Annotated in this window: 83 protein-coding genes and 1 tRNA gene (2 of these 84 cut by a window edge); 51 read left to right on the top strand and 33 right to left on the bottom strand. The window is 38.6% G+C overall.

Annotation, left to right across the window (positions count from 1 at the left end):
• The 11 genes from EPI11_RS12000 to EPI11_RS11950 all read left to right on the top strand — a co-directional run.
• Positions 1 to 1,096, top strand: partial view of an amino acid permease gene (locus tag EPI11_RS12000; RefSeq protein WP_128390216.1) — the 3' portion only. 551 nt of this gene lie to the left of the window's left edge; only the last 1,096 of its 1,647 coding nucleotides appear in the window; the start codon falls outside the window, past its left edge; the stop codon is at positions 1,094 to 1,096.
• Positions 1,097 to 1,407: 311 nt separating this feature from the next.
• The gene (locus EPI11_RS11995; protein ID WP_128390215.1) at positions 1,408 to 2,565 is read left to right on the top strand and encodes a homogentisate 1,2-dioxygenase; all 1,158 of its coding nucleotides are present in this window, start codon (positions 1,408 to 1,410) and stop codon (positions 2,563 to 2,565) included.
• Positions 2,566 to 2,696: 131 nt separating this feature from the next.
• A complete protein-coding gene (hppD, locus tag EPI11_RS11990) occupies positions 2,697 to 3,857 on the top strand; it encodes a 4-hydroxyphenylpyruvate dioxygenase (RefSeq protein ID WP_128390214.1) in 1,161 nt (386 codons plus the stop codon).
• A 305-nt stretch (positions 3,858 to 4,162) separates the two neighbouring features.
• Positions 4,163 to 4,930 (top strand): DUF3108 domain-containing protein, encoded by a 768-nt coding sequence (locus EPI11_RS11985; RefSeq protein WP_128390213.1) that lies wholly within the window; start codon positions 4,163 to 4,165, stop codon positions 4,928 to 4,930.
• A gap of 4 nt (positions 4,931 to 4,934) precedes the next feature.
• Positions 4,935 to 5,867: a tryptophan 2,3-dioxygenase family protein gene (locus EPI11_RS11980; RefSeq protein ID WP_128390212.1), complete on the top strand. Its 933-nt coding sequence runs from the start codon at positions 4,935 to 4,937 to the stop codon at positions 5,865 to 5,867.
• A 23-nt stretch (positions 5,868 to 5,890) separates the two neighbouring features.
• Complete coding sequence (locus tag EPI11_RS11975; RefSeq protein WP_128390211.1) at positions 5,891 to 7,129, top strand: peptidoglycan DD-metalloendopeptidase family protein; 1,239 nt, start codon at positions 5,891 to 5,893, stop codon at positions 7,127 to 7,129.
• 13 nt (positions 7,130 to 7,142) lie between these two features.
• Positions 7,143 to 8,783: a glucose-6-phosphate isomerase gene (gene pgi, locus EPI11_RS11970; RefSeq protein ID WP_128390210.1), complete on the top strand. Its 1,641-nt coding sequence runs from the start codon at positions 7,143 to 7,145 to the stop codon at positions 8,781 to 8,783.
• A gap of 231 nt (positions 8,784 to 9,014) precedes the next feature.
• Entirely contained in the window at positions 9,015 to 9,452 is a 438-nt protein-coding gene (locus EPI11_RS11965; protein WP_128390209.1) for a hypothetical protein, read from the top strand.
• A gap of 80 nt (positions 9,453 to 9,532) precedes the next feature.
• Positions 9,533 to 10,012 (top strand): septal ring lytic transglycosylase RlpA family protein, encoded by a 480-nt coding sequence (locus EPI11_RS11960; RefSeq protein WP_128390208.1) that lies wholly within the window; start codon positions 9,533 to 9,535, stop codon positions 10,010 to 10,012.
• Positions 10,009 to 10,383 carry a septal ring lytic transglycosylase RlpA family protein gene (locus EPI11_RS11955; protein WP_128390207.1) on the top strand — a complete coding sequence of 125 codons (375 nt, stop codon included), beginning with the start codon at positions 10,009 to 10,011 and terminating at the stop codon, positions 10,381 to 10,383. The genes EPI11_RS11960 and EPI11_RS11955 overlap by 4 nt, the downstream gene beginning before the upstream one ends.
• A gap of 85 nt (positions 10,384 to 10,468) precedes the next feature.
• On the top strand, positions 10,469 to 11,245 hold the full coding sequence (locus EPI11_RS11950) for a Bax inhibitor-1/YccA family protein (protein WP_128390206.1): 777 nt from the start codon (positions 10,469 to 10,471) through the stop codon (positions 11,243 to 11,245).
• A 193-nt stretch (positions 11,246 to 11,438) separates the two neighbouring features.
• Here the strand turns inward: EPI11_RS11950 and dinB are convergent, their stop codons facing one another.
• Positions 11,439 to 12,530, bottom strand: a complete 1,092-nt coding sequence (gene dinB / locus EPI11_RS11945) for a DNA polymerase IV (RefSeq protein ID WP_128390205.1) — start codon at positions 12,528 to 12,530, stop codon at positions 11,439 to 11,441.
• Between the two features lie 449 nt (positions 12,531 to 12,979).
• Between dinB and EPI11_RS11940 the strand changes: the two genes are divergently transcribed.
• Positions 12,980 to 13,645, top strand: coding sequence for an NAD(P)H-binding protein (locus tag EPI11_RS11940; protein ID WP_128390204.1), 666 nt, complete (start codon positions 12,980 to 12,982; stop codon positions 13,643 to 13,645).
• Positions 13,646 to 13,996: 351 nt separating this feature from the next.
• Here EPI11_RS11940 and EPI11_RS11935 read toward each other — a convergent pair whose 3' ends face one another.
• Positions 13,997 to 16,042, bottom strand: a complete 2,046-nt coding sequence (locus EPI11_RS11935; RefSeq protein ID WP_128390203.1) for a recombinase — start codon at positions 16,040 to 16,042, stop codon at positions 13,997 to 13,999.
• Positions 16,043 to 16,392: 350 nt separating this feature from the next.
• Here EPI11_RS11935 and EPI11_RS11930 point away from each other — a divergent pair, with 350 nt between their 5' ends.
• The 12 genes from EPI11_RS11930 to EPI11_RS11875 all read left to right on the top strand — a co-directional run bounded on the left by EPI11_RS11930 (position 16,393) and on the right by EPI11_RS11875 (position 34,770).
• Complete coding sequence (locus EPI11_RS11930) at positions 16,393 to 16,866, top strand: CYTH domain-containing protein (RefSeq protein WP_128390202.1); 474 nt, start codon at positions 16,393 to 16,395, stop codon at positions 16,864 to 16,866.
• Positions 16,854 to 17,822, top strand: a complete 969-nt coding sequence (locus tag EPI11_RS11925) for a YpdA family putative bacillithiol disulfide reductase (RefSeq protein ID WP_128390201.1) — start codon at positions 16,854 to 16,856, stop codon at positions 17,820 to 17,822. Before EPI11_RS11930 ends, EPI11_RS11925 begins: the two co-directional genes overlap by 13 nt.
• A gap of 571 nt (positions 17,823 to 18,393) precedes the next feature.
• On the top strand, positions 18,394 to 18,918 hold the full coding sequence (locus tag EPI11_RS11920; protein WP_128390200.1) for a GbsR/MarR family transcriptional regulator: 525 nt from the start codon (positions 18,394 to 18,396) through the stop codon (positions 18,916 to 18,918).
• A 12-nt stretch (positions 18,919 to 18,930) separates the two neighbouring features.
• Positions 18,931 to 20,082 carry an efflux RND transporter periplasmic adaptor subunit gene (locus EPI11_RS11915; protein ID WP_128390199.1) on the top strand — a complete coding sequence of 384 codons (1,152 nt, stop codon included), beginning with the start codon at positions 18,931 to 18,933 and terminating at the stop codon, positions 20,080 to 20,082.
• Positions 20,083 to 20,088: 6 nt separating this feature from the next.
• Complete coding sequence (locus EPI11_RS11910; protein ID WP_128390198.1) at positions 20,089 to 23,247, top strand: efflux RND transporter permease subunit; 3,159 nt, start codon at positions 20,089 to 20,091, stop codon at positions 23,245 to 23,247.
• Positions 23,248 to 23,258: 11 nt separating this feature from the next.
• On the top strand, positions 23,259 to 24,674 hold the full coding sequence (locus EPI11_RS11905) for a TolC family protein (RefSeq protein ID WP_128390197.1): 1,416 nt from the start codon (positions 23,259 to 23,261) through the stop codon (positions 24,672 to 24,674).
• 129 nt (positions 24,675 to 24,803) lie between these two features.
• A complete protein-coding gene (locus tag EPI11_RS11900) occupies positions 24,804 to 25,250 on the top strand; it encodes a hypothetical protein (RefSeq protein WP_128390196.1) in 447 nt (148 codons plus the stop codon).
• Positions 25,251 to 25,691: 441 nt separating this feature from the next.
• Entirely contained in the window at positions 25,692 to 27,974 is a 2,283-nt protein-coding gene (locus tag EPI11_RS11895) for a T9SS type B sorting domain-containing protein (RefSeq protein WP_164879165.1), read from the top strand.
• Positions 27,975 to 28,131: 157 nt separating this feature from the next.
• Positions 28,132 to 30,486, top strand: a complete 2,355-nt coding sequence (locus tag EPI11_RS11890) for a T9SS type B sorting domain-containing protein (RefSeq protein WP_128390194.1) — start codon at positions 28,132 to 28,134, stop codon at positions 30,484 to 30,486.
• Between the two features lie 64 nt (positions 30,487 to 30,550).
• The gene (locus EPI11_RS11885; RefSeq protein WP_128390193.1) at positions 30,551 to 32,902 is read left to right on the top strand and encodes a T9SS type B sorting domain-containing protein; all 2,352 of its coding nucleotides are present in this window, start codon (positions 30,551 to 30,553) and stop codon (positions 32,900 to 32,902) included.
• A gap of 185 nt (positions 32,903 to 33,087) precedes the next feature.
• Positions 33,088 to 33,522, top strand: a complete 435-nt coding sequence (locus EPI11_RS11880; protein ID WP_128390192.1) for a hypothetical protein — start codon at positions 33,088 to 33,090, stop codon at positions 33,520 to 33,522.
• A gap of 195 nt (positions 33,523 to 33,717) precedes the next feature.
• A complete protein-coding gene (locus EPI11_RS11875; protein WP_128390191.1) occupies positions 33,718 to 34,770 on the top strand; it encodes a PA0069 family radical SAM protein in 1,053 nt (350 codons plus the stop codon).
• 422 nt (positions 34,771 to 35,192) lie between these two features.
• Here EPI11_RS11875 and pyk read toward each other — a convergent pair whose 3' ends face one another.
• From pyk to EPI11_RS11850, 5 genes are all read right to left on the bottom strand, one after another.
• Positions 35,193 to 36,623, bottom strand: a complete 1,431-nt coding sequence (pyk, locus tag EPI11_RS11870; RefSeq protein ID WP_128390190.1) for a pyruvate kinase — start codon at positions 36,621 to 36,623, stop codon at positions 35,193 to 35,195.
• 4 nt (positions 36,624 to 36,627) lie between these two features.
• A complete protein-coding gene (locus EPI11_RS11865) occupies positions 36,628 to 37,116 on the bottom strand; it encodes an IPExxxVDY family protein (protein ID WP_128390189.1) in 489 nt (162 codons plus the stop codon).
• A gap of 114 nt (positions 37,117 to 37,230) precedes the next feature.
• Positions 37,231 to 37,977 (bottom strand): ribonuclease III, encoded by a 747-nt coding sequence (rnc, locus tag EPI11_RS11860; protein ID WP_128390188.1) that lies wholly within the window; start codon positions 37,975 to 37,977, stop codon positions 37,231 to 37,233.
• Between the two features lie 10 nt (positions 37,978 to 37,987).
• Positions 37,988 to 39,241, bottom strand: a complete 1,254-nt coding sequence (fabF, locus tag EPI11_RS11855; protein WP_128390187.1) for a beta-ketoacyl-ACP synthase II — start codon at positions 39,239 to 39,241, stop codon at positions 37,988 to 37,990.
• Positions 39,242 to 39,449: 208 nt separating this feature from the next.
• On the bottom strand, positions 39,450 to 39,686 hold the full coding sequence (locus tag EPI11_RS11850; RefSeq protein WP_019037482.1) for an acyl carrier protein: 237 nt from the start codon (positions 39,684 to 39,686) through the stop codon (positions 39,450 to 39,452).
• Positions 39,687 to 39,863: 177 nt separating this feature from the next.
• Between EPI11_RS11850 and purN the strand changes: the two genes are divergently transcribed.
• From purN to EPI11_RS11830, 4 genes are all read left to right on the top strand, one after another.
• A complete protein-coding gene (gene purN, locus EPI11_RS11845) occupies positions 39,864 to 40,430 on the top strand; it encodes a phosphoribosylglycinamide formyltransferase (RefSeq protein WP_128390186.1) in 567 nt (188 codons plus the stop codon).
• 86 nt (positions 40,431 to 40,516) lie between these two features.
• The gene (rnhA, locus tag EPI11_RS11840; protein ID WP_128390185.1) at positions 40,517 to 40,996 is read left to right on the top strand and encodes a ribonuclease HI; all 480 of its coding nucleotides are present in this window, start codon (positions 40,517 to 40,519) and stop codon (positions 40,994 to 40,996) included.
• Positions 40,997 to 41,356: 360 nt separating this feature from the next.
• On the top strand, positions 41,357 to 42,286 hold the full coding sequence (locus tag EPI11_RS11835; RefSeq protein WP_128390184.1) for a PfkB family carbohydrate kinase: 930 nt from the start codon (positions 41,357 to 41,359) through the stop codon (positions 42,284 to 42,286).
• Positions 42,287 to 42,355: 69 nt separating this feature from the next.
• Positions 42,356 to 44,254, top strand: a complete 1,899-nt coding sequence (locus EPI11_RS11830; protein WP_128390183.1) for an amidophosphoribosyltransferase — start codon at positions 42,356 to 42,358, stop codon at positions 44,252 to 44,254.
• Positions 44,255 to 44,777: 523 nt separating this feature from the next.
• Here the strand turns inward: EPI11_RS11830 and EPI11_RS11825 are convergent.
• The 4 genes from EPI11_RS11825 to EPI11_RS11810 form a co-directional block, all read right to left on the bottom strand.
• Positions 44,778 to 47,549: a PD-(D/E)XK nuclease family protein gene (locus tag EPI11_RS11825; RefSeq protein WP_128390315.1), complete on the bottom strand. Its 2,772-nt coding sequence runs from the start codon at positions 47,547 to 47,549 to the stop codon at positions 44,778 to 44,780.
• A 64-nt stretch (positions 47,550 to 47,613) separates the two neighbouring features.
• The gene (locus tag EPI11_RS11820; RefSeq protein WP_128390182.1) at positions 47,614 to 49,002 is read right to left on the bottom strand and encodes an OmpA family protein; all 1,389 of its coding nucleotides are present in this window, start codon (positions 49,000 to 49,002) and stop codon (positions 47,614 to 47,616) included.
• A gap of 107 nt (positions 49,003 to 49,109) precedes the next feature.
• Entirely contained in the window at positions 49,110 to 50,303 is a 1,194-nt protein-coding gene (kbl, locus tag EPI11_RS11815) for a glycine C-acetyltransferase (protein WP_128390181.1), read from the bottom strand.
• A gap of 200 nt (positions 50,304 to 50,503) precedes the next feature.
• Positions 50,504 to 53,641 (bottom strand): UvrD-helicase domain-containing protein, encoded by a 3,138-nt coding sequence (locus tag EPI11_RS11810; protein WP_128390180.1) that lies wholly within the window; start codon positions 53,639 to 53,641, stop codon positions 50,504 to 50,506.
• A gap of 118 nt (positions 53,642 to 53,759) precedes the next feature.
• On the opposite strand from EPI11_RS11810, the gene EPI11_RS11805 reads away from it, so the two are divergent.
• Positions 53,760 to 54,368, top strand: coding sequence for a superoxide dismutase (locus EPI11_RS11805; protein WP_128390179.1), 609 nt, complete (start codon positions 53,760 to 53,762; stop codon positions 54,366 to 54,368).
• Positions 54,369 to 54,955: 587 nt separating this feature from the next.
• Here EPI11_RS11805 and EPI11_RS11800 read toward each other — a convergent pair.
• A complete protein-coding gene (locus EPI11_RS11800) occupies positions 54,956 to 55,738 on the bottom strand; it encodes an alpha/beta fold hydrolase (RefSeq protein WP_128390178.1) in 783 nt (260 codons plus the stop codon).
• Positions 55,739 to 56,116: 378 nt separating this feature from the next.
• Entirely contained in the window at positions 56,117 to 57,409 is a 1,293-nt protein-coding gene (locus EPI11_RS11795; RefSeq protein ID WP_128390177.1) for an aminopeptidase P family protein, read from the bottom strand.
• Positions 57,410 to 57,515: 106 nt separating this feature from the next.
• Between EPI11_RS11795 and EPI11_RS11790 the strand changes: the two genes are divergently transcribed.
• The 5 genes from EPI11_RS11790 (at position 57,516) to EPI11_RS11770 (ending at position 62,912) form a co-directional block, all read left to right on the top strand.
• The gene (locus EPI11_RS11790; RefSeq protein ID WP_128390176.1) at positions 57,516 to 58,040 is read left to right on the top strand and encodes a hypothetical protein; all 525 of its coding nucleotides are present in this window, start codon (positions 57,516 to 57,518) and stop codon (positions 58,038 to 58,040) included.
• Positions 58,041 to 58,209: 169 nt separating this feature from the next.
• Positions 58,210 to 59,061, top strand: a complete 852-nt coding sequence (locus EPI11_RS11785; RefSeq protein ID WP_128390175.1) for a ChaN family lipoprotein — start codon at positions 58,210 to 58,212, stop codon at positions 59,059 to 59,061.
• Positions 59,062 to 59,276: 215 nt separating this feature from the next.
• Positions 59,277 to 60,116: a succinate dehydrogenase cytochrome b subunit gene (locus EPI11_RS11780; RefSeq protein ID WP_128390174.1), complete on the top strand. Its 840-nt coding sequence runs from the start codon at positions 59,277 to 59,279 to the stop codon at positions 60,114 to 60,116.
• A 9-nt stretch (positions 60,117 to 60,125) separates the two neighbouring features.
• Positions 60,126 to 62,138 (top strand): fumarate reductase/succinate dehydrogenase flavoprotein subunit, encoded by a 2,013-nt coding sequence (locus tag EPI11_RS11775; RefSeq protein ID WP_164879167.1) that lies wholly within the window; start codon positions 60,126 to 60,128, stop codon positions 62,136 to 62,138.
• A gap of 12 nt (positions 62,139 to 62,150) precedes the next feature.
• On the top strand, positions 62,151 to 62,912 hold the full coding sequence (locus EPI11_RS11770) for a succinate dehydrogenase/fumarate reductase iron-sulfur subunit (protein WP_128390172.1): 762 nt from the start codon (positions 62,151 to 62,153) through the stop codon (positions 62,910 to 62,912).
• Between the two features lie 287 nt (positions 62,913 to 63,199).
• Here EPI11_RS11770 and EPI11_RS11765 read toward each other — a convergent pair whose 3' ends face one another.
• Positions 63,200 to 66,115: a helix-turn-helix and ligand-binding sensor domain-containing protein gene (locus EPI11_RS11765; RefSeq protein WP_128390171.1), complete on the bottom strand. Its 2,916-nt coding sequence runs from the start codon at positions 66,113 to 66,115 to the stop codon at positions 63,200 to 63,202.
• Positions 66,116 to 66,501: 386 nt separating this feature from the next.
• Between EPI11_RS11765 and EPI11_RS11760 the strand changes: the two genes are divergently transcribed.
• The 4 genes from EPI11_RS11760 (at position 66,502) to EPI11_RS11745 (ending at position 74,930) form a co-directional block, all read left to right on the top strand.
• The gene (locus tag EPI11_RS11760; RefSeq protein ID WP_128390170.1) at positions 66,502 to 69,450 is read left to right on the top strand and encodes a SusC/RagA family TonB-linked outer membrane protein; all 2,949 of its coding nucleotides are present in this window, start codon (positions 66,502 to 66,504) and stop codon (positions 69,448 to 69,450) included.
• Positions 69,451 to 69,460: 10 nt separating this feature from the next.
• Entirely contained in the window at positions 69,461 to 70,954 is a 1,494-nt protein-coding gene (locus tag EPI11_RS11755; RefSeq protein ID WP_241657619.1) for a RagB/SusD family nutrient uptake outer membrane protein, read from the top strand.
• Between the two features lie 242 nt (positions 70,955 to 71,196).
• Positions 71,197 to 72,615, top strand: a complete 1,419-nt coding sequence (locus tag EPI11_RS11750; protein ID WP_128390169.1) for a glycoside hydrolase family 30 protein — start codon at positions 71,197 to 71,199, stop codon at positions 72,613 to 72,615.
• The gene (locus tag EPI11_RS11745) at positions 72,615 to 74,930 is read left to right on the top strand and encodes a glycoside hydrolase family 3 N-terminal domain-containing protein (protein ID WP_128390168.1); all 2,316 of its coding nucleotides are present in this window, start codon (positions 72,615 to 72,617) and stop codon (positions 74,928 to 74,930) included. The genes EPI11_RS11750 and EPI11_RS11745 overlap by 1 nt, the downstream gene beginning before the upstream one ends.
• Before the next feature lie 73 nt (positions 74,931 to 75,003).
• Here the strand turns inward: EPI11_RS11745 and EPI11_RS11740 are convergent, their stop codons facing one another.
• A complete protein-coding gene (locus EPI11_RS11740) occupies positions 75,004 to 76,083 on the bottom strand; it encodes a cytochrome-c peroxidase (RefSeq protein ID WP_128390167.1) in 1,080 nt (359 codons plus the stop codon).
• 323 nt (positions 76,084 to 76,406) lie between these two features.
• Between EPI11_RS11740 and EPI11_RS11735 the strand changes: the two genes are divergently transcribed.
• Positions 76,407 to 77,174, top strand: coding sequence for an amidohydrolase (locus tag EPI11_RS11735; RefSeq protein ID WP_128390166.1), 768 nt, complete (start codon positions 76,407 to 76,409; stop codon positions 77,172 to 77,174).
• On the opposite strand, the gene EPI11_RS11730 is transcribed toward EPI11_RS11735, so the two are convergent.
• Both EPI11_RS11730 and EPI11_RS11725 read right to left on the bottom strand, forming a co-directional pair.
• Positions 77,158 to 78,771, bottom strand: coding sequence for an Ig-like domain-containing protein (locus tag EPI11_RS11730; RefSeq protein WP_128390165.1), 1,614 nt, complete (start codon positions 78,769 to 78,771; stop codon positions 77,158 to 77,160). The two genes, EPI11_RS11735 and EPI11_RS11730, sit on opposite strands and share 17 nt — an antisense overlap.
• 76 nt (positions 78,772 to 78,847) lie before the next feature.
• A complete protein-coding gene (locus EPI11_RS11725; protein ID WP_128390164.1) occupies positions 78,848 to 79,531 on the bottom strand; it encodes a ComF family protein in 684 nt (227 codons plus the stop codon).
• Positions 79,532 to 79,720: 189 nt separating this feature from the next.
• Between EPI11_RS11725 and EPI11_RS11720 the strand changes: the two genes are divergently transcribed.
• The 3 genes from EPI11_RS11720 (at position 79,721) to EPI11_RS11710 (ending at position 82,899) form a co-directional block, all read left to right on the top strand.
• A complete protein-coding gene (locus EPI11_RS11720; protein ID WP_128390163.1) occupies positions 79,721 to 81,262 on the top strand; it encodes a glycine--tRNA ligase in 1,542 nt (513 codons plus the stop codon).
• 47 nt (positions 81,263 to 81,309) lie between these two features.
• Positions 81,310 to 81,789, top strand: coding sequence for a hypothetical protein (locus EPI11_RS11715; RefSeq protein ID WP_128390162.1), 480 nt, complete (start codon positions 81,310 to 81,312; stop codon positions 81,787 to 81,789).
• A 363-nt stretch (positions 81,790 to 82,152) separates the two neighbouring features.
• The gene (locus EPI11_RS11710) at positions 82,153 to 82,899 is read left to right on the top strand and encodes a hypothetical protein (protein WP_128390161.1); all 747 of its coding nucleotides are present in this window, start codon (positions 82,153 to 82,155) and stop codon (positions 82,897 to 82,899) included.
• Between the two features lie 122 nt (positions 82,900 to 83,021).
• Here the strand turns inward: EPI11_RS11710 and thiL are convergent, their stop codons facing one another.
• The 3 genes from thiL to lepA form a co-directional block, all read right to left on the bottom strand.
• Positions 83,022 to 84,083 carry a thiamine-phosphate kinase gene (gene thiL / locus EPI11_RS11705; RefSeq protein ID WP_128390160.1) on the bottom strand — a complete coding sequence of 354 codons (1,062 nt, stop codon included), beginning with the start codon at positions 84,081 to 84,083 and terminating at the stop codon, positions 83,022 to 83,024.
• 444 nt (positions 84,084 to 84,527) lie between these two features.
• On the bottom strand, positions 84,528 to 84,989 hold the full coding sequence (locus tag EPI11_RS11700) for a hypothetical protein (protein ID WP_128390159.1): 462 nt from the start codon (positions 84,987 to 84,989) through the stop codon (positions 84,528 to 84,530).
• A 164-nt stretch (positions 84,990 to 85,153) separates the two neighbouring features.
• On the bottom strand, positions 85,154 to 86,950 hold the full coding sequence (lepA, locus tag EPI11_RS11695; protein WP_128390158.1) for a translation elongation factor 4: 1,797 nt from the start codon (positions 86,948 to 86,950) through the stop codon (positions 85,154 to 85,156).
• A gap of 1,391 nt (positions 86,951 to 88,341) precedes the next feature.
• Here lepA and dusB point away from each other — a divergent pair.
• Positions 88,342 to 89,334 carry a tRNA dihydrouridine synthase DusB gene (gene dusB / locus EPI11_RS11690; protein WP_128390313.1) on the top strand — a complete coding sequence of 331 codons (993 nt, stop codon included), beginning with the start codon at positions 88,342 to 88,344 and terminating at the stop codon, positions 89,332 to 89,334.
• Between the two features lie 121 nt (positions 89,335 to 89,455).
• Here the strand turns inward: dusB and EPI11_RS11685 are convergent, their stop codons facing one another.
• The 7 genes from EPI11_RS11685 to mce form a co-directional block, all read right to left on the bottom strand.
• Positions 89,456 to 90,070 (bottom strand): hypothetical protein, encoded by a 615-nt coding sequence (locus tag EPI11_RS11685; RefSeq protein WP_128390157.1) that lies wholly within the window; start codon positions 90,068 to 90,070, stop codon positions 89,456 to 89,458.
• A complete protein-coding gene (locus EPI11_RS11680) occupies positions 90,060 to 90,491 on the bottom strand; it encodes an RNA polymerase sigma factor (protein WP_394343640.1) in 432 nt (143 codons plus the stop codon). Before EPI11_RS11680 ends, EPI11_RS11685 begins: the two co-directional genes overlap by 11 nt.
• Before the next feature lie 116 nt (positions 90,492 to 90,607).
• On the bottom strand, positions 90,608 to 91,492 hold the full coding sequence (locus EPI11_RS11675; RefSeq protein WP_128390155.1) for a TraB/GumN family protein: 885 nt from the start codon (positions 91,490 to 91,492) through the stop codon (positions 90,608 to 90,610).
• A gap of 173 nt (positions 91,493 to 91,665) precedes the next feature.
• Entirely contained in the window at positions 91,666 to 93,090 is a 1,425-nt protein-coding gene (locus tag EPI11_RS11670) for an MATE family efflux transporter (RefSeq protein ID WP_128390154.1), read from the bottom strand.
• Between the two features lie 246 nt (positions 93,091 to 93,336).
• Positions 93,337 to 94,542, bottom strand: a complete 1,206-nt coding sequence (locus tag EPI11_RS11665) for an ABC transporter permease (RefSeq protein WP_128390153.1) — start codon at positions 94,540 to 94,542, stop codon at positions 93,337 to 93,339.
• A gap of 2 nt (positions 94,543 to 94,544) precedes the next feature.
• Complete coding sequence (gene rbfA / locus EPI11_RS11660; RefSeq protein ID WP_128390152.1) at positions 94,545 to 94,937, bottom strand: 30S ribosome-binding factor RbfA; 393 nt, start codon at positions 94,935 to 94,937, stop codon at positions 94,545 to 94,547.
• A gap of 121 nt (positions 94,938 to 95,058) precedes the next feature.
• The gene (mce, locus tag EPI11_RS11655) at positions 95,059 to 95,460 is read right to left on the bottom strand and encodes a methylmalonyl-CoA epimerase (protein WP_128390151.1); all 402 of its coding nucleotides are present in this window, start codon (positions 95,458 to 95,460) and stop codon (positions 95,059 to 95,061) included.
• Between the two features lie 312 nt (positions 95,461 to 95,772).
• Here mce and EPI11_RS11650 point away from each other — a divergent pair.
• The 7 genes from EPI11_RS11650 to EPI11_RS11620 all read left to right on the top strand — a co-directional run bounded on the left by EPI11_RS11650 (position 95,773) and on the right by EPI11_RS11620 (position 100,279).
• Positions 95,773 to 95,846 (top strand) — tRNA-Ile (locus EPI11_RS11650).
• A gap of 112 nt (positions 95,847 to 95,958) precedes the next feature.
• On the top strand, positions 95,959 to 96,363 hold the full coding sequence (locus EPI11_RS11645; RefSeq protein WP_128390150.1) for a hypothetical protein: 405 nt from the start codon (positions 95,959 to 95,961) through the stop codon (positions 96,361 to 96,363).
• A 213-nt stretch (positions 96,364 to 96,576) separates the two neighbouring features.
• Positions 96,577 to 96,765, top strand: a complete 189-nt coding sequence (locus EPI11_RS11640; protein WP_128390149.1) for a cold-shock protein — start codon at positions 96,577 to 96,579, stop codon at positions 96,763 to 96,765.
• Positions 96,766 to 97,173: 408 nt separating this feature from the next.
• Positions 97,174 to 98,076, top strand: a complete 903-nt coding sequence (locus tag EPI11_RS11635; RefSeq protein ID WP_128390148.1) for an EamA family transporter — start codon at positions 97,174 to 97,176, stop codon at positions 98,074 to 98,076.
• Complete coding sequence (locus tag EPI11_RS11630; RefSeq protein WP_128390147.1) at positions 98,076 to 98,753, top strand: GNAT family N-acetyltransferase; 678 nt, start codon at positions 98,076 to 98,078, stop codon at positions 98,751 to 98,753. Before EPI11_RS11635 ends, EPI11_RS11630 begins: the two co-directional genes overlap by 1 nt.
• 191 nt (positions 98,754 to 98,944) lie before the next feature.
• On the top strand, positions 98,945 to 99,139 hold the full coding sequence (locus EPI11_RS11625) for a cold-shock protein (RefSeq protein ID WP_128390146.1): 195 nt from the start codon (positions 98,945 to 98,947) through the stop codon (positions 99,137 to 99,139).
• Between the two features lie 375 nt (positions 99,140 to 99,514).
• Entirely contained in the window at positions 99,515 to 100,279 is a 765-nt protein-coding gene (locus EPI11_RS11620) for a hypothetical protein (RefSeq protein WP_128390145.1), read from the top strand.
• A 72-nt stretch (positions 100,280 to 100,351) separates the two neighbouring features.
• Here EPI11_RS11620 and EPI11_RS11615 read toward each other — a convergent pair whose 3' ends face one another.
• Both EPI11_RS11615 and EPI11_RS11610 read right to left on the bottom strand, forming a co-directional pair.
• Positions 100,352 to 100,933: a hypothetical protein gene (locus EPI11_RS11615; RefSeq protein WP_128390144.1), complete on the bottom strand. Its 582-nt coding sequence runs from the start codon at positions 100,931 to 100,933 to the stop codon at positions 100,352 to 100,354.
• A gap of 147 nt (positions 100,934 to 101,080) precedes the next feature.
• Positions 101,081 to 102,247: an MFS transporter gene (locus EPI11_RS11610; protein ID WP_128390143.1), complete on the bottom strand. Its 1,167-nt coding sequence runs from the start codon at positions 102,245 to 102,247 to the stop codon at positions 101,081 to 101,083.
• Positions 102,248 to 102,338: 91 nt separating this feature from the next.
• Here EPI11_RS11610 and EPI11_RS11605 point away from each other — a divergent pair, with 91 nt between their 5' ends.
• Positions 102,339 to 103,169, top strand: coding sequence for a helix-turn-helix domain-containing protein (locus tag EPI11_RS11605; RefSeq protein ID WP_128390142.1), 831 nt, complete (start codon positions 102,339 to 102,341; stop codon positions 103,167 to 103,169).
• Between the two features lie 42 nt (positions 103,170 to 103,211).
• Here the strand turns inward: EPI11_RS11605 and EPI11_RS11600 are convergent, their stop codons facing one another.
• The 4 genes from EPI11_RS11600 to EPI11_RS11585 all read right to left on the bottom strand — a co-directional run.
• Positions 103,212 to 103,826 carry a 2'-5' RNA ligase family protein gene (locus tag EPI11_RS11600; protein ID WP_128390141.1) on the bottom strand — a complete coding sequence of 205 codons (615 nt, stop codon included), beginning with the start codon at positions 103,824 to 103,826 and terminating at the stop codon, positions 103,212 to 103,214.
• Positions 103,827 to 103,986: 160 nt separating this feature from the next.
• Positions 103,987 to 104,544, bottom strand: a complete 558-nt coding sequence (locus EPI11_RS11595; RefSeq protein WP_164879164.1) for a 2'-5' RNA ligase family protein — start codon at positions 104,542 to 104,544, stop codon at positions 103,987 to 103,989.
• A gap of 477 nt (positions 104,545 to 105,021) precedes the next feature.
• A complete protein-coding gene (locus EPI11_RS11590) occupies positions 105,022 to 109,902 on the bottom strand; it encodes a PKD domain-containing protein (RefSeq protein WP_128390139.1) in 4,881 nt (1,626 codons plus the stop codon).
• A gap of 674 nt (positions 109,903 to 110,576) precedes the next feature.
• Positions 110,577 to 115,343 carry the 3' portion of a PKD domain-containing protein gene (locus EPI11_RS11585; protein WP_128390138.1) on the bottom strand. It continues 120 nt past the right edge of the window, so 4,767 of the gene's 4,887 nt are visible here — the last part of the coding sequence; the start codon falls outside the window, past its right edge; the stop codon is at positions 110,577 to 110,579.

Below are 115,343 nucleotides of genomic sequence, written 5' to 3'. Positions count from 1 at the left end.
CATCGTGTTGCTTAAAGTAGCTGTAGTTTTAGTGTTCATTGCACTTGGATGGCAGTACATAAGACCTGAAAATTATACTCCATATATCCCACCTAATACAGGAACATTTGGTGAGTTTGGCTTTAGCGGAATTATCCGTGCGGCAGCTATTGTGTTCTTTGCTTACATTGGTTTTGATGCCGTGTCTACAGCAGCTCAGGAAGCTAAAAACCCTAAAAGGGATATGCCTATCGGTATCTTACTTTCATTAGGTGTTTGTACATTGTTATATATATTATTTGCTCACGTAATGACGGGGGTTGTAAACTACCAGGCATTTGCCGGTGCCGATGGTATTGCTCCTGTAGCAATTGCTATCGATGCAATGGGTGTTCCTAATGCTGCCGGTATGATCATTCCTGCTTACCCGTGGTTGAATAACCTTATATTACTTGCTATCCTTGCAGGATATGCATCGGTAATTCTTGTAATGCTTATGGGGCAGAGCCGTGTGTTCTTCTCGATGAGTAAAGACGGACTTATGCCAAAAATGTTCTCTGATGTTCACCCTAAATTTAGAACACCGGCAAAAAACAATATGTTGTTCATGGTGCTTGTAAGTTTATTTGCTGCATTTGTGCCGGCAAGGGTTGTAGGTGAGATGACCAGTATTGGTACCTTATTTGCTTTTATCCTGGTGTGTATCGGTGTAATAATTATGCGTGTAAAAATGCCGGATGCTCCAAGAGCTTTCCGTACACCTTTAGTTCCATTAGTACCTATCTTAGGAGTTGCCGTATGTTTATTCATGATGGTATTCCTTCCGTTAGATACTTGGATCAGGCTTATTGTATGGATGATAATAGGTTTTGACCTTTACCTGTTCTACGGTATGAAAAACAGTTTCCTGAACAAAGGTACTTTTACAGGCAGCAGTTATAAAATTGTATCTATCTCAGGTATCGGTATGGTAGTGTCGTTAATCATTGTAGCGATCATTCACCATCATGGTGGAGAGGCAGATGATAACGTACTGTACTATTTCTCATTGATATTTGCAGCGATCCATGCTTTGGTTTATGGATTAAGCTATATGAAAACAAGGTCTTTAAAATAATACGGCCATAAATATATTTTAAGAATCCCAACGGTACTACCGTTGGGATTCTTTTTTTAGAGTCCCTATTAACAGGATATTATATTCAAAATAAGTAGGGTATAACTTTGGGAATCGTTATGGTATAACATCAAAATTCATTTTTTCGCAAAAACATACCCTAAAAATTAAATTTTTACGATATTTGTGTAATGAATGCACAATGGCAGGGTTTACTGGGCTATTTAAAATTCCTCATCAAGAGAAATCCTGAGTGAGGCTGCTTTGTATTTGGAACTGTTTAACATTCATTAAATTAATACATTTCAACGATGCCCATATATCATAAATTGGGGGACTTTCCTCAAAAGAGACATACACAGTTTGAAAAACCCGAAGGCGGCCTTTATTATGAGCAGCTTTTTGGTACAGAGGGGTTTCACGGCCACTCATCGCTGTCGTATCATGTGCACAGGCCAACACAGGTAAAAGAGATCTTAAAATCATATTCTGTAGAACCTAAGATTGCAATAGGCAAGAACATCAAGTCGTTACTGTTTAAAGGTTTTGAATTAAAGCCTGAAGATGATTACCTGGACAGCCGTAAGGCCATGCTGGTAAACCGCGACTGTATTATTGGTCTTGCTGCGCCAAGAAAATCGCTGCGCACCTATTTTTACAAAAATGCTGATGCCGATGAGATGATCTTTATACATAGAGGTACCGGGAAACTGCGCACTTTTATGGGTAATATACCATTTGAATATGGCGATTATCTTATTATACCCCGCGGTATGATCTATCAGATCGATTTTGATACTGAAGATAACCGTTTGTTCTATGTAGAGTCTATCGCGCCATTTTATACGCCAAAGCGTTATAAAAATTCAAGTGGTCAGCATTTAGAGCATTCGCCATTTTGCGAAAGAGACTTTAAATTACCTACAGAGCTTGAAACATATGACGAAAAAGGCGATTTCCTTATAAAAATTAAAAAGGAAGGCATGATGCACGAAGTGGTATATGCTACACATCCTTTTGATGTTGTAGGCTGGGATGGGTATAACTTCCCATACGGCTTTAGCATTCACAACTTTGAGCCTATAACAGGCAGGGTACACCAACCGCCACCGGTACACCAAACGTTTGAGACATCTACTTTTGTAGTTTGCTCATTCTGTCCAAGGCTGTACGATTACCATCCAAAAGCGATTCCTGCTCCATACAATCACAGTAATATTGACAGTGATGAGGTATTGTACTATGTAGATGGTGACTTTATGAGCCGTAACAACATAGAACAGGGCCATATAACGCTGCACCCTAAAGGGATACCTCACGGACCTGCACCAGGCGCTATGGAAAGAAGTATTGGTCATACCGAAACGCATGAACTTGCGGTAATGGTAGATACTTTCCGTCCGTTAATGGTTACTGAAGAGGCTATGGGCTTAGACGACGGGCAGTACTACAAATCGTGGGTAGAGTAACAGATCCGGCTTAGCTGTTCTGGCTTCTCTCATAAGAGCGATGGAGTATTATTATATTCCGAAAAAAAAAAATTAGAATAAAACAAAAACAACAATTACCACACCGAGGTGTGACAAAATAAAAGATTATCATGAGTAACGAAATAAAAAACGTTGAATACGGATTAGAAAAGATATTTGAAGGCGCACAGGATTTCCTTCCGTTAATGGGTACTGATTATGTAGAATTCATTGTGGGTAACGCTAAACAGGCGGCTCATTACTATAAAACAGCTTTTGGTTATGAGTCTTTGGCGTATGCCGGACTTGAAACAGGTGTTAGAGACAGAGCATCTTATGTGCTTAAGCAGGATAAGATCCGTATCGTTCTTACTACGCCATTAACTGCAGAATCTCCACTAAACGATCACCTTGTAAAACATGGGGATGGTGTTAAAGTGGTAGCGCTTTGGGTAGAAGATGCAAGAAAATCTTTTGAAGAGACTACAAAACGTGGTGCTAAAGTATTCATGGAGCCAACTGTTGAAACAGATGAGTTTGGTGAAGTGGTACGTGCAGGTATCTACACGTATGGGGAAACGGTACACATGTTTGTAGAACGTAAAAACTACACTGGTGTATTCTTGCCAGGCTTTAAAGAGTGGAAAAGTGACTACAACCCGGCACCTACAGGTCTTAAATACATTGACCACATGGTAGGAAACGTGGGATGGAACGAAATGAACACTTGGGTAAAGTGGTATGAAGATGTTATGGGCTTTGTAAACTTCCTTTCTTTTGACGACAAACAAATTACTACTGAGTACTCTGCATTAATGAGTAAAGTAATGAGTAACGGTAACGGAAGGATTAAATTCCCTATTAACGAACCGGCTGAAGGTAAAAAGAAATCACAAATTGAAGAGTATTTAGATTTTTATGGCGGACCAGGTGTACAGCACATCGCGATCGCTACAGATGATATCATTAAAACAGTAACTGATCTTAAATCAAGAGGAGTAGAGTTTCTTTCTGCGCCGCCACAGTCATATTATGATGCGGTACCAGCTCGTTTAGGTGCGCATAAAGATGCATTTAAAGAAGATATAAAAGAGATCCAGAAGCTTGCCATCATGGTTGATGCTGATGAAGAAGGGTATTTATTACAAATTTTCACGAAGCCTGTAGAAGACCGTCCAACGTTATTTTATGAAATAATCCAGAGAATGGGTGCAAGAGGATTTGGTGCAGGTAACTTTAAGGCTCTTTTCGAGTCTATAGAGAGAGAGCAGGAGTTGAGAGGAACGTTATAAAAACAATCCATTTTTGCAGATAATATAATTTTTGACCACTTTGAAGCTAGTTTTTTGAAGAATAAGTGTTAAACTGAAAATTTAACATACTAATTATCAGTCTTAATACTACCTTTGCACTCGCAAAAAAGGAGGGATTCATAAGCCTCCGGATTTGTCAAGTAAATTTTTCATAATTTATAGTTTTTTGGTTGGTTAATAGCATAAAACCCCTGTCATTATTTGACTGGGGTTTTTTGTTTTCTTATTTTTGGAACAGAAATTGCATTTATTGGAACTTAACAACCCATAAAAAGGAAACCAAGATGAAGAAATGGATAGGATTGATATTGCTTCTTACTGCTTTTAATGCTTTTTCGCAAAGCGCCTTTAATAATGGTGAGGTTTTTAAATTCAGGATACATTATGGTATCGTGAATGCCGGCTATGCTACGCTGGAGGTAAAAGATGCTACAAAAAACAACAAAAAGGTATACCATGTTGTAGGCAAGGGGCATACTACCGGTATGACAAAATTTTTCTTTAAGGTAGAAGATATCTATGAGAGTTATTTTGACAAGGTTACAGGTAAGCCCTACCAGTATGTTAGAAAAATAGACGAGGGCGGCTACAAAAAAGATCAGGAAGGTTTTTTTGATCAGAATGCCAACCAGGTTACAGTAAAAGATTACAAGAACAAAACGACCAAGACATTTTCGGTTACTGAAAATGTCCAGGATATTGTTTCTACCTTTTATTATTTAAGAAATCACCCTAAGGTTGATAAACTGAATGTAGGCGAATCAATCGCTGTAGACATGTTTTTTGACGATGAGGTGACAAAATTTAAGCTTAAATTCATTGGTAGGGAAGATATAAAAACTAAATTTGGGGTCGTTTCTACAATGATATTCAGACCTATGGTACAAGCGGGCCGTGTATTTAAGGAAGAAGAAAGTTTAACTGTTTGGATATCAGATGACGAAAACAAAGTTCCGCTAAGGATAAAAGCAAGTCTTGCTGTTGGTTCTCTTAAAGCAGACTTAGAAGAATATAAAGGACTCGCGAGTCCTTTAAAAGTAAAATCAAAATAATAAAATGGACATTACAACTCCGATACAGGAAAAACTGGATTTACTTGACGAAAAATTCAAAGCCATAAATCAAAAAACTGAAACGCATCTTGAAGGTTTGCTTTGGTCTAAACCAATTACGTATTGGGACTATATACAAACAGATGCGCTTTTAAACCTGCAAATACAAAGAACCACTCTTCCTGACGAAATGGTTTTTATCATGTACCATCAGGTAAATGAGCTTTTGTTTAAAATGATTTTATGGGAAGTAGAACAGCTTTGCCACACGGAGAAGCCTGCAACACCATTTTTTACAGAGAGATTAATGCGCATTAGCCGCTATTTTGATATGCTTACCACCTCGTTTGATATTATGGGCGATGGTATGGAAGTAGAGCAGTACATGAAGTTCCGTAATACATTGACACCTGCAAGCGGTTTTCAGAGCGCACAGTACCGTCTTATAGAATTTGCATCTACAGACCTGATCAACCTGATCGATTACCGTTTCCGCGCTACGATAGACCGTAACACGTCTTACGAGCATGCGTTAGAGCACCTGTATTGGCAGGCTGCGGGTAAAGATCATCAAACAGGCGAGAAATCATACCTTTTAAATGCTTTCGAAAAGAAATATAAAGGAGAGTTTCTTCGTTTTATGGAAGAGTACAATACGACCAACATCTGGCAGAAATTCAAACAGTTACCGGAAGAAAGCCAAAAAGATGTTATGCTGATAAAAGCAATGCGTCACTATGACTATACAGTAAATGTTACCTGGGTTATGGGTCATTTAAATGCTGCAAAAAAATATATTGAAAGCAAAGACGGGCCACAGGAAGCGACCGGAGGCAGTGACTGGAAAAAATACATGCACCCAAAATACCAAAGAAGGATATTTTTCCCTGCACTTTGGTCTGAAGAAGAATTAAGAACCTGGGGTGAAAATGTATAACCGAACAAAACAAGACGACACAATTGAGATACCTAACTGCCATACTATTACTTTTAACCTTAGTTGCCTGTAAAAAAGAAGAAGAAACCGCAAAACCCAAACAAGCTGCTGTAAAAAAGGAACCTGTAGTAAAAGAATTTGGCTTTACGCTAAATGATTTTAAAGTGGTTCATGACACCATTAAAAATGGTGATACTTTTGGAAAGCTATTGGGCGAAGAAGGTTATGACGCTGCGGCAATTCATAAGATTACAGAGAAAATAAAGGACTCATTTGCCCTTAGGGACATTCGTGTGGGGAAACCTTTTACCATGCTTAAGCAAAAGCAGGCGCCAAACGCGTTGCAGGTATTTGTATACCAGCCGGATGCTATGAGTTACTATGTGGTAGACCTTAGAGATACTATTGCAAAAGCTTACAAAACAACACGTCCGCTTACTATAAAAAGAAGGGTTATTGCTGCCGAGATCGAAGGATCATTATCTGAAACCTTAAATGCAGCCGGAGCAACCAGCCCGGCATTGGCGCATGAGCTATCTGAAATGTATGCCTGGTCTATTGACTTCTTTAAAATACAAAAGGGTGACAAATTTGCTGTTGCCATTAATGAGCGTTATATAGACGGCGACAAATATGCCGGAATTGAAAATATAGAGGCTTCTTATTTTGAATACAAAGGCAAACGTATTTATGCGTTCCCTTTTAAAAAAGATCCGAACTCCAAAAAAGTAGATTATTATGACGAAGAAGGAAAAGTGCTGAAAAGCATGTTCCTGAAAGCGCCATTAAAATTCAGCCGTATTAGTTCGCGTTTCTCGCCAAGGCGTTTCCACCCTGTTCAGGGGCGTTGGAAAGCCCACAATGGAACCGACTATGCCGCGCCACACGGAACGCCAATTATGACTACCGCAAGCGGTACAGTTGAGCGCACCGGGTATACTGCCGGGAACGGTAATTTTGTAAAAGTTAGGCACAATGGTAATTACTCTACCCAGTACCTGCACATGTCTAAAATATTAGTTAGGCAGGGGCAAAGGGTAACACAGGGTGATGTTATTGGTAAAGTGGGTAGTACCGGTCTTGCTACAGGTCCTCACGTGTGCTACCGTTTTTGGAAAAATGGTGTACAGGTAGATGCACTTAGGCAAAAACTACCAAGCTCTGAGCCTATGAGCGCTGCCGAAAAGCCGCGTTTTGTAGCCTACATGACTCCGCTTAAAAAGGAGTTAGACAGCATCTCGAACATCAAATTCACAAAATAAATTCACATTTGCAATGGCATTACAAAACATTAATCCGTCCGGTACAGCTGCCTGGCAGGAGTTGCAGCGTCATTTTAATGAGATGCAGAACGCATCCATGAAAGACCTGTTTGCTTCTGACAAAGACAGGACCGAAAAATTCAACATTCAGTGGAATGATTTCATTGTAGACTATTCCAAGAACATCATTAGCGAAAAAACACTTTCTCTTTTACAGGATCTTGCTAAACAGGCAGGTCTTGCGGGGGCTATAGAGAGTTATTTTGCAGGCGATATAATAAACCGTACCGAAGGCCGTGCGGTATTGCACACGGCACTTCGTGCACCATCTAACGCCAACGTTAAGGTAGACGACGTTAATGTTATGGCCGAGATCTATTCGGTTAAAAACAAGATGAAGCAGTTTTGCGATGCAGTTATCGGCGGAAGCCAGAAAGGATACACAGGCAAAGCATTTACCGATGTGGTAAACATAGGTATCGGAGGGTCAGACCTTGGTCCGGCAATGGTAGTAGAATCATTAAAATTCTACAAGAACCAGCTTAACGTTCGTTTTATATCTAATGTAGACGGCGACCATGTTATGGAGAGCCTGAAAGGCCTTGATCCTGAAACTACATTGTTTGTAATTGCTTCTAAAACCTTTACGACTCAGGAAACACTTACCAATGCCGAAACCGCAAGGGCGTGGTTCCTTAAAACGGCAAAACAGGAAGATGTGGCAAAGCACTTTGTTGCTGTATCGACCAACATACAAAAGGTAACCGAATTTGGTATTGACCAAAACAACATTTTCCCTATGTGGGACTGGGTTGGAGGTCGTTTCTCCCTATGGAGTGCCGTAGGTTTAACCATAGCATTAGCTGTAGGTTTTGATAATTTTGACAAGCTGCTTAAAGGCGCAAACGAAATGGATAACCATTTTGCTACTGCCCCTCACGATAAGAATATTCCGGTTGTACTGGCACTACTTAGCATTTGGTACAATAATTTTTTTGGTGCCGAGAGTGAAGCGCTCATCCCTTATACGCAATACCTTCAAAAGCTGGCACCTTACCTGCAGCAGGGTATTATGGAAAGTAACGGTAAGAGCGTAGGCCGTGACGGTAATGATGTGAACTATCAAACGGGGACTATTATTTGGGGTGAACCGGGAACGAACTCTCAGCACGCATTTTTCCAACTAATCCATCAGGGAACAAAACTGATCCCTACCGATTTTATTGGATACATTCAGCCACTTCACGGAAACAAAGACCACCACGATAAATTGATGTCGAATTTCTTTGCACAAACCGAAGCCCTTCTTAACGGTAAGACAGAAGCTCAGGTACAGGCAGAGTTTGATAGACAGGGTTTAGCAGGCGATAAAGCAGATTATTTGCGTCCGTTTAAAGTGTTTAAAGGCAATAAGCCAACGAATACTTTGTTGATCAAAAAGCTTACGCCTGAAACATTAGGGTCACTTGTAGCATTATACGAGCACAAGATCTTTGTACAGGGTGTGATCTGGAATATTTTTAGTTACGACCAATGGGGTGTAGAGCTAGGCAAGCAATTGGCCAATTCTATTCTTGACGAAATAAATACCGGTGATGTAAAGGCACATGACAGCTCTACTACTTTCTTGCTAAAGAAGTTTTTAGGAAGATAATAGCGCATTTACCTCCTCTAAATAGAACCCCAAAGAGCAATCTTTGGGGTTTTTATATTTCCATGTTTTTTTGATTTAAAGCCTATAAACCCACTGGGTGTCAGGGGGTAAAATGGGTTAATATGTTCTTAGACAGGTTCTAAACTAGCTAAAATTGTTAATTAACAATTTTATACAGGCTGTTTTATATAGGTAATTCTTTATATTTGTTGTTCCAAAAAAATAAAAATTATGTACAAAGGTGTTTTAGATTTACATTCTTATTTGGCATTTGCAGTACTTGCATTGCTGTTATTAGCTATATTAAATGCCTTTATAGGCTTATCTGCTAAAAGAGCTTTTCTGCCTAAAGACAGGCAGATATCAATGCTTGCGCTAATCTTTACACACGTACAATTTGTAATAGGACTGGTACTTCTTTTTGTTTCTCCTTACATGGAAACAGCAAAACAGCTGGGCATGGGCGCAGTAATGAAAAACGCTGAAATAAGGAAGATGGTAATAGAGCACCCGGTTATCAATTTGATAGCTATAGTTTTCATAACGATAGGATGGTCTACCCACAAAAGAACAGAAGACAGTACTACAAAATTCAAGAAAATAGGAATTTTTTATGTCATAGGTCTGGTACTGCTTTTAAGCAGGATTCCGTGGAGTCAATGGTTATAATCTAACCGCAAACAAAAAGCCTTTAGGGGCTTTTCGTGTCTATGGCATGTTATTTGTTAAACAATAGAAAATTATATATTATGAAGAATAGTATTATCGTTTTTAGTGTTTCATTATTATTGTTAATAATAACGGGCTTTTCGACGGGGACTACACTTGCTCCCGAAGTAAAAAAAACTGAAACCAAAATTGCTCTTGCTCCTGCTAAGGTTGCAGATACAACCGAAACAAAAGCAGACGAGCCAAAACTAACGCTTTACAAAAAAGATGTTCTTGCAACTTATTATCATGATAAATTTAACGGCAGGAAAACTACAAGCGGCGAACGTTTTCACAATCAAAAATACACTGCTGCCCACATGAAACTGCCTTTTGGCACCATGCTTAGGGTTACCAATGAAAACAACGGTAAGTGGGTAGATGTAAAAGTAAACGACCGCGGACCCTACAGTAAAAAACTGGAGATCGATCTTACCAAAAAAGCCTTTATGGAGATTGCTTCAAAAAAAGGATCGGGAACGTTTAAAGTGAAAATGGAGATAATAGAACCGGAAGCATGATAAAACGCATAGCGCTTCTTGTTGTAACACTCTTGTTGCTTGTAAGCTGTTCTTCTTCTAAAGGTGCTTTTACTACTTATAATAAAAAAGCCACCGCTACCTATTATCACGATAAGTTTAATGGTAAGAAAACCGCCAGTGGCGAAAAATTCAGCAACAGTAAACTGACTGCAGCACACAAAAAACTACCTTTTGGAACAAAAGTGAAAGTAACGAATACGGCCAATGATAAATCGGTTATCGTTACGATCAATGATCGCGGGCCGTTTACCAGAGGCAGGGATATCGATCTTTCTAAAAAAGCCTTCATGGAAATTACCGACAACCAGAATCATGGTGAGATTAATGTTATCCTGGAAGTGGCTAAATAAGCATTCGCAAACACCTTTGAATAATCAGTCATTACTACAATTTGATTATTTTTTATATATTTGAATTCGTTTAAAAAACAAACCGATGGAATTAAAATCGAACAACCCATTTTTAGGAAGTAAAGCATTTAAAAACGCTGAAGCTGTAGATGCAGATGGGCGTACAGTGCTTATTGATTACAATAACACAATGACCGTGAGCGGGGCAATAAACAAAAGTTTTATTTTATTGCTTTTATTGTTAACAGGTGCATTTGCTACCTGGTACATGATCATTAATGGGGCTAACGCATTTGTGCCTACAATTGCCGGCGCTATATTAGGTTTTGTCGCTGTTATTGCGGCAAGTTTTAAACCGCAGTACTCAGGCTATCTTGCACCGGCTTATGCTGTTTTTGAAGGTTTGTTCATTGGAGGTATCTCTGCCGTATTCGAATCAATGTATCCTGGTATTGTTGTTCAGGCAGTAGGAGGAACATTTGTAACGTTTGCAGTATGTTTTGCATTATACCGATTTAAAATTGTACAGGTAACCGAAAAATTCAAATCGGTAGTAATTGCAGCTACACTTGCTATTGCTACTTATTATATTATCTCAATACTTGCTTCATGGATCTTTAATTTCCAAATGGTAGGAAGATCTGCTACAGATGGTTCTTGGATGAGTATTGGTATCAGCGTATTTGTTATTGTTATTGCTGCATTAAACCTTTTCCTTGATTTCGATTTAATTGAAAAAGGAGCACAAAGAAAAATGCCTAAATACATGGAATGGTTCAGTGCAATGGGTCTTATGATCACACTTGTGTGGCTTTATGTAGAATTCTTAAGATTGCTATCTAAAATATCAAGCAGGAATTAATTTCTTAGCATGTACATATACAAAGGCTGTCCATTAGGGCGGCCTTTTTTGTTTTACTACAGTCTTTTAAAATCTGCGGAGATCAGTTTGATCCGCGTTCTATTTTAATTGATGTTGTAAACGCGCCTGATAGCTATCGGGAGTTGAAGGCCATAGCTTCACTCTTATGGTTCAACCTTTCTCTTAGGATTAATCAAAAATCGAATTTAAGCTGTACAGCGACCGTTTTTTTTGCGCCCGCTACTTCGTTGTTAAGATTGGCTAAAGATATCCCTAAGAGCCTCACAGAGTCCTTTAGCTTCTCCTGATAGAGCAGTTCTCTAACCGTTTCCATAATAAGGCTTTTATCCGAGATAAAATACATCAGTGTCTTGCTTCGGGTTTGTACGGTAAAGTCACTGTATTTAATTTTAAGCGTAACGGTTTTACCTGCAATTTTGCTTTTTTTGAGTCGGCGGTCCAGTTCGTTGGCAATGATCTCGAGTTTTTCTTCCATAAAGATCTCAGACGACAGGTTCTCGTTAAAGGTATGTTCTGTCCCTACCGATTTTACAGTTCTGTCGGGTTTCACTTCACTGTTGTGTATACCGCGGACTACATAGTAGTAATAGGCTCCCGATTTACCAAAATGCTCGGTAAGGTATTCTATCGATTTTAGCTTTAGGTCGGCTCCCGTAAAAATGCCGAGCTGGTACATTTTCTCTTCGGTTACTTTTCCTACGCCATAAAATTTTCCAATATCAAGAGCTTCCAGGAAAGGTTCTACTTCATCCGGGTTGACTGTTTTTTGTCCGTTTGGTTTGTTGTAGTCGCTGGCGACTTTGGCAACAAATTTATTGATGGATATTCCTGCTGATGCAGTTAATCCGGTAACTTCCAATATCCGCTGCCGAATTTCTTTAGCAATCATTGTAGCACTTGGATTTCCTTTTTTATTGTGGGTAACATCAAGATAGGCTTCATCCAGCGACAGTGGTTCTACCAGGTCTGTATATTCATGGAATACCTGGCGGATGCGTTTTGAAATTTCCGAGTAGCGGTCAAACCTTGGACGTACAAAGATGAGCTGCGGGCATTTTTTCTTGGCCAAAAACCCGCTCATGGCACTACGCACACCAAACTTTCGTGCCTCATAACTGGCAGCAGAAACCACACCACGGGTTTCTCCGCCGCCTACGGCAATAGGCTTGCCGCGCAGTTCGGGGTTGTCCAGCTGTTCTACAGACGCATAAAAAGCATCCATATCTACATGGATTATTTTTCGTAAAACCGGTATGGGGTCCATGCTGTAAAATTAAGCAAAAGCAGAGAAATAAAGTCCTCAGTCACAGTAGCAGTTTTCAGTTATTCGTGTTAAACTGTACCATTGTCACACTGTCCCAATAGCTATTGGAGGTAGAAGCATACTTAGAAATATATTTTTAGTTTGTTCTTTTGTCTTGAAATAAAAGAACCAAAAATTCAAGGCAGGAACTTCTTAGGCTTAAAATTATCATCTTCAGCTAAAAGATTTGAACTCGCTGCGCTCAAATAGCAAATCTTTTTTAACGCTTCATCTTATATTTTGCTTACGCCACGAAGCTGTAGGCCGTAGCTTCACTCGCATGTTGTCACGCTGAGCTTATTGAAGCGCAACACTTTTAAACTAAAGGCAACCTCTTAAATCTTCTTGAACGGTTCTTGTCCTGTCGCAGTTTTGTTGTAATTTCAATAATTATTGATAAAACCATTGTTATGTCAAAAACTGCAATTGTATTAGGGGCTACAGGTGCTACGGGTTATGAAGTACTAAAGTTTTTATTAGCAGACAGCCGTTATGAAAAGGTAAAACTGTTTTCCAGAACCCCAATTACTACGATCATACACCCTAAGATCGAAGAGCATATTATAGATATGTTCGATCTGGAAAAAGAAAATGAGGCTTTTACTGCCAATGAAGTGTATTGCTGCATTGGTACCACAAAAGCAAAGACTCCGAATACCGAGACCTATTATAAAATTGATTTTGGTATTCCTGTTGCAGCAGCAAAACTGGCAAAGAAAAATAATATCCCTGCCTTTTTAGTAATATCTGCTATTGGTGCAAATAAAAACAGCAGCGTTTTTTATACCCGTACCAAAGGAGAAATGGAAGAAGCAGTGCTAGATCTCGCTATACCTAAAACACATATACTTCAACCGTCGCTTATTGTTGCCGACCGTAAAGAATCGCGCTTAGTGGAAAACCTGGCATCTGGATTTATGTGGCTTATCAATCCGCTGCTTTTTGGTAATGCGACAAAATATAAGAGTATTAAAGCAACCACTATTGCAAAAGCTATGGTGTGGCTGGCGAATAATCCTTATCCTGAAAATATCGTTACTTCAGACAAGATCGGGGAAATAGGGAAGGGTACTTAAGATGTATTGTTAATCTGTTCGATTGTCACACTGAGCTTGTCGAAGTGCAATTTGTGCTCATTTAACTCTGTTTTTTTGTCTTGAAACAAAAGAACCAAAAATTCAAGGCAGCAACTTTTTAGGCTACAAAATATAAATCTTCAGTTAAAAGATTTGAACTCGCTACGCTCAAACAGCAAATCTTTTTTAACGCTTCATTGTATGATTTTTTACGCCACGAAGCTGAAGGCGATAACTTCACTCAAATGTTGTTGCGCAGAGCTTATCGAAGCGTAATAGTTTTTTATGCAATTTCGAGATCTGCGAAAATCACTTCAATTCGCGTCATCCGTGTTCCGTTAAAGCCAAAGTTTAATCTTTACTCTGTGCTCTGAAATTCGGAAAAAAGAAAGAACCCGGCTTGCGTTTAAAATGCCTCCAGATAGATCCTGCTACGATGCGCATTTCGGATAACGGAATGTTACGGGAACGGAAAGCAAGACCCATTGAGAGTCCGAAACTTACAAGGAAGTTTACAAGCCCGATGATCCCTATCCCGAAAATCCCCCAAAAGAGCATTTCGTTAGATACATTAAAATTGGCACCATACATTCCCAAAGCAAGGTTGCCACTGGCAAAAGTAATGTGCCTGATATCAATGTTCAGTCCCAGGAACACACCTATTGTTCCGGTAGTACCCATAAATACACCAAACCAAAAGTTAGAGATAATACCGGCCCATTTCTTTTCGTACAACTTGGCAAACTTTTGTGTGCGGACACGGCCAAAGCTCATTTTAAGCAGCGGATGTTCCTGTATACGGTAGTAAATGTTTTGGTGTTTGTCGCGGTTGGCAACACTTCCTGCAATAATACCCGAAAGGAACAGGAACACCCCGGCAATAGCGGCATGCAGTATGGCCAATGAGTTTATTGGGTTAAGATCGTTTATAAGGGTGTACCATTTGGTTAATGCCAAATTGTAGTGAAAACAAATATCAATAAGCCAGATGCCCAGTAATGCCACAGGGAATGCTACAATAACATTACCTACAAAGGCAATGAACTGGGAACGGAATACACGTGCAAAAAATTCGGCGAATGCCTGATGTTTCTCATGTTCGTCGGCATTCTTGTTCTTGCGGTCGGCTTCAAGGGCGCTTATTAGTGCCGATGCCGTCATGGCTGGCTGTTTTGTAGCAAGTGTAAAACCTAATACATAGATAGCAATAAAACCAAGTGAATAGTTAAGGCTGTAAAAAAATGCATGCCCAAAGGCACTGGTATCCATTTTAGACAGGAATACCTTGATGATGCACAATACGGCAACTACAATACCTCCACCTGCAGCCGTCCAGAACATTTTAAAGTATTCCTTTCGGTCTTTGGTAATATAATGCTCTCCGGTTTTTGCCGTATGCTGTGTTACTTCATACGATAGTAACTGTGTACTCTCGTTGATAAGCTTACGCACATTTGTCTTATCGCAATTGTAGGTTATCAGGTCTATGCCAAGTTGTATGCTGTTTTTCTTAGCATCCTCAGGATTAGTGAGTACTAAAAGCGGCAAAAGTGTTTCTAAACGTTCTAATTGCTGCCTGATACGTAACAGGTTTTGGTTTACGCGCAACGATATTCCATATTTTTCGCTATTGCGAAAAGCATGCTGTACATAATCCATACATTGTTTGTGCAATATGAGGAGTTGCTTGTATCCAAGGTCTTCGCGGGTAATAAAATTAGGAGTTTGTTCCAGTAGTTTTTCGGTAATAAGGGCAAACTCTTTTTGGAATTCCAGGAACGGACTCTCAAGATTCTCATACTCAGGAACCATTTTAATGACTTCCGATTCCAGAGCACGTCCAGAAATACGGTGAATAATAACTTCCATACTAAAGAGCAGTTCGGCAAGCGGACTCCCAGTAGCACTCGTTACATAAATATCCCTGAATTTTAAGATGTTTAAAACCTGCTGTATCTGTTCCTGCGGAATGGTCTTTATCCAAAGCGGGTCTGTTTTTATAAAAAACACTTGGTTGAGCACATATTCTAACGTGTCTTTTTCAGGCTGATCGGGGATAAGTTTGGCAAAAAGACGTTTTTTAACCTCAAAAATAAAATCAGAGTCGGTTAGTATGCCGGCATCGGTAAGTATCTTGCTAAATTTCTTATTTTTAAGAATACCCCTAAGATAAAGCGCAAGGGCTTCGCGATAGCGTTCATTTTCTGAAAGCAGCTGCAAGAGTTCTGTAAGATCTACAGAGAGTATAGTTTTTAGGTTTTTAGGCCTGATAATGTTTACCAGTTCGGCAAGCAGGTCTATTTCTTCGGCTTTGTATTCCCACAGATTATTCTCGTCAAAATTAATTTTAAAGAACTCTGCAAGGGTAATTCTAACTTTTGTTTTCCTGAACTTCATGGGCAGTTATGCTATCCTTATTTTGTAAAAATACAAATCGAAGTTTATATAACCTTAGCTTATTTGTGATTTAGGATATGATTAAGAGTAAATTTCCTGATATTTAGGTTGTTCTTTTGTCTTGAAACAAAAGAACCAAAAGTTCAAGGCAGCAACTTCTTAGTAATTTGCTTACGCTACGAAGTTGAAGGCCTTAGCTTCATTTATGTGTACTTATCCTTATTATATTTGGATGTAGATTTCCCCTCCTTTGGAGGAGTGGCTGAAAGCCGGGGTGGTTTAACACGATATTAAAAAACAAATCAATCCTTATAAATCCGTAACTTGCCGTTAGAATTAGCAAATGAATTATGATCGAGATTGAACGTAAATTCCTCGTGTTGTCAGACAATTACAAAAAAGAGGCAGCCACAAAAAAAAGGATTGTACAGGGCTACCTGAACTCCAACCCGGACCGAACGGTGCGTGTGCGCATAAAAGGCGATCAGGGGTTTCTTACGATAAAAGGGAAAAGCAACGATGCCGGAACCATAAGGATGGAATGGGAGAAAGAAATTCCGGTTCCTGATGCTGAGCAGTTGCTTACATTGTGTGAGAAAGGTGCGATCGATAAAATTCGGTACGAAATAAATTCGGGCATCCATACTTTTGAAATAGATGAGTTTTTTGGCGATAACGAAGGACTTACCGTTGCCGAAATTGAACTTTCGGATGAAAATGAAGCGTTCGAAAAACCATCATGGCTGGGTAAAGAAGTTACCGGCGATCAGCGTTATTACAATTCCCAGTTAAGCAATAATCCGTTTAAAGCATGGGAGCAGTAAAAACCTACGACCTTATTATCATTGGCGGAGGCCCCATAGGTATGGCGTGTGCTATTGCTGCCCAAAAGAAAGGACTCAACTACCTGATTCTTGAAAAAGGAGCATTGGTAAACAGCCTGTTTAACTACCCTTTATACATGACGTTTTTCTCTACTGCCGAACGTTTGGAAATAGGTGATATTCCGTTTAGCTGCATTGCCCCAAAACCGGGCAGGCAGGAAGCACTGGAATATTACCGGAATATTCACAAGTATTTTAAACTCAACATTAATTTATTCGAACAGGTATCTGCTGTTAAAAAACAGCCTAATGGTTTGTTTGATGTTACTACAAATAAAACCGCTTATTCTGCAAAGAATGTGGTCATTGCTACCGGTTTTTATGACATTCCTGTTTACCTGAACGTTTGGGGCGAAGACCTTCCCAAGGTGCGCCATTACTACAAAGAAGGGCATGAGTTTGCTTTTAGAAAAATAATTGTGGTGGGGGCAAACAACTCATCGGTAGATGCTGCGCTGGAATGCTGGCGCAAAGGTGCCGATGTAACTATGGTTATTCGAAAAGGCGAAATTAATGACCGTGTAAAATACTGGGTTAAACCCGATGTGGAGAACCGCATTGCCGAAGGAAGTATTAAAGCGTACTTCTATTCTGAAATTACAGAAATAAGGGAAGATGCTGTAGACATTCTTACACCGGAAGGCACAATTACGCTAGAGAATGATTTTGTGCTTGCGCTTACAGGCTACCGTCCTAATCTTGAATTTTTACAAAATTCAGGAATCGAAATTAGCAATGAAGCTACCAGAACACCCCGCTATAACCCGGATACTATGGAAAGCAACGTTAAAGGGCTTTACCTAGCCGGAGTGGTTTGTGGAGGTATGGAAACGCACAAATGGTTTATTGAAAACTCACGTATTCATGCTGATATGATTATTAATGCTATTGTTTAATTAGCACTGCTGTCACGCTGAGCTTGTCGAAGCGCAATCGAAAAATCTTAGGTAATTATAGTTTTTAAAAACGTACAAGGTTTTCGAAACCTTGCAGGTTGATGCTGTGTGCTGTCATTGCTAGCGCAGCGTGGCAATCTCCAGGCTTGAATTTATTATTTCGCTTCGACAAGCTCAGCGTGACTGTTCGCTTAAATACTTAAATGGCAGTAACTACAACGTTTTCGTGAGATTCCTTAACGAATATTTAACAAAAACTTTAGTTCGGTTGGTTCGGTTGTTGTCGAACCAAGTATTATCTTTGCACCAATTTTTAAGAATAGATGTAAGGTTTTGCAAACAAAATTATACTATAACAGGATTTTGACTAAGATTTGTTTGGTTATGATGTTCACTGTGCAGCATTTTTAACAGGAATAAATCGCGAGATCAAGACTGTTTTTAAGTGTATTCTTACAGCTACTATCTTGATAGTGAAATTATTGCATTGTATTCCGTTAAATGTTTGTTAAGGGGATTAATGCAGGAAAACGAAAACGGATTACCTTTGTATAACCCTTTTTAAGAAGAAATGTCAGACATAAAGAAAGAGAAAGAAGAGCTGGTTGAAATGTTTGGAGTTCATTTTGAATCGCACCATAATTTGTCCCCACTGGGCTCGCGAATACTTGCCACCCTTATACTGGATGGCTGTAAAAACGGATTAACCTTTGAAGACCTTACCGAACGTATGGGAGCAAGTAAAAGCTCAATATCTACAAACCTTAATTTGTTGCTTAAAACAGGCAAGATAAATTATTATACAGTAGCTGGCGACAGGAAAAAATATTTTAAGCCATCACCTTTTAGTGAAAGGCTTGATAATTACCTGAAGATCATAGCATATGAGAAACAGATTATTGATAAGATGATCATTTATCGTCAAAAAACCATGAGTAATGTAGAGGAGCAGGTGAATTTTATAAATATAAGAGCTTATAAAGACCATATTGCAGAAATTGAAACGCTTTTCCTTAAAACAATAGATAAGTTTAAGGAAATCGAAAAAATTAGAGAAATCGAGAAAAATAAAATCACAAACATCAATCCAGCATAATTTAATATATACATGAAAAAGACAACTTTTTTGGGCGCAATAGGAGCCCTTTTGATAGTAGCCGCTTGCGGTAAAAAAGCAGAGCAGGCTCCTGCTATGGGACCAATGCCTTTTGTAGTTCAAACTATCGCTAAACAGGATGCCGTTATTTATGATGAATATACAGCTAACCTTGAAGGCGAGCAAAATGTAGAGATTCGCCCAAAAGTGAGTGGCTATATTCAGGAAGTATATGTTGATGAAGGTCAGCAGGTGCGCAAAGGCCAGATTCTTTTTAAGTTGGAAACACAGGTTCAGAATCAGGATGCTGCTGCAGCAAAAGCTAATGTAAATGCTGCACAGGTAGAGGTAGACAGACTTAAACCGCTTGTAGACCGTAAAATTATATCTGTAGTGCAGTTAGAAACTGCAAAAGCAAAACTGGCGCAGGCAAAAGCATCTTACAGCGGTGTTGCGGCTAACATTAACTTTGGTACAATAACATCTCCGGTAGATGGTGTAATAGGCACACTGCCTTTTAAAGCAGGAAGCCTTGCAAGCCCTACTATGGAAATGCCTTTAACTACAGTAGCAGATACAAGAGTGGTGCGTGCTTATTTTTCTATGAACGAAAAGCAGATGCTAAACTTTACAAGATTGTTTAAAGGCGCTACACTTCAGGAAAAACTTAAAAACACACCTCCTGTAAGCCTTATTTTAGTAGATGGCAGCGAGTATGAAATTAAAGGTAAAATTACAACAGTATCAGGATTAGTTAATGCTGCTACAGGTAACAGCCAGTTCAGGGCCGATTTTAAAAACCCTGAAGCTGTACTTAGAAGCGGAAGCAAAGGGTCTGTTCGTTTACCGATAGAATATAAAGATGCGATATTAGTTCCTCAAAATGCAGTGTTTGACCAACAGGGCAAGCAAATGATCTATGTTGTAGCAAAAGACAATACAGTAAAAGCGAAAGTTATTACTACGACAACAACATCAGGTCTTAACTATGTTGTAACCGAAGGCCTTGAAGTAGGTGATGTAGTTGTAGTAGAAGGTGCTTCTAAACTTAAAGACGGTATGCAGATCGTACCACAGGATGCAGGCAAAAAAGAAGATGTTCCTGCAACTGCTGCTGCAACCACTACTACTGTTACCGAAAAAACAACCGTTACCAAAAAATAACATAAGATGCTAAAGACATTTATAGAAAGACCGGTATTATCTACCGTAATTTCGATACTTATAACCATATTGGGTGTTTTGGGACTAATGTCCCTGCCCGTTGAGCAATACCCTGAAATTGCTCCCCCAACCGTTCAGGTAACAGCCGTATATACGGGTGCAAATGCTGAAACGGTATTAAATAGTGTTGTGATTCCGCTGGAGGAAGAGATCAACGGTGTTGAGGGAATGACATACATGACCTCGAGTGCTGCCAATGATGGATCGGCAAATATATCTGTATACTTTGAACTTGGCGTAAACCCGGATATTGCTGCGGTAAACGTACAAAACAGGGTATCTCGTGCAACGAGTAAACTGCCACAGGCGGTTATACAAACTGGGGTTACAACGCTAAAGAGCCAGACGAGTGCACTTATGTTCGTTTCGTTGTTTAGTGATAATAAAGATTATGATGATACCTATGTGCAAAACTTTGCCAAGATCAATCTTGTGCCAAGGTTACAGCGTGTAAAAGGTGTGGGTCAGGTAAACGTTTTTGGTACGAAAGATTACTCGATGAGAATCTGGATCAATCCTGAGAAAATGTCTGCCTTTAACCTTTCGCCAAAAGATGTACAGGCTGCATTACAGGAACAGAACGTTGAGGCTGCTCCGGGTAAATTTGGAGAGAATGCACATGGCGTTTACGAATATGTAATTAAGTACAAAGGACGTTTGTCTAAAGTTGAGGAATATGAAAACATTGTTGTAAAAGCAGCCGGAAACGGAAACTTTATACATCTTAAAGATGTTGCAACGGTAGAGCTGGGTGCCTTTAATTATGGTTCTAACAACTATGGTATGGGTAACAAAGGGGTGGCGATTGGTATTTTCCAAACGTCGGGCTCTAATGCAAATGATATTATCGAAGAGGTAATGTCTATCCTTGAGCAGAGTAAGCCAAGTTTCCCTCAGGGTATTGACTATGTTGTACCTTTTAACACTAAAACATTCCTTGATGCTTCTATAGAAAAGGTAATTTCTACATTGGTAGAAGCCTTTATATTAGTGTTTATTGTGGTATTCCTGTTCTTACAGGACGTTCGTTCTACACTTGTACCTGCAATTGCGGTACCGGTAGCGATCATTGGTACCTTCTTCTTCCTGCAGGTCTTTGGATTCTCTATCAACCTGCTTACCCTGTTTGCATTGGTACTGGCCATTGGTATTGTGGTCGATGATGCGATCGTCGTCGTCGAGGCGGTGCACGCCAAGCTGGATGAAGGCGAAAAATCGGCTAAAAAAGCAACACTGTCTGCGATGAGCGAAATTACGGGAGCTATTATCTCGATTACGCTTGTAATGTCGGCGGTATTTATTCCGGTATCATTCCTTAAAGGTCCGTCGGGGGTATTCTACCAGCAGTTTGCTATTACGCTTGCGGTAGCGATCCTTATCTCGGCAGTAAATGCACTTACACTGAGCCCTGCTCTTTGTGCGCTGTTGCTAAAACCGCATCCGGAAGGAGAACATCATAAAAAGAAAAATCTTAAAGACCGTTTCTTTGTTGCATTCAATGCAGGCTTCGATTCGATGAACCAAAAATATGTACGTTCGTTACATGGTCTTGCAAAAAGAAAATGGATAACAGGGATTGCACTTGTAGTATTTTGCGGAATCACTTATTTCTTATTCATAACGACACCGGCAGGATTTATCCCTAACGAAGACAGGGGTATTATCATGGCAGATATTACCATGCCTCCGGGAACTACACTTGAAAAAACAGATAAGGCTGTAAAACAGCTTGACTCTATATTAGCGTCTATGCCTCTTGTTGAAGCAAGGATGAATGTGGTAGGTTTCAGTTTACTTAACAGGATTAATGGTGGTTCTTACGGGTTTACCGTATTAAGGCTGAAAGACTGGAAAGAAAGAAAAGAGAAAAATCAATCGGTAGATGCTATCGTTGGTGAATTATTCGGACGCGCATCTGCAATTAAAGATGCCAGAGTATTATTCTTTACACCTCCAAGTGTACAGGGATTTGGATCGGCAGATGGTTTTGAGTTTAAAATTCAGGATAAAGGTGATGATGACTGGGGAACTGTAAGTAAAGTGAGCAACGAGTTTCTTGCGGCACTTGCTAAACGCCCTGAGATTCAGTATGCTATGACAAATTTTAACCCGAACTTCCCTCAGTATCAAATGGATATTAATGTGGAAAGGGCTAAAGATGCAGGCGTATCTGTAACCGATATCTTTAATACTATGCAGGGTTACTATGGTGGTTTGTATACTACAGATTTTAACCGTTTTGGTAAACAGTTCCGTGTAATGATCCAGGCGAAGCCGGGTGAAAGAGCAGACGAACGATCTATTAATAATATCTATGTGCGTAATGCAAGTAACCAGATGGTTGCTATAAGCCAGTTCATTGACTTTAAAAAGATATATGGCCCTGAGGCTGTTGCACGTTTTAACATGCTTAAAGCAGTAAACGTTAATGGTAAAGCCAATCCCGGATACAGTTCCGGAGATGCTATTAAAGCGATTCAGGAAACAGCAGCACAGCATTTGCCTAAAACCTATGGTTATGAATTCTCTGGTATGACCCGTGAAGAAATTATTGCAGGAAGCCAGGCGGCAGGTGTATTCCTGTTGAGTTTGATATTTGTTTACTTCCTGTTAAGTGCGCAGTACGAAAGTTATGTAGTGCCATTCTCTGTACTGCTATCGTTACCGGTAGGTATTGCAGGAGCTATTGGTTTTGTGAAGCTGGCAGGATTAGAAAATAACATTTACTTCCAGGTAGCCCTGATAATGCTTATAGGACTCTTAGCGAAAAATGCCATCCTTATTGTCGAATTTGCCATACAGCGAAGGCGACACGGGATGAGTCTGGTCGATTCGGCTACCGAAGGTGCAAAAGCGCGTTTACGTCCTATCTTAATGACATCGTTTGCCTTTATATTTGGTTTAATGCCACTTGCCCTTGCTACTGGTGTAGGTGCTGTAGGTAACAGGTCTATTGGTATGGGTGCTGTAGGTGGTATGCTTGTAGGGACAGTATTAGGGGTATTTGTTATTCCGATATTGTTTATCATTTTCCAGGGATTACAGGAAAGGATGTCGGCAAAACGTATTGCCAAAGAGGCCGAAGAACACAACAGTGAAGCATAAAACATATGAAAATGAAATTTGTTAAGACATATAGAATACTGGTACTTGTAAGTGCAGGTATCGTTGCACAATCCTGTTTAGTGGCAAAAGACCCTAAAAAACCGGATGTTAAAGCAGAAAACCTGTACCGTACCGAAGTAGTGTCGCAAGACACGACATCGATGGCTGATATTAGCTGGGAGAAAATGTTTACCGACCCAATATTGCAGCAGCACATTAAAAAAGGACTGCAGAATAACTTTGATATCAGGATCGCTATCCAGAATATTATTGCTGCCGAAGCTAATCTTAAACAAGGAAAAACAGGCTATTTCCCTACGTTAAGCCTTGGAGCCGACTGGACACACCAGGAGATGTCTAAGAACAGCCAGTTTGGCCGTGTTATTAGCGGAACCGGAGGCAGTACCAATACAGATCAGTACCAGATTACAGGATCTTTTGCCTGGGAAGCCGATATTTGGGGTAAGATCCGCAGTAACAAGCGTGCTTTTAGTGCTGCCTACCTGCAGACTATTGCTGCAAACCAGGCAGTGAAAACACAGGTAATTACAAATATTGCCGGATTATACTATCAGCTGCTTTCGCTGGATGCACAGTTAAAACTGGCTCAGGAAACGCTTATTAACCGTGATAAAAGTGTAGAAACTATTTTGGCACTTAAAGATGCTGGCAATGTTAATGAAGTGGGTGTAAAACAAACTGAAGCGCAAAAATATGCTACTGAGCTTATTATAGAAGACCTTAAGAACAGGGTTGTATTGCTTGAAAACACATTAAGCATACAGCTTGGAGAGGCTTCCCGTAAAATTGAGCGCAGTACTTTTGAGTCGCAAAACCTTAATCCTGAAATTAAATTAGGTGTTTCAACACAGTTGCTTAGAAACCGTCCTGATGTTGTTGCAGCCGAGTACGGTTTAGTAAATGCATTTGAACTTACTAACGTGGCACGATCTAATTTTTACCCACAGTTTAGGATTACGGCTACAGGCGGACTTCAAAGTATTGAACTTAAAGACTGGCTTAGTACAAATTCATTGTTTGCTACGGTAATTACCGGCTTAACACAGCCATTATTTAACGGAAGGCAGATAAGAACACGTTATGAGGTGTCTAAAGCCCAGCACGAGCAGGCTTATGTGCGTTTTGAGCAAACGCTTATTACTGCAAGTAAAGAGGTGAGCGATGCATTAGCACAATACAATAATGAAACTAAAAAATTATCGATAAGAGAAAAACAGGTAGATGCATTAAGCAAAGCTGCAGATTATTCTGATGAGTTGCTGGAGTATGGCCTTGTTAACTACCTTGAGGTGCTTACTGCAAAAGACAATGCACTTAATAGTGAGTTAAGTCTTTTAGATAATAAATACCAACAATATTTAGCCATTATCAACCTGTACAAAGCTTTAGGCGGCGGATGGCGATAACAGTATAGTTTGGTGTGTCTATCCAAATTATTTAGATTAATTGTTTGTTTTATATTTGTTACCCGGTACAGTTTACTGTACCGGGTAATTTTTTTACGTTATTTTTGTGAATCAAAAAAGTATAACTAAATGAAAACATTTTTAAAAATAGGGTTGCTTTCTCTTGTTGTTATGGTAGTTAGCTGTAAGAAAGAAGAACAGAATTTATCCATTCATAATGCTTCTTCTAAAGGGTTTTATTTCCTGACAAAGAATAAATTGGAAGGCGGTATCGCTATAATGAGTCTAAGGGGAGATGAAGATTTGATGCTGGCAAATGGAAATAAAGAATTTAGTAAAGCGATTACCGATGAGTTTCTTGATAAATTCAAAGTGAATAACAACTACGTTTTTTATATGGTAAATAAAGACGATCTGGCTATGCCTCTAATGGAGCTTAAAGCTGCAAAAATGTATGATAGTATTGTTATTCCTGCCGGGAATGATATTACTAATGTAGATTTATATGTTAAAGATACCATTGGTGGAAAATTATCACTTTCGTCAAGAGTCAAGTCGGTTACTTCGCCATTTTAATAAAGTAAATTAGCTAAAATATCCTCTTAATCATAGATTTAAAAAAAACCATCGTTTTAAAACGATGGTTTTTTTATGCATGCATAGAAAACCAAAATTTATTTTTAACCGTAAATGGATGCGCGTATAATATTTATTTTATAAATATATTACTGCTTTTGCTGAAGTAATTTAAATCAAATATTGAATAATTTTAACAAATTGATCGATGAGTAGTTTATTTATGTCGATGTATTGCAAAAGCAGGCCGTAAAAAATAACAAATATTTTACGGTTTGTATTTATATTTTAGATATTTTTGCTCCGATTTGAGTTTTTAGCATTGAAAATCAGTGATTTATATGTTAAAGATCGGATTCCTAATAAGGCGTTCTTTGGGTGTAGCGCCAACAGTAAACGGGATGAAGAGGAGATTTAAAAATGCTATGTAAAGCTTTACGAATGAGAGGAACAAAATTCCTGATGGGTATATTGTGTATTATTGCATGGAACACAAATGCTCAACAAGATAACAACTGGTACTTTGGCCGAATGGCCGGATTAAATTTTAGCAACGGCAGACCTGTTGCAATTACAAACAGCAAAATGACAACTATGGAAGGGAGTGCTGCAATATCCAGTCAAAATGGAGATTTGCGGTTCTATACCAATGGTATTTATGTTTGGAATAAAAACAATCAAATAATGCCTCATGGCAGTGATCTTTTAGGAGATCAGTCTACTACACAATCGGCAATAATAATTCAGAAGCCGGGACAAAAAGACCGTTACTATATTTTTGCAGCCGATGATGCAGGTGGTCCAAACGGGCTGACCTTCTCTGAAGTGGATATGACTGCCGACGGAGGTAAAGGAGATGTAATAAGCAAGAATACCAGGCTTATTACACCTGTTACAGAAAAAATTGCGGCAGTACAGCATTTTAACGGTATTGATGTTTGGGTAACTACCCATCAGTGGGGCAGCAATGCTTTTTATAGTTATAAGGTAACAGCCGCCGGAGTAAGTACTACACCTGTAATTAGCTATGCGGGCTTAGTTGTAAACGGTGCAGATAATTCCGGGCATTATGCCGGATGGATGAGCTTCTCGCCAAACGGTACACGTATTGCGATGGCAAATGGACTTTTTGCAGCCGAACTGTTTGACTTTGATGCAGCCACAGGAATTGTTAGCAATGCAGTAACTGTAAAATCGCCTGCAGAGTGTTATGGTGTGGAATTTTCACCAAACAGTAAGCTTCTTTACCTTTCAAGCGACAATAAAATATATCAATATCAGGTAAATGCTCCTAATGTAGCACAAAGCCAGATAGAAGTGGGTAAAATAGATGTAGCGAGTTCTCTGAAATTGGGTCCCGATTCTAAAATTTATGTGGTGCATAAATACCTGGCTAAAAGTTTATCGGTAATTAATTACCCTGATGTTGTGGGTACAGGCTGTAATCTGGTTTATGAAGCAGTAGATCTTGGAGGTAAAGAAACCTTTGTAGGACTGCCAAATTTCATGACAACTCCCTTTTATGTATTGGATATCAAAATGGCATCGGATTGTTCTGATACCGCCGTGTATTTTACGGCTACAACCACTATGGATTCTGATACCGTGCTTTGGGATTTTGGAGATGGTAATACGTCTACTAGTTTAAATGTTACCCATACCTATGCTAAAACGGGGATTTATGTCGTAAAAGCTAAAGCGAAAAGAGGTACTTCTACCCGATATTATACTAAAACAATAACTGTTTTAAAAGCTCCGGTTGCCATACAGCCTGCTGACATGATTACCTGTGGCAATGAAGAAAGTGCTGCGGTATTTCACCTGAGTGATCAGGATGCAGCTATACTGGGCGAACAGCAGGCAGTTAATTATCTTGTTAGTTACCACATATCATTATCTGATGCTGAGACCGGAAATAACCCGCTGCCAAATAATTATACGGTTAATACAGGCTCACAAACGCTTTATGCGAGAGTATATAGCGATACAGGTATTTGTTATGCTGTTACTTCATTTAAGCTCACTGTAGCCTCAAAACCGATAATTGACATGAAAGATAGTTACGGCTACTGCCAGGGCAGCAGTATTATACTTTTGGCTCCTGCAGGTATGGACAGTTATTTGTGGTCTACGGGTGAAACAACACCTTCTGTACGTATCGATAAAGCAGGAACTTATACACTTACAGTAACTAAAAAAACAGGTGCAACTGTTTGCGAAACAACAAAATCGATAACGGTACACGAATCCTATCAGCCGGTTATAAAAGACATAGAGGTTAACGAATGGACCAGTAATAACAACTCTATTACAATAATTACCGAAGGTGAAGGTGATTATGAATATTCTATAGATGGCAGTAATTATCAGGAAAGTAATGTATTTAACCAATTGGTACCAGGGCAGTACAAGGTTATTGTGCGCGAAAAAAATGGTTGCGGCTTTACCGAAGATAAGGTAGTACTGCTAATGTATCCTAAATATTTTACTCCAAATGGAGATGGTTTTCACGATACCTGGCAGGTAGATAATGCCTATTATGATCCTAAAATGATCGTTTATATTTTTGATAGATATGGTAAGCTGCTTACTTCGTTTAAAGGAAACACCCCGGGATGGGATGGGACTTTTAATGGAAATAAGCTTCCGGCAACCGATTATTGGTTTATAGTACATCGCAGTAATGGTAAAGAATACAAAGGGCATTTTGCAATGATGCGATAAATAGTCACTTTTGTAAGAGTATATTTTAATCCCGAAACCCCAGTGTTTTCGGGATTTTTTTTATTTTTTTATTTTTTTTACTTGTTTATCAGTATTTTAGTGTAGGGTTTTAACATTTTAAACTGTTCATAGTTTGCTATGAAAAACCAACCACAACATGAATGTACAAAACTTCACACGGCCTTGCTATGCCTTATTGCGCCCCGGCGCTTTTAGGTTAAGGCTCTGTTTGCTTTTAATTTTCTTCACCTTTTCTCTATCTCATGGACAACAAATAGGCAGGATATGGTACTTTGGTAATAGTGCCGGACTGGATTTTAACAGCGGTAGTCCTATTGCACTTACAAACAGTGCTATGAATACCATTGAAGGCTGTGCGACATTAACAGGCCCTGACGGCGCGCTTATGTTTTATACTAACGGAGAAACGGTATGGAATAAAAACCATCAGGATATGGTGAACGGGAGCGGGCTGTTTGGACAGCAATCGGCAGTCCAGTCGGCCGTTATAGTTCCAAAACCAGGATCGAATACAATTTTCTATATTTTCACGGTAGATGCGCCCGGCTGGTCGGGTGTGCCCTCAAAAGGATGTAATTATTCTGAAGTAGATATGTCGCTCGACGGAGGACTTGGTGCTGTTACAGTAAATAAGAACATCGCGGTAGTAACAGCATCTACAGAGCAGCTGGCTATGGTGAAGCACAGTAACGGTATAGATTTTTGGGTAATTACTCATGGGTTTCCGGGTAATAGTGTACATGCTGTACTGGTTACAGCCTCAGGTGTAAATACCACTCCGGTAGTTAGCAGTCTTGGAATGAACCTCACGTCTCTTTATGATCTTTTGGGTTGTATTAAAGTATCACCTGCAGGTAATAAATTGGCATTAGGCCATCATGGGTCGGGAATGCAGCTCATGGATTTTAATACAACAACCGGAGTTGCCAGTAACGATCAAACGATACTTTCCAGCTTCATGGTGTATGGTGTTGAGTTTTCGCCATCGGGCAAACGCCTCTATGTGTCTTATACCCAAAATGCTGATTTGTTTCAGTATAATCTTGATGCAGCAGATATTCCAGCTTCGGCAGTTGCGCTTTATTCGGCAGATATTGAGGAAAATTATGGGGGTTTGTTACAACGCGGCCCTGACAATAAGGTGTACTTTTGTATGCGAAACAGATCGGCATTAAGTGTTATTAATAACCCAGATGCTTTAGGGATAGCCTGTGGTTTTCAGTATGACACTGTAAGTCTTGGTGGAAAAATTAGCGAAAGCGGCCTGCCTACACCTACGCAGGTAGAACAGGATCTTGCCATACAGGTGGTTAATTTTTGCCATGGGGATACCACCGTTTTTTCTGTTATACCGGCTATAACACCCGATACTATTGTTTGGGATTTTAATGATGGAAGTTTTTCGAATGAACTTAGTCCGTCTCATGTATATGCTGCTACGGGAACTTATAATGTATCGGCAACCATTCAAATACAGGGAGAAACAAAAATTATTTTTAAAACAATAGTAATATTAGAAACGCCTACAGCAACTAAACCGCCCGATATGACAGCTTGTGGCGATGAAAACGGGCAGGCAGTATTCGATTTGAAAACCCAGCGTGCCACGATTTTAGGCCCCTTACAGCTTATAGATTTTACTGTTGGTTTTTATACTTCTATAGAAGATGCCAGAGCAGGAATTAATTTTATTCCCGAACAGTATACGAACATTTCAAATCCGCAGACTATCTATGCAAGGGTATCGCCCGATGCAGGGATATGTCATGCTATTACTTCTTTTCAACTTAATGTAGTCTCAAAACCGGTTATAACAATGCCCAATGCTTTTGCTTTTTGCCAAAACAGCAGCGTTACCATAACTGCGCCGGCAGGTTTTTCGTCTTATTTGTGGTCTACAGGAGCAACATCGCAAGCTATTGTAGTATCTAAAGCAGGAAGTTATACGGTAACGGTTTATGAAGTAACGGGAGGCACAACCTGCGAAGCTACAAAGACTATTACCGTAACAGAATCGTTAAAACCCAAAATAACCCATATTGAAGTTAACGACTGGACAGACAACAACAATAGTATTGTTATAACTGTATCGGGCGGCGGGAATTATGAATATTCTATCGATGGAATTAATTATCAGGCCAGTTCAGTATTCACCAAATTACTTCCCGGAAAATATACAGTTTATGTAAAAGACATGAACGATTGCGGTACAGATAAACAGGAAGTAGTACTGTTGATGTATCCGCGATTCTTCACGCCAAATGGCGATGGAGTAAATGAGCTTTGGACTATTAAGTATGCTTTTTTTGAACCTAATATAAAAGTTCACATTTTTGACCGCTATGGCAAGCTTGTTCATTCATTTAAAGGGAGTGAACCCGGTTGGAATGGAGAACTTAACGGGTACCGTTTACCGTCTACCGATTATTGGTTTGTTGTATATCGCGGAAATGGAAAAGAATACAAAGGACATTTCTCTTTGATGAGGTAGGACTTTTGAAATACAGTATGTTATAATTTTATTATTTTTACATTGCTAAGAAAAAGAAAAAAAAATGGATGGAAAAAAACTTCTATCGTTTTTCCAAACATGCCTGCATAGTTTTATGAAGGTGTGGCAAAATGCATTTTTATGCCTATTCTTTTCTTGTTTATCACTCTCATACGCACAGGAAATTGGTCCGGTATGGTATTTTGGTAATAATGCAGGGCTCGACTTTAATAGTGGTGTTCCTGTAGTACTTACTAATGGTGCTCTGGTGAGCGATGAAGGCTGCGCTACACTAACAGATGCCAATGGACAGATCATGTTCTATACTAACGGGAATACGGTATGGAATAAAGACCATGTTGTTATGGACAATGGTACCGGATTGTTTGGTAATGTATCGAGTGCCCAGGGAGTGGTGATAGTACAACGACCGGGATCTAATACTATTTTTTATGTTTTTACTGTCGACACACAGCCTGTTGATGCGGGTTATAAAGGGCTTAGGTATTCTGAAGTGGATATGACGCTGGATAGCGGCCTGGGTGCAGTTACCTCAAATAAAAATATATTTATAGCCACTGCTATTGGTGAAATGTTAACTATAGTAAGGCATAGTAACGGTACAGACAGATGGGTAGCCGCAGTAGGGTATCCAGACAATAAAATATATGCTACACTAATTACAGCAGCAGGGGTAAATACAACACCTGTTGTTAGCGATGGAGGGCCTGCACTTTCAAACTATGGCTGGATGGGAGCAATGAAGGTTTCGCCCGATGGCACAAAACTGGCGCACAGCCATTTATTTTCGGGAGTACAATTAAGTGATTTTGATCCTGCTACAGGCTTGGCAGATAATTACATAACATTGACTACAGACAGCATGTATGGTGTTGAGTTTTCGCCATCAGGTAAATTATTGTATACATCAAGTTATACTTCGTCAACTATAAATCAGTATAATCTTGAAGCTGCTGATATTGCTGCTTCTGCCATAAATATATCTCCGGGGAATCAAATTCATGATGGCGGCGGATTACAGCTTGCGACTGACGGAAAAATTTACTTTTGTCGTTATAATCTTTTAGACGCTTTAGATGTTATAAATAGCCCGGATGTTCTTGGAATAACCTGTAATTATCAAATAAACGCACTATATCTTGGCGGGAAAACAATAAATTCCGGTCTTCCTGCTGCTACACAGGTACAAAAGATGACAGCCGTAATAATGGCAGATAAATTCTGCCTTAGTGATGCTACAGAATTTTCTTTGTCTTCTGTAGTTGATGCTAACAGTGTTACATGGAATTTTGGTGATGGAAACTTTTCTAATGAAGTTAATCCCACGCATGTGTATGCTTCCATTGGCACCTATACTGTGTCGGCATCTTTTACAATAGGCGGCGTACCCCAAACACTGTTTAAAACCATAGAAATATTAGAAATGCCAACGGCAACCCAGCCACCGGATATGACAGCTTGTGGTGATGAGAACGGACAGGCAGTGTTTGATTTAAGTACCCAGCGTACCACAATATTAGGCCCGTTACAGCTTGTAGATTTCTCTGTTGGCTTCTACACTTCATTAGAAGATGCTAAAGCAGGAGTGAATTTTATTACCGAACAATATACCAATACTTCAAATCCGCAGACTATTTATGCAAGGGTATCACCCGATGCAGGTATCTGCCATGCTATTACCTCTTTTATACTCAATGTAGTGAGAAAACCAGTTCTTATTATGCCTGATGCTTTTGCTTTTTGCCAAAATAGCAGCGTTACCATAACAGCGCCGGCAGGTTTTTCTGCTTATGTATGGTCTACAGGAGCAACATCGCAATCTATAGTGGTATCTAAGGCAGGAAGTTATACCATAACAGTCTATCAGGTATCGGGCGGCATAACCTGCGAAGCTGTAAAAACTATTACTGTAACAGAAGCCGCAAAACCCGAAATAACGTATATTGAAATTAATGACTGGACCGATAATAAGAACAGTATTGTTGTAACCGTGTCGGGCAGCGGGAATTATGAATACTCTATAAATGGGATTAATTATCAAACCAGCCCTGTATTTAACGGATTACTTCCTGGAAAATATACAGTTTATGTAAATGACATAAACAATTGTGGTACTGATAAGCAGGAAGTGGTGGTACTAATGTATCCAAGGTTTTTTACACCAAACGGCGATGGAAAAAACGAAGTTTGGACTATTAAAGCCGCTTTTTTTGAACCAAATATGAAGATTCATATTTTTGACCGCTACGGTAAGCTTATCTATTCTTTTAATGGAAGCGAGCCTGGTTGGAATGGAGAATATAACGGGCATCGTCTTCCATCTACTGATTATTGGTTTTTAGTAGAACGAAGCGATGGACGCGAACATAAAGGACATTTTTCGATGATCAGGTAATTTTAATTTGCAGGCTTTATCATGTTTATTGTTTGTTATAACGGTGTTAATTAGCTGTTTGTCGGTTTTTTACTACGGTATAATTTATTTTTATACTTATATAAAAAAAATGAATAGCTTAGTGATGATTTAACGCTTATTTAAGATAAATTTGTGATAGTAACAACATAATGCACCCCCCCGAAATGCACAATTATATATTACTAATCGGCCTTGTGGCTACCGTATTTTTTTTCTTAGTCGATAAAAACCTGCTTCCTGCAACGCTTTTAGCTAGAAGGCATATGCTTTCTAAGTTAGAGAATAATAAAAACAAGGATTTGCAGATGCAATCGGAATTAGAGCAATTAGTTGACGAGAACAATGCCTGGTCGTATGTTGCTTTTCCTGATAGTGAAGTAACCTATAAAGAATATCTCGAGCTGCTTCGTGAAAAATTTAGCATAGAGTATTCTGATTCTGAGTTTGAATCGCTTAGAACAAACAGGATGACAAGAAAGCAGATGGCAGATTATATTCAGAAAATTAAAAATCAGGAAGAAGCTGCTCAAGCATTACGCACGGATATAAATTACCAAAAAAGCAATTTACAGTCACTAAGTATTTGTCGCGCGTCATAAATTTCTTATAGCGATTTTAAATAAAACAACAGCGTTTATTGTAATCAATAAGAGTTTCCTCACTAATAAATATATACATTTTTTATAGCCCCTTTGTTCTTGGGGCTTTACACGTTTGTTAATAATCTGTATGGTGAGTAGGCACAAAAAAGCCTGCTAATTTCTTAATTTGCCTGTAGAAAAAGAGAGGCAAAAATGGAAAAAGATAAGATAAAAGGGCAGGGGGCGGTTACTAATATTCACAATCATTTTATTAAAAATCGCTATGAAACGTCCATCTATCAGGACGATTATGAAGAGGAACTGGCTAAAACCCGTGTTATTGAGGTGTTTCCAAAAACCTTAGTGAACGAGGTTAAAAGCCCTGATCTTTTTATGGCTTATTCTATGAATCCGTATCAGGGATGCGAGCACGGCTGTGCTTACTGTTATGCCCGTCCTACCCATGAATATTGGGGATACAGCGCAGGGGTCGATTTTGAACGAATTATACTTGCCAAAAAAAATGCACCGCAGCTTCTGGAAAAATTCTTTAAAAAAAGAGGCTATAAACCCCAGCCTATACTACTGTCTGGAAATACAGACTGCTACCAGCCCGTAGAGCGTAAACTGGAAATTACACGCGGTTTACTGCAAATGTGCCTCGATTATAGGCATCCGGTACATGTACTTACTAAAAATGCCATGGTTATTCGTGACCTTGATATTTTAACCCAACTGGCCGAGAAAAATCTGGTGAGTGTTTCATTAAGTATCCCTACTATAAATGAGGACCTTCGGCGAAAGCTGGAGCCCAGAACATCATCGGTAAATACAAAATTAAAAGCTGTTGAGACGCTTTCGCAAAACGGAATTCCTACCCATGTTATGGTAGCCCCAATGATACCAGGACTCAACACGCCCGAAATCCTTTCGATCGTAAAAACGATTGCCGAGAAAGGAGCAAAGGGTTTTGGCTACACACTCGTTCGGCTAAATGATACGGTAGAACCTGTTTTTATCGATTGGTTAGAGCAGCATTACCCAGACAGGAAAGAAAAGGTATTGCAACAGATAGCATCCATGCACGGAGGTAAGTTGGGCGAAAAACAAATTGGTAAACGAAGAACAGGCGAAGGTAATATTGCCAATATGATACACACTACTTTTAAGATAGCGCGCCAAAAGTTCTTTAAAGATAAAGAGATGCTTCCGCTGGATGTTCATCATTTTGACGGAACCAGAGGGGAGCAGCTGAGTCTTTTTTAGGTTTAAGGCTAAAATGTATAAAGTTCTGGTCACGCTGAGCTTGTCGAAGCGTTTTTTATGAATGTTTAAATATGTTCTTTTGTCTTGAAACAAAAGCTTATGACATGAATCTGAAAGTCATACCTTCCCCCGAGTTTCTAAGGATCTGCTAAAATCATCTAAATCCGCGTCATCCGCGTTCTTTTAAATCATTGATTTTAAATGTTGTAATAGAGTGTTAATTCCCTGTGGGAAATATTTGCGTTTCGATCGTTGTTACCGAAATATAATCCTTCCGGGATAAAAGAATAGCATAGCTGAAGATACTTTAATACTATGGAATTATTGGCGAGTCTTTAATTCCAAGATCAGACATCCAGCCTCAAATAAAAAAGCCACCCTTTGCAGGATGGCTTCGCTCTTTTTTGGAAAGAAAGCTGTAATTATTCTATTTCAGATACCCTTAGGGTGTTTACCATACCTTTTTCTATAACCGGCATGGCTGCAAGGTTAATAAGGATATCTCCTTTTTCTACATAACCTTTATCTCGTGCAATATTATTCACATCTTCAACAGTTTCATCTGTACTAAGAAATTTATCATAGTAAAAAGCATTAACGCCCCATAGCAGGTTTAGCTGTGTAAGTATCCTTTTGTTTGATGTAAACACCAGGATGTGTGAGTTTGGTCTCCATGCAGAGATCTGGAAAGCAGTATAGCCACTGTTTGTAAGTGTGCTTATAGCCTTTGCTTTGATCACGTTTGCCATTTGGGCAGCGTGGTAGCATATTGATTTTGTAATAAAACGTTTTGTTCTTACCTGTGGTGTGTTTTGAGGAACCGTGATTAGCGGAGAATCTTCTACAGCTTCAATGATCTGTGTCATTTTCTCGATAACCTGAACCGGGTAGTTACCTACAGATGTTTCTCCCGAAAGCATTACAGCATCTGCACCATCCATTACAGAGTTGGCAACGTCATTTACTTCGGCGCGGGTAGGTGTTAGGCTCGTGATCATTGTTTCCATCATCTGCGTAGCGATGATAACAGGGATACGGGCTGTTTTAGCGCGATTTACCAGCTTTTTTTGTATAAGCGGTACTTCGTGTGCCGGAACCTCTACACCAAGGTCTCCACGAGCTACCATAAGCGCATCGCAAAAAGCAACGATCTTATCGATATTCTCTACTGCTTCAGGTTTTTCGATCTTAGCAATAATTGGAATTTTGTATGATGAGTGTTCTGCAATAAGATCCTGAAGTTCTTCCAGGTCTTTTGGCGTTCTTACAAACGAAAGCGCGATCCAGTCTACCTCTTCTTTAATAGCAAAAAGCGCATCTTTAATGTCTTTTGGCGTAAGAGCAGGCAAAGAAACCTTAGTGTTAGGCAAATTAACCCCTTTTTTAGATTTTAACGGTCCGCCCTGTATAACCATAGCTTTAACTTCGTCTCTTCTGTTTGTTTCCAGTACTTCAAACATCAGCTTGCCATCGTCAAGTAATATTTTTTCGCCAGGATTAACATCGTTAGGGAATTCTTTATAGTTCATGTACACCCTTTCGGCAGTACCTAAAGTATCTTCGGCAGTTTGAAATGTAATTATATCGCCACGGTTTACAATAATGTCTTCTTTCATTACCCCAACGCGCAGTTTTGGTCCTTGTAAATCGGCCAGAATAGATGTATTGTAACCAAACTCGCTGTTAAGGCTTCTTATCATGTCTATTCGCTCCTTAACATCGGTATAATCGGCATGTGAAAAGTTGATCCTGAATACATTTACACCTGCATCTATCATGTCTTTCAATACTTCTCTGGTGCTGCATGCAGGCCCTAATGTGGCTACAATTTTAGTTTTTTTTCTTGTTGGCATTCTTTTAAAAAATTAAATTGTTCTTAGATTTTAATTTCGTGTGATCAATTGTGTAGGCTGTGGCGACTTGTTTTATCGTAAGTAGTTTTTCTACTATGTCATCCAGTTCTAAATGAGCAGGAATGTTTTCGATTTTAAGCACATAATCTACTTTCTTGAGCTCGGGCATCAAAAAAACGTTTGTCGTTAATGACATGTCCGTGTCTTCAAATAAAGAAGTAGAGGTGTTGCTTTGCATGGAGATAACCTTCGCCTTGTTCTGGATAAGATTCCACATGCTGTCGTCGTCGGGGTTTTCAAAGATGAATCTTGAAAAACAGCTTTCCCCTTCGTTAATAGTAACCCCAATATCGTGGTTACTTTTTTCAAGCAGTATAGATAATTCCCTGTTCATGAAGTAGGCAAGCCTGTAGTCTTCGAGGGATGAATGAATGGCAATCAATCCGTAATCGATCGTAACAAAATCGTCAATCAATAGTCTGTGAACTGCCATAACAAATCTAAATAAGCCGTAAATATACTACTTAATGTTAATAAAAAACAGGCTTATAAATTAAGTTTATGCTATTTTCTTTACGAAAACGTTTTAGTTTGCTGGGAAGTTGGCTTATTTTTTGTTAATTTTTTCCTGAAATGCAAAAAAGGCGCGTTGGGATGCTTTTTCTTCTGCTTTCTTTTTTGAAGTTGCACGTGCACGCGCAATTATCCTGCCGTCTATTTTAAGTTTTACGGCAAAATGTTTCTGGCCTTCGGTACCGTTATCTTCATACACTTCATATTGAAATGCTTTTTTTTCTTTTTGGCACCATTCTATAACAAGGCTTTTGTAGCTAATAACCTTGCCTTCCAGTTTTGCAATATCCACATAAGGGAGTATTACTTTTTTATGTATAAATTTTTCGCAATAGGTGAAGCCGCGATCCAGGTAGATGGCTCCAATTAAAGCTTCAAAAAGGTTACCGTGTATGTTTTCGCCAAAATGCTGTGTAGATACTTTGCTTTCTACCCATTTTATAAGGTCAAGATCGCGTCCCAGTTCATTTAAGTGTTCACGGCTTACAATTTTTGAGCGCATTTTGGTCAGGTATCCTTCGTCGCCGGTAGGCACCTCATTAAAAAGGTGTGCAGCAATGACTGATCCCAGCATGGCATCGCCCAAAAACTCCAGTCTTTCGTAGTTTATTGGATTTCCATTCTCATCTGTTTTGTTAGATGATCTGTGTATGAATGCTTTACGATAGTGGCTGAGGTCTAACGGTTGAAACCCCAGCATTTTATAGATCTCGTCAAAAAAAATCCCGTCTTCCGGAGAGAGACGGGTATTTTTTGTGAATATTTTTTTTATGATACCCATGCCCCGTCCATTATAGTTCGAGTTTCTTTACTAATACACATGCATTGTGTCCACCAAACCCAAATGTATTGCTCATAACCACTTTCATGTCCCTTTTTTGGGCCTTGTTAAAAGTGAAGTTAAGTTTAGGGTCTATGTTCTCATCATCCGTAAAGTGATTGATGGTAGGCGGAACGATACCGTGCTTTATAGATAGTATAGAAGATATGGTCTCTATAGCACCGGCAGCACCAAGAAGGTGGCCTGTCATAGATTTTGTAGAGTTAAGGTTAAGCGTGTAAGCATGCTCACCAAAAACTTCAATTATAGCTTTAGATTCTGCAATATCACCAAGAGGAGTAGATGTACCGTGCATGTTCACACCATCTACATCTGTAGGCAGTAAGCCTGCATCCCTAAGGCAGTTATTCATAACATTACGAGCGCCAAGCCCTTCCGGGTGTGGAGCTGTGATATGGTGTGCATCAGCGCTCATTCCGCCTCCGCCTATTTCGCAGTAAATTTTAGCGCCCCTTGCTATAGCGTGCTCATACTCTTCAAGTATAAGAGTACCGGCACCTTCGCCAAGTACAAAACCTTCACGGTCTTTATCCATAGGTCTTGAAGCAGTTTTAGGGTCGTCATTTCTTGTAGATAGCGCATGCATTGCATTAAACCCGCCCATTCCGGCAATGGTTACAGCAGCCTCGCTACCGCCGGTTACCATAGCATCTGCATGGCCCAAACGGATATAGTTGAAAGCGTCTATTAAAGCATTTGTAGATGATGCACAGGCAGAAACTGTAGTAAAGTTAGGGCCTCTGAAACCATATTTTATAGAAATATGGCCACCAGCAATATCAGCGATCATTTTTGGTATAAAGAAAGGGTTAAATTTAGGTATACCAGGACCTTTAGCCCAATTGATAACTTCCTCCTGGAAAGTTTCAAGTCCGCCAATACCAGATCCCCAGATAACACCGACTCTATCTTTATCTAATTTTTCAAAGTCAAAGTTTGCATCTTTAACGGCTTCTTCCGTAGCAACCATAGCATATTGTGCATAACGGTCCATTTTTCGTGCCTCTTTTCGGTCTATAAAATCTTCAACATTGAAATTTTTTACCTCACAGGCGAACTTTGTTTTGAAGTTAGTCGTGTCAAAGTAGGTTATAGGGGCTGCGCCGCTTACACCGTTAACAAGATTGTTCCAATACTCCTCAACGTTGTTTCCAATAGGGGTAAGTGCGCCCAGTCCTGTTACTACAACTCTTCTTAATTTCATAAGGTCAATTTTATAGTTTCAAATTTAAAGAACAATACCCATGCGTCTCTAATAAAATGATAAGAAAACATGGGCACTGATAATATTTTTTATGAAGGATCTTTGTTTTTTTAAAAGTCATTCATTTTTTCAAAGCGTTTTTGGCCTTAAAATCCAATAAATAATAACATCCATGTAATATTATAATTACATGGATGTCAAATATTTATTATTTTTTTGCTTCTTCGATGTAAGAAATAGCTTGACCAACTGTAGAAATGTTTTCTGCCTGATCATCTGGAATCTGGATATCAAATTCTTTTTCAAACTCCATAATAAGCTCAACAGTGTCTAAGGAATCAGCTCCTAAATCGTTAGTGAAGCTTGCTTCTGTTACAACTTCGTTTTCGTCAACACCTAATTTGTCTACGATAATCGCTTTTACTCTTGATGCAATGTCTGACATAATCTTTAATTTTAGAATTTAAATTGAATGGCAAAAATAAAAAACTTTATTTTAAAACCACGTTTTCGTCAAAAAATGTGGCACTAAATTAAAAAATTAATTTTACAATAATCTCAAAACACCTTTATTTTGCGGTTTATTATTCCGTTTTTTGCACTATCAAATTCTTGTCACAAAATGAAAAATATTATTCTGTTTGCTTCTGGGGGTGGCTCTAACGCTGAACAAATCATGCAGTATTTTGCACATAAGGAGCATTATGCAGTGGTTGCTTTGTTTACAAATAACCCAAATGCAGGAGTGCTGGATAAGGCAAAAAAATATGGTGTTCCTACCGTTATTTTCTCAAAAGAAGAGCTAAATGAGGGCAAAGTACTGTTAAAATTAAGATCGTTTAACCCTAGTATCGTCGTACTGGCGGGTTTTTTGTGGAAGTTTCCGTCAGATATCATTGCGGCCTACCCTGGGAAAGTGATAAATATACACCCGGCACTGCTGCCTAAATATGGCGGAAAAGGCATGTATGGTATCCATGTTCACAAGGCAGTTTTAGAGAATAAAGATGCCGAATCGGGTATTACGATCCATTTTGTGAACGATAATTATGATGAAGGGAACGTAATTTATCAGCACACCGTAGCAGTTTCCGATTGTCTTACTCCAGAAGATGTAGCACAAAGAGTACTGGAGTTGGAGCATGAACATTTCCCGAGGGTGATTGAAGAACTACTAAAGGATCTATAGATAGTTAGATGGCTGGATTTTTAAAGAAGATCCAAATAGTGTATAATGAATAGTTTTTCGAATAATCTACCAATCCAAAATAATAAATGAGTCACCAAGTACATATATATACAGACGGCGCTGCAAAAGGCAATCCCGGACCGGGAGGTTATGGCGTTGTCATGGAACTTGTGGGGCAAAATTACCGCAGGGAATTCTATGAAGGGTTTAGGTTAACGACCAATAACCGCATGGAATTACTGGCAGTTATTGTAGGGTTGGAAAAACTTAAAAACCCCGGAACTACAGTATTAGTGGTTTCTGATTCTAAATATGTAGTAGACTCTGTTGTAAAAGGCTGGGTTTTTGGCTGGGAGAAAAAAGGTTATAAAGATAAAAAGAACCCCGACTTGTGGCAGCGTTTCCTGAAAGTGTACCGTAAACATAAAGTCGACTTTAAATGGGTAAAGGGGCATAACAGCCATCCGCAAAACGAACGCTGTGATCAGCTTGCTGTTATGGCATCTACATCGCCTAAATTAAATATTGATGCCTATTATGAAGAGATAGGTTCGAAACAGGTGTAATTAACGGTTAGAATATATAGGTAAAGATTTCTTTTCAGCGAAAAGTACAGTAAGTGATCTTTTTGCCTGACTCGTAAGCATACTTTTTATGATCAAGTTTGAAGATTTTGATGGATAGATAATTTGGCGCAAATACAGAGAAATACACTGTTAAAATGTTAATTATTTGATGACAAATGCCAGTGATGGATGTTTGCGGATTAAATAATATAATAGAGGAACGCAGTGTTAGTGTTGTTGCAATAAATTCATTGTAATCTATTGATTTTGTATATACTAGCATTGATGAATTTGATCGTCAATTTTTTGTAACTATTGAAGATATGAAGTATCTTTGCATCTTCAAATTTCACCGCCTTTATGAATAAATTACTGATTGTTGGCTCTGTTGCTTTTGATGCTATCGAAACGCCTTTTGGCAAAACCGATAAGATTCTGGGTGGAGCAGGTACTTATATTGGGCTTTCGGCCTCATTTTTTAAACACCAAACGGCAATCGTGTCTGTTGTTGGCGAAGACTTCCCTCAGGAATACCTTGACCTTCTAACAGCAAGAAACATTGATGTTTCTGCGATAGAAATCGTTAAAGGCGGCAAGACGTTTTTTTGGAGCGGACGCTACCATAACGATCTTAATTCCCGTGATACTCTTGTAACGGAGTTGAATACCCTTGCGGATTTTGAGCCTAAAGTTCCCGAAAATTTTAAAGATGCCGATGTGGTAATGCTGGGTAACCTGCATCCGCTAACGCAGATAAGTGTACTGGATCAGTTAACTAAAGCACCTAAACTTGTAGTGCTGGATACCATGAACTTTTGGATGGACTGTGCATTGTCTGAGTTAAAACAGGTTATTGCGCGTGTAGATGTGATTACAGTAAATGATGAAGAGGCCCGTCAGTTAACAGGTGAATACTCGCTGGTTAAAGCTGCGGCTAAAATACAGGAGATGGGGCCCAAATTTGTAGTGATCAAAAAAGGAGAGCACGGTGCATTGCTTTTCCATGAAAAACAAATATTCTTTGCTCCTGCATTACCACTGGAAGAAGTGTTTGACCCAACAGGGGCAGGCGATACTTTTGCAGGAGGTTTTACCGGTTATATTGCACAAAGCGAAAACATCTCTTTCGAGAACATGAAGAATGCTATTATTTATGGATCTAACATGGCATCCTTTTGTGTAGAAGAATTTGGAACTAAACGAATGGAACGCCTGCAAAAAGAAGAGGTGCTGGAGCGCCTGCAACAATTCAGAGCGTTAACGCAGTTTGACATTGCGCTGGAAAAATAAAGAAACATTAAGCCCTCATGGGCTTTTTTTAATAGAGAACACAACAACTACAACACATACACAACGATTATGAGTGACGCTTTAAAACATGAATGCGGTATTGCGCTGTTAAGATTATTAAAGCCATTAGAATACTATAAAGAGAAGTATGGTACTGCTTTTTACGGTATACAAAAAATGTACCTGTTAATGGAAAAACAGCACAACCGCGGACAGGATGGTGCAGGTTTTGCCAGCATTAAACTGGACATTGAGCCCGGTCAGCGATACATTAGCAGAGTGCGTTCCAATCAGCAGCAGCCTATTCAGGATGTGTTTAAGCAAATCAATGAAAGAATCAATGAAGAGCTTACACAGCACCCGGAATACAATGATAGTGTGGCTTTACAAAAAGCAAACATACCTTATATAGGTGAATTGTTCCTTGGTCACGTTCGTTACGGCACCTTTGGTAAAAACAGTATTGAGAGTGTTCACCCGTTTTTACGCCAAAACAACTGGATGCACCGAAACCTTATTGTAGCGGGTAACTTTAACATGACTAATGTTAAAGAACTTTTTGATAGCCTTGTAGAGCTTGGCCAGCATCCTAAAGAGCTTGCTGATACCGTTACTGTAATGGAAAAAATTGGTCATTTTCTTGATGGCGAAGTGGCAGACCTTTACCAGGATTGTAAAAATGAAGGATATACAAAACAGGAAGCTTCTGCTGTAATATCAGAAAGGCTTAATGTTGCTAAAATTTTACAGCGTGCTTCTAAGCAGTGGGACGGTGGTTATGCAATGGCAGGTTTATTAGGTCATGGTGACAGTTTTGTATTTAGAGATCCTGCGGGCATCCGTCCGGCTTACTATTATCAGGATGATGAGATCGCTGTTGTAGCTTCAGAAAGACCTGTGATCCAAACCGTGTTTAATGTTCCTTTTGATAAAGTACAGGAACTTGAGCCGGGTAATGCAATAATTATTAAAAAGAACGGAACTGTAAGCATCGAAGAGATCATTCCTGCGCTGCCAAAAAAAGCTTGTTCTTTTGAAAGAATATATTTTTCAAGAGGCAGTGATGCCGAAATTTATGAAGAGCGTAAGCAATTGGGCAGATTAGTATTGCCACAAGTGCTTGATGCTATTGATAGTGATACAGATAACACTGTTTTCTCGTTTATACCTAATACTGCCGAAACTTCTTTCTATGGTATGGTAGAAGCGGCTCAGGATTTCCTGAACCAGCGAAAAAACAACCATATATTAGAGAATAGGAACACGCTTACTGCAGAAACACTTCAGGAGCTTCTTAAAGTGAAAATACGTACAGAGAAAGTAGCTATTAAAGATGCTAAACTGCGTACCTTCATTACCGAAGACAGCAGCCGTGATGATCTTGTTGCTCACGTTTATGATGTTACTTACGGTGTTATTAAACCGGAGGATAATCTTGTTATTATCGATGATAGTATTGTGAGAGGTACAACACTTAAGAAAAGTATACTTAAGATGATGGATAGGCTTAATCCTAAAAGTATTGTTGTAGTATCGTCTGCGCCACAAATCAGGTATCCTGACTGTTATGGTATCGATATGGCTAAGCTGGAAGGATTAGTGGCTTTCCAGGCAACACACGAACTACTCAAAGAAAGAGGACTGGAGCATATAGTACACGATGTGTACAAAAAAGCAAAAGCTCAGGAAGGTTTACCGGACAGTGAAGTTGTAAACTATGTAACAGAATTTTACGCTCCGTTTACAGATCAGGAAATTTCAGATAAAATAGCTCAGATGTTAAGCTCTGAAGGGATTAAAGCTGAGGTGAAAATTATTTTCCAAACTGTGGAAAACCTACACAAAGCTTGCCCTAAGAATCTGGGTGACTGGTACTTTACAGGAGACTATCCTACAGCAGGCGGTAACCGTGTAGTAAACAAAGCATACATTAATTTCTACGAAGGAAACGACGCCAGAGCTTATTAATTGCGTTTTAACGACTTTTGACGTCATTGAACGAAAAAGTTTGTGCGACACGATGAAAGAATATACTTTTGGCCTAAGAAAATAGCATTAGTAAATTAATTTTACAGTATTTTTGGGGGCCAAGAAAGGGAAAACGGAAACGTTTTCCCTTTCTTATTTTAATACGGTTTGTAATGCCAGGGCATATCTATATTAGGTCATTATTATCATATTTATTTAATAATTGAAATTCATGTAGTTCATCTATTTTTTGTGTATTTCAACGACTTTTATTGCATTTTGTCTAAAAGACTTGTGAAGTAGGTCATAAGATTATATGTTTACAGAAGAAAATAGCATTAGTAAATTAATTTTTACGGTATTTTTGGGGGCAAAAAAAGGGAAAACTGCAACGTTTTCCCTTTTTTATTGTCAATAATGTTATTTTTGTAACATTCGAAGCTTCCGTAGTTATATTTTGATTTTAGCGATTGGATTTTGTGTTTTACATAACAATTGTGTTTGCTCTAATTACTGATAAAATTTATATCACTTCGGTAAACGGGATTTCTTCATTTAAGATCTCATTGATAAGCAGTACAAGTTGTGTTTTAAATTCCTCGAGCATTTCTGAATCCACAAAATCTTGTGTCGCGGCACCTTTGTCATGGTTGTCTTTATAAGAAAAATTCATAAAGCCGCTTTTCATATTTTTAAACGATATAATTCCGGCTTCTGTTTCCAGTCCGTCATTATTGGGTTCATACATGAAGGCGTAGGTGAGGAGCTGAATTATCTTTTCGTTCTTTACATCTGTCGGAAGGCCATTCCAGGTTTTAAGCACAAGATTTCCTTTTTCTACTTTACCGGTTTTATAATCTACAATTCTAATACGCCCATTGCGGTGTTCAATACGGTCAATATTACCTGCAATCATTACAGGATAGGGTAGTCTGTTGTCTTCCAGTAATCGTTCAAACTTTTTTTCCAGGGCAAGTATCTTAACCGTATCGCCATTCAATAATTGTTGTTTTTCCTGTTTCAGGAAGTTATGCACGTTACGTTTGGCAACTTCAAAGGCTAATAAGTTTCGCCCTTTTTTAATTTCGCCTTCCTTGTATACGAGTACAAATTGGCGCATTACTTCGTCGTCGGCCAGTGCTGTCATGGCATCTACATTGTGAGTGGCTAAGAATTTATCGACATAAGGTCTGTAGAGCTCCTCTAAGGCACCGTGAATGATTGTTCCTAGGGTATTTAGGGCAATGCTCTCTTCAACCTCTTCAACCTCGCGTATGCGAAGCACGCGCTGGTAATAGAATTGCATTGGGTTACGGATGTAGCCTGTTAATGCCGATGGCGAAAATCCTTTTCCTGTAGCGATCTCTTTTAGGCGTTCCATAACCTTGGGTGTTTTGGGTACAACCATAGGTTCATAAGCCTTATCAGGTAAAAAAGCATTGTATATACCTGTCTTGAGGGTATGTTTGGGTTTCTTTTCTATTTCAAGCTGGGTAAGGAAACGGCTGCGCTCCCCGGCATCAAGTCCTTCACTTTCGGTATTGTATAATAGGTAAATGTTTTTAGCACGCAGCATTAAATGATAAAAGTGATAGCTGTATATGGCATCTTTTTCTTTGTAGGTAGGAAGTCCCAACTCACGCTTTACGTCATAAGGTATAAATGAGTTTTGGGTTTTACCTGCCGGAAATTTCCCTTCGTTCATTGAAGTGATAATAACATTCTCGAAATCCAGCACACGGCTTTCGAGAACTCCCATGATTTGAAGTCCCGACAGTGGTTCACCTTCAAACGAAACTTCTGCCATATCAATTACCTGTTTGTATATGGAATAAAGAACGGGCAGGCTGTCCATTTGCGGGTAGGCCTCATAATAATTGATAAGCTTATTGATGACTTTAAATATCGAATACAAAAATGCTTTGGTGATCTTGTCTTCCTCATCATCTGCGCTCATGAAACCTTTCAGTGCAATAAGAATTTCTGATAATCGGGCAAGTATAGTTCCGGCATTGCTGTCCCATCGTTCAAACAGGAGTTTAAAGAACGGTGATGCATTGCCGTGCAGCGCAAATAACTTATCGAGTGAAAAGAAGGTAAAGTTATCTCGGTTGATAATTTCGAGTAGCTCTTTAGCTCCGGCATAGGGTTCTACCAGTGGATGCGTAAGGATGTCGAGTACCTCGCGATAGTATAATGTATAGCTTTTCTCGTTACGGTTAAGTGCATTGGTGTGCAGCTTAAAGAGTTTTTGTATTAGTAACTGCGCAGGGTTGTTTCGGCTGCTATAGCCCATTGTTATATTAAGTGCACCTACACTTTTAGGCAGGCTGTACAGTAGAGGGATAAGCATATTCTCTTCACCAAGAACTAATGCGGTTCTGTCAAGGCTGTGGCTCTGCTGCTGAAACTGCTCTACAAGTTCGCCTGCAATTTTTGCCTGTCCTACCGTTTTGGGTGTGCCAATGATGTTGATGTTCTTCGATTGGCTAAACTCGTCTACAATCCATTCAAAAGACTGTCCTGCATATTGTTTCCATTCTTTTTTGAAACGTCTTATAAAGAGCCCCGCATCGTGGTAGGGGTCATTTAAGAATGCCTGGTCAATATCCCAGTATATTTTCGCCTGCCCAACAGAGAGCAGGTGCTGTATAATTTTTTCTTCGGCAGCATTGAGCGCATTAAAGCCCGAAAAGATCATTTGTCCTTTAGTGAAAGCATTAGAGAAGTGATGGATATTTTTAACCGCCTCACGATAAATGAGTCCCTGATAACCGGTGCCCTTGTTTAAAAGATGGTTGTAAATTGACTCGTAATACAACGGCAATAGTTTCCAGAACTCCAGATAGTTTTCTATCATTGAGGTTCGGTTGTCCAGATCCAGCGACCAGTGCTTTATATCTTCAATGTCTTTAAGGTAAGATAATACATGTGCCGGGTTAAGCAGGTAACGGTCTATTTCGTTAAAATCCTGTAATAGGGTTTTTGCCCAGTTGGCAAATGTTTCAAAGGGCTGCTGTTTGTCTTTTGGGGTAATATTGAGGTAAACAGAGTAGAATTCAAACAGTAATTCTATGGCGTCTATGGAACGAATACCAGCCACATTTTGCACAAAATCTTCGATACTGATAATGCTAGGTGCAAAAACAGTAGTGCTTAATTGTTTTTTAAGGGCTTCAAGAAGAAATATTTTTGCCCTTTTGTTAGGCAGTACAATAACCACATCGGGTAGGGAACTACCGTAATCATTTATTAATTGAGTGCTTAGCTTGTCTAGAAAAGTTACATCTGCCATGGTATAAAAATAAAAAAACGTCCCCGATAAATCGAGGACGCTTTTCATTTATTTTGAGGTTTCCTTATTCTTTGATAAGTTTAACTTCTACTCTTCTGTTTTCAGCTTTACCTTTAGCAGTTTTGTTAGAAGCGATTGGTTTAGTTTCACCAAAACCAACTGATCTAAGTCTGTCTGAAGCGATACCATGCTCGATTAACCAAGTTTTAACTGCTGCTGCTCTGTTTTCAGATAGCGTTTGGTTAAGTGCATTACTACCATCACTGTCAGTGTGTCCTTCAAGGATGAATTTAGAGTTAGGGTACTCTTTAAGTATTTTGTTCATGTTTTCAAGAACAACATAAGTTTCATCTTTAAATGTAGCTTTACCACTGTTGAACAGGATAGTTTTAGCGTAATCGTTTAGTCTTTTAACAACTTCTTCGCTTACTTCTGGACATCCACGGTTAGCAACAGTACCTTTAACGTCTGGGCAAAGATCATCTTTGTCTAATACACCATCTCCGTCAGTATCTGGCCATGGGCAACCACCGTTTTCTTTTGGACCTTTAACGTCTGGACATTTATCGTTTTTGTCAGCGATACCATCTCCGTCAGTGTCAGGGCAACCTTGTAGGCTAGCAGGACCTGCAACATCTGGACAAGCATCATCTTTATCAGCGATACCATCACCGTCAGTGTCAGGACATCCTTGGAACTGAGCTAAACCAGCAATTTCTGGACAAGCATCATCTTTGTCTGGAATACCATCACCGTCAGTATCAGGACAACCTTGGAACTGAGGAAGACCAGCTATCTCTGGACAAGCGTCATCTTTATCGTAGATACCATCTTTGTCAGTATCTTTTCCACCAAATTTGAAGGTAAGACCTGCAAAATGCTGGATGTGTCTTGGTACATTAGCTTCTCCGAATTGATCTTCGAATGTATGTTTGTAAGTAGATTGTAGTGTAAGACCAACATTTTCTGTAAACCAGAAGTTGATACCAATACCACCATTTACTGTACCATTACCTTGCTCATCTAACCATGTGTAACCTCCACCAACGTGAACGTAAGGGTTAAACCAGCTTTTTGGCATGATGCTGTATTTGATGATACCATCTACACCGTAGTAAGTAAGATCGTCAACATGTTTGATGTAGTGAGAATTAGTTCCAACAGTACGTTGTACCATTTTATCAATTTTGTTTACAGATCCTGTAAGACCAAAAGAGAAGTTACTGCCTACGTGTCTAGACACGTTAATGTAAGATACAGATGGTAGTACATTCCACTCTTCAGTTTTGAAGTATTTGTCGAAGTTATTTTGTAAATCAGAACCTGATCCAAAACGTGTACTTACCGCATTGACACCAAAGGAAATTGCCCAAGGGTTGTCTTCGTCCTGCGCTTGAGCATTTAAGCTCATTGCCATAAGGGCCGCAACGAATAGTTTGTTAAGATGTTTCATACTTTTTATTTTAATTACAAAGGTTATATGGAGCAAATTTACTCTGTTAAAATTGAACAGCAAAACGTTTTATTAAAATTTATCCTACGGTTCACTCTAAATTGTCGTTAAATTATAGTTAACGCTTTCCCAACTTCTGTAAATGAGGCAATTGCGTGGTCCAAATGTTCCTTGTTATGAGCCGCCGAAAGCTGTACTCTTATCCTTGCTTTTCCTTTTGGAACCACCGGAAAAAAGAATCCGATTACATAAATACCTTTTTTAAGCAATTCGTCTGCCATTACCTGTGATAGTTTTGCATCATAAAGCATAACGGGTACTATAGCCGAGTCGCCATCGATGATGTCAAAACCGGCTTTTTTCATGCCGTCTTTAAAATAATTTGTATTCCACTCCAGTTTATCTCTTAGGGAAGTATCTTTTTTAAGAAGTTCAAATACTTTTATAGACGCACCTACGATTGATGGAGCTAGTGAGTTAGAGAATAAGTAAGGCCTTGAACGCTGCCTTAGCAGTTCGATAATTTCTTTTTTACCTGTAGTATATCCACCCATGGCACCGCCTAAGGCTTTACCAAATGTTCCTGTGATAATATCTACCCTGCCCATTACACCTTTCGCTTCCAGTGTGCCTTTACCGGTAGCACCTATAAATCCTGCAGCGTGGCATTCGTCTACCATTACCATTGCATCATATTTGTCTGCAAGGTCACATATCTTGTCTAGTGGTGCAACAACACCATCCATAGAGAATACACCATCGGTAACAATTAGTTTAAAACGGCGGCCTTCTTCGTTTGCTTTTATAAGCTGCTGCTCCAGCTCTTCCATATTGCTGTTTTCATAACGGTAACGTGCTGCTTTACACAAACGCACACCGTCTATAATAGAAGCATGGTTAAGGCTGTCTGAAATAATTGCATCTTCTTCGCCTAATAATGGTTCAAATACACCACCGTTAGCATCAAAAGCTGCTGCATATAATATAGTGTCTTCTGTACCATAAAACTCAGCTACTTCTTTTTCAAGGTTTTTGTGAATATCCTGAGTGCCGCAGATAAAACGAACAGATGACATACCAAAACCATGAGTATCTAAAGCATCTTTAGCTGCCTGTATAACTTCAGGGTGCGATGATAGGCCAAGATAGTTGTTTGCGCAAAAGTTGAGTACTTTTTGACCGGAGTCTAAAGTGATCTCTGCATCTTGCGGAGAAGCTATAATACGTTCTTTTTTGTAAAGCCCGTTTTCTTTAATTGTTTCCAGCTCGGCTGCTAAGTGCTCTTTTATTTTTCCGTACATTGTATTATGATTTGTTGTTCTTGTTTTTATTATTGATTCATTTTGTCATTTCGACCAACGGGAGGCTCGAGGCTTTAGCCGACTGGCGGAGCAAATCTCTATCAAATTTTATTAAGAGATTCTTCGACTTCACTGCGTTGCGCTCAGAATGACACCAGATGTCATTTCCCTTTGCTATTAAGGTATGTCGAATCCTGTTTTCAGGCCAAATTTACTACATTTATGGTATCTCCTATATATACGAGTGTTTTTTTAACCACCTGTAGTCCCATTTCTTCTAATGCTTTTTGATAGGATGCCAGCTGGGTTTCATACTTTGGCAGGTGCGCCCCGGTTTTATAATCTAATAATAAAGCGGTGTTTCCTTTTATAGCGACCCTATCCGGTTTTATGGTTTGTACATCGTGGCGGATTATGCTCTGCTCATTAAAAATAGTGTTATCTGTAGCGAAGAATATATTAAGTTCCGGATGGAAAATAACATCGGTGAGTGTTTTTTCTACCGTTTCCTGCTGGCTTCTCACGATCAGGCCTTCTTCGGTAGCTTTGATGATGGCGAGCGGAATATCATTCTCTGTTTTAATATAGGATAGTATTTCGTGCATCACATTACCAAACTCAATAGCCTGTAGTCGGGTAGTGCCCCACATGAGCGATTCACGCTGTGCGATTTTTACTGCCCTTGGATTGAATCGTTCTTTTACCACTTTAATGGTTTGCTGAGGTGCTTCCAGTTCCTGATGGTCTGAAAGTTTTGCCGGATCACCAAACTCATATTCGGTTACTTCATTATTAAAGAGCTGTTTGCTCATTAGGTACTTTATAAAGTAAGACGACATATTATTAGTAAGTTCGCCTTTGCTTGTAAAATTCCTGTTCGATATAATGTAGAGCTGTTCTTCGGCACGGGTAAGTGCCACATATAATATATTAATGTTGTCGAGCAGCTCTTCCTGCGATTTTATAGCATAAAGCTCTGATGCTTTTTCGCCATACTGAGCCACATCTTTATTGCTGTCTACCAAGGCCCTTTGAAATTCGAAGGTAGTATCATCAAGATCCAGCCACATTTTGCTGCGTGGAGCACGGCTGTAATCTTCTTCGGCAAATGGAAAAATAACTACCGGGAATTCCAGTCCTTTCGATTTATGAATGGTCATTATTCTAACGGCATCATTTCCTTCGGGTGACGGAATGCTGAATTTCGATCCATTCTTATCCCAATACTCTAAAAAGTCGGCAATACCCGATTGGGTTCGCATATCTCTTTCCAGTACCAGGTCTAAAAAGTACTGTACATAACTCTGGTTGCTTTTTTCTTTTACAAAAGCATCTACTATGGTTTCTACCGCTTCATAGAGTGATCGTTTTCTGCAATTTCTAAACGACATGTTTATGCCGTGAAGCCCAAGCCAGTTTTCCAGATGTTCTTCGGTAGGCTGTGCCATACCTTCGGCAATAAAGTCGTGAATGGCAATGCTGTTTTGCGTTCGTGCAGCAAAATATAAAAAGTGAGCCTTAGCTTCTATGTTCTCATTGCTTTTAAGATAGCGCAGCAGGTTAATGATAAGCTTAACCTCGGTGGCATTTTCAATAAGCAGTGTTTCGGATGATAATATAGGGATGCTGTTTTCGGTAAGGTAATTGGCAAGCAGCACCCCGGGTGTACGTTTACGCGTAAGCAATACAATATCTTTATAGTTAAAGCCATTGCTCAATGCTTTTTGAATAATGGCAAGAGTAGCGTCAAGATAAAGTGAGTCTTTGTTTACATCGTCATTATCGTCCTGCTGGACCTCCGAGATAAACGATATGTTTACATAGCCTCCTCCTTTATTGTTCACCTCCTGTTTGCTGCCGGCATACATGGTTTTGTAATCTTCGTCTTCAAATTCGTTAGCGAGGTAAGAAAAGAATTCATTGTTGAATTCTATCACATTGCTGTAACTTCTAAAGTTGGTACCCAGGTTGAGGGTTTCCATATCGGGATTAGAGAAAGGATTTTCGCCTTTACCCAGCGCGATTAGTTGTTCGGCCTTACCACCACGCCAGCGGTATATAGATTGTTTTGGGTCGCCCACGATCATAAGCGTGCCGCGATCGCCCGTTAGGTCTTCGCTGGAAAGCGCATTATCGATAAGCGGAATAAGATTGTTCCACTGCATTTGTGAGGTATCCTGAAACTCATCAATAAAAAAATGACGGTAGCGTTCGCCTAGCCTTTCATATATAAAAGGAGCAGGCTGGTTTTGGATCTCTTTATGGATTATAGCATTGAATTCGGATATCGAAAGTACATTCTGCTCCTTTTGTATGCGTTCCAGCTCCTGCCCAATAGAATTAAGGAGCGATAATGGTGTTATGTTTTTTAGGAATGCCTGATAAAAATTGCGTTTCTCATAGTTTTTATACACCTTTTGAAGTGTAGCTATGATATCATTTAGCATGCTCTCTATAAGCTCACGGTCTTTTGCGGCTTTATTAATCTGAACATCTTCCGGTTCATGAAATCGCTTATGGGTACTGTTTAAAGTGTTGTCTCTTATATAACCCAAATGATTTGGGAAAGTCCCTCGGGAAAACGACTTAAGATCTACGCCTTTGTTTTCCAGTAAAGCTATAAGTTCATTGGCTAATGCCTTATTGTCTGCTTCTAATGCTGATATCGACTGTTTAAGTTTCTCTTTTATAAATAGGAACTCTTCTATAGTCTTGTCTTTAAACTGATGCAGCTCATTACGATTGTTCTCGTCAATAAGCAGTCTTCCGGTTTCAAACAGCTCATACGTTACGTCCCAGCTTTTATCATTATCGGTTTTATCTAACGAGAAATCGACCAATAATGCCGTTAATACATCATTTTCTCCCGCTTTAGCGATAATAGCATCTACGGCTTCCTGCAAAAGGCTGTCGGTTTCCAGCGAAACGTCAAACGAAACCGAAAGGTTAAGGTCGTGCGCAAAAGCACGAATTACTTTATGGGTAAATCGGTCGATGGTAGAAATATCAAACGAAGCGTAGTTATGAATGATGTTCTTGATGATAGACCTCGACTTATCCTGTATGGTAGCGATGGATAAACCGGTTTCCTGTGCCAATACTTTCATGAGCGCCAATGCACGTTCACCCGGATCTTCTTTAGAAAAATCCGAAAGGTTCAGGATGATACGGTTCTTCATCTCGGCCACAGCTTTGTTAGTAAAAGTAATGGCAAGAATTTTTCTGTAAGCATCATCGGTAGTAGATTGTAAAAGGATGCGCAGGTATTCTTTTACCAGCGTATACGTTTTACCAGAACCCGCCGAAGCGTTGTAAATTGAGAAAGCAGTTTTATGCACTTATAATGAGTGTTTTAAATTTTGAAGGTAGAATTATAACAAAAACTTAATTAGAGTAAGCCTTAAAATCTGTAAATTTGGATTAAAATTAATATTAATCTTTTAAATTTCGGATATTATGGCTTTTGAATTACCAAAACTTCCTTACGCATATGATGCCCTAGAACCACATATTGATGCTAAAACTATGGAGATTCACCATACTAAGCACCATAATGCCTATACAACTAACCTAAATGCTGCTATCGCCGGTACAGACCTTGAAGGTAAAACTATAGAAAACATCCTTATAAACCTTGATCTTACTAACAAACCGGTAAGAAACAACGGTGGAGGTTATTATAACCACAACCTTTTCTGGACTATACTTTCTCCAAACGGAGGAGGCGAGCCTACAGGTGAACTTGAAGCGGCTATAGAAAGTGCTTTTGGTTCTTTTGCAGAATTTAAAGCAGCTTTTGCTAAGGCAGCAGCTACACAATTCGGGTCTGGATGGGCTTGGTTATGTGTAGATAAAGGTGGTAAGGTATCAGTTTGCGCTACACCTAACCAGGATAATCCACTTATGCCGGAATCTGGCTGCAATGGTACTCCAATTCTTGGTCTTGACGTATGGGAACATGCTTACTATTTAAACTACCAAAATAGAAGACCTGATTATATCGAGGCTTTCTTTAGTGTAATTAACTGGACAGAAGTTGCAAGACGTTACGCTCTTGATAAATAGAGATCTATTCCCTTTATATAGAAACGGATGCCGAAAGGTATCCGTTTTTTGTTTTATAGAAGCTTGATTTTATAATGAAATGCCGGATGACACGGATCGAGCGTATTACTATCAGAACATTCGAAGTGAAGCTTTATCGCGCTTCGACAAGCTCAGCGTGACAGAAATGTTCGTTTAAATTCTTAATAAAGGAACGCGGATGACATGGATCTACCGGATTATTACATCATAACATTCGAGTGAAGCTAGGGCCTGAAACTTTGTGGCGTAAAGCAAATCAAAGCTCGAGGCGTTAAGAAAGATTTGCTGTTTGAAGCGAAGCAAGTTCAAATCTTTTAGACGAAAGCGTGGATTTGTAGCCTAAGAAGTTAAGCCTTGAATTTTTGATTCTTTTGTTTCAAGACAAAAGAACAAACTAAGACTTTTGATTAAAAAAAAACGAGGATGACGCAGATATAGCGGATTATTGCAGATTTTTTTGAGATTCTTCCTTCGTCAGAAGGGCAAATCGGTCTTGTAATAATTGTGTCATTTCGACCGGAATATAGTGGAGTGGAGAAAGCTAAAGATTTAATTATAAAATTTGATTAGCAGATCTTGAAAAAGTCTAACGCTTCTTTTAAAAGTGCTTTTTTGTTCTCAATGTGGCTCATGTGCCCGTGTGGATAAGAAACCAGTTTAACGGAAGTACCTTCAATCTGGTCAGCATGATCTTCGTATACAAGGCTCTGGTCTTTTTTTCCTAAAACAAGCAGGATAGGGTAGGGTGAAAAATGGAGTATCACTTCGCGGTCGTTGCGTGTTTTCATTCCTTCCAGTGCGGCAACAATACCCTGTAAAGGGGTTTTTACTGCCTGGTCGCGCAACGCATCGATCTCTACTGCAAAACGCTCGCGGTTCTCTTCGCTGAATAAATTGGCAATCGACATGCGTACAAAGCTTGTATAGTTTTGCTTTACAGCTTTAATGGCGCGGTCGCGGTTTATCTTGCGTTCGTCGCTATCGGCGCGTGAAGTAGAGTTTTGTAATAAGATGCCCTTGATCATATCAGGATACAATTCGGCGAAAGCCAATGCTACATAACCACCCATGGAATGCCCCATGAATATGGCTTTACGGATGCGGAGCTCGTGCAGTACCGTATGAACGGCGTCGGCCATATCTTCCATGGTATGTACATACCCCAGGCATTCCGTTTCTCCATGACCTAAAAGGTCAATGGTAATGACCCTGTACTTCTTACTGAACTCGGTTACATAAAAATTCCACATGGTGCTGTTTTCTAAAAAGCCGTGAAGCAGTACAATGGCAGTGCCTTTTCCGGTTTCAGAATAGCTGAGGTTGATGTTTTTGTAGTTGAGTTGTTTCATTGTATGAAGTCCGATGCCGGAGGTCTGGTATTCTAAAATATGATTATTTTACCGTGTCACACTGAGCTTGTCGAAGCGTGTTACGGTATTTAGTGCAAAAATAATCTATCTGAATAAATTACAAAGGATATTAAGAAAACAAAAACAGCCCGTAATAAGTTTGATGTTTTTTATTTGTTGCGGCGCTTCGACAAGCTCAGCATGACAGAACGTTTTGGTATTAAAAGTCGGTTTTGCTTGGAAGTATTGGGAACGCGGATGACGCGGATTGATCGGATTATCACGGATGTTAAAACAAAAACAGCCCACAATAATGTGAGCTGTTTTTTATTTTGTGGTTAACACACCCCTGAGAGGAGTAGGTTAACCTGAAACAAATTACTGATTCATTAAACTTTCAATTTCGTCTGCTTCAATAGGTATGTTGCGCATCAGGTTAAATGGCTCGCCGCTTGGCTGTACCACAACGTTATCTTCAAGACGGATACCAAAACCTTCTGCCGGAATATAAATTCCGGGCTCTACGGTAAATACCATGTTGGCTTTCATTGGCTCAACTAATAATCCGTAATCGTGAGTGTCAAGTCCTAAATGGTGCGATGTACCGTGCATAAAGTACTTTTTGTATGCCGGCCATGCAGGGTCTTCATTCTGAACATCGGCTTTGTCAATAAGGCCAAGGCCAAGAAGCTCTGATGTCATAAGTTTACCAACTTCAAGGTGGTATTGTTTCCATAATGTACCCGGAACAAGCATTTTTGTAGCTTCGTTCTTAACGCGTAAAACAGCGTTGTAAACGGCTTTCTGCCTATCAGTATAACGGCCGGAAACAGGAATTGTACGGGAAAGGTCACTTGAGTAATTAGCATATTCGGCAGCAACGTCAAGCAGTATTAATTCCCCATCTTTACATTGCTGGTTATTTTCTACATAATGCAGTACGTTAGCATTTTTACCCGATGCAATGATCGGTCCGTAAGCAAAGCCTTTAGAGCGGTTACGCACAAACTCATGCAGTAATTCTGCTTCGATCTCATACTCCATAACACCCGGTTTAACAAAACCAAGCAGTCGGCGGAAGCCTTTTTCGGTAATGTTGCAAGCCTGCTGCATAAGGTCAAGTTCTTCGTTTTCTTTTATAGAGCGAAGGCGCTGTAGTATCGGGTTGCTTTTTGCAACCTGGTGTGCCGGGTATTTCTCTTTCCACCATTTAATAAAACGGTCTTCACGGGTTTGTGTTTCTACAGCCGAACGGTAGTGCTCGTTGGTGTTAATGTACATGGTGTCGCAGTAGGTCATTACCTCAAAAAGGGTTTTTTCCATATCCTGTAACCAAAATACACTTTTGATGCCTGATACTTCAAAAGCTCTTTCTTTAGTTAGCTTTTCGCCATGCCAAACAGCAATATGCTCGTCGGTTTCACGAAGAAAAAGCATTTCGCGCAGGTGCTCATAAGGAGCATCCGGGCAAAGTACAAGTATACTTTCTTCCTGGTCTACGCCGCTAAGGTAAAATATATCACGGTGCTGCTGGAAAGGCATTGTGCTGTCTGCACTAATAGGGTAAATGTCGTTTGAGTTAAATACCGCAACGCTTTTAGGTTTCATCTCTGCCATAAATTTTTTACGGTTTTTAATGAACAGGTTACGGTCTATCTGATGGTATTTCATGATGCTGATTTTTATTCGAAAACCAAAAGTACTAAGATTATTGAGAAATTATGTTAAATCGTATAGTAGAGTTTTATGATATATTTGCGATATATAAAATTTGGGTATGAATTCTGTTTTTGAATTGAAAATAATAGATCTTCATTGGATAGATAATGAAGATAATGCATCAGATTTATGCGCTCATGGTCATGTGTTCCTTAAAATTGGAAATGAAATTGTTTGCGATAAAGAGAGTCTGGATGTTACAGTTAGCGCTACAGCTCTGTATTTAATGAGAACACTGGAGTCTAATTATAAAGTAGGGGATAATGATAATCAATTACTGCCTTGCTGTGGACATTTTTATGTCCCTGTTTCTGTTGATGAGGTATATATTGTTGGTTGTCCCAGCGGTATTGACTGGACAATTGAACATTTTGAAGATAGCGTTAAGCATACAACAAAAAATAACGAAACCTGTCTCATCGATTTTGTAGATTACAAAACAGCCGTGTTGAATTTTGCAGATACGGTCGCAAAATTTTATGATGGCAGCTTGTCAAAAGAATGGCCGATAGATGAACCTGATGTAAAAGGTTATGAAGCTTTTTGGAATGAATGGAACAGTTTAAGGAATAAATGGCTTTAGATTGAAATATATATATGAATCAGGGCGGGAAGTGATTGGGTAAGTTTAGGATGGACGCTGTGTTTTTCACAAATTTGGCGGGAAATGCACATAATTTTCCGGGATCTGTAATTCCCAAACGGGCTTTAATCGTTATTTTTGCGCCAAAATTATTCATAAATCAGTATTCATGAAATTATATACTTTAATGGCGGCTCTTGTTGTGTGCTTTTTTGCGAATGCCCAGGACAAACAAGCCTACCAGATCTACACGAAAGACGGTAAACCCACAACCTACAAAAAGCTTCTGAAAGCTTCTGAAGATACCGATGTGCTTTTTTTTGGTGAAAACCATGACAATGCACTTAACCATTGGCTGCAATTGGAGCTGACAAAAGACCTTGCCGAAAAGAAAAGCCTTATACTTGGTGCCGAAATGATAGAGGCTGATAACCAAAAACAACTCAATCAGTACCTGAAAGGGGAGATCGATCAAAAGGTTTTTGACAGCACGGCGCGTCTTTGGAAAAACCATAAGACCGATTACAAGCCGTTAGTTGATTTTGCAAAAGACAAAAAGTTCCCTTTTATAGCGACAAACGTTCCAAGGCGTTATGCAAGCATGGTGTATAAAGGAGGTTTTGAAGCGCTGGATAAATTATCTGCCGAAGAAAAAACATGGGTTGCGCCTTTACCAATTGCTTATGATGCTGCGTTACCTAAGTATGTAAAGATGCTGGAGATGTCGGGCGGGCATGGTGGAGATAACCTGCCTAAAGCACAAGCGGTGAAAGATGCTACTATGGGGTATTTTATTGCTCAGAACTTAAAGCCGGGAACTGTTTTTGTTCATTATAACGGTACATATCATAGTGATCATTTTGAGGGCATTAACTGGTACCTTAAACGATTAAAGCCAAACGTAAAGATCATTACTATCGCGGCTGTACAGCAAAAGGATGTTTCTAAGTTGGAAAAAGAATTCCTTAATTCGGCTGACTTTATACTTGTAATTGATGAAGATATGACAAAAACCTTTTAGTAACTGCCTTGCGGCAGAATGATTGAAAAGAGAATTATAATGCATTTTTTTGGGTGTTTTAAGAAATAATTGATCCTTTAAGGTAATTATTCTTAATGATACTTCGGTAATCAGGCATTTATACTCATTATAAATTAGTCGCAAAGGTTGTAGTTAATTGGTTTTCGCCTTATTTTTGTTTGACTTTTTAAAAACTTTATCTTTAATTAAATACTATGGCAAAATCTGCACTATTAAAGTCGTCCCTTGCTAAGAAATACTGGATGGCTCTGACAGGTTTATTTCTCTGCCTTTTCCTTGTCGGGCATTTAATCGGTAACCTTCAGTTACTTTCCTCAAGCGAAAATGCAGCATTGCATTTTAATCAGTACGCACTATTCATGACCACAAATCCTGCAATTAAGCTGCTGTCTTACTTAACTTATATTTCGATTCTTTTTCACGCTATAGACGGTATCGTGCTGACTGTGCGTAATAAAAAGGCGAGACCTGTTAATTATGTAATGAACAACCCGTCTAAAAATACGATCTGGGCTTCAAGGAACATGGCCGTTTTAGGTACTGTTATCCTGATTTTCATCGTTACACACATGGTGACGTTTTGGGGGAAAATGCACTTTGATAAAGCAATGCCTTTACAAACAATGACAATTAGCGCCGGTGGCATGCCTCAGGAATTTTATCTTACTACAGATGGTGGATATGTTCCAAAAGGGCAGGTAGATCAGGGTGCTATGGTAATTAAAAACAGAACAGAGTTTTTTGATGCAGGTGCTAATGTAAAAGTAAAAGAAGGTTACAAAGATCTTTATAAAATTACAGTTGCCTTTTTTAAAGATGCTAAGTTTGGTTTGATCTATACTATTCTTTATGCAATATCAATGATAGTGCTTGGATTCCACCTTTACCACGGTTTTGGCAGTGCATTCCAGTCTTTAGGAGCTAATAATCCTAAATACAACGGGCTTATCAAAAATTTCGGGAAAGGATTTGCAATTATAGTTCCGCTATTGTTTGCTATCATTCCTATTTACATTCACTTTTTTATAAAATAATCAACATCAATAACTATGTTAGATTCTAAGATACCCAAAGGGAATATATCCGACAAATGGACGGACTATAAAGACCATTTAAAACTGGTAGCCCCAAACAACAGACCTAAGATTGATGTAATTGTTGTAGGAACAGGACTTGCCGGAGCATCTGCTGCTGCATCTCTTGCCGAAATGGGCTATAATGTAAAAGCATTTTGTTTCCAGGATTCTCCACGTCGTGCACACTCTATTGCTGCACAAGGTGGTATAAATGCTGCTAAAAATTACCAAAATGATGGTGATAGTATTTACAGACTTTTTTATGATACTATAAAAGGAGGAGACTACAGAGCGCGTGAAGCTAACGTTCACCGTCTTGCTGAGGTTTCTAATAATATAATTGACCAGTGTGTTGCACAAGGTGTGCCTTTTGCACGTGATTATGGCGGGATGCTGGACAACCGTTCATTTGGTGGGACACAGGTACAACGTACTTTTTATGCTGCAGGACAAACAGGCCAGCAGTTACTATTAGGTGCATATTCTGCATTGTCAAGACAAATTGGCCAGGGCAGGGTAGAAATGTTTAACCGTCACGAAATGCTTGATATCGTTAAGGTAGACGGTAAAGCTCGTGGTATTATTGCACGTAACCTTATTACCGGTGAGATCGAGAGACATTCTGCTCACGCAGTTATCATCGCTTCAGGTGGTTACGGTAATGTTTATTTCCTTTCTACAAATGCTATGGGTAGTAACGTTACTGCTGCATGGAAAATACATAAAAAAGGAGCTTATTTTGCTAACCCTTGTTTCGTACAGATCCACCCTACGTGTATCCCGGTTCATGGCGTAAACCAATCTAAACTTACCCTGATGTCTGAGTCACTTCGTAACTCCGGTCGTATTTGGGTTCCTAAGAAAAAAGAAGATGCAGAAGCAATTCGTGCAGGTAAATTAAAACCGGTGCAAATTGCTGAAGATGATAGAGATTACTTCCTTGAAAGAAGATACCCTGCGTTTGGTAACCTTGTACCACGTGATGTGGCTTCAAGAGCTGCAAAAGAGCGTTGCGATGCCGGTTTTGGTATCGAAGCGAATGCTACAAATGAAGGTGTTTATCTTGATTTCTCTTCAGAAATTATCAGTAAAGGAAAACAAACAGCTTATGCTTCAGGTAATCACCATCCAACAGATGAAGAGGTTATCAAATTAGGTAAGGCCTGGATCGAGGAGAAATATGGTAACCTTTTCCAGATGTACCAAAAAATTACTGATGAGAATCCATATGAAACTCCAATGAAAATCTATCCTGCGGTTCACTATACCATGGGTGGTGTTTGGGTTGATTATAACTTACAGAGTACAATTCCTGGCTGTTTCGTAGCCGGTGAAGCTAACTTCTCTGATCACGGTGCTAACCGCCTTGGAGCTTCTGCATTAATGCAGGGTCTTGCAGATGGTTACTTTGTGTTGCCTTACACAGTATCTGACTACCTTGCGAATGATATCCGTACAGGGAAAATTCCAACAGACTCTCCTGAGTTTGATGAGGCAGAGAAAAGTGTAAGAGCTCAGATTGATATGTTCCTTAACAACAACGGTACACGTTCTGTAGATCATTTCCATAAAGAACTTGGTCTTATTATGTGGAATAAAGTTGGTATGGGCCGTAATGAGCAGGGATTAAAAGAAGCTGTTGCAGAAATTGATGCTCTTAGAGCAGAATTCTACAAAGAAGTATATGTTCCCGGATCTGCGAACGAGATGAATCCAGAGCTTGAAAAAGCACTTCGTGTAGCCGACTTTATGGAGCTTGGCCAATTAATGGCGATGGATGCGCTTCAGCGTAAAGAATCTGCCGGTGGTCACTTTAGAGAAGAATACCAGGATTCAGAAGGTGAAACCCTTCGTGATGATGTGAACTTTAATTTCGTAGGCGCATGGGAATATGGTGGAAACGATATTAATGCAGAGAAACTTCATAAAGAAGTGTTAGAGTATGAGTACATCAAAATTGCCGCTAGGAACTACAAATAAAATTTAAGAGACATGGCTTCTAATAAAAATATAAATATAAACCTTAAAATTTGGCGTCAGAAAGATGCTAAATCTAAAGGAAAAATAGAAACGTATAAACTGGATAATGTTTCGACTGATAGTTCTTTCTTAGAAATGCTAGATCAGTTAAACGAACAGCTTATCAACAGCAGGCAGGAGCCTGTGGCATTTGACCATGACTGCCGTGAAGGTATTTGCGGTATGTGTTCGTTATACATTAACGGTAGAGCACACGGACCTGATACTAAGATCACAACATGTCAGCTTCACATGAGAATGTTTAAGGATAACGATACTATTTATGTTGAGCCCTGGAGATCTAAAGCTTTCCCTGTGATCAAAGATTTAGTTGTTGACAGAAGTGCTTTCGAAAGAATTCAGCAGGCAGGTGGTTTCGTATCTGTAAATACATCAGGACGTACTATCGATGCTAATGCTACTCCGGTACCTAAACATGATGCAGACAGAGCTTTTGAAGCTGCTGCATGTATTGGTTGCGGTGCTTGTGTTGCGAGCTGTAAAAACGGATCTGCAATGTTGTTTGTAGGTGCAAAAGTATCTCAGTATGCTTTATTGCCACAAGGTAAAGTAGAAGCTGCTGACAGGGTACTTAATATGGTAAGACAAATGGATGAAGAAGGATTTGGTAACTGTACTAATACAGGTGCTTGTGAGGTAGAATGCCCTAAAGGTATTTCACTTGAAAACATTGCACGTATGAACAGAGAATACTTATTCGCCAGCGTGAAATAATACTTCGGGTTAATTATTATATAGAAAACGCATCCCTAGGGATGCGTTTTTTTTTTGAATTATTTTTTTGGCTCGTTTCATTTTTGTGACGCTTCGACAGGCTCAGCGTGACTGTGTTGTGTTGTTTCTGGAGTAGAGAATTTAAATGTAATGAAACACTTCGGTTTCTAGTTAACCTTCTCACAAAAAAGGGAGACTATGTTTTTTTGAGTTTGTATATAGTCACGCTGAGCTTGTCGAAGCGCTATTTGTTAAAAACTTGTGATGCTTTACTGATAATTTTAATACTAATCCTTATCTGCTTCGTTAGCTACATTTTCCAGGAAGGCTACAAAGTTGTCTTCGTGGTTTACGTCCAGTTTCTTTCTAATGCGATAACGCGCATTTTCTACGCCGCGCAATGAGATATTTAACAATGGCGATATCTCTTTATTCGTCAGGTTCATTTTTACGAAAGCGCAAAGTCGTAATTCCCTTTTAGTAAGGGTAGGGTTCAGTTTTTTGAGCTCTTCGAAGAAGTTGTGGTGTACTTTTTCAAAATTCACATCAAATACTTCCAGGTAGTCTTCGCCTATTTTATGCTGATTGAGTTTCTGGAAGATCTGGAACAGTTTTTTACGTGAATCGTCATTTTTCACATAGTCTTTTAACTCTTTAAGGTCAACCGTTATTTCGTTGAAAATGTCTTTCTTCTTAATCAAAAGCATGGTGTAGTTAGCAAGTTCTTTACTGTTGTTAAGTATTTCTTCCTGCAGGTATGTCCTGTCTTTGCTTATTTCTTCCTTATCGCGTTGCAGCTTTAGCTGTTCGACCTCTAACTCAAGCATTTTCTTGGCCTTTAATGCTTCCGATTTAGTTTTAAGGTGTTCTGCCTCGATTCTTCTTTTAATATAGCGGATGGCGCCTATAATCAATAAAAACGCAATGATGGTGTATAGTATATAAGCGAGATTTGTTTGATACCATTTTGGCAGAATAGTAAAGTTGTAAGCCGCTTCTTTACCAAGTAATCCTGAGGTGTTTCTGCTTCGCACTTTAAACGTATATTTCCCCGGGCGAAGGTGGGTGTATTCTTTATATGGGATCTTTTGCCAGCTGGACCAGTTGTTATCTACATTTTCCAGCATATAGCTGTATTGTACATCGGTGCCGTGTGTCATGTTTGGTGCGGCAAATTCAAAACGAAGTATGTCGGTTTGGTTAGGCAGCACTTCGGGCTCTGCCTGGTTGTTGTTTAACGGCAGCAGGTTAAACTCCTGGTCCCTTGAATACGAAATTTGGGTGATAACAGTGTTTATATTCGCACTGTTACGCGGGTTTTCTATGGTATAAAGAAACAGGCCTGTGGTAGTTCCAAATAGTACATTATTGCCGGCAAGGTTTACAATACATTCCAGACCACGGTTAAAGCTGCCTTTAAGATTCAGAAACAGATCTTTATGAAGTTCAGGTTTTTTCTCGGCGGTGTAAAAATATCCCGCTTCGTCATCCTGAACAAACCACGTCTTGTTACCGGCCTGCATTAATTTACGTGTGTTTTTTGTAGGATCAAGAATGTCATTAAGTGTCTTGTAGGGTACAAACTTATTTTGTTTTTGGTCGTAGCGGTAAATGCCGGTATTGGTTGTGAAAACAATCTCCCCTTTCCAGCGTGTTACATTTACGTTGAATGACGACCCCAGGCCGTTTTTATTCGTGTAATGATCAACAGAGCTTACTCTGTTGTAAGACGGGCTTATTCGTATTTTGAACACGCCCTTGTAACCGTGGCATACCCAATAGGTAAAAGGTTCATCTGCCGGAAGGATATCTCTTGCCGACTCATCAAAGCCAGATATCTTTTCGTGAAGCAGCCACTGGCCATTGCTTTTTTCGAGAAGATAAAGCCCGTTGTAGTGAGAAGCGAGATAAAGTCCTGGTTTGTTTTTTATTGGTGTTACTTTCCAAAATCCGGTAACGGTACCAATTTTAAAGGCATTTCCGTTATCAATTTTAAACAAGCCATTGTCGTGGCTCACAATAACATCGCCATCCAGTTGTTGTAGGGACCATGCCTGCCCGTGCAGGTTTTCTATCTTTTTGAAATCATGAATTGACGAAGGGTTTTTCTCGTTGAAATAAGAATAGTAAACCCCTTGATTGGTAGCCAGATAAATATGGTCTTTATAAGCAAGTGCATCGTATACTGACGCTTTGTTGAAAAGGTAAGTATAAGGTGAAAGGAAATCGATATAAGCCAATCCGTTATTTTGAAGAACCCATATATTGCCGTCTTTACCTGCATATAGTCTATGGATAACCGATTCCTGCAGGTTTTGAAAAATTGCAGGACTTTGGATAACCTGCCCGTTAGCATTGGTCATTATTATTTTAGAACTCAGCGTACCGATAAACAAATCGCCATTGCTGTATTTTATAGCAGATAATACCAGATCGGGCTTGTTGTTCTTGAAAATATTATTGAGTAGTTCCAGTTTTCCGGAAGCGGGGATGCCCTGAAAAACACTTCCTTGTTTAGTGACTACAGTAATGGCGTTTTTTATGTTTCCGGGAAGTATGGCGACAATTTCCTCATTATTGTATTGTTCTTTCCCAATCACTAATATAGGTTCATTGCTATTTGCCGTAAGTTTTAAAATACCATGATTGGTGTCCTGAATGTAATAATCGCTGCCTATTACATTCGAATAAATAAAGGAGGTTGTGGCAGGTATGTGTGTTGCTGTTTTGTTACTAATGCTAATAAGTTCATTAAAAGAACGGCACAGTACTTTATTACCCAGTACGTGAATATCCCAAATGTTTTCAATGTTATTGCCTGTAAGTTGTAACTCGTCTATAAGCGATTTGTAAAAGTACCTTCCTGTTTTGTCTTTTTGCAGTGTACCTATCTCATTATAGCCTCCGACATAAATGGTGCCTTTGGCATCGATCTCAAGGCTTCGCACAGACGAATTGTTTGGCAGGTTTAATTTTTGCCAATGTTCGCCGTCAAAAATAATAACACCGTCATTATTGCCAAAAAAGATGGTTCCGTGGCTGTCGCGGCACATGGCCCAAAATTGTGGATCGGCATTAAAATCGCTTCGGGTGTACTGCGTAATCTTTCCGGATAACTTTAGATAATCGGAAGGAGGATTTTGAGCGTAAAAGACGAAATGAAAAAAAATAAGTAAGAAAATATTTAGAAACCTTTTTTTCATGCTGTTTGTTAATTCTGTATTAAGGCCATGTTAATCTATTTATAAGCGCAAACGATGTAAAATACCTTTATGCTGCCTAAAATTAGATCGAATAGTATACAAAACTACTCAAATATTTTTTAATATAAACTTTTGCTTAACAATATGTTATAAAAAAAAAGTAACCATTTGAGTGTACACTTTTTATGTATGGTGTAAACAAAGTGTACATAATTACTTCAGTACTGGATTGCATAATTATAATTTGGTCGCATTAAAGTTTAAATCGAAAACGATTGCGAGTTTGTAATAGTTGATTATATCTCAATCTGGCCCATTGAGTGATGAACTAAATGCAAACAAGTGTTTTTCGCAAGTTTAAAATTAACCCTAACCCAACAAATCTCATGCGATTTAAAAACTACTTAATTTTAATTTTGTTCTGCTTTTCGGCAGTTTCTTTTGCCCAGTCTATCGAGGTAAAAGGAGTTGTTCAGGATGCAGTAACAGGAATGACTCTTCCGGGCGTTAATGTCCTGGTAAAAGGGTCTGCAGCCAATGCCGCTACTGATATGGATGGTAACTTTGCCATTTCTGTAAATCAGGGTGATGTTTTGGTGTTTAATTATATCGGATATGCCTCTCAGGAGGTTGCAGCAAGTGCTTCTATGAAAGTACAGCTTAAAGAAGATGCTACTCAACTACAGGAAGTAATTGTTGTGGGTTATGGCTCACAACAGAAAAAAGATATTACAGGTGCAGTAGCAGTAATAGATGGTAAAAAATTCGAAAACCGTTCAAATAACCAGCTAGGAAGTCTTTTACAAGGACAAACTGCAGGTGTACAGGTAATCTCTAACTCTGGTAAGCCAGGCGGAGGTTTTAATGTAAGAGTGCGTGGTACAAGCTCGATTACAGCAGGTAGTGATCCTATTTATGTGATTGACGGTGTAATAACATCTGATACCCGTTCATTAAACCCAGCTGATATTGAAACAATGTCTGTTCTTAAAGATGCTTCTTCGGCAGCTATTTATGGTTCTCAGGGTAGTAATGGTGTTGTTATCATTACAACCAAACAAGGAAAAACAGAAAAACCGGTACTTACGTATGAAACCTACACAGGTTTTCAATCGGTTTGGAAAAAGATGGATGTTCTTAATTCACAGCAGTATCGTGAGCTTCAGGAAGAAAGAGGCTTAACAACTGACTGGAATTTATATAACAACAATACAAACTGGCAAAATGAGGTGTTTAGAACTGGTTTTTCTAAGAGCCACCAGCTTTCGCTTTCTGGGAAAAGCAATAAAACGGCTTATTATGTTTCAGGAGGTTCTGTAAATCAGGAAGGTGTTGTGAGAACAGCTGAAATGAGCAGAAAAACATTTAAAGTAAACCTTACTCAGGAAGTTACCGATTGGTTAAAAGTGGGTACTAACATGAATTATGTTGATTACAAAGATGTAGACGTTCCGGATAACCAGGCGGTGAATCAGGGTGGTGTAATATTAGGTATGCTAAGTACGCCACAAAACATTGGTATCTTTAACCCGGACGGTACTTACACAAGTAACCCTTTCCAAAACTGGGAAAACCCGGTTTCTGCTACAGATGCTGCAAAGAGAGGTTATAGAAGCCAGCGTGTTTTTGGTAATGTGCATGCCGAAATTGGCCTTGCTAGAGGATTAAAGTTTAGAACGAGCCTTGCCATAGACCATTCTAACGGTTCTAATGATTATTTCCTAAACCCATATACTACAAGTTACGGTAGAGCGATGAAAGGTATAAGCCGTTACTCAACAGATCTTTATAACTACTATATGTTTGACAATACGTTAACATATAAACTGAACATACAAAAACATGCTTTTGAAGCTCTTGCCGGTACGGTTTACCAAAAATCACGTTGGGAAACAAGTTCTATGGAAACAAGAGGTTTTGCAGGAGATGGTATTGAAACACCAAATGCAGGTGCTCAAATAATCGCTGCTACAGCAAGAAAAGACGAAAAATATAACTCTTCTGTTCTTTCAAGAATAAACTATTCATTTGACGATAAGTATCTTTTAACAGCAAACTTTAGAGCCGATGCTTCAAGTGTATATGGTCCAAATGAAAAATGGGGTTATTTCCCATCGGTATCTGCCGGCTGGAGAATTTCTAACGAATCGTTTCTAAAAGAATCAAATACGGTTAATGACCTTAAATTAAGAGCCGGATGGGGTCTTGTAGGTAATGATAATATTCGTAATTATGCTTGGTACCAAACGGTTAAAGTAGGCAGCAATTACCCTATAGGTGGTGTTATTGAACCGGGTAACTATCCTTCTTCGTTAGAAAACAGGGATCTTAAATGGGAAGCTTCTGAGCAGCTTAACTTTGGTGTCGATGTTGCTTTATTTAACAACAGAGTTAAGTTTAGTGCCGATGCTTATAGAAAGACAAGTAAAGATCTTTTACTGGATGTGCCTATCCCAAGAACTAGTGGATTTGATACTGCTCTTATGAATGCAGGTTCTATTGAAAACAAAGGTTTAGAGTTCCAGTTATCTACAATAAACTTTGACGGTGAAGATTTTAAATGGAGTACCGATTTAAATATTTCATTTAACAGAAATGAGGTTACAAGTCTTGTAGGCGAAAAAATAACTACTGGAAATATTGCAGGAAGAGGCGACGCTGTACTTATTCAGGAAGGCAAGCCTTTAGGCCAGTTTTTTGGTTATCAGTGGGGTGGTGTAGATTCAGACACAGGTAATGTGTATTATATTGCTAAAGACGGTTCACGTACTTTTAAACCTAAAGAAGAAGATAAAAGAAACATTGGTAATGCCAATCCTGATTTTATTTATGGTGTAACAAACAATTTTAGCTATAAAAACTTTAGTTTAAACTTATTCTTCCAAGGCTCTCAGGGTAATGATATGTTCAACGCTACCAGAATTGATACAGAAAGTATGATTGATGCTAAAAACCAATCTACAGCAGTATTAAACCGTTGGCAGGCTAAAGGTGACGTGACTAACGTACCTAGGGTAATTACAGATGGTAGTATTGAAAACTCAAGAATATCTTCTCATTATGTAGAAGACGGTTCATACGTTAGACTTAAGGCCGTGACTTTTGCATACGATTTTTCTAAAATGTCACTTGACAAAATTGGTTTAAGTGCATTAAAATTATATGTAACAGGGGAGAACTTATTTACAATTACTAACTATTCTGGTTTTGATCCTGAGGTAAGTTCTTTTGGGAATAGTACAGATACTGGTTTAAAAAATCAGGCAATGGGTATTGACTATGGAACATACCCGCAAGCAAGGAATATTATTTTTGGTATAAGGGCATCATTATAAAAAAAAGACTATGAAAATATTAAACAATAAAAAGACTATTTGTGCACTGATGCTTGCTTCTTTGATGTTTGCATCGTGTGATGATAACCTGGATACAATACCAATTTCTGATGGTGTTAATCAAAACTCTTATGAAACAGGCGACCAAATTGAGGCTGCACTAACAGGAGTATATGAGTCTTTTCAGGGTAATGATTATTATGTTTGGGATCACATTATTTTTTCTGATGTGCGTTCTGATAATGATTATGCAGGAGGAGATAACCCGGAAATTTTTCAGGTAGAGAATATCAATATTGAATCTACTAATGGTCGTGTTTACAATGCATGGAGTGCTATTTACAATGCTATTGCAAAAGCAAACGTTGTTTTAGAGCAAACACCTAAAGTGCAAAGAATGCTTACTGAAGAAAGAAGAGAACAAATAATAGGTGAAGCTTACTTTTTGAGAGCTTACCATTATTATACTCTTGTAAGATTATATGGTGGTGTACCATTAGTTTTAGAGACTGTAAAATCAGCAGATCCAAGTGTTGTAAGAGTTCCAAGAAGTACAGAGCAGGCAACCTATGATCAAATTATTGCCGATCTTACTATTGCAGCAGCAAAACTACCGGATACTTATGGTGATGTTGCATCTGTAAATAAAGCACGTGCTACAAAAGGTGCTGTTTATGCCTTGCTTGCAAAAGTATATGCACAACAACCAACGCCAAATTATGGCCAGGTAATTAACTACGCTAATCTTGTAATGACAAGTACGGCAGGATATAACCTTATGGGTAGCTTTGCTGAGTTATTTGACGGAAGCCATTATAACAACATGGAATCGATACTGGAAATACAATTTTTAGGAGGTAATGAAGGTACATGGGGGCCGCAAATGCAATTACCGCCATCTGTAAGTGGCGATTCATGGAGAAAATTTGTAACGCCATCTCATGATTTGGTAAACGCGTTTGATGCTGAAGGTGATGATGTGCGTAAAAATGCAACGATCCTTTTTGAAAATGTAGACTGGGTAGATGAGTTTTGGGGTAATGCAAAAGGAAGTTCTGTACCGTTTTCATACAAATGGAAAAATGCAGGCGGCTGGAACAGTTCAGACCATGTTTACTTACTACGCCTTGCTGATATTATTCTTTTAAAAGCAGAAGCGCATAACGAACTTGGACAAACAGGTCTTGCTGAGCAGGAAGTAAATAAAATTAGGTTAAGAGTTAATTTACCTGTATTAACTGCCGAACAAACTGCATCTCAGGTTACAATGAGAAAAGCAATTCTTAATGAAAGAAGACTGGAACTTGCACAAGAAGCACACCGTTGGGATGACCTTGTGAGAAGTAAAAATGTAGTACAGGTTATGAATGCTGTTCAGGATATTGACCTGAGAAGCGGAAAATCGGTTAACTATGACATGAAAGAATTTGAAATTTTGCTTCCAATACCTCAAAAAGAGTTAAACAGGAATCCAAACCTTTCACAAAATCCAGGTTACAATTAATACAATCTTATAAGGCACGCCAAAAGTAAAGTACTTTTGGCTGCTCAATATAATTAATGCTGTCAAGGTCCTTCAGCTTGTTGTATGTTTTTTAGAATATCAGCAAATTGAAGGCTTTGGCAAAGCATTAATAGGTTCATCAGTCTATGCCGTGGCAACTTTAGTGTGGCAGTAAAGACATACGATTAAATGAATTATAATTAAAATTACAGGTACAGTTTACACTGTGCCGCAGAATCATCATGCTTATAAAAAAGAAAAATTTATTATCCGGAATTGCGTTATCATTAACAATGGCAGCAATGCTTACAGGATGTGCTTCAGGAAAAAAATCGGCAAATGCCGGGTTATGGGTAACCATGCCAGATCAATCTGTTGTATTTCAAAAACAATCATCATCAATCAATCAATCAAAGAACGAAAAAAACGTACAATTAACCATTAACACCGGTAAAACTTACCAGGAAATGGACGGTTTTGGTTACACCATAAACGGTGGCAGCGCAAAACACATTACAAAAATGAGCGCGCCTGCAAGGGCTAAACTATTACAGGAACTTTTTGGAACAGGTACTAACGATATTGGTGTTAGCTACATCAGGCTGAGTGTAGGTGCATCTGACCTTGACGAAAAAGTGTTCTCTTACAACGACCTGCCTGCAGGACAAACCGATGTGAACATCGAGAAGTTTGATCTTGACTACGACAAATTATACCTTATTCCTGTCTTAAAACAGATATTGGCAATTAATCCTTCTATAAAAATATTAGGTTCTCCATGGTCACCTCCGGTATGGATGAAAACCAATGGCGATGCCCGTGGCGGAAGTCTTAAACCGGAATACTATTCGGCGTATGCCAAATACTTAATGAAGTATGTTCAGGCAATGAAGAAAGAAGGGATCGTTATCGATGCGTTGACGGTACAAAATGAACCGCTTCACCCGGGTAATAACCCAAGCCTTTTAATGCTTGCAGAAGATCAGAAGGTTTTTGTTAGAGATCATTTAGGACCTACATTCGAGAAAAACGGTATTAAAACGAAGATCATTATTTATGATCATAATGCCGACAGACCGGATTATCCTATTACAATCCTAAACGATAAAGAAGCTGCAAAATACATAGACGGTTCTGCATTCCATTTGTATGGCGGTACTATCGACGCTATTTCGAAGGTACACGAAGCACACCCGCACAAGAACCTGTACTTTACAGAGCAATGGGTAGGTGCTCCCGGCGATTTTGCGACCGAACTGAACTGGCATATAGAGAATCTTATTATTGGCGCACCGCGCAACTGGTGTAAAACCGTATTAGAGTGGAACCTTGCTGCCGATGAAAACCAAAATCCGCATACGGACAGAGGTGGCTGTGACCGATGCCTTGGGGCTTTAACCATTAAAGGTGACGAAGTAATCCGTGAACCGGCTTACTATATTATTGCGCATGCTTCTAAATTTGTTCGTCCGGGATCTGTAAGAGTAGAATCTAACCTTATTGATGGTTTGCCAAATGTAGCTTTCAAAACGCCAAACGGTGGTGTTGCTGCAATTATCCAAAACACATCTAAAGCTGACAAAACGATTGATGTGAATACAGGTAATAAAACAAAAACAATAACATTAAAAGCGGGAGCTGTGGCTACCCTTGTACTATAATGCAAATAAAAATAAAACATATTGCCTTAAGCGTGCTTGCCGTAATGGCTTTTGAATTGGCGAATGCCCAGCAAAAAGTTACAGCTACCGATAAAAAGGTAGAAGCACTCTTAAGTAAAATGACCCTTGAGGAAAAAGTGGGGCAAATGACCCAGATTACTCTTGATGTAATTGGTAAGGGAAACGACCGTTACTCAAGTTTTGAACCTGTAATGCTGGATCCTGTTGAGATGGAAAAAGCACTGGGCAAATACCACATTGGGTCGGTACTGAATACAGCCAATAACCGGGCGCTAACCACTAAAAAGTGGTTTGAGATTATTAGCGAAATCCAAAAAACATCTCTAAAATTAAATGCTCATAAGATCCCGGTTATTTATGGCGTAGACCAAATTCACGGTGCTACTTATACTGCGGGTGCTACTATGTTTCCACAGCAAATAGCACAGGCAGCAAGCCGTAATTTAGGTTTGATAGAAAAAGGAGCTGCCATCACAGCTTATGAAACCCGTGCCAGTAACATTCCGTGGAATTTCTCTCCGGTACTGGACTTAGGCGGCGATCCGCGTTTTTCACGTATGTGGGAATCGTTTGGAGAAGATCCGTATCTGGTTTCTGTAATGGGTGTTGCAATGGTAGACGGTTATGAGGGGAAAGACAATAACATTGGGCATCCTGAAAAAATAGCGTCTAACCTTAAGCACTTTTTAGGATACCATGCAGCAGCATCCGGTAAAGACAGGACGCCTGCTTATATTTCTGAAGAAGCGCTTCGTGAATACCACCTGCCATCGTTTAAGGCGGTAGTAGATGCAGGAGCACATACTATAATGATAAATTCGGGCATAATCAACGGGGTTCCGGTGCATGCCAATTATAACATCCTTACCAAACTTTTAAAAGAAGAACTTGGCTTTAAAGGCCTTGTTGTTACCGACTGGGCAGATGTTGAAAACCTGCACAGGCGGGATAGGGTTGCTGCTACTGATAAAGAAGCTGTAATGCTAGCCATTAATGCCGGTATAGACATGTCTATGGTGCCTTACAAGTATGAAGTTTTTTGTGATAATTTAATACAGCTTGTAAAAGAAGGAAAAGTAAAAGAGGAAAGGATAGACGATGCCGTTCGCAGGATACTCAAGATAAAGTATGCACTGAACCTTTTTGATAAACCGAATACTAACCCAAAAGACTACCCGAAATTTGGAAGCAAAGAATTCGAAAAAGCATCCTATGATATGGCATCCGAAGCGATTACACTGCTTAAGAACCAAGGAAACATACTGCCGTTAAAAAAGAACGTGAAAGTATTGGTTACGGGACCAAATGCCAATAGCATGCGTACCCTTAACGGTGCTTGGACGTACTCATGGCAGGGTGAAAAAGTAGAAGAATTTGCGGGTCAGTACAACACCATTCTGGAAGCAGTACAAAACGAAATTGGCAAAGCCAATGTTATGTATGTGCCGGGTGTGAGCTACAAACAAGGCGGTCACTACTATGAAGAACTTACAGATAAAATGGACGAAGCAATTGCTGCTGCAAAAAACAGCGATGTAATTATTCTTTGCCTTGGCGAAAATACATATACTGAAAAACCGGGCGATCTTAATGATCTGTACTTATCTGAATTGCAAACGGAACTTGCTAAAAAACTTGCTGCTACAGGTAAACCGGTAGTGCTTGTGCTTAATGAGGGCAGGCCAAGGATTATAAGCCGTTTTGAGCAGGAAATGGATGCTGTTGTACAAACATACCTTCCGGGTAACTTTGGAGGAGATGCATTGGCTGATGTGCTGTTTGGCGATGTAAATCCGTCAGGTAAGCTGCCGTATACCTATCCGCGTTTTCCTAATGCTACGATATCTTATATTCATAAGCCGTCTGAAGAGCAGAAGAAAGCCGAAGGCGTATATAATTATGAAGCTGATTACAATCCGCAATTTTCATTTGGATTTGGATTGAGCTACACTACGTTTGGATATAAAGATCTTAAAGTAAGCAAGACTTCACTTAAAAAAGGAGAGAACCTGCAAGTGAGTGTAACCGTTACCAATACCGGTAAAGTAACCGGAAAAGAAGTAGTAGACCTTTTTACGTCTGACCTGTATGCAAGCAGTGTAACACCTGATGTAAAACGCCTGCGCCGTTTTGAAAAAATTGAACTTAAACCGGGAGAAAGCAAAACAGTAATGTTTGAACTTACTCCTGCTGACCTTAGCTATATTGGCCGTGACGGAAAAAGCATCCTGGAAGCAGGAGATTTTGATGTGATGGTAGAAAAGCTAAAGGTCACATTTACCCTGATTGATTAGTTTTTCAATATAAATTGTTTTAGAGTTTTAGGTTAGAGCCCCGCAATAGCGGGGCTCGGTGTTTTAATATGTTTTACTTTTTAAAAGGGTTACTGTACCTCACATCTTTTGTAAATTCTATATCTGTCAAAGTTTTAAGAAAAGCAATTAGATTAACTCTGTCTTCATCAGTAAGGTTATTGCCATGATTTCGCAGTAATATATCCAGCGTTGCATATCGGCCATCATGCCCATAAGGGGCGGTAAGCTCAATATTCATCATATTCGCCACTTTCATAAATTTAGGCTCATCTTCAAACCCTCTTCCATTATGTTCTATTGGAAAATTCAAAATAGGAAGACTGTCATTTACAAATGAAATTTGCTGGACGCCCATGTGGCATTCCATACACGAAACGGTAAAAGGAGTTGGGTTTGATGTGACTCCCTGTTCATGAAACTTAAAGAATCCTGCCTTTTCCTGATCAGTCATAGCTTCGCCTCTGCTAAATTTTGAACCATAGGAGTTTAAAGACCTGATAAATTGTGCCAGTGCTTTAGATACTCTGTCGCTTGTAATTTCCCCGTCTCCAAACGCTTTTTGAAATAACGATTTGTAATAGGTTGTATTTTGCAGTTTTGCGATCATTTCTTCCAAAGTTAGCCCCATCTCAATATGGTCCTGAATAGGCAGTAACGTCTGTAATTCTAAAGTTGGCGTTCTCATATCCCAAAACATGGCACCGCCAAAATGCCTGATATTAACAAGATGCATAGAGTTTCTTATTGTTAGCCCGTTTACACCTTTGCTTTTTGAAACATTATCTGCAAAAGCAAATTCCTGCTTATGGCAGGAAGCGCAGCTAATCTGATTGTTTTTTGACAATAGCTTATCATAAAACAATACTCTGCCTAGTGTTGCTCCATCATTTGTAATAGGATTAGTTGAGTTTCGGTTTACATCATTTGCAGAATGTGGAACTCCTGTCGTTGGTAAACTGGTGTAATCGTAAGGTGTTTCAGGTAAATCCAGGTAACCCTGTTCTTCAATTACTTCTTCGGTAGGTTTTTCAGATGGAGAATCGTCTTTATTACACTGAATGAACAGGATTATACTAAGAAAGCATACCAGATAGGATGGACTTTTGTTGGGGAAAAAGGAGTTGATTTTCATAGCTAAATTTTTTTGTTTGTAAGGTGTTTTTGCGATTTTTTTTGACAATATTACAATAATTTGTGATATCTTATGTTCTTGAATATCTGATATTTTAACTTAAAATTTGTTATAATTTTATTTATTTAAGTTTAAATACATTTCTTTATCAGAATAATCCCTGTGTTTTACAGGGTTAAGCTGTGGCGTGTGTCGTTGTTTTTTTGAATCGATTTATTGTAGGAAATTTATATTTTGCCTGTTGAATAGTTATAGAGAATTTTATAAAATAGTGTAATTTATAGCTCAATAAATCCTTAATTTTATAAACTAAACGCTGTGTTATGAAAGTCTCCCTTATTCAAACTTCCCTAATCTGGGAGAATGCTGAAGCCAACAGGAACAATTTTGAAAAGTTGATAAATGGCATAACTGAATCTGCAGATGTAATCGTGCTTCCGGAGATGTTTGCTACAGGTTTTACCATGGAACCATCGGTGGGTGCAGAGACAATGGATGGGCTAACAGTTAACTGGATGAAAAAAATGGCAGTAGTAAAAGACTGTGCTGTTACAGGAAGTTTAGTGATCGTAGAGCATGGAAACTATTACAATCGTTTACTTTTTGTTTTGCCAGACGGCGAAATAAAATATTATGACAAGCGCCACCTGTTTTCATTGGCTGGTGAGGACAAAGCCTATGCCGCAGGAACTGAACGATTAATTGTTGAGTATCGCGGTTGGAAAATTTGTCCGCTGGTATGTTATGATCTGCGTTTTCCTGTATTTTCCAGAAACACCGAAGCCTTCGATTTGCTGCTGTATGTTGCCAACTGGCCAACACCGCGCCTTGCGGCATGGGATGCACTTCTAAAGGCACGTGCCATAGAAAATATGTGCTACGTAGCGGGTGTAAACAGGATAGGGAAAGATAATAACGGCCATGAATATCCTGGGCACTCACAGGTGCTAGATTACCTTGGTGCCAATACTGTACCGCCTTCATCTATCGAAGGTGTGTTTACAGTGACTATGGATAAACAAAGTATGCTGGAAACCCGAAAAAAGTTAGGTTTTCTTAACGACAGGGATCACTTTACGGTTTTAGGTTAAAGACTTCCTCTACATCCCAGTTGGCTCTTACGTCAAGAAGTTTAGGGAAATAAATAACCTCTTCGGGTTGTAGTTTTTCTATATAGTTACCACTATCCCATTTACGGTTTTTATTATCGTCATAAATAATACGCAGTACATATTTATCGGGCAGTACGGTCTCGAAGTTTATTTTAGTTTCGCCTTCAGAATAATAAGTTGCCAGAACATCTTCCTTATCATTTAAAAGCTCGAGTATTAATGGAAAACGGTCTGCGTTCTTAAGGGTCAGGAATATGTTGCCATAATCAGTGTAATTACGCGTAGCGAGTTTATAGCTGAGAGTGTCATTCTCCTTTTCGTAAAAGTCTTTTAAGGCACCGGGCATTAGGGTAAAAGTATATTTTTGGTCTTCCTTTTTCTCGAAGTCAAATTCGAGTTCCTGTTCCATTTCTTTATAGTTCAGCTTGTATTTTACAGCCAGTGAATCTTTATCAAAAAGGCTTATTCTGGTACTGTCTATAAATGTAATTGGGGTAGTAGAACGCAGCGTGAATTTCTCCCTAAAATGCAGTCCGCCTTTTTGCACTGCTTCTACAGAGAGTGAGTCGGCTGCTTTCATCTCTTTAAACTTAACTGTAAAATTCTTAATGGAGTCCTTATGACTGATAACTACTTTTAGCGAGTCGGCACTCAGTTTTCTTGGCAGCCATACCTGTAGTGAATCTTTATCTTTTACCTTGGTAGCGAGCGAACGAATAACATCTGTGCCAGTGCCATTTTTAACTTCTATTTTTGCATCCTTATAATCGCCTTCATAACCGGCATACAATCTGTTAGATGACGCCTGAACAGGTCTCAATGCTTTAAACTTCCTCTTTTCTTTAAACATAGATAGCTGATAAACAGTATCAGTAGGAACTGTGATCGTTTGGTTTAAAAATGCAATTTTATCGCTTTTAGGGTCGTACTTGTAGTTGTTGTTAACATCTTTAAGTGCAATAAGATGGTACTTACCCTGCTTTAAATTTTCCAGAGTGTAAAGTGTGGTACTGTCGAGTGTATTGGTAATATAACGCGGGCGTTCATTGTAAACGGTAGAATCGTTAAAGGTTTCATTTGCCTCATACAGCATTACGGTTACAAAGTTGTCGGTCTTTCTGGAGTAAGCATCTTTTATTTTTCCACCAAGGCTGAGGGAATCGATATAATCGCCGGTAGAAAAAACAAATTTAAATTGGGAGTAAGGGTTGCCCTCATTATTGTCGGTAATACTCTGTCCAAAGTTAAAACTGTAAGTGGTATTATCTTTAAGGGTATCTTTTATTTTTATGGTAATAAATTTGCTCGCACTGCCCGTAGGTACAATAACGGGTGCCGTTTGCATGGGCGGCGAAATAATAAGCTGTTTATTAACGTCTTTAATTTTAATGTATTCATTAAAATCAATGCGTATCTCCTTGCCTTTAAACTGAGTACTCATGTTTTTAGGCAAACTGTTTATAATGTAAGGCGCGAGTGTATCTTTTGCGCCACCGGTAATACTGCCCCTCTTAGCACAGGATGTAAATAAGAGTGCAGTGAAAATTATATACAGGAGAATTCTATTTTTCAGCATATTGTATTCTTTGACTGCACAAAATAACGATTATATTTAGTGTAATTAAAATGTTTTATCATAAAATAAATGGCTTCTAGGTGTGTGCATACGCAATGGTAACAATACTAACCCTCGCTCCTGGAATTTTAAGTAGTGCGCGTCCGCAGGCTTCCAGTGTAGCACCGGTGGTTATAACATCGTCTACAAGGAGAAAGTGTTTGTTTTTGTCGGCATCGGTAGGTGTAATATCAAAAGAGTTACTTATTATTTCTGCTCTTGCAGTAATGTTTTTTTTGGTTTGTGTTTTGTTATAGGTGGTGCGAAGCAACAGATCGTCATTGTATTTAGCACCCAGGCCATCGGCTAGCGCTTTGCCAAATCCTGCTACCTGATTGTAACCCCTCTGGCGCAGCTTTTTTTTGTGGAGAGGCACGGGTACAACTTCGGTTACAGATTGCAGCACTTCAATATCTTTAATATCCTGAACATACCATTTGCCAATAAGTGCCCCTATTTCTTTTTTACCCTTGTATTTTAAGTTGTGGATAAGCTCCTGAACAATTCCTTTCTTGTGAAAATACACTACTGATGATGCATGCTCAACAGGCAGCCTGCCATAAAATTTTTTATAGGTTTCATTTTGTGTGTCTAGATAATGCTGGGTAAAAGGCATATCGTGCCTGCAATGTGTGCAAACTAGGTCTTCACTCTCCAGGAGCACTCGGGAGCAGCCGGAACAGGCTTTTGGGAATAGGATATTTAATAGAGCTTTAAACATTGGGGCGTATGTTTTAAAAGTTAAAGATAAAAAAAAACGTAAGTTTTTACTGTTAGTCCGGAATTTAATTCCGTTGTCTTAAAGAATTATTACAGAGTGCTTATGGATGTTCATTTCGGGCTATTTTATTTAATGCTGATTTTCTAAATGCATTGTATAAATTACAATCGCTTTTTATATTTTTGCAGCATGGCAAAACAAGAAGATTTATTTAAGAATGTAGTTTCGCACGCAAAGGAATACGGATTTATTTTTCCGTCAAGCGAAATATACGATGGATTAAGTGCTGTTTATGATTATGCTCAAAACGGTGCCGAGTTAAAAAAGAACATCAGGGAATATTGGTGGAAATCGATGGTGCAGATGCATGAAAACATTGTAGGTATTGATTCTGCAATTTTTATGCACCCTACAACATGGAAAGCATCAGGTCACGTAGACGCATTTAACGACCCGTTAATTGACAACAAGGATTCTAAAAAGAGATATAGGGCAGACGTGCTTATCGAGGATTATGCCGAAAAGATAAACCAGAAAGCCCAAAAAGAAATAGAGAAAGCAAGAACCCGTTTTGGAGAAGCGTTCAACGAACAGGAATTCATTACAACCAATACCCGCGTGGTAGAGTACCTTGCTAAAAAGAAAGAAATATTGGAGCGTATGGCACGTTCGCTGGAAACAGAAAACCTTGCCGACGTAAAAGCACTTATTGAAGAGCTTGAAATTGCCGATCCTGAAACCGGTTCTAAAAACTGGACAGATGTGCGTCAGTTCAATCTTATGTTTGGAACTAAACTGGGTGCAGAAGCTGCTACAGCAATGGACCTGTACCTTCGTCCGGAAACGGCACAAGGTATCTTTGTAAACTTCCTTAACGTACAAAAAACCGGAAGGATGAAAATACCGTTTGGTATTGCCCAAACGGGTAAAGCATTCCGTAACGAAATCGTTGCCCGTCAGTTCATTTTCCGTATGCGTGAGTTCGAACAAATGGAAATGCAATTCTTTGTTCGCCCGGGCGAAGAGATGCAATACTATGAGTATTGGAAAGAAACAAGATTAAAATGGCACCTGTCGTTAGGTCTTGGCAGGGAAAACTACCGTTTCCATGATCATGAAAAATTAGCGCATTATGCTAATGCCGCTTCCGATATTGAGTTTAACTTTCCGTTTGGCTTTAAAGAGCTGGAAGGTATTCACTCAAGAACGGATTTCGACCTTAAAGCACACGAACAGCATTCAGGTAAAAAACTGCAGTATTTTGATACCGAAGAAAACAGGAATTATACACCGTATGTTGTAGAAACATCGGTAGGACTGGACAGGATGTTCCTAGCCGTTTTCTCTAACTCTTTAAAAGAGGAAACACTTGAGGATGGATCTGTACGTACAGTTCTTAAGTTACCATCGGTACTGGCGCCTACAAAGGCTGCTGTATTGCCATTGGTTAAGAAAGACGGGCTTCCGGACGTAGCGCGCGCAATAATTGAAGACCTTAAATGGGATTTCAATGTGGCGTATGACGAGAAAGATGCCGTAGGAAGACGTTACAGAAGACAGGACGCCCTTGGTACTCCGTTCTGTATTACGGTTGACCACCAAACACTGGAAGACCAGACTGTGACCATTCGCCATCGCGATACCATGGCACAGGACAGGGTTAAAATTTCAGACCTGAGAGGAATTATAAATGAGGAGGTTTCTATAAGAAACTGGCTTATGAAAATGTAATAAAGAATTAAAGCTGCTTTCGGGCAGCTTTTTTTATAAGTTTAATGATGAAAAAGTTATTTAGTAAAACGGTTACAATAGAAAATAATAAAAGTAAGGAAGAAACAATTACTGTTTTTAATCAACATATTGAGCCTTTTCATAAAGACAGTTCGAAGTTGAAGTTTGAAGGCCGCATTTCGCTGGAAGGTAAATTCAATATTAAAATCGCTGATGTTGTTAAAATGGGAAGGACAGCAATTTATCCTATAGAGATTAGTGGAAGTGTTTTTGAAACTGTAAGCGGAGGTTCAATCATTGAGTTTACTATTAGTGATTCAAAAACATCTTTGATTTTTCGTTGTATTAGTATACCATTTTTTTTAATTATTAGCGTTATTCTGTATACTAAAGTTTTAAAAATAGAGCCTCCTGTTCCTTGGTTTTTGCCAATATTCTTTATGGTGATGGGTTTGTTAATTTATTATTTTTTATTTCATTATGAAAGTAATAAAGCAATAAAATACTGGCAAAAAGTTTTGTCTTAGATTTATCCGTGTTTGGTTTTATAGCAAAGCAGCCTACTTAAAGTCCAGCTTCGCTAAAATATCTCTTTTCTTGTTTACTATATTTATATCGGCCTTTTCCTGTAAGCGTTCCTTATCGGTAAAGTAATACTTGCATTTGGCAAGGTTAATATGGTAGTAGTTCCATATGGCTTTTTTTCGATGATCATTTGCATGTTCATAGTTTTAATGGTGTTTCGCTCCTTGTTTTTATGTTTTAAACCATTGTTAAATGGCTCTAATATTACAACTAAAATTTAATATTGAAATATAATGTAAGAGTATTAACTGTACGAATTTAATTATACATTTGCGCTCACCAAACTATAACCTAATCCTATTGTTATGAAAAACAAATTCTTAACTGCTCTTTGCGTTTTTTCCTTACTGGCCTTTGCAAGCTGCAGTGATGATTCCTCGGATGAGTTTGAGAACGCTAATGGCGATGTTGCTAAAAAGTACATTACCAATCTTAATTACAGTGATCTTTCAAGCCCCGAGAACTCTAAAAATTATACCGTTACATATGATGCAGGCGGTAAAGTTATCAAAGCATCAAACGGTACCGAAACCAGCCTTTTTACCTATTCAGGTTCCGATTTGCAAAAGATATCCGATTCTAATGATGTAGTGGCCATGACAGAGTTAACGCAGCCGCACCATAAAGCTTATGAAGTGGGGGAAGTACTTGTTTATGACGCTAAAGGCAATCCTGTTAAGCTAAGAGCTTTTGACAGATATTATGACGGAAGTATTTCGGAAGAGTATATCGTTGAGATTACTTATGATGATAAACCCAACCCTTTTTTCTATACGCTTGAAGCAGCCGGAATTATAAAAGTATTAGATAATGTGAATCTTAACTTTAGCATGACGCCACAGGCAGAACAACTGGTTAAGGCTAAGTTGCTGCTTCCTTTAAACAATCCTCAAAAAGTTGTTGTAATGCATCTTGATGGTACTGTAAAAAGTAAGGTAACAACAAGCTATGTATATGGTGACGATAAATACCCAACATCGGCTACGTTTACAGAGGTAAATGAGAACGAGAGCGGTAGTGATATTTTTACTGTGGTATACAGCTATAAATAAATCAAAGGTTACAAACAAAAAAGGATGCTGTAAAGCATCCTTTTTTTATATTGAAAAATTATTATTTTTAATCTGTAAAGAGATTTCTCCTGTCGTCGAAATGGCAATCTTAAGATTCAAAATTATTCCTGGTCTTCATCAGTAGATAATGCATTCCATCCTCTGGCTTTTAAAGGAATTTTAGTGTTTGCACGGGTAACAAGATGGATACCTTCGCTTTCCTGCGTCATATGGCCGATAACAGAGAAATTAGGGTTGCCTTTTATCTTGTCGAAGTCTTCCATACGAACTGTGAATAGTAATTCATAATCTTCGCCACCATTAATAGCTACCGTAGTACTGTCGATGTTGAACTCTTCACATACGTTCATAAATTGCGGATCCAGCGGCAGTTTATCTTCATACAGGTTACAGCCTACATTCGACTGCTTGCACAGGTGCATGATCTCTGACGAAAGGCCGTCAGAAATATCGATCATCGATGTTGGTTTAATTTCCAATGCTTTCAATAAAAGCTTAATGTCTTTACGTGCTTCCGGCTTAAGCTGGCGCTCAATAAGGTAAGTATAGGCATCAAGGTCAGGCTGATTGTCTGGGTTCACCTGGAAAACCTGCTTTTCACGCTCCAATACCTGTAAGCCCATATATGCCGCCCCGATATCTCCGGTAACAACAAGAAGGTCGGTACTGCCAGCGCCTACGCGGTAAGTAATATCTTCTTCGTCTGCTTCACCAATAGCGGTAATGCTAATGATCATTCCTTTTTGTGATGAGGTAGTGTCTCCGCCCACAATGTCTACATTGTATACTTTTGCAGCAGTACGGATGCCGTCATACAGTTCTTCCAGTGCTTCAACCGGGAATCGGTTAGAAACAGCAATAGATACCGTAATTTGAGTAGCAGTAGCATTCATCGCGCATATGTCCGATACGTTTACTACAACCGCTTTATATCCTAAATGCTTTAGAGGCATATAAGCCAGGTCGAAATGCACACCTTCGATAAGCAGATCGGTGCTGACTACTATTTTTTTATCTTTAAAATCAAGTACAGCAGCATCATCGCCAATACCTTTAATGGTAGTTGGCTGATTGATCTCTACGTCTTTAGTAAGGTGTTCTATAAGTCCGAATTCGCCTAAAGCACCAAGAGTAGTGCGCTGCGGGTTTTTATCTTCTATCATTTTCTTTTTAGATGCTGAGGTTCTTAGTAACTGAGTCTCTGAGTTTGCAAAGGTACAACTTAGAAGTTATAAAGTAATAAGGTCAAATGATGTAAGTAGAAATACCTTATTTTAATGAACCGTTGTCACGCTGAGCTTGTCGAAGCGCAACAACTTTGCGTTTTAAATTGTTCTTTTGTTTTGCTATAAAAGAACCAAAAGGGCACGGCCGAAACTCCTTAGTCTAAACCATTTGAACTCGCTACTGCTCAAACACCGAATGCTTTCACGCCTCACTTATAATTTTCTTTACGTCACAGCGTTTACTGCAGGAGTTTCACTCTTGTGAAGCTTCGACAAGCTCGGCATGACTTTGAGGATGTGAAAAATCTGCATAAATCAACTCGATCTGTGTTATCCGCCTTCCTTTTAAATAATGCTGTTGTCGTTGCGAGAATAATATTGTTAGATAAATAAATTTAAATCGAATTTGTCAAATGTTTGGGGGATATGTTTACGTGCGACCTTAAGGGTTTTAAATATTTCATTTTCCTCTATAAATTCATTTAGATTTAAGTCAGTTTTTGGTTTAGCTACTAAATGGAAAGTTGTGTCATTAAATTGTCCAATATTGGATCTGTCATAAGTATAAAAACCTTTCTTTGCTATTTCTATAAAACCCGCTAAATAGTTTTCCAGACCATTTTCGATCAAATTTAGTATTTCTGATAAATTAGGATTTATCTCAATTTCAAATTCAGTATTCAAGGACGGTATTAACTTTAAGATATCATCATTATATGCATCTGTTTCAATTAGGTTATCTGGTAAAATTCCACCGCCTGATGCTAAATGAATTAATTTTTTATTATCTGTGAAGAAAATATCTAAGTCTAAAGTTGATTGTTCAATTTCTGAATATGCCATTCTGAATTAAAGTTAGTTTATAATTTTATGTAATATGATTTTGATCTGAATACATTTGCGGAGCAATTGTTAACAAAAACATCCAATTTTCCTAACAAAAAACCCGGCACATGAGCACCGGGTTTATTTATTCTAAAATCTCAATTCTTAATACTAAGAAGAGATTAATCGTTTAGTTTTAATACAGCCATGAAAGCTTCCTGTGGAATTTCCACGTTACCTACCTGGCGCATACGTTTTTTACCTTTCTTCTGTTTTTCAAGAAGCTTACGTTTACGGGAGATATCTCCACCATAACATTTTGCGGTAACGTCTTTACGTAGTGCCTTAACCGTTTCACGCGAAATTACTTTTACCCCAATTGCTGCCTGGATAGGAATATCAAACTGCTGGCGTGGTATAAGTTCTTTTAGCTTCTCACACATTTTTTTACCAATGTTGTAAGCGTTATCCTCGTGTATAAGTGCCGAAAGTGCATCTACAGGTTGTGCGTTAAGTAATACATCTAGGCGGACAAGTTTAGATGTACGCATCCCGATAGGAGAGTAGTCAAACGAAGCATAACCTTTAGATACCGTTTTAAGCCTGTCGTAGAAATCGAATACGATCTCAGCAAGCGGCATGTCAAAGTTTAATTCAACACGCTCTGTAGTAAGGTAGGTCTGGTTTGTTATCAATCCGCGTTTCTCAATACAAAGCCCCATTACGTTACCTACGAAATCACTTTTTGTAATGATGGTTGCTTTAATGTATGGTTCCTCTACATGACTCAGTTTAGAAGGTTCCGGTAAGTCACTTGGGTTATTTACGATAAGTGCTTTTTCCGGTTCTTTTTTAGTGTAGGCATGGTACGATACGTTGGGAACCGTTGTGATTACCGTCATATCAAATTCACGCTCTAAACGCTCCTGGATAATTTCCATGTGCAGCATCCCTAAGAATCCGCATCGGAAACCAAAACCAAGTGCAGCAGAACTTTCGGCTGTAAATACAAGCGAAGCATCATTAAGCTGCAGTTTTTCCATAGAGTTACGAAGCTCTTCATAATCCTCGGTGTCTACAGGATAGATTCCTGCAAATACCATTGGTTTTACGTCTTCGAAACCACTAACCATATTTTGGGTAGGCGTTTTAGCATCCGTAAGTGTGTCACCTACTTTTACCTCTTTAGCCTCTTTAATACCCGATATCAGGTAACCAACATCTCCTGCGCTAACAATTTGCTTCGGAACCTGGTTTAGTTTTAGCGTACCAATCTCATCGGCATAATATTCATTGCCGGTAGCCATGAATTTTATTTTTTGTCCTTTAGAGATCGATCCATTTATAACCCTGAATATTACTTCGATACCACGAAACGGGTTGTATACAGAGTCAAATATTAACGCCTGTAACGGCTCGTCCGGGTTACCTTTAGGTGGCGGTATGCGCTCAATAATAGCTGCAAGAATTTCTTCTACACCAAGCCCTGTTTTACCACTGGCAGGTATAATGTCTTCCAGTTTGCATCCTAAAAGGTCTACAATATCATCGCTTACCTCTTCTGGGTTTGCGCTTGGAAGGTCAATTTTATTTAGTACCGGAATAATTTCCAGGTCATTTTCTAAGGCAAGGTACAGGTTACTTATGGTTTGTGCCTGTATACTCTGGGCAGCGTCTACAATAAGCAGCGCACCTTCGCAGGCTGCAATAGAGCGCGAAACCTCATACGAGAAGTCTACGTGTCCCGGAGTATCAATAAGATTCAGGATGTATTCCTGCCCCTTATAGGTGTATTCCATTTGTATCGCGTGGCTCTTGATCGTGATACCTCTCTCACGTTCCAAATCCATGTTGTCAAGCAGCTGTGCCTGAGATTCACGTTTTGTTACTGTTTGAGTGGCATCTAGCAGGCGGTCGGCCAGGGTGCTTTTTCCGTGGTCAATGTGTGCAATAATGCAAAAATTCCTAATATGCTTCATCTTCGTCTGTTGTCTCTTTTTTTATGGGGCGTGACCCTTCACGATGCTGCGGGTCAGGCTATCCGCTCTATCCCTTCGTCTTTGTGCTTCGACAGCACGACTACGGGAATGCCGCTTCTATCCTTCACGCGGGCGCTACTTGTAAAGGTAGCAAATTTAATCGGCAAATATAGTTAAACTTAGCGAGTTGCAAACGGGGAGGTGTCAAATAAAAAAACAGCGCTCGTTTGGGGGCTTCGAGCGCTGTTGCAGGTAATAAATAGCAATGTTTTTTCAATGTAACTCTTCGTTTTAACCTAGTATTATATTTTAACTCAAAATAACTAAATGTTAAATGTTTCTTAAATTACTCTACAAATCAACAAATAATATTTGAAAGAAAATCGGCTTTTGTTGTTAAATTTCAAATGCGGTTATAAAATTTAACACTACAACGTTGTAGTTGTTTTGTATAAGGCTAATCATTTGTTTTTGTGTTATTTACACGTGTAATAATTTTTCTACAAAAATGAATTTAGAAGTAAAATGTTATGTTTTTTGCTCGATTATTTGTTTTGAAATTGCCACATCCTCATTTACCCATTCTATTGTTTCATTAAGATTTTCTTAACAAATATTTGTCTTTGCTGTTTTGTGGATAGATACACAAAAAAACAGTGCACGCCTTATTAGGGACGTGCACTGTTAACATAAACCAACCTATTTTATTAAAGCTAATACAAATTAGAAACTGTATATGTCCAGTTGTAATATGTATTAACTTTTCAACCAGTACAAAGATATGTCGGTTTGTTATGGCTATCAGTGGTTTATCATTCTTGTTTTCTATACTGTCATTTGTATTTTCTATGGACTTCTATTGGGTCTATAAAAAAGAAACAGCGTATAGTTTGGGGGAACTATACGCTGTTATACCAGCAGTAGTAAATGATGTACTATTTATAAACTTTACCGTTGGGGACAGCCGGTTTAGTAATAGTATGTGTCTTTATTGTTGATGCAAATATAGGCGTGTATTTTAGGGTAAAAGCAGTAAGTCAATTCTTGTTTTCTATACTGTCATTTGTATTTTCTATGGGTTCACATCGGGTATATAAAAAAAGAAACAGCGTATAGTTTGGGGGAACTATACGCTGTTATACCAGCAGTAGTAAATGATGTACTATTTATAAACTTTACCGTTGGGGACAGCCGGTTTAGTAATAGTATGTGTCTTTATTGTTGATGCAAATATAGACGTGTATTTTAGGGTAAAAGCGGTAAGTCAATTCTTCTTCTCTATACCATCATTTAGTTTTCTTATGGCTTCACATCTCCAGTTACGATTCGTACATAGTTTAGGATTTACCAAGTATCATTTAAAAATTGTAATTTTGCATAAAATGAAGAAGATGGTCAAGATTGGCAATATAGAACTGCCCGAATTTCCTTTACTGTTAGCACCTATGGAAGATGTAAGTGACCCGCCGTTTCGCAGGTTGTGCAAAACCCATGGTGCCGATCTTATGTACAGTGAGTTCATATCCTCAGAAGGTTTAATTCGCGATGCGATGAAAAGCCGTATGAAGCTGGATATATTTGATTACGAACGCCCTGTTGGGATTCAGATATTTGGAGGCGATGAAGAGGCTATGGCGCTTTCTGCAAAAATTGTTGAGGCAGTAAACCCAGATATCGTAGATATTAATTTTGGCTGCCCGGTAAAAAAGGTAGTTTGTAAAGGTGCCGGAGCCGGAGTACTTAAAGATATCGATCTTATGGTACGTCTTACAAAGGCTGTGGTAAACAGTACACATCTGCCGGTAACGGTAAAAACCCGTTTAGGATGGGATGAAGATTCTATTAATATCGATGAGGTCGCCGAAAGACTGCAGGATGTAGGTATAAAAGCACTTACCATTCATGGGCGTACACGTGCCCAGATGTACAAAGGCGAAGCCGACTGGAGCCATATTGCACGAGTGAAAAACAACCCAAGGATCCAGATTCCTATTTTTGGTAATGGTGATATTGACAGTCCTGAAAAAGCATTGAAATATAAAAATGAATATGGTATAGATGGTATCATGATTGGCCGTGCAGCTATCGGTTACCCTTGGATATTCAACGAGATAAAACACTTTTTTGAAACAGGCGAGCATCTTGCGGCACCAACACTGGAAGATCGTGTAGAAGCGGCACGAAACCACCTTAAATGGGCAATAGAGTGGAAAGGGGAGCGCGTAGGCGTATTCGAAACCCGCAGGCATTATACCAACTACTTTAAAGGTATTCCTAATTTTAAAGAATACAGGCAAAAAATGGTTACCCATGATGATGCCATAGATGTATACGCAGTCCTCGATGATGTTCTGGATAAGTTCGCCGACTATAAACCGGCATAAATGATATAAAAAAGGCTGTCTAAATTTAGACAGCCTTTTTATTTTATATTCTTTTTTACTCGAAAGATGAGTTGTCACGCTGAGCTTATCGAAGCGTTATGATTGTATATAATATTGTAGCTTATTCTTCATCAAGCTGATCTAATACGGATTTAACCTGTTTAAGATGTTTGCCATAGTACCATCTTGGTATAAACTCTGCCATAAAGAAGGAGAAAACTACCATTACTACGATAAAGATGATCAGTACCTGGATTTTGTTTTCAAATCCAGATAAAAGGTTGTCAATCTTGCTATGGTCTTTTGTGACGATACCGAATAGTACTCCAAACGAAAACCCAATAAAGAACATGATATACGTTAGTGCTTTATAAAGTTCGATGTTAAGCTTTAGTTCGTAGTAAAACCACAAAAGATTTTTTCGGCTGTCAAAAGACATATCATACGATTTTTTGTAGAATACAAAAAACTTATAATAGTAGTAGCACATAAAGCCAGTCATCATGCCATAAAAAGGAATGAAAAGAGTTGTTGCTTCTTTGGAGAAATTAAAAATCAATGGAGCAGTCCCTGTAAGGATTAATAGTATTATTTGGGAAAAGAAGTCCATTTTCATTTTCTTTCTCACCTTGTCAATTGGCGTTTGTGCTTCTCTTAGAGTATCTATAGTGTTAGGAACATGTATCTTGTCTGTAGGTTCATCGTTCCATTGCTTTTGCAATTCGTTAAAATTCATAACCCTGTTTTTTTATTATTTCTTGTAATTTGTCTTTTGTTCGGTTTAGTTTAACCCGGGCATTCACTTCGGTTATACCAAGATTGCTGCCAATTTCTTTATGAGACTGCCCTTCCAGGAAAAGAAAGATAAGTGCTTTTTCTACAGGGTTTAAAGTATGTACAGCTTTGTAAAAATAGTCCAGCTGCGTTTCCTTGTGCGATGCCTCATTGTCATCTTTTACATCCATCTTGTGATGCATCCGTATATTATCTGGTTTCCTTTTATCCTTTTTAAAGAAGGTAAGGGAGGTGTTAAGAGCTACACGGTACATCCAGGTAGATACTTTACTTTCGCCTTTAAAAGAGCCATAAGATTTCCAGAGCTGAAGAATTATTTCCTGAAAAAGGTCTTCACGGTCTTCGGGTTCATCCATGTACATTCTGGATACCTTATGGATTAGTCCTTTATGATCTTCTATAAGTGATAAAAATTCCTGTTCGGTGGTTTTCAAATCTCTTACTGTTTAGGTTGGTGTTTGTTTAGGTTCCGGTTATATTATTGTACAGGTGTAACTTTAAATCCTTTGTTTTTTAATAGTGCAATAACACCATCGTTTCCATATAGGTGACCTGCGCCTACTGCAAAGAAAGTACTTTCCTGCTTCATGATCGCCGGCATTTTAGCAATCCATTTTTCATTTCTTACGGTAAGCATTGCTTTTTTTGCATTTTCGTCCATAAAACGTTTGTCGGTTACTATTTCATACAGTTTTGCAAGGTTCTGTTCTTTATAGGCCTTTGTCATTTCGGCTAGCAGATTGCTGTATTCTCCTTTTAGTTCCATTTGTTTTAAAATCTCCTGTATAGTATAGGAGTTGCCTACTGCAGCCATCTGGTCGGCAATAGTTTCCAGTCCGCCTATCTTTTTATTTTGTGCCATAGCTTTTGTTAAAAACTCTACTTCATACATTTTTATATCAGTAGGAGGGCATGCATAAGAACTCATGATCGAGAGTGACATTAAACCCAATGGTGACATGTTATCTGCTTGTTTAAGGCTCATTCCTACAGCCGATTTTAATATTACATCGGCCTTTTTTTCTTCTTCATCTGTTAGTAAGCTGGATAGTGTAGTTTCAGATTTCATTATGTTCTGCATTTCCTGTAGTTCTTTTGGGTCGTCCATGTCCACTTCCATTACCAGGTTAGGACTATTGTTAAAAGCGGTATTTACTTTTTCTTTGATCTCAAAATCCGGAGCGCAAAGCATATGAATGGTTCCATATACATAAGAAGGTTGTGTTAATCCGTTACCTTCAATTTTCCAAAGAAGTGAATTCTCGTTTTTTTCCTGTTTAGGCTGTTTTACGGTTTTAGCTTGTTGAGCGTTGCTAAATAATGTAAATGATAATGCTGCGATTAGAAAGGTTACTTTTTTCATGATTGATTGTTTTTGATGATTGATTATTAACTGTTGTTTTTTGATTAATGATTATATGCAGTATGTAAACAACATGTTGATTCGTTACAAAAAAAATAAAAAAAGTTTCAAAAGAAAATCATCATATAACGAAAGAGCCTGTAAATACAGGCTCTTTCAGAAAAAAATATTTTTTATACTTCGACGCGTTTCCAGCGTCCTTTTCTAAATAAAATTATACTTGCTATAGTCATGGTTATCTCTGCTGCAGGTATTGCAATGAATACTCCGGTAGGTCCCCAGCCAAGATGTTTTGCCATGAAAAAGGCAATAGGTATTTGGAACAGCCAAAACCCAAAGAAGTTAACCCATGTAGGTGTTTTAGTATCTCCTGCACCGTTAAATGCATTAAGCAGCACCATGCCAATACCATAAAATATATAACCTACACTTAGTATTCTTATCGCCTCTACTGCAATATCGTGCACCTTTGCATTATTGGTAAAGAACCACATTAAAGGATCGGCTGCTAAAAGGCAAATGATCATAATTACAGCCATATAAGCAACGCTGAATTTTGCGGTGACAATCACAGAGCGTTCTGCCCTGTCTACCATTTTTGCTCCCAGGTTTTGTCCTACCAGTGTTGCTGCTGCGCCACTAAGACCCCATGCAGGTAACATAAAGAACATCATTATTCGCAGTGCACTCTGGTATCCGGCAGACCCTTCATCGCCACCGGTTGTTGCTACTACTTCGGCAAGAAATATCCAGCTGCATGATGCAATAACAAATTGCAATACACCCGGAGCTGCGATTTTAACCAAAGCTTTTATCTGTTCCATATCCGGAATAAAATAAGAGGCAACTACTTTTAGCATCCCTTTACCATTGAATAAATTATAAAGTTGGTACAGTACACCAATGCTTCGCCCTATGGTTGTTGCGATAGCTGCTCCTGTAAGGCCGAAAGCCGGGATTGGCCCAAAACCATTAATAAAAACAGGGCATAGAGCAATATTAAAGATGTTGGCTATCCAAAGGCTTCTCATGGCTATTGCAGCATTACCTGCCCCACGGAAGATTCCGTTAAATAGGAATAACAGCATAATTACAAAGCTGCCACCCATCATGATCTGCATAAAGGGTGTTCCAAATTCGGCTGCTGCCCTGGATGATCCCATAAGCATAAGGATGTCGGTAGCATAAAAATATCCAAGTATTGCTATTGGCACATTTATACTTATAGCTACTACTATGGCCTGCATACCTGCCTTAGATGCCGAAACCGGATCTTTTTCGCCTACACGGCGTGCTACCACAGCTGTAGCAGCCATACTCATACCTATGGCGATAGAATAAATAATAGAAAGTACAGATTCTGTCAATCCTACGGACTGCACTGCAAAACTGCTGTTTTCAAGATGGCCGACGAAGTAAAGATCTACCAATGCAAAGACCGACTCCATCATCATTTCGAGCATCATCGGTATGGCTAAAAGCACTACTGCACGCCGAATGCTGCCTTGAGTAAAGTCTATATTTTCTCCTTTGAGAGATTGTTTTAGTAGTGCAAAAAAACGGGTTAATGCACTATCGGATTTGATTTCCTGTGTCATGGTTTGATTTGATAAGATTGATGAAAATAGATGAACCGGGCATTGTATAAATGCCTTTAAAAATTTGCGGGAGTGGTAGTCCTTAGTGGATTAGGACAGCAAATAACTTCATAGTTCTTAATTGTAAAGCGCAAATAAAAGAAATAATTTGGAAATAGCTGATGCGAATTTCTCAAAAATTCAAATATTTTTTTCAACAGCAGTATGTGCTGTGAACAAAAAGAAATGAAGTTTTAAGACCGATGGTTATGAGTTTTCAAGTAGTTTTTTGCTAACCCTTGCTGCTGCTATTCTGGAAGCGATGATGCCCAGCGTAAAGATGGTAAGCAATACAATTATGATGTTCATAAAACCAAAACCTACGGGGTATGCCATAGAAGCAGTTACCATGAATACTGAGAATTCCTGCTGTATTACTATGATAGTGATACCTAATAATAATCCAAAAATAGCTCCCAGTGTGGTTATAAAAATACCCTGGTAGAAAAAGATGTTACGCAGGTTTTTCACTTCGGCACCCAGACTGTATAAGGTTTTTATATTTTCTTTTTTATCCAGGATAAGCATGATCAATGCACCGGCAAGACAGAAAAGGGTAAGCACTACTACAAGCGAACAAAACAGGTAGGTTACTAAATTCTCTGCATTCAGCATTTTGTACAGCGAATCATTAAGCTGTGCCCTGTTTTTGATGATTACCTTGCTTTTAAAGATATTTTCGAGCTTTTCTCTCACGGCAGGTTCATCCGTGGGAGCAGTAAGTTTAAACTCTATTGAAGTAAGCTGATTGGTCTTGAACTGAAGCATTTCCTGTGCAAGGCCTAAATCTACAAATACATATTTGCCGTCTACATCATCATTAATAGAGTATACGCCTATAGGTAAAAGCCCCGATTTGTTAAAGGCATCTTCGGGGGTGTCTATCGTTCCTTTTCCGGGTTTGGGTACATAGACCTCAAAAGCACGGTTAAACTCGTTAAGCCCCATGGATAATTTGCTCAGGATATTACTTCCTACAACTGCCTGTGGGGTATTGGGTTCGATCCAGCTTCCGCCAAGCAATGCTTTTTCCATTGGGTTTACTTTGGTGAAAAGACTGTCAACCCCTTTAAGGTAGGCTACATGTTCTTTTTGGTCAAAGTAAAAAAGTACGCGCTCTTCGGTAACTTTAGAATAAGCTGTAACACCTTTTACGGTTTTTAGCTCTTTTTCCTGCTCAGGAGTTATCAGGAATGATTTCCCCGAGGCAGGGAGTAGTTTAAGATCAGGGTCTATAGCGTTTGTAAAACCAAGACTAAAATCTTTGAGCCCGCTAAATACAGAGAGAATTATAAAAAGCGCTGCTGTACTCACTACAATGCCCAGTGTTGCTATGCGTGTAATTATGTTTACAGCATTGCTTTTACTGCGGCTAATAGTATACCGCCGGGCTATGTAAAACGGGAAGCTCAAATTTAAGATTTCTTACGTTTATCCAGTAATTCAGGATTTGTAATAGGATTGTTTTCGCCTTTTAATTCGTTGTCAATTTTTTCGATCTGGTCTAAAGTGTCGTCAATGTAAAATACAAGGTTTGGTACTTTACGAAGCTGTAATTTAACACGCTGCGAAAGGTCGTGCTTAATAAGCGGTGCATTAGAACGCACTGCTGCAAGTATTTCGCCACCTCTTTCAGATGGGAATACACTTAAATATACTTTAGCTATAGAAAGGTCACTTGTTACATTTACTTTAGAGATCGAGATAATAAGATTGCTTACTCCGTTTTTTCTTATCTCGCCTTGTAATATATCTACAAGGTCATTTTGCAGCAATGCGCCTATCTTTTTTTGCCTATTTGTTTCCATGATGCAAAAGTACTTAAATTATAGTTTCAAGTTTCAGGTTTCAGGTTTAAAGTTATAGAAAGCCTTGTATATTGAACGGCGATAGCAGTAAATTTAAACCTGAAACCCTATTTTTTGAAATTTAAACGATTTCCTGACACAATTCTATCAGTACGCCGTTTGTGCCTTTTGGATGTAAAAAAGCAACAAGCTTATTGTCGGCACCGCGCTTTGGTGTTTCATTCAATACTATGAAGCCTTCTCCTTTTAAGCGCTCTATTTCGGCAATAATATCTTCTACATCAAAAGCAATGTGGTGAATACCTTCTCCTTTTTTCTCTAAAAATTTGGCAATAGGGCTATCTGGTGTTGTAGCCTCAAGAAGCTCTATTTTGTTTGGGCCGTTCATAAAGAATGAGGTTTTAACGCCTTCGCTGGCTACTTCTTCCATTTTATAAGCTGGTGCTCCAAACAGTTTTTCAAACAAGAGGTTTGATGTTTCCAGATCTTTTACTGCAATGCCAATGTGTTCTATTTTTCTCATTATATACTAATTCTTATTCTTGGGGTAAATGTATAAAAAATATAAAAAAGGGAATCAGAGGGAGTTTATGACGATATGCTTGTTTTGGGCGATAAAAATATCGTGACATACAGCATTTCATAATCCTTGCGGATTTGTAAATTGTAGAAGATGGCAAAATTTCAGTGGAGAAGAGTTTTTATTGTAATTTTTTTAGTTTGCAAAAACCTAATAATCAGTATTTATAATTTTTTTTGAAGTGAATGGATTAATTATCCTTTAAAATAATTTGTTTGAATTGAAAAATAGTAGTAATATTGCACTCTCTAAACCGGTCCTATAGCTCAGCTGGTTAGAGCACCTGACTCATAATCAGGTGGTCCCTGGTTCGAGCCCAGGTGGGACCACAGGTTTACAAAACCCTTCACAGCAATGTGGAGGGTTTTTTGTTATAGCTTTGTTCGTTTGAGATAATACGAACTTGATTCTCACCCTGGCAAATGAAAATCTTTATTAAAAATGAAAAAAAATAAAACTATTTTAATTATTTACGTAATTGTATTTTGTGTAGGAATTTGCTTTGCATATATAATGTTAACTAGAGAGATAAAAAAACACAAAAATGCCCCTGTAATAGACTTTGCTAATGGGGTAGATATAGAAGTAAAAGACATAAGTTTTGAACGTAATGGCTTGTTTCTAAATGGGAAAGAATATAATGCTAACGGAATAAGTGGTTATTCAAAATTTCATTATAAAGATTCTTATTTAGAATTAGAATCCATTAATGTCCCATTTATTTTAAGAAAACAGAAACAGAACGACACTTTAAAAATAATTAAAGACGAAAAAGAAATGTATCTTTTAGTATCTAAGGAGATTGAATATAGAAAAAATGGAGGTTTCGAAATTAATCGGTATTAATATTTTTCTTCTATCATAGTTATTTAAAATTCGAAAATTTCTACGGATGTAAGCATTAACTACACGCATCTGTTTAATGTTTATTTCCAAGTTGCTAAGATAATTCTTTTAGGTTTTTATTGTTTTTTGTTAAAATAATAAAAATAAAAACAGTAAAAAGATTTGATTTTGATTTTATTATTTCATATTTGCACCATATTTAATTAAAACATTATGAAAACAGGAATTGTTAAATTTTTTAACGAAACAAAAGGATTTGGATTTATCAAAGAAGATGGTGGTGATGAAGTTTTTGTTCACGTATCAGGATTAGTTGACCGTGTTCAAGAAAATGACGCAGTAGAATTTGATGTAGAAAATGGAAAAAAAGGTTTAATGGCAGTTAATGTTAAACTGGCATAATTTCTTATTTCTATTGTAATCCTTTTCGCATTTAGCGAAAAATGTTTTGTCAACTAATTTTACCGGTTCTTTTAGAATTGGATTTAAAAGGTTAAAAATGTTTTAAAACAGGAGATAATATTAGAATAGATAACATTGTTCGAATTCCAACATACTTATTAAAAGCTTCACAGCAATGTGAAGCTTTTTTTATTTTATAGGTTTCAAATTACGGTTGGGCGATTTGGCAACAATGCTAAAGGTTTGATAATATTATCTGGTCATTTAATCCATTTAAGTAAAGAATTTGTTATTTCAGCCAAAATCAAACGGCTGTTTTTTTATTCAGTATACATTTGCAGTACTTTTAGAATAGCCATGCTATAATTAAGCAGGCTGTTGGTAATAATAAGATTAGTAAAGAAATATATGGATAGTAAATTAATAAAAGGAATTCTCTTTGTAAGTATAGGTGCAGCAAGTTATGGTGTTTTAGCCACGCTGGTTGGACTGGCGTATAAAGAAGGGTTTAGTACTACAGAAGTGGTGACCTCGCAATATTTAATAGGGCTTACAACAATAGGACTATTGGTTTTGTTTAATAGTAAAGCAAGAAACGCGGCTCCGGTTGTAAATGATAAATATTTGATTCCAAAATTAATCGTTGGAGGTTCTACCTTTGGACTTACCGGTTTTTTCTATTACTTATCGGTTCATTATATTCCTGTTTCGGTAGCAGTTGTGCTGCTTATGCAGGCTATATGGATGGGTATTGTTGCAGAAGCCATTTTAACGAAAAAGTTTCCGGACATTTTTAAATGTGTTGCCGTGCTGATGGTACTGCTTGGTACATTGCTGGCTACAGATGCTATAGAGAACATGCACCTATTGGATGTTAGAGGTCTTATGTGGGGTTTGGCTGCTGCATTAATGTACACGATAATGCTGCTTATTTCTAACGGACTGGCTTTGAATATGCATCCGCACAGAAAGAGTTTCTGGTCCCTGCTTGGAGCTACTATCACGGTATTTATTGTAGGGTATTTTAATATGCCGGCGGATTATGATATTTCAGTGTTTTGGAAATGGGGATTGTTGTTAGCTCTTTTTGGAACTATACTTCCTCCCGTGCTTTTTAATTTGGGTATGCCTAAAACGGGTATCGGACTTGGATCTATTATTATTTCGATAGAAATACCGGTATCGGTAACTATGGCTTACATTTTGCTGGGAGAACGTGTAAACGGACTGCAGTGGGTGGGTATAGGAGTAATCATACTATCTGTAGTGCTTATAAACATCAAAGAGTTAAAAACAACATTTAAAAAATAATGAATTTTACAGATTCTCACAAACTGGATAACCCTGTGTGGCATTCTTTGTCTGAAACACATAATAAATTTGTGATCGACCATAATGGCATAAAATTTTATAATCCGGAGTATTGTTCTTTTGGAGGAGTAGGCGGTAATTATACTGCTGAAGCAATAAATGAATATGCAGAACTAACGAATAACTTCTTTATAGTAGGCGAAAAGCCAGATTTACCAAATGGCCTACAGATAAAAAATGAAGTAATTTGTCTTCAAATGGTTATAGACAAGCCAATTGATACCTCTATTTCGAATGAAATAGTACTACTTACGCCTTCACATACAGAAGCATTGTATCAGTTAGTTAATTTAGTGCAGCCAGGCTATTTTATGATGAAAACTGCGCTAATGGGAAACTATTATGGAATTTTTGAAAAAGGAGTTCTTATTGCCGTTACAGGAGAACGCATGCAGATGGATGCTTTTGTCGAGATTAGCGCTGTAATTACCCATCCGGATCATACAGGCAAGGGATATGCAAAACAACTCGTAGCACACGCTGTAAATACTGTTTTTAAACAAAAGAAAATACCTTACCTCCACGTTGTTAAGAGTAACATAGGAGCAATAAAGCTATATGAGAAGTTGGGATTTATAACCAAACGTGAAATTAGTTTTTGGAATATTGTAAAATAATTTGCTTTTAGTGTAGGAAAAAGGGCTTTTTGTATAATGAATACAGGCGTTGAAGTCTTACTGTATTATAGGGTTTGAGGCCAATTTGGAGAGGATTTATTTGCCGATGTTAAAATTTTTAAAAAATAAATCATAAAAAAAAGTGATTTATAATTTAATTGTTTCATTTTTGTGTTTTAAACAATATAATCATGGAAAACGGTACTGTTAAATTTTACAACGAAGCTAAAGGATTTGGATTTATAATAGATGATGCTACTACAAAAGACATTTTTGTTCACGCATCAGGATTAGTTGGCCAAATAAGAGAAGGCGATAAAGTTGAGTTTGAAGTAGAAAATGGAAAAAAAGGCCTAACTGCGGTAAACGTAAGAGTTATAGGTTAATTCTATTTTGTACATGCCGATAGTTTAAAGGGGATCAATTCTATTTGACTTAAATCGGTATGCTTATAAAGGTTCATGACAAAAGGTTTCACAGTGATGTGAAGCCTTTCGTTATTTATAGGTATATGGTAATAATAGTATTGAGGTAAGTTATTTTGGCAATAGCCGAAATGTAATTTACAATTTGCTAACACTATTTTGGCTGTTTAAGATGTACTTAAGTCTCAAAGTTCTGTATTATAGTTGGTTGTGTTTGTTTTTTTATTCTAAGAATTAATGGTTTTATAAAAATTGATGTAGTTGCTTGTGGTTGTAGTGTTTATATATTAGATAGAATATAATATTCATAATTACACAACTTATAAAACATAACAAATGGCAAAGCAGTTAATCTATGCTCTGGTTTTGGTTTTTAATTCGCTCCTGCTTTTTGCGCAAAATCATCTTCCGGTTCAAAAAGGATACGTAACAATTGTAACAGGTCAGAAAATGGAATTTATAAATTTAAAATTCCAGGGTGATCAGGTTCTGTTTACCAATGTTACTACAAGATCTGAGTTTACTTATTTTCTTAATTCCATTAAACGAATAGAAGATATGGATAAGAATATAATTTATCAGAAAGAGGAGGTCGTTAAAAGCGATGGAGTGGCCGTGAATAAATCTTCCGATCGAAGTTTAATAAAAGAAAGTTCTGGGGCTCTAATTGAAAAAGACCATTTGGAATTCAGGAACTGTTCAAAAATTTTACTTAATGGAGTTAAATTGACGCCAGCAGAGGTGAAAGAAGCTTTAAAATCCAATTCTTATGCCTTAAAGAATTATAATTCAGGGAGAACATTAAATACCATAGGTACGCTATGTATAAGTTTTGGAGCAGGACTTATAGTTGGAGGAGGTTATAGTAATATGACTACAGCAAACGATGAAAATAGTACTAAAAAAGGTTCTCCTGCTCCTATAATTGCAGGGCTTATTATAGGGGCGATCAGTATACCGCTAAAGATAAACGGAAGGGAAAAAGTGAGGAAGGCAATAGCAGATTATAATAGAACTCCTGTTACAGAAAAATTTAAACCCAACTATGAATTTTATGCAAAAGTTGACGGTAACGGATTCGGACTTGCTTTGAAATGGTAATAAGCAGGAGATTGATGTACTTGTAGCGATATAAAAAAGGCTTTTCAATTCGAAAAGCCTTTTTTATATGTTTTATTTAGTCGAGCCGCTTAAGGTTTTTTCAACCAGTGCAAAATGACTCTTTATATATTCTGATGATTTTGGTTTGATCTTATATTCTAAAGAACCTTCGGTAGTTTTTACTGTAATTTTAGATATCTCTGTAGTTAGCAGTTTTTTAAAATTTGCTTCCATTTGTTCCATGCTGCTTCCTTTTGGGCCAAGCGCAAAAGCTGCTTTAAAAGATTCAGGATTACAATCGGTATCGGATATCTGGAAACACTCTATTTTGCTGCCGTCTTTTAGTAGAATGGTTACATTGTTTGCAGATTGATTTATACATCCCAGTTTGTTGTTGTTATGAAACATATCCAGATCTATAAAGTAGGTCTCTACTTTTTTTCCTTTTGCAGTCCCTGATTGGTATCCTGCAGAGAAGAAAGCCAGTCCGCTTTTTGCTACAGTATCCTCTACTTCAAGCGTATTTCCTCTATGATTTTTTGTCATTATCACTCTGGTGCCTGTTGCTGGATCGTTTGTGTTCACTGCAATGCTTTGAGCTATTGCCGCATTACCTGCGAGTAACACTAATAAAAGAAGTTGTTTAATTTTCATTTTCAGTACAGTAAGATTATTTTTTATAGCAAATATATGAGTTATGCCTTAATTTTATAATAACTATAAAAATTTACTACAAAAAATAATCCCGAAGTAATTTCCGGGATTATTTGTCTAAAATAAAAAGTATAATCAGAGAAAGTATTAAGCTGCTTTTAAAACGGCTTGTCGTTTGTATCTTGAAATTAGGAGTAATGCTGTTGCGGCCCCGGTTAGTGCCATGGCAACACCTACTAAATTAGGCGACGCATAGCTATAGCCTGCAATTAAAGGCAGTCCGCCTAGGAATGCACCTAAAGCATTACCTACATTAAAGCTGGCCTGTATGGCTGCCGAAGCAATCATTTCGGAGCCTTTTGCTGCCTGAATCATTAACATTTGCACAGGAGCGACTAGCGCAAAAGAAAGGCTTCCGGTTAAAAACACAAAAAACAAGGATAGTGTTTGATTCCCTGAAAGAAAATATACCGCCAATAGGTCTATCGCCATTGTGATAAGCAGGGCCAATACTGTATAAGCAGGAGAGAAGCGATCGGCGAGTCGTCCGCCAATAAAATTACCCACTACCATTCCGAGTCCGGCAAGTATAAGGATATATGGCACGTCTTCGGCTGAAAAGCCTGAGATGTCTGTAAGTAAGGGAGCGATGTAACTAATCCAACAGAACAAGCCTCCTGTGCCAATAGCTACAATAAAGATAATAAGCCAGGCTTCGGCTTTGCCAAAGAATTTAAGCTGGCTTTTCATGCTGTCGTTATTTTTAGCCGGCAGGTTGGGCATCCAAAGCAATAACGATATGATGGTAATGAGACCAATAACCGTTATAAGTACAAAAGTATAACGCCAGCTAAAATGATGACCAATATATGTCCCCACCGGAACTCCGGCAAGGTTGGCAATCGTTAAGCCCGAGAACATAACGGCAATGGATCGTGCTTCTTTACCCTTGTCGGCTAGACGGCTGGCAACAACAGCGCCTACACCAAAGAAAGCCCCATGTGGCAGTCCTGAAAGGAAACGGGAAGCAAAAAGCAGGTTGAAGCCCGGTGCGATAATAGATAGTGCATTAAAAATAGTAAGCATTATTGCCATAGCCAACAGCATTTTTTTAGGCGGAAAGTTTCTACCTGCAATAACCAGTAGTGGTGCGCCAATAACAACGCCCAAAGCATAAGCCGAGATTAGGTATCCTGCCTGCGGAATGCTGATGTTAAGGTCGTTTGCAATATCTGGGAGTAAGCCCATCATTACAAACTCTGTAATGCCTATGGTAAGTCCGCCCAGGGCGAGCGGTAATAAACTTAATTTCATATGTAGATGTATTAATTTGGAGGTGCAAATTTACGACACGATGTAATGAAAAAAGTTGTACATTTATGATACATGATTGTAATTATATGATATGAAAAAGCTCAGCCAGTTTGAAACCCTTGTGATCGATGAATTTGAGGAAGAGAAATTTCGCCTGCCCTGTCATGGGCATACTTATTATGAACTTATATACATCATAAAAGGGGAGGGTATGCACCATATAAACCACAATGTTATTCCGTATAAGGATGGCGACCTGTTTACGGTTTCGCCCAATGACGAACACTATTTTGATATTCACAGCAGTACCCGATTTGTGTTTATAAAGTTTACCGACAGTTATTTTAGTTCCAAAAAGAATCTGGCAACCGATGATTTGCTGCTAAATACGCCCGAAAATATTATGCGGGAAAGACTGCTAAAGGAAACAGTACTGAATCTTGATGAACCCTGCCGTACGATCCTTAAAAATACGGTGGCTAACATTACGGCCTATAATTGCAGGAAAGATGTATCAGCATCGCCTATTGTTTTTTATCAGATACTCTCTATTTTCGGACTGATAAAAGAAGCAATGAAGAGTATGGAACTGCCGCCACAGGGTTGCAATTTTGACAACAAACAGATCATCGCCTACATACACCAGAATGTGTATGACCCCACAATGGTACAGATAAAAGTTATTGCGGCTCATTTTAGCATAGCGCCAAGTTATTTTAGTGCCTACTTTAAGCGTAATTTTGATATGACCTATCGCGATTATATAAACAACCTGCGTACCCAGCTAATTGAAAAGCGTATTACCGGCCGAAACATGCCCATTAAGCAAATTGCCCATGAGTTTGGCTTTACCGACGAAAGCCACCTTTCCAATTACTTTAAAAAACGAAAGAATATAAAGCCAAGTGATTTTGGGAAATAAAAAGGAATACTAATAACGCTTTGAAATAGGCTTTTCGAATAATTAACTCCCCAGCTTGACTTCCTTAACCGGACTGAAAATTCCGGTGCTGCCTTCAAGGCGGCGTAAAATGGTAATGCTGTCGCATAGCCATTCATCGTGGTAGTCAAACACGGTAAAGTCTTCAATGCGGTCAAAGTCTGCAACAGCGATATTGCGGGCAATGGTAACGTGTGGGTGTATTACCTTTTTGGCGCGTGGTGTTTTATCGAGTATGCTGGTTTGGCGATAGCTTCTTTTTGCTATCGGTTTTGGATCCAGCAGTTCCATAAGGTTGTTTATGGGTGCAGGATCTTCAATCTTCAGGCAGAGTGTGCGTGAAACACCTCCGTGTTTTAATACTTCGTGTCCGGCAAGTTTAACTGTAAAAGGCGCTACTGAAGCAGCTACTTTTTTCACCACCTTTAGTACCTGATTGTCTGTCGTGGCACGTTGCTTAAACAGCGAAATGTGAGCCACAGAACGCCTGTTGTAGTCTTCAATGCCTATTAGCGAGTGCAATTGTTCTTTTAGCCCGTCTACGGCTTCTTTTATAGCATCGGCAGGGGAGAGCAGCACGAGGTATTCGTACACATTCTCATTAAAAAGGGTTAATTGAGCGTTGTTCTTTTTGGCCATTGTTTTTTCTGTGATTGCAAAAATAGGTTTTTTTGCGCAATGGTTTAAAGTTATATGGGTGAGTTTTAATCTTGCTATTTTACAGTCAAGCTGAGCTTGTCGAAGCGCGGTAATTGCTAAATAAATTGTTTGTCTTTCCTTCTCGAAATGACAGCTGAATTTATTTCAGGAGATGCTCGGCAATAATAGTCCACTTTTCGCCATCATTTTGTAACAGATAGAAAGACTCTGCTCTAAAAGCCGCGCTGTACTTTTTATGTTGGTACACATCTATAGCGCGTTCGTACTGCTCTGGAGAGAGGTCACGAAAAGCAATGGTCATGTGTGGATGAAAGCGGCGCTCTGTAAGCGCAATGGTTATGTGAGGGTAAGTGTTTTCGAAGCTGGTTAAGATAGCTTTCTGCAATCGTTCGAGAGCAGGACTCATTACAGGTTTTACATAAATTACCGGATTGTCTTTGTTCTCAAAGCTGCCAAAGTCTTCCAGTTCTACCATAAATCTGTCTACACTCGGGCGGATATTCTCAAACCACTTTAATAAACCGTTGTGTTCTTTAGCAGTAAGCTTAAAAGGGGCTTTAAGCGTAATATGAGGCATCGTTCTTAATGCTTTGCTGCTGTTGTAGTTTAACGCAAAATCGTTTTTAAAACCGGTTACTTCGTTAGCAACGGCATCGTGCGGAATCAGGGCTATAAAGTAGAGGCTGTCTGCTGGCATTGGCATTGATTTACTACAAATATACCACTTATTAAAAAGCAGTATGCTCCATTAAGCACTTGATTGCCTAAAATTAACATTGAAAAATTAATAGGGAATAGCGATTATTGTTACCCTAAAATCACAAACTGTTAAATGTATTTTCTACTGTTGTAGTAAATAATTTAGGTTTAGACAGTTATTGTTTTATATCAATAATGGTTCTTGGAATTATTGTTTTTTTAGTTTTTTTGACTTCATTTTTTGATGCGAAGCCTTATATTTGCTGGGGATTTCGAGGAAATCAACTTTATTGTAAGAACCACGGAATTTATATGTAAGACGATTCATGAACGATTAATAATTTCAAAGAAAGTGATATAGCATATAATTAGTAGTTTAAGTTATATTTCTATAAAATGCTGCCATTGGCAGCATTTTTTTTTACAAAAAAAGGGACGCTCGTGGCGTCCCTTTTCAACTTTAATTATTTAAAAGTTATTCTTTAATTATTGCTTTTTGAGCTACAGATACTCCGTCTTCTCTCATTACGACAATGTATTGTCCTGCGGCATATCTGCCAAGGTTTACAGTCCATTTGCCTTGTTGAGCTTCAGGTGTATGAGTTTCAAGCAGTACGCCCATTAAGCTGTAAATTTCGATAGATCTGCTTACTGCTTTTTCATTAGCAAAAACATAAGTAAGACCTGTTACATCGCTAGATGGGTTTGGTGCAACAATAAGGCTGTTTAATCTAGCCATTGCATTACCATTATCTGTATCACCGTTAGGGTTAACCATAGACGTTATTATATCACATATAGGCAGTGTAATTTTGTCTGTTGTTCTGCATATTTCGCCTCCTTCAAGAGTTGTAGTTAACACTATTGCTAAACTTGTACCTCCTAAATATCCTGTTGGGATAAAGTCTAAGTGGAATCCACTACCTCCTGGAGGAACAGTTACTACTGATGGAGTAAATATACCCATACCATTATTAACAGTGCTAATGTTAACCTGAATTGGGTAACCATAAGGGTTATCAATATACATGTCTATTAAGTAATGGCAGAATGGTTTGTTTTCTACTCTAATATCCTTAACATCATATTTAATTGAGCATTTACATTGTTCGACTTTAACCTCCATATTTTGCGTTTCCTTATAGCAAATGTCATTTCTTAAGCCCATTTTGTAAGTTCCCGACGAGGCAATGTAATAATTTGGAACAGCGCCAACACCAGACTGAGTCACTAAGAAGTCTTTGATCCATCTCCATTCATCAAATTGTGCCTGAGGTGCAGGTCCAAGAATTTCAACTAAACCTTCTTTTCTATCCATACAGAATTCATAACATCCTTTAGGGAATATCCAGAAATATTCTTCAGGATCTTTAGGTACATCAAATTGTGCAGTAGATGTACATCCGCCAAGGTTTGTAAAGGTTACCATGAATGGGCCTCCGTTATTTACCTGGACATTAGATCCTTGAAGACCATTGCTCCATGTGTATGTTCCGGCAGTTCCGGCATCAGCAGTAAGTTGAACTGTGTATGGATCACATCCTATTACTGCATAATTAAGTATAGGAGCCTGTGGTGTGCTATAAACTGTAACTACATGATTAGCTGAGCTAACGCAATATCCTCCAGAACCATCCGGTACCCTTACTTCTACTTTAAATGTGTATGAGCCAGGTGCGTTTAGCGAGTAGTTAAGTGTTGCAGAGCTGCTCCATGGTGCTATTTGTGTAGTGCCAAGTAACCATCTGTATTCAAGATTGCCTACTCCTGCATAACCGGATAATTTAAATGGCTGGGAAACACATACAGCATCCGGGCCTGTTACTTCAGCATCCGGGCTCATGATAAATTTAACTGGTGTAGCAGAAATCACTTTTGTACATCCAAGAGTATTTCCAACAGTTACCCAATAGCTACCAGAATTATTAACCTGATATGTAGGTGATGTTGAATAACCAATTATACCTTGATCGCTCATCCATGTATAGTTTGAAGGAGCTGTACCTGTACTGTTGTAAGTAAGTATTACTGGATCGCCTTCACAGTTTGGAGATGTTGAGGTAAGGTTACCATCAAGCTGATTAGGATTTACATATACATTAACAGAACTTGTACTTGAACATCCGTAGATGTTAGATACTGTTAGGTAAATCGTTTTAGGACCAGGTGAACCGTAAACTTTTACAGGTTCTGGCTGATGGTTAGTTGAACCGTCACCAAAGTTCCAGAGATAAGATAAACCAGCTGTTGCTCCAGACCCAGAAGTCAATTGGAAACCTGTACCATCGCACATTGCGTTTGGAGTTATAATGGTGGAATTAGGCATTGCAGGTAGGTTAAGTATCATTGCATCCGAACATGACGGGAAACCTGGTCTGCTTAATGTAACTCCTATGGTGTGATTTCCAGGAAGTACATTTATAGAATAGGAAGGTGTCGTTGGAGAAACCGCATACTGGTTGGTGCCTACAGTAAATACTTTACTTGTTGGTGCAGTGCTTGGATAAAAGTTTGAGTCGTCTATTAATGTAAGCGTATACATACCTGAAGGACCACACACTACCGAATATTTAATTTTTGCGATATACGGTATGATCTTATTCTCAACAGTAGTAAGTTTACATAGCTGATTGTTTGCATTCAAATAAAAAGCATCATAAATTATGGTGTGATTACCTGCTTTTTTATATTTAAAGCTGGCAGAGTTCTGCGTGCTCGTTGATACCGTAGCTTCAGGACCTGCGCTCCAAGCGTAAGATACAGGAGTAGGGTTAGATGTTGCAGTAGCATCAATTACATTGCAACCATTCTGAGTTAAACCTAGAATAGTCGTAGGTAGTGGACTGATAATGCAGCCATTATTACACTTGTTAATAACTCTAACAGTATTCGTAAATTGGCCACATCCGTTTGGATTTTGAACCCATGCACGGTAATCTCCAAAATCGGTTACAAAGAGATCATAATTAGTTGTACCTGTAGATACAATACCACCATCTTTATACCATGTGATATTGGCTGTGCCTGTAACTCCACTTTGTATAGTTACCGTAAGCATAAATGGATCTACAATATCACAAAATGTTTGATCTGGGTCTGGCGTTATAAGTGCTACCGGTGCCGGATTAACCACAACGGTTTTCGTGGCTGTTGCCGGTGTTAAACAACCGTTAGGGTTTGCTACCATAACAGTTATAGTATAAGATGTGCTTGATGCCACATTGCCATATTGATGTGTCGGTACTATATTTGCAGCTACAGTTACCGGTGCGCTTCCATCTCCAAAATCCCATGTTGCCATTCCGCTTGATAGAGAAGGAGAGATTGATGGACTAACAGAATCGCCGGGGCATATTGAATTAGCCACACCAGTTATACTGATTAGAGGGCTAAGTACAACAGTTACAGGGTAGCTGGCAGTGTACCATACATTACATTTACGAACTTTAAGTATAACTTCAGTGTTAGGTAAAGAAAGTTGATTCCATAATATAGTAACATTATCTGAGCCATTGCCGCTTGCAACGCTACCTGCTATTGCAGGAGATACGCTCCACTCATATACTTCACCTAGTGTAAAGTTGCTGTAGTATTGATTTGTAGAACTCGCACAAACCGGGTTTACATTTGTACTAATATTTACTAATACTTTAATAGGTCTAATTCTTTTAGCAACTTTATATGATGCACAGTGTGGTGCAGCAATATTTTCACGCCAAACTCTTATATTGTAAGTGGAAAAGCCCGGGTTAAATACTACAGTGACAGCGTTGCCATAATTTGAGCCGCTTATAGTACCGTTAGTGACTTCCCATCCTATTACTGTACCAGGAACATCATTAAAAATACTATATTCTATCGGTACTCCTGTACATATTGAAGTTGGACCCTCAATATAACCGGTATCAGGTGGTGCCGGGATAGCGTCTACTCTTATTATAAATGGTGAAGATGGTGGGCAGAAATCATCTCCTGTAATACTTAGAGTGTAGTTTCCAGGAATGTCGAATGGATCTTGGAAACTATTTCCAGTAGAAGTTGCTATTGAATTGTCTGGTCTTTTTAGTGTCCATGTTCCAATGTAGCCATTGTTTACAGTATATGTTTGTTGAGTGTTTTGGCAAAGTTCTTTTGGTCCGGAAATAATACCCATGGCTTTAACATGAATATTGAATTCTGTATAGCCGCCACATTTTAACATTGAGTTTTGGTAGGTACATCTTAAAGTGATGTTGCCTTCCATAACCGTATTAACAATTACTTCGTTACGTTGATCGGTATTTATAATAGATGCACCTGTACCATTAGCTACTATGCTCCATACAAAATCTGTAGTTGGCCATTGTGGCAGCTTATACCTGTATTGATTATTAGCACATACTACAGCATCACCAAGTATTTCAGTTTTTGATGTTACTACCGGTACTTTGATTGCAATTTGTGCACATCTAAGTCCGCACTCACTTCCATCATAGATAACATAACCGAAGCCGCCTGGACCTACATTATCCCACTGAACTGTTATTGTGCCTCCATAAGGCTGCTGTGAAAGAATTGTTCCACCTTCTACTTTCCAGTTATGGTGTCCGTCACATTCTTTTGCAATTTCTTCTGGTATACTATAATCATCTGTGGCATTTTCACATACTACAGAATTACATGTAATAGGGAATGCCTTTGTATCATGAATATAAATATCATACTTAAATGTCTTGCTGCAGTTACACTCATTGGTTACAGTTAATTTTACCGTTTTTCCTCCAGGTTGTGCGTAAGTATGTGTCGGTTCAAATTCCGAAGAATAAGTATCATCACCAAAATCCCAGAAATAAGAGATTATTTGTGATCCGCCGTTAGCACTTGAGGTATTTGTAAAGTATATTGTCTCTTCAAGACAAAACTCTTTAGACCCAGGTACTATAATAAAACTAGGTTTTGGCCCGGTTATTACTTCCAGGCACATTTCTTTAGTGCGTTGCCCGTTTGGAGTCATATACGTAGCGGAAACAAATCCGTAGCCTGCATTCCCCCAGTCTACAACACATGAAGTGCCGCTGTTTGATCCATTAATAGTACCTCCGGTAACAGTCCATACTATTGACCAGATACTACTCGAATTGTTTAATGTGTAAGTAACCTGGCTTTCTTCGCATACTCTAACACAGTCGCCTGGTCCAATATCTGGAGTATCAGCAGCTGCTTTTTTATCACGAGGTTTGTAAATCTGGCACCCAGATTCTTTGTCCCATGTGAGGGTAACGTTTTGGGCATTGAGGTTGTTAAACATCATCAGCCAGAAAAGGCATCCCAAGATAAACTTGAGACGCTTCTTTCGTCCTGTAAGGTGTTTCTTCATAATTTGTTGGTTTTTTTAAAAATGATTGTTAAACTGTGTTAAAACTACCTAAATTATTGTAAGGCAAAATGTTAATAAAATCTTAATATGATTAATTTTGTCATTTATTTCCTGCTTTCCTTAGTGTTTAAAGGGGGTTTCGTAATTTAACATTTATAATGTATTTTGTTGTATTTGTAACACAATAGTTAATATTTGAATAAATTTGTCAGAAAGCCTTTATTAATAAGGGGTTTTGGTATTTAAAAAAAGAATATTGTTAATGTTGCGTGGTAGAGATGTTTTCTAACAAAATATAAAGCAGATAATGCATTAAGTTTAAAAACCTTAACAATTTCGAAAAACTAAGATGTTATAGAATATGTAGGAAAAGCTAAAACAGTTCAAAACTGCTTCAGCAAATAATTTAAGCTTAGATAGATATTGTGATTTATAAAAAAGGATATATAAATTGCTTTTTTAAGACTTATTTTAACGCCAAGTCATATGTTTACTGGGTATTCTGAGAGATTGCCTTTAGTTATAAGGTGTGCAGAATTTATAAGTAGGTAAATTTGTAAACAATTGATAATCTTCAAAAGAAGTGATATAGCATATAATTAGTAGTTTAAGTTTTATTACAATAAAAAAAGGAACGCCATAAGCGTCCCTTTTCAATTTAAGTTATTTAAAAATTATTCTTTAATTATTGCTTTTTGAGCTACAGATACTCCGTCTTCTCTCATTACGACAATGTATTGTCCTGCAGCATATCTGCCTAGGTTTACAGTCCATTTGCCTTCTTGAGCTTCAGGTGTGTGTGTTTCAAGTAACACGCCCATTAAGCTGTAAATTTCGATAGATCTGCTCATTGCTTTTTCGTTAGCAAAAATATAAGTAAGACCTGTTACATCGCTAGATGGGTTTGGTGCAACAACCAGGCTGTTTAATTTAGCCATAGCATCCACATTATCTACAGTACTATCAGGATTAATTATTCCCTGTGGTTTTGAATCACATCTAGGGAATACAAATTTCTCTCTGGTTCTGCAAAGAACACCGTCTTCAAGTGTTGTAGTTAATATTATTTCCATACTTGTACCACCAACATATCCTGTAGGGATAAAGTCAAGATCAAATCCAGAGCCTCCAGGAGGTACAGTTACAACAGATGGTATAAATATACCCTGACCAGGGCCAGCGCCAACTGTAACATCAATTGGGTATCCATAAGGATTATCAATATAAAGATGAACTAAGAAATGACAGAAAGGTTTAGTATCTGCTTTAACGTCCTTAAGGTCCATTTTAAGTTCGCATCTGCAATCAGTAACCTTAACTTCCATGTTCTCTGTCTCTTTGTAACAAATACCATTCAGTAAGCCCATTTGGTAAGTTCCAGACTGAGAAATTGTGTAATTAGGTACTGAATTAACTCCGCCTTGATCCATTGAGAAGTCTTTTAGCCAGATCCATTTTCCAAATATTGCCTGAGGTGCAGGTCCAAGAATCTCAACTGCTCCCTCTCCTGTTTTTGAATTCATACAGAATTCATAACATCCTTTAGGGAATATCCAGAAATATTCTTCAGGATCTTTAGGTACATCAAACTGATTTGTAGATGTACATCCACCAGGGTTTGTAAAGGTTACCATGAATGGGCCTCCTTTGTTTACAGTAATGTCAGATCCTGTACCACCATTACTCCATGTATATGTTCCAGGAGTTCCGGCATCAGCATTAAGCTTAACGGTATAAGGATTACATTTCACTACAGTGTAAGTAAGCTGAGGAGACTGTGGTAAGCTGTAAGCCGTAACCAGATAGTTGGCTGAGCTAATGCAATATCCTCCAGATCCGTCCGGTACTCTTACTTCTACAGTAAATGTAGATGTTCCAGGTGTTGGGATAGAGTAATTAAGTAGTGCAGAGCTGCTCCATGTAGCAATCTGTGAACCGTTGCGTAACCATCTGTATTGAAGATTACCTGCTCCGGCATAACCAGATAGTTTAAACGATTGGTTAACGCATACACCGTCAGGTCCTGTTATTGCAGGATCCGGGCTCATAATAAATTTAGCCGGTGTAGTAGGGATTGGTTTAATACAACCAATACTGTTTCCAACAGTTACCCAGTAACTTCCAGAGCTGGTAACCTGTATTGAAGGTGTGCCAGTCGCAATTACAGTTTGGTCTTTCATCCATGTATATGTAGATGGAGCAGTACCTGTGCTGTTATATGTAATTATAATTGGGTCACCTTCACAATTTGGAGATGTTGAAGTAAGGTTACCATTAAGCTGGTTTGGAGCTACATTTACATTAACAGAACTTGTGCTAGAACATCCATAGATGTTAGATACTGTTAGAGAAACAGTTTTAGTACCTGATGAACCGTATACTTTTACAGGTTGTGGCTGAAGGTTAGATGAGCCATCACCAAAGTTCCAGTTGTAATATAAGCCTGGCACTACTCCTGCTGTAGGAGATAATTGGAAACCAGTGCCATCACATGTTGTACTTGGGCTTGTAATTGCCGAATTAGGCATTGCCGGTAGGTTTACAGATGCGAAATCTGAACATGTAAGGAATCCAGATCTGCCCAAAGTAATTCCAAGATTATAATTTCCCGGAGGTACAGTTACAGTATATGAAGTAGCTGTAGGAGCAACAGTATACTGGTTAAGACCTATAGTAAATATTTTACTTGTTGGTGGTGTGTTTGGATAATAATTTGAGTTATCCGTAACAGTGATCGTATAGGAACCCGAAGAACTACATGATACCGAATAATTAATTTTTGGTATATAAGGTATGATCTGAGAATCAATTCTGGATACTCTACATGGCTGGTTGTTTACATCCATATAAATAGCTTCATAAATAATAGTATAGTTACCCGCTTTTTGGTAGCTGAATGAAGCTGAGTTTTGAGAGTAAGTTACTACTGTAGCTTCTGGGCCTGCACTCCATCCAAAAGATACCGGAGCCGGGGTTGTAACTGAAGTTGCTGCAACTACATTACATCCTCCCTGAGTAGCATCCATAGTGACAGATGGAGCTGGGTTAATAATACATCCAGGAGATCCGCCGCAATCGTTTATTACGCGTATAGTATTTGTATACTGACCGCATCCGTTAGGATTTTCAACCCATGCGCGGTAATCTCCAAAGCCTGTTACTGGCAGGTTGTAATTATTTGGACCGGAAGATAAAATAGTATTTCCATTGTACCATGTAATAAGTGCTGTACCCGCAAGACCACTCTGTATAGTTACAGTAAGGGTGAAAGGAGTTACAGTGTTACAGAATATACGATGTGTATCGGGAGTTATAAGTGCAACTGGTGCAGGGTTAACAGTTATTGATTTCACTGCTGTAGCCGGAGTAATACAGCCGTTAGGGTTTTCAACTACAACAGTTATAGTATAAGTTGTGCTTATTGCTACATTGCTATATTGGTGTGGAGGAAGTGGCTGACCTACCGGTAAAGTAACCGTTGGTGTTCCATCTCCAAAATTCCATGTTACAGTTCCGCTTGTTAGGGCAGGAGATATAGTTGGAGTAACATTAACATCAGGGCATACTGAAGTAGGAACATTTGTTATACTGATTGCAGGGCTAAGTATAACGTTTACAGGTAGACTTGTTGTGTGCCATACATTACATTTACGAACTTTAAGAACAACCTGAGTATTAGGTACAACAAGCTGATTCCATAAGATACCTACGCTGCTTGTTCCATTACCGGTTGCAACGCTACCAGCAGTTGCCGGTGATACACTCCATTCGTAAACTTCACCTTCAGAGTATGCAACAGAATATCCGTTTACTGAACTCGCACAAACAGGGTTTACAGGAGTAGTAATATTTAGTGTTACAACATGTTCCGTAACAATTTTAGTTGTTTTAGCTGAGATACAGTGAGGTTCTGCAGTATTTTCACGCCATACTCTTACGCCATAAGATGCAAAGCCTGGAGTAAATTCTACAGTGACAGCTTCTCCATAGTTTGAGCCGCTTATTGTTCCATTTATTGCTTCCCATACAAGTACGGTGCCTGGAACTGTATTAGTAAGTCTGTATTCTACAGGTGATGCTGTACATACTTTTGCAGGGCCCACAATGTCATTTACAGTTGGAGCAGCCGGTATAGGGTCAACTCTTATAATAAATGGTTCTGATGGCGGGCAAAAATCATTGCCAGTAACACTTAAAGTATATTTTCCGGGAACATTAAACAAGTATGAAAAACTATTTCCAGGAAAAGTAACTGTTGAATTATTTGGTTTTTTTAAAGTCCATGTCCCAACATAGCCATTATTTACACTATATGTTTGTGTTGTGTTTTGGCAAACTTCTATTGGTCCCGAAATAATACCCATGGCTTTAACACGGATTTTATATTCTGCAAACCCACCACATTTCAGCATTGAGTTTCGGTAAGTACATCTTAGTGTTATATCACCTTCTGTACCTGTCGTAACAATTACTTCGTTACGTTGGTCAGTATTCATAATAGTGGCGCCAGTTCCATTAGATACTATGCTCCATACAAAATCTGTAGTAGGCCATTGTGGTAATTTATACCTGTATTGTGTATTAGCACACACTATGCTTTCTCCAACTATTTTAGTTTTAGAGGTTACTACAGGAACTTTTATTGCGATTTGTGCACATCTAAGGCCACACTCGTTTCCATCATAAATAACATATCCAAAACCGGTTGAATCTACATTATCCCATCTAACAGTTATTGTAGCTCCATAAGGCATAGGTGAAAGAATTGTTCCTCCTTCTACTTTCCAGTTATTATGTCCGTCACATTTTTTTGCAACTTCTTCCGGTATACTGTAATCATCTGTTCCGTTTTCACACACTACAGAGTTACATGTAATAGGGTAAGCTTTCGTATCAAGTATGTTAATTTCCATCTCATACGTCCTGCTGCAGTTACACTCATTAGTTACAGTTAATATAACTGTTTTTTTTCCAGGTTTTGTATAAATATGTGTTGGTTCAAATTCTGAAGAATATGTTTTGTCTCCAAAGTCCCAGAAATAAGAAATTATTTGTGATCCGCCATTAGCACTTGAGGTATTTGTAAAGTATATTGTCTCTTCAAGACAAAATTCTTTCTGCCCCGGCACTATCACAAAATTTGGTTTTGGTCCGGTTATTATTTCCAGGCACATTTCTTTAGTGCGTGGTCCGTTAGGAGTTGTAACAGTTACCGATACAAATCCAAACCCTGAGCTTCCCCAGTTTACAAGGCATGAAGTTCCGTTGTTTGGCCCTGAAATAGTACCTCCGGTAACGGTCCATACGGTTGGCCAAGCACTATTGGAATTGTTTACTGTGTAGGTAGCGCTGCTGTTTTCGCATACTCTAACACAGTTTCCGCTACCAATGTCTTCATTAAAATCTTCTTTTTCGCGTGGTTTGTAAACCTGGCATCCAGA

This window comes from Flavobacterium cerinum, assembly GCF_004028155.1.
Classification (GTDB): domain Bacteria; phylum Bacteroidota; class Bacteroidia; order Flavobacteriales; family Flavobacteriaceae; genus Flavobacterium; species Flavobacterium cerinum.
The sequence above is the reverse complement of the archived record's forward strand: the minus strand, read 5'-3'. Positions and strand labels throughout refer to the sequence as shown.

Bases quoted from the DNA above. Each gene is read 5' to 3' on its own strand.
- EPI11_RS11805 (WP_128390179.1), top strand. From the start codon at position 53,760: ATGGCTTTTGAATTACCAAAACTTCCTTACGCATATGATGCCCTAGAA.
- EPI11_RS11640 (WP_128390149.1), top strand. From the start codon at position 96,577: ATGAAAACAGGAATTGTTAAATTTTTTAACGAAACAAAAGGATTTGGA.
- dinB (WP_128390205.1), bottom strand. From the start codon at position 12,530: ATGGACCCCATACCGGTTTTACGAAAAATAATCCATGTAGATATGGAT.
- rnhA (WP_128390185.1), top strand. From the start codon at position 40,517: ATGAGTCACCAAGTACATATATATACAGACGGCGCTGCAAAAGGCAAT.
- EPI11_RS11685 (WP_128390157.1), bottom strand. From the start codon at position 90,070: ATGAATTTTAACGAATTGCAAAAGCAATGGAACGATGAACCTACAGAC.
- EPI11_RS11965 (WP_128390209.1), top strand. From the start codon at position 9,015: ATGTACAAAGGTGTTTTAGATTTACATTCTTATTTGGCATTTGCAGTA.
- EPI11_RS11920 (WP_128390200.1), top strand. From the start codon at position 18,394: ATGTCAGACATAAAGAAAGAGAAAGAAGAGCTGGTTGAAATGTTTGGA.
- purN (WP_128390186.1), top strand. From the start codon at position 39,864: ATGAAAAATATTATTCTGTTTGCTTCTGGGGGTGGCTCTAACGCTGAA.
- EPI11_RS11605 (WP_128390142.1), top strand. From the start codon at position 102,339: ATGAAAAAGCTCAGCCAGTTTGAAACCCTTGTGATCGATGAATTTGAG.
- EPI11_RS11715 (WP_128390162.1), top strand. From the start codon at position 81,310: ATGAAAAAGTTATTTAGTAAAACGGTTACAATAGAAAATAATAAAAGT.
- EPI11_RS11865 (WP_128390189.1), bottom strand. From the start codon at position 37,116: ATGGCAGTTCACAGACTATTGATTGACGATTTTGTTACGATCGATTAC.
- mce (WP_128390151.1), bottom strand. From the start codon at position 95,460: ATGAGAAAAATAGAACACATTGGCATTGCAGTAAAAGATCTGGAAACA.
- dusB (WP_128390313.1), top strand. From the start codon at position 88,342: ATGGTCAAGATTGGCAATATAGAACTGCCCGAATTTCCTTTACTGTTA.
- EPI11_RS11620 (WP_128390145.1), top strand. From the start codon at position 99,515: ATGGCAAAGCAGTTAATCTATGCTCTGGTTTTGGTTTTTAATTCGCTC.
- fabF (WP_128390187.1), bottom strand. From the start codon at position 39,241: ATGAAATTAAGAAGAGTTGTAGTAACAGGACTGGGCGCACTTACCCCT.
- EPI11_RS11835 (WP_128390184.1), top strand. From the start codon at position 41,357: ATGAATAAATTACTGATTGTTGGCTCTGTTGCTTTTGATGCTATCGAA.
- EPI11_RS11785 (WP_128390175.1), top strand. From the start codon at position 58,210: ATGAAATTATATACTTTAATGGCGGCTCTTGTTGTGTGCTTTTTTGCG.
- EPI11_RS11925 (WP_128390201.1), top strand. From the start codon at position 16,854: ATGGGAGCAGTAAAAACCTACGACCTTATTATCATTGGCGGAGGCCCC.
- EPI11_RS11825 (WP_128390315.1), bottom strand. From the start codon at position 47,549: ATGGCAGATGTAACTTTTCTAGACAAGCTAAGCACTCAATTAATAAAT.
- EPI11_RS11670 (WP_128390154.1), bottom strand. From the start codon at position 93,090: ATGACACAGGAAATCAAATCCGATAGTGCATTAACCCGTTTTTTTGCA.
- EPI11_RS11675 (WP_128390155.1), bottom strand. From the start codon at position 91,492: ATGAAAAAAGTAACCTTTCTAATCGCAGCATTATCATTTACATTATTT.
- rnc (WP_128390188.1), bottom strand. From the start codon at position 37,977: ATGGGTATCATAAAAAAAATATTCACAAAAAATACCCGTCTCTCTCCG.
- EPI11_RS11885 (WP_128390193.1), top strand. From the start codon at position 30,551: ATGGATGGAAAAAAACTTCTATCGTTTTTCCAAACATGCCTGCATAGT.
- EPI11_RS11820 (WP_128390182.1), bottom strand. From the start codon at position 49,002: ATGAAACATCTTAACAAACTATTCGTTGCGGCCCTTATGGCAATGAGC.
- EPI11_RS11725 (WP_128390164.1), bottom strand. From the start codon at position 79,531: ATGTTTAAAGCTCTATTAAATATCCTATTCCCAAAAGCCTGTTCCGGC.
- EPI11_RS11755 (WP_241657619.1), top strand. From the start codon at position 69,461: ATGAAAATATTAAACAATAAAAAGACTATTTGTGCACTGATGCTTGCT.
- EPI11_RS11795 (WP_128390177.1), bottom strand. From the start codon at position 57,409: ATGAAATACCATCAGATAGACCGTAACCTGTTCATTAAAAACCGTAAA.
- EPI11_RS11710 (WP_128390161.1), top strand. From the start codon at position 82,153: ATGAAAAACAAATTCTTAACTGCTCTTTGCGTTTTTTCCTTACTGGCC.
- EPI11_RS11735 (WP_128390166.1), top strand. From the start codon at position 76,407: ATGAAAGTCTCCCTTATTCAAACTTCCCTAATCTGGGAGAATGCTGAA.
- EPI11_RS11905 (WP_128390197.1), top strand. From the start codon at position 23,259: ATGAAATTTGTTAAGACATATAGAATACTGGTACTTGTAAGTGCAGGT.
- EPI11_RS11745 (WP_128390168.1), top strand. From the start codon at position 72,615: ATGCAAATAAAAATAAAACATATTGCCTTAAGCGTGCTTGCCGTAATG.
- rbfA (WP_128390152.1), bottom strand. From the start codon at position 94,937: ATGGAAACAAATAGGCAAAAAAAGATAGGCGCATTGCTGCAAAATGAC.
- EPI11_RS11930 (WP_128390202.1), top strand. From the start codon at position 16,393: ATGATCGAGATTGAACGTAAATTCCTCGTGTTGTCAGACAATTACAAA.
- EPI11_RS11830 (WP_128390183.1), top strand. From the start codon at position 42,356: ATGAGTGACGCTTTAAAACATGAATGCGGTATTGCGCTGTTAAGATTA.
- EPI11_RS11625 (WP_128390146.1), top strand. From the start codon at position 98,945: ATGGAAAACGGTACTGTTAAATTTTACAACGAAGCTAAAGGATTTGGA.
- EPI11_RS11680 (WP_394343640.1), bottom strand. From the start codon at position 90,491: ATGTACATGGATGAACCCGAAGACCGTGAAGACCTTTTTCAGGAAATA.
- pyk (WP_128390190.1), bottom strand. From the start codon at position 36,623: ATGCCAACAAGAAAAAAAACTAAAATTGTAGCCACATTAGGGCCTGCA.
- lepA (WP_128390158.1), bottom strand. From the start codon at position 86,950: ATGAAGCATATTAGGAATTTTTGCATTATTGCACACATTGACCACGGA.
- EPI11_RS11720 (WP_128390163.1), top strand. From the start codon at position 79,721: ATGGCAAAACAAGAAGATTTATTTAAGAATGTAGTTTCGCACGCAAAG.
- EPI11_RS11890 (WP_128390194.1), top strand. From the start codon at position 28,132: ATGAATGTACAAAACTTCACACGGCCTTGCTATGCCTTATTGCGCCCC.
- EPI11_RS11590 (WP_128390139.1), bottom strand. From the start codon at position 109,902: ATGAAGAAACACCTTACAGGACGAAAGAAGCGTCTCAAGTTTATCTTG.
- EPI11_RS11790 (WP_128390176.1), top strand. From the start codon at position 57,516: ATGAATTCTGTTTTTGAATTGAAAATAATAGATCTTCATTGGATAGAT.
- EPI11_RS11800 (WP_128390178.1), bottom strand. From the start codon at position 55,738: ATGAAACAACTCAACTACAAAAACATCAACCTCAGCTATTCTGAAACC.
- EPI11_RS11630 (WP_128390147.1), top strand. From the start codon at position 98,076: ATGAATTTTACAGATTCTCACAAACTGGATAACCCTGTGTGGCATTCT.
- EPI11_RS11765 (WP_128390171.1), bottom strand. From the start codon at position 66,115: ATGAAAAAAAGGTTTCTAAATATTTTCTTACTTATTTTTTTTCATTTC.
- EPI11_RS11600 (WP_128390141.1), bottom strand. From the start codon at position 103,826: ATGGCCAAAAAGAACAACGCTCAATTAACCCTTTTTAATGAGAATGTG.
- EPI11_RS11955 (WP_128390207.1), top strand. From the start codon at position 10,009: ATGATAAAACGCATAGCGCTTCTTGTTGTAACACTCTTGTTGCTTGTA.
- EPI11_RS11880 (WP_128390192.1), top strand. From the start codon at position 33,088: ATGCACAATTATATATTACTAATCGGCCTTGTGGCTACCGTATTTTTT.
- EPI11_RS11915 (WP_128390199.1), top strand. From the start codon at position 18,931: ATGAAAAAGACAACTTTTTTGGGCGCAATAGGAGCCCTTTTGATAGTA.
- EPI11_RS11645 (WP_128390150.1), top strand. From the start codon at position 95,959: ATGAAAAAAAATAAAACTATTTTAATTATTTACGTAATTGTATTTTGT.
- EPI11_RS11760 (WP_128390170.1), top strand. From the start codon at position 66,502: ATGCGATTTAAAAACTACTTAATTTTAATTTTGTTCTGCTTTTCGGCA.
- EPI11_RS11895 (WP_164879165.1), top strand. From the start codon at position 25,692: ATGAGAGGAACAAAATTCCTGATGGGTATATTGTGTATTATTGCATGG.
- pgi (WP_128390210.1), top strand. From the start codon at position 7,143: ATGGCATTACAAAACATTAATCCGTCCGGTACAGCTGCCTGGCAGGAG.
- EPI11_RS11960 (WP_128390208.1), top strand. From the start codon at position 9,533: ATGAAGAATAGTATTATCGTTTTTAGTGTTTCATTATTATTGTTAATA.
- EPI11_RS11995 (WP_128390215.1), top strand. From the start codon at position 1,408: ATGCCCATATATCATAAATTGGGGGACTTTCCTCAAAAGAGACATACA.
- EPI11_RS11730 (WP_128390165.1), bottom strand. From the start codon at position 78,771: ATGCTGAAAAATAGAATTCTCCTGTATATAATTTTCACTGCACTCTTA.
- EPI11_RS11910 (WP_128390198.1), top strand. From the start codon at position 20,089: ATGCTAAAGACATTTATAGAAAGACCGGTATTATCTACCGTAATTTCG.
- EPI11_RS11985 (WP_128390213.1), top strand. From the start codon at position 4,163: ATGAAGAAATGGATAGGATTGATATTGCTTCTTACTGCTTTTAATGCT.
- EPI11_RS11700 (WP_128390159.1), bottom strand. From the start codon at position 84,989: ATGGCATATTCAGAAATTGAACAATCAACTTTAGACTTAGATATTTTC.
- EPI11_RS11940 (WP_128390204.1), top strand. From the start codon at position 12,980: ATGTCAAAAACTGCAATTGTATTAGGGGCTACAGGTGCTACGGGTTAT.
- EPI11_RS11875 (WP_128390191.1), top strand. From the start codon at position 33,718: ATGGAAAAAGATAAGATAAAAGGGCAGGGGGCGGTTACTAATATTCAC.
- EPI11_RS11595 (WP_164879164.1), bottom strand. From the start codon at position 104,544: ATGCCAGCAGACAGCCTCTACTTTATAGCCCTGATTCCGCACGATGCC.
- thiL (WP_128390160.1), bottom strand. From the start codon at position 84,083: ATGATAGAAGATAAAAACCCGCAGCGCACTACTCTTGGTGCTTTAGGC.
- EPI11_RS11610 (WP_128390143.1), bottom strand. From the start codon at position 102,247: ATGAAATTAAGTTTATTACCGCTCGCCCTGGGCGGACTTACCATAGGC.
- EPI11_RS11615 (WP_128390144.1), bottom strand. From the start codon at position 100,933: ATGAAAATTAAACAACTTCTTTTATTAGTGTTACTCGCAGGTAATGCG.
- EPI11_RS11950 (WP_128390206.1), top strand. From the start codon at position 10,469: ATGGAATTAAAATCGAACAACCCATTTTTAGGAAGTAAAGCATTTAAA.
- EPI11_RS11980 (WP_128390212.1), top strand. From the start codon at position 4,935: ATGGACATTACAACTCCGATACAGGAAAAACTGGATTTACTTGACGAA.
- hppD (WP_128390214.1), top strand. From the start codon at position 2,697: ATGAGTAACGAAATAAAAAACGTTGAATACGGATTAGAAAAGATATTT.
- EPI11_RS11935 (WP_128390203.1), bottom strand. From the start codon at position 16,042: ATGAAGTTCAGGAAAACAAAAGTTAGAATTACCCTTGCAGAGTTCTTT.
- EPI11_RS11740 (WP_128390167.1), bottom strand. From the start codon at position 76,083: ATGAAAATCAACTCCTTTTTCCCCAACAAAAGTCCATCCTATCTGGTA.
- EPI11_RS11900 (WP_128390196.1), top strand. From the start codon at position 24,804: ATGAAAACATTTTTAAAAATAGGGTTGCTTTCTCTTGTTGTTATGGTA.
- EPI11_RS11770 (WP_128390172.1), top strand. From the start codon at position 62,151: ATGGCTTCTAATAAAAATATAAATATAAACCTTAAAATTTGGCGTCAG.
- EPI11_RS11850 (WP_019037482.1), bottom strand. From the start codon at position 39,686: ATGTCAGACATTGCATCAAGAGTAAAAGCGATTATCGTAGACAAATTA.
- kbl (WP_128390181.1), bottom strand. From the start codon at position 50,303: ATGTACGGAAAAATAAAAGAGCACTTAGCAGCCGAGCTGGAAACAATT.
- EPI11_RS11635 (WP_128390148.1), top strand. From the start codon at position 97,174: ATGGATAGTAAATTAATAAAAGGAATTCTCTTTGTAAGTATAGGTGCA.
- EPI11_RS11780 (WP_128390174.1), top strand. From the start codon at position 59,277: ATGGCAAAATCTGCACTATTAAAGTCGTCCCTTGCTAAGAAATACTGG.
- EPI11_RS11750 (WP_128390169.1), top strand. From the start codon at position 71,197: ATGCTTATAAAAAAGAAAAATTTATTATCCGGAATTGCGTTATCATTA.